Below are 111366 nucleotides of genomic sequence, written 5' to 3' on the forward strand. Positions count from 1 at the left end.
GCGGTCTCGCGGAAGGCGCGCTCGAGATCGTCGAGCGACACTTCGCCCGGACGCAGCGGACGCTCCAGGGTCTGGTCGATCAGCGCGCCTTGGGTCATTTCTTTTGCGGGTGCGGGCGCAGCCGGGGCTTCCGGCACCAGCGGCGGAGCTTCAGCGACAGGAGTAGCAGCAGCGGACGCGATCGGCTGCGCCGACGCGGACATCGCGGCCGTGCCCTGCTCGACCATCGCTTCCAGCTTGTCGATGAGATCGCGGTCGGTGCCCTCGGGCTCGGCTTCGGTCGCTTCCAGCCCGGCCAGGATTTCCTTGATGCGGTCGATCGAGGCCAGGATCACCGTCACCGCGCCGGCCGTCACCGGCATGCCGTCACGGAATTTGCTCATCAGCGTCTCGCCGGCATGCGCCAGCGCTTCAAGCCGCGGCAGTCCGAGGAAGCCGCACGTACCCTTGATGGTGTGGACCAGGCGGAAGATGTTATCCAGGATCTTGGCGTTGTTCGGATCCTGCTCGAACTTCACCAGCTGATTGTCGACGGTGTCCAGGCTCTCGCTGGTCTCCGTCAAAAACTCCCGCAACAGATCATCCATGGGGTACGCCTTACTGATCTGGACTTCGACGCCTGAGCCGCACGTGGAATCAACGGAAGCCCGCTCCTAGATCGTTAGACATCCCATTTCACGGTCCCGTTAATTTCAGCCTCCGTGCTAATACGGATATTGAAGAGAAGTTTGCCGTTCGGCTGCATGCAGCTGCGTTTTTCGGCAGATCCAGCGCCGCGCTTCAGGCGGGAGACACGACAGGTAAACGCGCCGATAACAGCGTCACGACCTGCGCAAAAAAATCCTGCCGGCAAGGGACGATATGCACGGGCCGCGCGAATTGAATCAAATCACTCGCAATCGGAATCGCGTGCGCGACCGCCCGTTGATCTTCCGCTGAAATCCGAAATCCCTGCACTTGCGGTAAACGGACGCTTACCCCGCGAGCGGCGCGGTCAATACCGCGCTAACCCAGCCGCGCAGCAGCAGCACGATGCTCCGCGAGGCAATCCCTGATGGCGGCGAGCAACGCATCCGGCGTGAACGGCTTGCGCAGACAGCGCGCCGCGCCGAGCTCGAGCGCCATCCTCAGGAAATCCGGCGCGGGCGAGTTCAGATTTGCAAAGGCGTAGCCCGACATCGCGATCAGCGGAATGGCAGGCGCGCGCTCGTGGAAGATCCGGATCGATTCGAAGCCGCGCATATGCGGCATGAAGATATCGATCATCATCAGATCGAACTGTTCGTGTTCGAGCGCGCGAAGTCCTGCTTCTCCGCCTTCGGCGATCGTCACCCGAAGATTGTTCCGCTGGAGATAGATCTCGATGGCCATGCATACCATCGGGTCGTCGTCGACAACGAGAATATGGTTCAGATTTTCCGTCCCCGTTTGAGTTTCCCGCTTCGGCGATTCAACAATTGAACCGTGGGGCACGCCTTTCTCCTCTGGCTTGAATCGAAATGGTGATGGCCGCGCGTGCGGTTGGCCTGGTGCAGAAGGCGGACGGGATGAACGCAAGATCTGCGGCCACGCCACGCAATGACTCGAAGCAATCGCTGACGGCTGAAATGAGTTGGCGGACAAGCAAGGCTGCGCGGATCGACGAATGTCCGATGGCATCGTGGACACAAGGTCTGCCGTCGACCAGTTTCCGGCTCATAAGGCCCCCTTGCCGGTTCTTCCCGACTGGCGACGCGAGACTGGCGACCAAGCGCGTGCGCGAATCAGCACGCAGTTCTTATTTCCGCCGCAAATGAGGCAGGCTGTCTGCCCTCCAACGGGTATATGGACAACAACACAACCGTTGCGGTAGCATTATACAACCGTGCAACTGGATGTCGAACGCACGATCCGAGACCGCGCTGGATTGATCCTGCATGACCGCGAGCTACCGACCGCCCAACCAGCTGCTGCAAATACTTGATGCGGCAGATTTCGCTCGGCTGCGTCCCCATCTCATCAGGATGGCAGTCGCCGCGGCCAGCGTACAGTTCCGCAGCCTGATGATCCGGCATCATTCGCTACAGCCGGGGCCAGATCGAGATCACCGATTTGCGCGCGCTGGAAACAGCGTCCTGCGACTGCTATTCCGCGGTGAAGGCCCATCACGTGCGACTGTTAGAGGCCCCGCGATGACGCCAGGCCAACGCCAACGACTGCATTCCGGCGTGCGCACAAGGCGGTATCGACTGATTGCCGGGCCGCGCCTGTGAACAATTGACCAATTGCCAATATATCCCGACGGGAAGATGATGGAACTTACCCGTGCGAGGAATAGTAGATCCGCTGGAGCGTTCATTGGCTGGGGAAACGGGAGGCGGCTTTGGAAACGATGGTGCGTCCATCCAACGGTTTCCTGTCGGCGCTGTCGGCAGACGATTATGAATTGATCCGTGCACATCTGCGCACGGTCGACCTGCCGCACGACGCGGTGCTGGTCGAGACCGGCGAGACGCTCAGGCGCGCCTACTTCCCCCACCGTGGCGTGATCTCGCTGGTCGTGACGCTCGCCAAGGGCGAGCACGTGCAGGTCGCCATGATCGGCCGCGACAGCCTGCTCGGCACGCTCTCGACCATGGGCGATGCCTGCGCACTGAACACGGCAGTCGTACTGGTTCCCGGCGCTGCATCGGTGATGGACCTCGACCGGTTGCGCGGCGCGGCCGAACAGAGCACCACCCTGCGGACGCTGCTGACGCGCCACGGGCTGGCGGTCTACGCCCAGGTCCAGCAGACCGCGGGCTGCAATGCCGCCCATCCCGTGGAATCGCGACTATCGCGCTGCCTGCTGCACACCCATGATTTGTCGGGCGACTACCGGCTGCTGCTCACCCAGGAGGTCATGGCGCAGATGATCGGGGCGCGGCGCAACAGCGTGTCGCTGGTCGCCAATACCTTGCAGCAGGCCAATTTCATCCACTACAGCCGCGGACACATCCAAATCCTCAATTTGGACGGGCTGCGCCAGACCGCGTGCGAATGCTACGCTACGGTGAAGGCCCAGTACGACAGGCTGCTCGGGTCCTGACGAAGCACGACGCGCTCCGCGCAGAGCGGGACGTGGTAAACCAACCGTTGACGGCCGTCCGCAAACACCGCGCGTCTCGCTACCGGAACCGAAATCGGAACGGGCGTAGATATCCCGGCGCATCGCGACCCAGGGCTCGCGATGCGTACCACTGGGGACCGGGACCGAGCATGTTTGAAGCCACTTTCGCGCCTGCGCAGAGCACGCTCGATATTGATCCGCTGCCCGAGCTTGAGCCGCTGCGCGAGCCTGGTGCGTTCGACGCGCTCGTGCGCGAGATCGGCGAGGACGGTGCCGGCGAGGTCCGAGCCGTATTCTGGAGCGACACAAGTGCGCGGCTCAAACTGTTCCGAACGCTCGACCTCGGCCAGCATCGCAGCAAGATTGGGCGCGAGGCGCATTCACTGAAGAGCGCCGCCAGGACGTTCGGCTATCTCCGGCTCGCGACGCTGGCACAGCAGTTGGAGAGAACCGCGGACACGCTTGGAGATGCCGAATTTTGCGATCTTCTGGAGCGGATGGATGCGGCCTACGCCGCTGCGCGGAAGCAGGAGCCGCAGGACTGACCACCCCCGCGTGCATTCCGCCGTACTTATACGGTTTACGATTTTCATATAAGACTAATCATAGGTGGCGATAGTCGCCGGAAACCAGGAGGGTTTCTATGTTCACCTATGAGACTGCGGACCAGAAAGAAGTCCGTCGCTTCCGCATCGCTCAGTTCAACGGCCGGATGGCGACCGTGAAAGCGGGCGAGTCGACGGTGACCGGTTTCGTGCGTTCGGTGCTGGAGCAGGAATCGAGCATGCCGCCGCGCTGGGTCATCACGATCATCCCGAATGCTCCGAAGGAAGAGCCGAAGGTCCTGCGGCCCACCTCGCGCGCCCGCCCCTTCGCCGAAGACTATTTTTGAACGAGATCGGGTCTCTCTAGCCGATCCCAAGCCTTTGGCCGCGCCGCCGCCCGGCGGCGCAACACAACAGCCTCAATCGATCGAATGCAGCAGCGCCGCGCGGACGAGGTCCGCGGTGTTGCGTGCACCGAGCTTGCGCATCGCCTCAGCCCGATGGCTCTCGAAGGTGCGCGGGCTGATCTGCATCCGCAGCGCGCCCTGCTTGTTCGAATAGCCCTCGCTGATCAGCCTCAGCACCTCACGCTCACGCTTGGTCAGCCGCTTGCCCGACAGGCTCGAGAACTCGGGGCTCGCCACACGCGGCGTCTGCGGTGCGCGGCCGGCCTTCAACTCGGCATCCTCGGTCGTGGACGGCGTGGGCAAGTCGCCCTTGTGAGGACCGGCAAGCCGCTTGACCAGGCCGCAGACGCGCTCGGTCTGCGCCAGCGCGTTCTCGACCACCCGCTGCAAATAGGCGCGGTCGCCCAACACCGGCGCGAGCTGATCGCTGTGATGCTTGATCTCGCCCATGTAGAGCAGGAGTGCGGTCAGGGGACCATTGAGCTCGCGGGCGATGGCGGCAGCCATCTCGTCGGCGGCCTTGGCGCGGGCGGCATTCAGTCGGACGAAATCGAGCTCTTCAGGTGGAGAAGCGCTGCTTTCGTACCATTCCGACGGCCGCGAATCAGTGGCCGTATCGTTGTGTGACCCCATGTGACTCGTTTAGCGGAACTTGGGGCGATCTATGGTTAACTTTTTGCTCCGTAAGACTACGGTCATTTTGGCAGCTTTGTGCTGAAACATCGGCATCGGCACAATTTATGCTTGCGCGAAGACATCCCCGACCATGCAGAGGTTGATAAACCTGCTTAATTCACAAGCAGATGGGCAGAGCCGTCTTAACGATCGCCGCCACACCGGATCTCCAGAACCCCGGATTTTACGGATATATTAACGGCGACTTGCTTCTCTGTGTCCCACTTGAGAGCGCGCAAATGCCTCCACGCATTGGGCCGATAGGCCTGCGGGATTCGTTGCGGAAGATTGCGTGCCATGAACGAGATCGATCAGCTATCGGAGTTCTTGCAGAAGCTGACGCCGCTGTCGCGCAGCTGTCTGCTCAGCGAGCTCGAGCGGCTCGAGCTGTGCGGCATCGACATGCCCGGCTCAACCAGCGTCCAGACCACGCTGCGCGCCGAGTTCCGCAAGGACGGATCGACCCAGGCGCGCGCCACCAATCCCTCACGCTATTTCTTCGCGCCGCTTGAGCTGCTCTTGATCGACGGCGCGCCCGAGCACGCCAATATGGGGCGGATCTCGCGCAACACGCTCACGCCGATCTGGGAGTGGATCTGCCGCGACCTGCTGCCGACCATGGCGCGCGACTATATCAAGGCGATCAACGACCAGGTCACCGCCAACAACCCGAAGGAAGTGCTGAAGATCGCGTCGACCTTTCAGGTCAAGGTCGTCAAGGTCCTCGAGAACACCCTCGCCTCGGCCGAGAGCACCGAGTTCGCGCGCGCCAAGCTCGCGCAATACACGGCCTCGCGCACCGCCTTCGACGACGTGAGGAAGATGCTGCATGTGCTGCGCGCCGGCGACGCGCTGCCGAAGTTCAACGCGAAGCTGCCCGAGAAGATCGCGAAATTCGACGACGGCCAGGTCGCCCAGATCACCGCGCAGCTCGACGCCTTCAAGAAGGCCTATCCCGATGCGCTGCCCTTCGCGCTGGCGCTGGTGGCGAGGCGCCTGAAGACGTCCTGGGAGTTGGCACGCCTCGCCACCAAGGCGGCCGCGAGCAAGAGCGCGGCCGACGTCGCCGCTGCGCCTTACGCCTGCGCCGTCCCCATGGTGCTCGACCGGCTCGACGACAAGCGCCTCGCGCTGCGTATCGCGCTCCGGAACAACCGCGTGCTGGTCGCGCGCGACCTGCTCACCGAGGTCTACGACACCGAATATGCGCTCAAGGTTCGTATCGACGGCATCGAGCAATGCGAATGGGGCGTCCGGCTCCAGCAATTGATGGACGCGATCGCGGCGCTGGTGTCGGCCGAGGTCAGCCGCTTCCCCTCCAATGTCGGTCATATCCTCGGCTCGCGCCGGCTGCGCAGTCACGACACGCTGGGCGGCAAGCTGAGCTATCTGGCCTGGAAGGGACGCGACGCGATCGAGGACGGCGCGGCGGCGTTTCGCAAGTTGATCGGGGCGACCTGATCCGCGCTACTCGGGCGTCCGCGGCAGGCTCAGGAAGCGATCGAGAAATCGCCCTGACAGCACGAACCTGAACCACCAATACATCAACCGCCGCGTCGTCATAGCTGCGATCCTCGACAGCCCACCACCGGCTGCTCGGATCAATAGCGCAGGTGCAGCAATACGCATGTGAAGTGCTTCACATCCACCTCCCCAGCACCCTGGCGAGTTGTCGCATCACTGTCACGAGCGAGGCCTGAACATGCGCGCATCGCGCGAAAATGAATTCATGGACCGGACGTGTCGCACCTATTCTCTAATCATCGCATGCTGCGATGGAAGGAATTCGCGATGAGATCGATCCGACTGACGTTGACGGTGATGGCGTGGCTGGTGGGCGCTTGTGTGCTGACATCGACGACGATGGCACAGACCGCGCCGCCTCCTGGCAATACCGCACCGACCGCCGATAACGCCGTCCTGCTCACCATCTTCTTCAAGCACGACCAGTCGCGTCCGCTCAACGAATTGAATCCACAGCTCGACAAGCAGGGTTTTCGTAAAGCCTTCCCGCCGGCGGGCGTGGAGGTCGTAAGCTGGTACGTGATGATGGGCATCGGCCAGGTGATCACGCTGCGGCTGCCGGCCTCGCGGCTGCGCGAGGTCAACCGCATCATCGAGGATACGGCGTGGGGTCCGTACCGCACCGAGTTCTATCCGACCTATGACTATAAGGCGGTCGGGATCGCCGAACACGAAAAGGCGACGGCCAACTGATACCGGCGTTATTGATTTGGGCGAAGCGCGCGCAGCTTCGTCCAATTGCAGGACACCGGCCGCGCTCACGCACGGCCGGCGTCGTCCCGAAAATCTCAGACAATGTCGCGCTGCCGCGCGCCAATCGCCGACAAACATGAAAACTTCTCAAAGACAATCCGAACAATTTTACAAATGATGGCGGCTTTAACGTTACCCGGACAATTCAACATTCGCGCTGAAGCTCTCCATATTTGCAGCCCCCCGCGCCGCTATCACACCGTCACGGAACGGGAGTGGTTTGCGATGGACGATGGGATTGGTGAGCTCGTCGGACGGAGGCCCAAAACCTTCGGACGACGGAAGATGATGCCGCGCGCTTGCGTGGCTGACGGCAAGCGCCATCTGCGCGCGTTCATGAGCGAGGTGCTCGAGGATCTCGGCTTCGTCACCAGCGAATGCGGCAGCGCGGACGAGCTGCAAGCCGTGCTCGCCACTGATCTGCCGGACCTGATCCTGCTCGGCATCGCCGCCGACGGCATCGAGCCCGGCCAATTTCTGGAGACGCTGGTGCGCGAGGCCTTCGACGGCAAGGTTCTGGCCGTCGGTGCCCGCGAGTCGATCATTGTCAAAGCCGTGCAGCAGGTCGGCGAGGAATACGGGCTTGCGATGCTGCCGCCGCTCACCACGCCCTTTGCCGCCGAGACGCTGCGCGAGCGCGTCGCGATGCTGCTGCCGGACGAGCCGGCGCCGAGCCCGGCCGTGCATGTCGGCGAGGCCCTGCATGCCGGCTGGCTCGAGCTCTGGTATCAGTCAAAGATCGACGCGCGCTCGCTGGTCCGCTGCGGCGCCGAGGCGCTGGTGCGGATGCGACATCCGACCTGGGGCGTGGTGCCGCCGGCCTATTTCATTCCCGAGGCGCACGATCCGCATTTCCGCAACCTGTCGGAGTTCGTGATCGAGCGCGCGGTGCAGGACTGGCACTATCTCCTGGAGCGGCAAAGCGCGGTCGATCTGTCGATCAATCTTCCCGCGCCCTATCTGAAGGAGCCGCAGGCCGTTCGCGATCTTTGCCGCCGCGTGCCGACGCATCCGGCCTTCGGCGGACTGACGATCGAGATCGCCAGCGAAGAGGCCATCCACGATCTCGCATTCCTCACCGAAGCCGCGCGCGAAATGCGCTTCCACAATATCGGGCTCTCGATCGACAATCTCGGCGCCAACTGGCCGGAGCTGATGGGTCTGGACAAGATCCCCTTCATCAAGCTGAAGGCCGACCGGCACTTCGTCACCGGCTGCGGCAACGACCGGCTGAAGCGGACGGTGTGCCGTCACATCGTCGAGCTCGCGCAGGGCTACGGCGCCAGCGCCGCCGCCGAAGGCGTCGAGACCCGCGGCGACCTGCTCGCCGTCAACGAGCTCGGTTTCGACCACGTGCAGGGCTATCTGTTCGGCAAGCCGATGCCGTTGAAGAAATTTGCCAGAAGCACGCTGACGCGGACGGTGATCACGGGGAACGAATGAGGCGCCGGGGCGCAAGAGGTATTCACCGACACACCTCCCGGCCCCGAAGCGCAGAACCAAATCTATTTTACGGCCCAAATCTACTTCACTGCCAACGCGTCCCACCGTTCGATTGCCGGCGGACTTGCCAAGAGTTCGTCGGCACGAGCCATCAGCGCGGCCGCAATCGGGCCATTGAGATGTGCGTCCCGGTCCTGATCGCTGGCGAACGCGTCGAATATTGCGAAGCTTCGCGGCCCGAACTTCAGCGCGTACCAGACCGGCGTGCCCGTCTCGGCCTTCGCCAGCGGCAAAGCACCTCGCAAAAACTCTTCGAGGGCAGTCGCCTTGTCCGGCTTCGCTTCCAAACGAACATAAAGACCCAGATTCACCATGGTTGTCTCCTTCGTGGTGAGGTTGCTCGCGCGATACGTGCTCGAAGGCACGGATCACTCGGGCTGCCTTCTAACGGGAATGGCCGACAAGGGCGCTTGGCAATATTGACTATTTTGATATCATTCTTGCCATGACCAAGACGGTGATATTAGCAATCGATGGCGTGTTCGATACCGGATTGGCCGCGTTTCAGGACACGTTGGCCACAGCTTCCGAGTTGGCCGAGCCCAACGAAGGCGCTTCGTTCAGCGCGACCGTGCTGAGTGTCCGGCGCGGCGTAAGGACAGCGCATGGTTTGACCATTCCGACCAAGAGAGCGCTTTCGTCTTCGAAACCCGATTTGGTTCTCGTCCCCGCACTCGGCGCGAAGACCGACGAGGCGCTGACACGCGCGCTGCGAAATCCCGACATCGACGGTGCGAAGAACCTGTTGCGGACATGGCATGCGCAGGGGGCAACGATTGCGGCTGCGTGCACCGGCACGTTCGTCCTGGCGGAGACCGGGCTGCTTGACGGGAAGAGCGCAACGACGAGTTGGTGGCTGGCCTCCTTCTTCCGCTCTCGCTATCCGCAGGTTGCATTGGAGAATGATCGGACTTTGGTCCGGACAGAACGGCTCGTGACCGCCGGCGCGGTCCTCGCACATTTCGACCTGGCATTATGGTTCATCCGTCAACACAGCCCGTCACTCGCCGCGGTCACTGCTCGCTACCTGATGCTGGATCCTCGATCGCCTCAGGCAACCTATGCGATCCCGGACCATGTGCGTCATGCGGATGAAGCTGTACACGCGTTCGAGAGTTGGGCCCGGGCCAACCTCGAGAACGGCTTCTCTTTGGAAGACGCCGCAAGGTTTGTCGGGGTCAGTGCTCGAACTCTATCCCGGAAGATCCATGCCGTGCTCGGGCGGTCGCCTCTGGCCTACCATCAGGATCTCCGCGTCGAGCGAGCCTCATATCTGCTCAGCACCACGCAACTGAGCGTGGATGAAATCGCGGTGCAAACCGGCTATGTCAACGCAGCCACGCTTCGCACGCTTTTGCGCCGAAAGACCGGACGCACGGCATCTGAACTCCGTCGAATCAACGAACTGAAAGCCTCGGACTAGAAACGCGTCAAAACAAAAAGCTCTAGACTCCGTGGGAGCCTCTGCCTCACGCAAACCGTCGCGCGAAGAAGACGCAGACGACGACGAGCGCGGTCGCGGCGATCATGCTCCAGGCGACCGGCTCGTGCAGAACGAGGCCGGCGAGCGCGAGGCCGAAGAATGGCTGGAGCTGCTGCAATTGACCGACGCGCGCGATGCCGCCGATTGCGAGGCCGCGATACCAGAAGATGAAGCCGACGAACATGCTGAAGATCGAGACGTAGGCGAGCCCGATCCAGGCCGGCGCACTGACGCCGCTCCATGTCGGAGGCCAGGTCCAGACCGCGACCGGCACCATCAACGGCAGCGCCAGCAGCAGCGCCCAGGAGATCACCTGCCAGCCGCCAAGCCGGCGCGACAGCGCGGCACCCTCGGCATAGCCGAGCCCGCACAACACGATCGCGGCCACCATCAGGAGATCGCCCGCGACTGACGCCGTGCCGTCGTTCGACAAGGCAAAGCCGACCACCGTCACGCTGCCGAGAACCGCGAACAGCCAGAACATCGGCGGCGGCCGCTCGCCGCCGCGCAGCACGGCGAAGACCGCGGTCGACAGCGGCAGCAAGCCGATGAAGACGATCGAATGCGCCGAGGTGATGTGCTGGAGCGCCAGCGCCGTCAGCAGGGGAAAGCCGACGACGACGCCGAGCGAGACGATGGCGAGCGAGGCGAGATCCTTGCGCTCCGGCCGCACCTGTCGGAGCAGGGCGAGCACGGCCACACCTATCAGCGCGGCAATGACCGCGCGCGCCGATGTCAGGAACAACGCGGAGAAGCCGCCGACCGCCACGCGCGTTGCCGGCAGCGAGCCGCTGAAGATGATGACGCCGAGAAGCCCGTTGCCCCAGCCGCTGCCCGCAGTTTGCATTCCGACTTACCTTTTTTGGACCGCGATCCTCGGTCTTCCCCAGTGGCGAAACCAGCGACAATCCAATACAATCTGGCAAATCTGTATGGATATGGAAGGTCATACACTTTGGACAGCGAAGCGCAAACGAGGGGTCGCGGCGGAATGCGAACCGCGGATGTGATGCGCGCGATCCGCAGCAAGGTCGCTGGCCGCGCGCTCAGTGCCGGCGACCGCCTGCCGTCGATCCGCAGCCTTGCCACGACGATGGGCGTTTCGCCTTCGACTGTCGTTGAAGCCTATGACCGCCTCGCCGCCGAAGGCCTGATCCGGGCGCGGCGCGGCTCCGGCTTCTATGTGTCGCCGACCGTCACCCCGCCGCTTGCGCTCACCGAGGTCGAACCGCGCCGCGATCGAGCGGTCGATCCGTTTTGGGTCTCGCGGCAATCGCTCGACACCGACGCCGCCGTGCCAAAACCGGGATGCGGCTGGCTGCCGCCGGACTGGATGCCCGAGGAGGCTCTGCGTCGCGCCGTTCGTGCGCTCGGACGCAGTGAGGCGAGCGTGTTGACCAATTACGGCTCGACATCCGGCTCCCTCGCATTGCGCCGGCTCCTGCTCACGCGCCTTGCCGAGGACGCGATCGAGGCGTCGATCAACCAGCTCATGCTGACGGGCTCGGGCACGCAGGCAACCGACCTCGTCTGCCGCTTCCTGCTCCGCCCCGGCGATACGGTGCTGGTCGACGATCCCTGCTACTTCAATTTCCGTGCGCTGTTGCGGGCGCACCAGGTGAAGATCATCAGTGTACCCTACACACCATCGGGCCCCGACGTCACCCGCTTCGAAGCGATCCTCGCCAGTGAGCGGCCACGGCTCTACATCACCAATTCCGCACTCCACAATCCAACCGGCGCGACGCTCTCGCTGCCGACCGCGCACCGGCTTTTGACCGCTGCCGCCGCACACGACCTCACCATCATCGAGGACGATATTTTTGGCGATTTCGAGCCGGAACGCTCGCCGCGCCTCGCCGCGCTCGACGGGCTGAACCGTGTGATCCGCATCGGCAGCTTCTCCAAGACGCTCTCGGCCTCGGTGCGCTGCGGCTACATTGCCGCGCGCGCCGACTGGATCGAACATCTCGTCGACCTCCAGATCGCAACCAGCTTTGGCGGTGCGAGCCCGGTTGCGACAGAGATCATCGCCAAGGTGCTGGCCGGCGGCAGCTATCGCAAGCACATGGACGAGCTGAGGCACAGGCTCACGCGCGCACGGCGCGACGTGGCGCGGAAGCTCGGGGCGTTGGGCATCGAGCCATGGCTGACGCCGCGCGGCGGATTTTTCCTTTGGTGTCGGCTGGCCGGCGAACAGGATGCGACGCAGGTTGCGCGCACCGCGCTGAGCGAGGATGTCGTGCTCGCGCCGGGCAACGTCTTCAGCGTGTCGCAGACCGCATCGGACTTCATGCGGTTCAACGTGGCGCACATGAACGATCCACGGATGTGGGACGTGCTGCGGCGGGCGTTGAAAGCGCGGCCCGAATGACCCGCTAGTACCACGGCTCCTCATACACCGGCTGGCCGTCAAGCAGCAGCCGCTTGATGGCGGCGCGCCCTGATGGCAGCACGGCGGCAACGACTCGCAGTTTCTGCTGGTTGCGGGCTTGCTCGAGCTTTTTTCCTTCTCCCTCCGGGACGAAATAGCTTTCGAGACCGTATTGTATAGCCAGCTTGTCGCAGAAGGCGCGCCGATCCGTGCCGCAGGACGTGCCGCCGTAATTGGCGAGGCGTCCGCGGATCAGCACTTCGGGCGCCATGACCGGCACAGCTTCGGCATGCACCGAGACCGCCTCGTAAAGGCCATTGGCATTGGGCGCGAGCTTGACGAACACGATCGGGCTGCGCACCGCGGCCGGCTGGCCGGCGAGCGCGCCTGCCGGCAGTTGCGAGATGTCGTAGCGGAGCACGACATAGTCGCCGCGCAGGAGATCGCGGGGATCGACCGGCTGCGTCTGCAAGGTCACCTCACGGCCTTCGCGCAGTATCTGCATGCGATCGGCGACCATCAGGACCAGCAGCACGCATTGAACCAGAATGGCGACACCGAACAGCACGGCTTTCGGAATGCGCTGCCAGAGTTTTGTGGCGGATGCGACCAGTTCGATCATCGCTCAGACCTCGGCAGCGCGCGATTGAGTGCGGTTGCAAACACGACGGTGATGATTCCGGCCACCGCAAGGAAGGCCGAGCGGCGCAGCAGCGAGCCCTTCACCGCCCAGGTGATGCCCGCGATGACGCCGGCGATGCCGAGCCAGCCGGCGACGATCCGTGGACGCACATCATCGAGCACGCCGGAGACGACGAGGCAGAGCATGGCGCAGAGCAGCGCGGCATAGGCGAACCACGGCTCGCCGCCCGTGGACGCCGGCCAGATCGGCGCCGCGAGCAGGACGAGCCCGATCGCACATCCTGCAACGGCTTCACCCGCGCGGTTCGTCAACTTGGCAGACACGAAAGCGAGGATCACGCCAGCAATGCCGCACAACATCGCCCAAAGCGGTTGAGCTGGCGCAGTGCCGGTCCGGAAGCGGATGATGTCGTCGACCGTTATCACTTCCAGGACAGCGACGACGGCCAGCGAAAACGCCCCGTAGATCGACAGAACAGCCCCAAGGCGCAACGCCCTTGGCGACGGCGCCGCGGCGATCGCGAGCCCGGCACCGAACAGCAACGCCGCACCGTTCGCGAGCACGAATGACGGCTGTACCCCATCGAAGTCGAAGCGAAGCGCCGTCGCGATCCACCAGGGAAGCGCGGCAATTGCAACGAGGTGGGCGGCCGCGCGCGAATTCCACGCGAGCGCGAGGCCGCCGGCGAGGAGCCAGACCGCCACGAACGGAAGATGCAGCGCGTCCGGCGCATCATAGCTGCGCATGCAGGTCCAGATGCAGGCCGCCACGAGACCGACCGCAAGAGCACCGCGCGAGCCGGTCAGCAGCGCCGCCACAAATGCACCGATCGACCACAGCAGCATGCCGCCGGCAAAGTCATCGCCCAGGTGATACATCTGGCCGACCAGCGCGATGCCTGCGCCGAAGATGATCGCGCCGATGCTTGCGCAGAGATCGGCAAGAACCGCCCGGCCCGTGCTGGCGAACCAGGCCCCGAGGCCGCCGGCAACGACCATGCCGGCGAGCAGGATCGCGAACCGCAGCAGCCGCGCGATCTCGGTCCAGTGCGCTGCGACGAAGGCAAGGAAAGCGGCTGCGATCAAGAGGCCGCCGACGATGGCAACGACCACCGCGATGTTGATGCCGGGCGAGAGCGGGGGCAGCGCAGTGCGGATCGAGGCGGCGGCCGCCGGTGCGATTACGCCATCGGCCTCCCATTGTGCAAGATCGGCTTCGAGGCGCTGCCGGTAGGTTTTGTCGAACATCGTCGTGGATTACCTGGCGGGATGCTGTTGGTCGGACCGCGCCGGTGGCAGGTTCAACCTATCACCGCTCTACGGTAGCTTCCTGCGACCGGACAACAAAAATGTCGAAAACAACCCCATGCACAGTAGACGGCAGTTGCCGGCGCGGCGCCCGTTGCATCGGACGAAGCATCTGAAGCGGCGAGCAAAATTCGGAGAGCGACGCACGCCGGTGGTGATGGGTCTGGATCGGCGCTGGAGCGCGTTATTGGATTCCGGTCACGCTTCCGGAGGTCGGTAGAGATAAGCGGCGATCGTAGACGTTTGACCCGTCGGGCAAAACAGGGGCACAATACTATCCTTGCAAACCGGCTGACGCATGCTGCGCAGCGAGCGGACAGCACACCGTCGTTCGGGCTACTCCGCCATATTGTGCTGCTGCCAGCGCAGCAGATAGGCCTGCAATCGCCAGATCAACGCGGACAGAGCAACGCCGACCAGCATCAGCACGATGACGGCGACCATCATTCCCGATGCCTCCGCGCGCGCCTCGGATTCGATGATCAGGCGCCCGATTCCCCGTTCCGCACCGATAAACTCGCCGACGATCACGCCGATCAGGGCAAAGGAAATCGCAGGCGTCAGCGAGGCGAAGACCCAGGCCATGGTCGAGGGGACGACCACCGTGCGGGTGATCTGCCACTCGCTGGCGCCGAGCAGCCGCGCCGCATTGACAAAGCCCTCGTCGATCGACCGCGCGCCTTCGAACGTATTGAAGAACACGAGAAAGACGACCACGATCCACGACGTCACGATCTTCGAGGTATCACCGATGCCGAAAGCCAGCACGATAATCGGCGCCAGCGCGATGCGAGGGATCGAATTCACCGCCGTGATGAACGGCTGGAAGATGGCGCTCAGCCGATCCGAACGGCCCAGCACGAGGCCCGCCGCAAAGCCGCTGCTGACGCCGGTCACGAAACCGAAGAAGGTGTTCTTCAGGGTGACGGCGGTCGCGATCCAGAGATTGTTCTCCGATCGCGCCATGCAGCGGCTGAATTCGCCATTGAACCAGCCGTTAAACATTCCGAGCTTGGACTTGAGGCAGCTCAGGATCAGGAAATGCTCGAAGATTTGCGACGGTTTGGACACGAAATAGGGATCGAGCAGATCCGGCACCAACCAAGGAAAGCGGCCGTGCAGATCGTAGCCCCATTGCCAGATCGACAGAAAGCAGACGCAGATCAACGCCTGCCAGGCCAAGGTTCTGCCGGGGCGGCGCGCTTGTCTCATGGACTTCGGCCCTTGACGAATTCCTCGCCGAGCGAATGCCAGACCAGCTGAAACAGCTCGGCATAACGCGGCGTTTCCCGGATCTTCACGGCATTGCGTGGGCGGGCAAAATCCACCTCGAAGATGTCCTTGATCCGGCCGGGCCGCGCGGAAAACAGAATGATGCGATCTGCCAGCGTCAGGGCCTCGCCGAGATCATGGGTCACGAACAGCACGGTCTGCTGTTCGCGTTCCCAGATGCGAAGCAACACATCGTGCATGTCGATCTTGGTGTGGGTGTCGAGCGCGCCGAACGGCTCGTCCATCAGCAGAACCTGCGGTTCAACGACCAGCGTTCGCATCAAGGCGGCGCGCTGGCGCATGCCGCCAGACAATGTCGAGGGATAGGCGTTCTCAAAACCCTGCAGTCCGGCCTGCGCCAGGCAAGCCCTGACACGATCCTTCCGCTCCGCCACCGGGACACCCGCCAATTGCAGGCCGTAGCCGATGTTGTCGGCGACGGTGCGCCAGGGAAACAGGGTATCGCGCTGGAACACATAGCCGACATTCGGCGTCGCTCGTCCGGGAACGACGGGCACGCCGTCAATCAGGATCTCTCCGCTGGTCGGCTTGACCAGTGTTGCGATCATGTTGAGGACGGTGCTCTTGCCTGAACCGGATGGCCCCAAAAGAGCGACGAATTCACCGCGCCGCACATTGAAGGAGACGTCGCGCACCGCCTCGATGGCCGTGCCCGCCAACTGGAAGGTCTTGCACAATCCGCGCACGTCGATGCGCCGCATGTCGGGCGACGCAGCCGGCCGCGGCGCGGGTATGGCCTGCACACTCAAGCCGGATAAGCCTTGCGTGCCGCTTCGATGAAACTGGTCGTGACGACGTCGGCCATGGCAAGCGGCTTGATGCCGGTCATTTCGCGAAACCAGACCTTCTGGCCGCGTGCGAAGCTGGCTTCATCGATGAGGCCTTCGTAGTCGGTGACCTTCTTCATGATCCCGATGTCGAAAATATTCGCGTCGCGCGACGTGCTTCCGACGTAAGGCTCGATCGCATCATAGATCTCTTCGGGAGAGTGCCCCTTGATCCACTGGGTCGCGCGCCACAGCGCCGTGACGAACGCCTGCATCTTCTGCGGGTCCTTGTCGATGGTCGACTGCAGGGTGAAATGAGACGTCACCGGGACCTTGCCGCCGATATACTTGGCCCAGACTGTCTCGTCCGTTCCGTCGAACAACAGCGCGCCCCAGCCCTGCTCGATCGAATCCTTCAGGATCGACGGCGAGTTGATGAGAACATCGACCTGTTTCGTTTTCAACGTGCCCATCATGGTGTCGACATTGCCAGTGCCGATCCAGGTCACCTTGTCGTCCAGTCCCATGGTTTCCATGTAGTAGGAGGCCCATACGTGGTTGGTGCCTCCCAGCGACGACACCGAAACGATCGGCTTGCGTCCATCAGGCCGTTTCCACTTCGCCAGCGCCTCCAGCGTTGTGATGCCCTGGTCGAAGAGATCCTTGCGGATGATGAAGATCGCGGCGTTGCTGCGGGTATCGACCGGCATCAGGACCCGCGCGTTGCGGCCGTGATTGCTGAGCTGCATCGGGTGGGTGATATCGCCGATGCCGATATCGCCCTGCGACGAGGCGATAATCTCGCGCGTCTTCACGCCGCTGCCGCCCTGGATCAGCTTGCAGTCGAGGCCGGCCTCCTTGAAGAACCCGGCCCGGTCGGCGACGAATTGCGACTGATAGACCGGAATGGCCACCGGATAGATCACGCGGCCCGACGGCGCATCCGCCCACGCCCGACCTGCCGCCATGGAGGCACCGGCGCCGGCGACAATCGTCAGCGCGGACCGTCTGGTGACCTGAGGTCTCATCACGCGTGCTCCCTCTCTTTGCCGACCACCTTGTCGAGCGCGTTCAGCACCGCATCGCCCATTTCCTGGGTCGAAAGTCTTTTTGCGCCGGGTTCGGCGATATCGGCCGTTCTTGCGCCGCCAGCCAGGGCCGTATCCACGGCCTTCTCCAGCAGCGTGGCATCATCGGGCCGATTGAGCGTGATGCGCAACATCATTGCGACGCTGAGGATCGAACCGAGCGGATTGGCGATGCCCTTGCCCGCAATATCAGGCGCGCTGCCGTGGACCGGTTCATAGAGCGCCTTGCGGCGTCCCAGCCGGTCCGGCGGGCCGAGCGAGACCGACGGCAGCATGCCGAGCGAGCCCGACGCCATGGCGGCGCAATCGGAGAGAATGTCGCCGAAGATATTGCAGGTCACCATGACATCGAATTGCGACGGCGCCCGCACGATCTGCATCGCGGCGTTGTCGACATAAAGGTGCGTCAATTCCACATCGGAGAATTCCGCTTGATGCAGCGCGATGACCTCTTCGCGCCACAGCACGCTGGTCTCCAGCACATTGGCCTTGTCGACCGAGCAGACCCGGCCCTTGCGGGTCCGGGCCAGTTCAAACGCGGTTCGCGCCACCCGGCGGATCTGGCTGGTGGTGTATTGCTGGGTGTTGAAGCCGCGGCGCTGGCCGTCGGGCAGTGTTTCGATGCCGCGCGGCTCGCCGAAATAGATGCCGCTGGTGAGCTCGCGGATGATGATGAAGTCGACATCCTTCAGCACCGAAGCCTTGAGCGGCGCGGAATCAGCCAGCGCCGGATTGGCGACGATGGGCCGGAGATTGGCATAGAGGTCGTACTTGCTGCGCAGCGACAGCAGGCTTCCCGCCTTGCGCGCCGCCGGAGGGACCTGCGTGGTTTCCGGGCCACCCGTCGCACCCCAGAGGATCGCGTCGGCCTCCTCCATCGCCTCGACGGTGTCATCCGGCAACACCTTGCCTGTCGCGAGATAGGGTATGAGACCGTATTGCGCTTCGCGCATAACCACCGGAGCGCCGCGCCGGTCGGAAAACCATTTGAGAACGCGATGGGACTGGTCGGTCACCTCCGGACCGATGCCTTCACCACCGACCACAGCCACCTTGATCGTGTTCGAGAGCGTGTTCATGCCTGATGTCCTGCAAAGTGAATCCACGGCCGCGTCGCGCGGTCGGACGCCTGGAATGCGCGGATCGCATCCTCGCGCCGCAACGTCAGCGAAATTTCGTCGAGTCCTTCGAGCAGGCCCGCGCGCCGGCGCGGATCGATCTCGAAGCTGTGCCGTATGCCAGACGGCGAGGTGACCGTCTGCTCCTCCAGATCGACACTGAGACGTCCGGCGCCCTGGCTCGCTTCGATCTCCGCGGCGAGGCCATCGATGGTGGCCTTGTCCAGCACCACCGGCAGGATGCCGTTCTGGAAGCAGTTGGCGAAGAAGATATCGCCGAAGCCGGATCCGATGATGGCGCGGATGCCCATTTCCTGGAGCGACCACACCGCCGCCTCGCGCGACGAGCCGCAACCGAAATTCGGCCCGGTCACCAGGATTTCCGCCGCGCGATACGGCTCGCGATTGAGGATGAACTCGGGATTTTCCGAGCCGTCCGGCCGGTAGCGGAGCGAGCCGAACGCCCATTTCCCGAGGCTGCCGCGGACGGAATTTCCGATCATGCGGTTGATGCTGATGATGACGTCGGTATCGACATTGGTGCGCATGATCGGCGCGGCAATCGCGGTCACTTTGGTGAAGGCTTGCGCCATCTAGCGCTCCATCGTTCGGACATCGGCGATGGCGCCGGAAATCGCCGCCGCCACGGCCATGGCCGGGCTCGCCAGGTGGGTGCGGGCGCGCGGCCCTTGCCGGCCGATGAAATTCCGGTTCGATGTCGACACCGAGCGCTGGCCCGGCGGCACGGTTTCGCCATTTGCTGCGAGGCACATCGAGCATCCGGGCTCGCGCCATTCAAAGCCCGCGTCGATGAAGATCTTGTCGAGCCCTTCGGCCACCGCATCGCGCTTGACGGTCTCTGAACCCGGCACGACCCAGGCGCGCACGCCGGGCGCAACCTTGCGGCCACGCGCGACCTCGGCCGCGGCACGCAGATCGCTAAGGCGGCTGTTGGTGCAGGAGCCGATGAAGACCCAATCCACCGGTGTGCCGGCGATCGGCGCACCGGGCTTCAGGCCCATATAATCGAGCGCGATCTCGATCGCGCCGCGGCGGGCGGGATCGGCAATGTCTGCGGGATCCGGGATACGCCCATCGACACCAAGCACGTGCTCCGGACTGGTGCCCCAGGTGATCTGCGGGATGATGGTTCCGACATCGATCGATACCTCGCGATCGAACATTGCGTCGCTGTCGCTCGCAAGCGTCCGCCACGCCGCGACGGCCCGCTCCCACATCTCGCCTTGCGGCGCATAGGGTCGGCCGCGGACATACGCAAACGTCGTCTCATCCGGCGCGATCAGCCCCATCTTGGCGCCGAGCTCGACTGACAGATTGCAGATCGTGAGCCGCCCTTCGATCGGCATGGCCCTGATCGCACTGCCGGCATATTCGACGGCATAGCCGGTGCCGCCGGCGGCGCCGACATGGCCGATAAGAGCGAGGATGAGATCCTTCGCCGTCACACCGAACGGCAGGGCGCCGTCGAACGTCACGCGCATGGTCTTGGGCCGGCGCTGGACGATGGTCTGGGTCGCCAGCACGTGCGTGAGCTCGCTGGAACCGATGCCGAAGGCGAGCGCGCCGAGCCCGCCATGGGTGCAGGTATGGCTGTCGCCGCAGACGATCAGGCAGCCGGGAAGGCTGAGGCCGAGCTCCGGGCCGATGACATGGACGATGCCCTGCCCCGGCTGGTCGATGTCGAACAGCCGAATGTTGCTGGCGGATGTCTCGGTCCGCAACGCCGCCAGCAGTTCCTGCCCGGTCTTGATCGTGCCGGCACGCCCTGACGCGGTCGAAATCGCATGATCCGGCGTGGCGAAGGTCAGTTCGGGATTGTGGACCGGAAGGTTGCGGCTTTTGAGGTCGATCAGGCCGCGAGAGCCGCCGAGATCATGCAGCAGATGGCGATCCACATGAAGCAGATCGGTATCATCGCTGACTTGGGCAATGACGTGCTGGTCCCAGATTTTGGCCAGCAGCGTGCGGCCACACGTGTCCACGATCCGTCCTCCCATGTTCGGCATCTGATGTGCCGTGTTGCTGCCGATCATGCCGACCGACAGCGATCTTGGGAAGCAGGATAGAAGTCGACCCCGGAACCGGGCAAGTGACGGTTGGGCAGCCAGCCATCGCGGCCGGCGATGGCTGGCCGCGATGCGCCGGATCTCAGCCCCTGCCGGGCACGACCGTCAGCCGGTCGGAGACCCCGCTGATGGCGGGACGCGCATCAGCGTGGGTCCGCAAATGGTCCACCAGCAGCTTCGTCACCGGCGGCAGCGACTTGTAATCGCGCACGCCCATGACCAGCTCGCGCCGCGCCCAGGACTCATCGAGCGGGACGGTGGCGAGGCTGTCGACGCCGTAGCGGTCGCGAACGATCTCGAGCGGCACGATGCCGACCCCCATCCTGGCATCGATGACGCGGAACAGCGCATCGAAACTGCTGACGCGGATGCGCACCTTCATGTGCTGCCCGAGCGCCGCGGCGGCCCTGACACACAGCGTCTCGATCGAACTGCCCTTCTCCAGACTGACGAAGTCGAAATCGACCAGCTCGCGGAAGCGAACGCTGTTACGACCCGCCAGCGGATGGTCACGCGTCACCAGCGCGACCAGGCTGTCGCTGCGATAGGACAGCAACTCCAGATCCTGTCCGTCGATGTTGCCGCCGAAGATGCCGATGTCGGCCCGGTTCTCCATCACCGCACGCACGATCGCGGGGCTGAGATCCTCCTCGATGTCGATGTGGACCAGCGGATGCTGCTCCAGGAACAGACTGAGCTCGTCCGCCAGGGCTTCGAGGATCGCGGACTTGTTGGCACAGACCCGGATCAGCCCGCGCTTGCCCTGCCGGTATCCCGTCAGTTCGGTCTCGAGCTTGCTCAAATTTCCCAGGATGACACGGGCGTGCTCGAGCAGGGCGAAACCGGCAGGTGTCGGCTCGATCCCTTTGGAATGGCGATGCAGTAGCTCGACCTTGAACAGGTCCTCGATATCCGAGATGCGGCGGCTCACCGCTGACGCGGCAATGTTCTTCTTCTCCGCCGCCTTCGCGATACTCTGCTCCTCGACGATCGCCACGAACAATTGCAGCGTCAGCAGATCGATTTTAGCCGTCATCCGGAAGATCCTCGGGAGGGGGCTTGCGAGGGGGCATTGTGGAGAAGCTTGGGGATCTGCCGCAAGTGCGGTGTCAGGCTGCGGTCCTCTAGGGACGACACCTGAGGCTGCTTTGACGCTGAGAGTCTGTATTTGGCGGGGCTTTCTCGAAGCCGTTTGTTATGGCGGAGAGGGAGGGATTCGAACCCCCGATAGGCTTGCACCTATGCCGCATTTCGAGTGCGGTGCATTCGACCACTCTGCCACCTCTCCTGAAGTGCCGATGAGGGGCAGTAACCCCTCTGGTCGGGGGCGTTAATAGGCGAGGATGGCGGGCCAGACAAGGCGCGAAAGGGGAAAATCCGCCGCCTCTTTCAGCCCCGCACCGGCTCAATTCTTGTTTGACGCGTTTTCTTGACGCGAACCGGGGTCCACTTCGCTTGAAAACGCTCTGGATGCGGGGAGGAACTGCCATGGAGCATCTCACGATCAAGGCCAATGGCGCCGATTTCCACCTGGTCCGCGCCGGACGCGGAAAACCGCTGCTTTTGCTGCATGGTTGGCCAGAATTCTGGCTGACCTGGGAGCCGGTCATGGCACGGCTCGCCGACCGTTTCATGCTGATCGCGCCCGATCTGCGCGGCTTTGGCGACAGCGACAAGCCTGACGGCCCTTACGGGCCGGACGGCCATGCGGCCGATATGCAGGCCGTGATGGACGGGCTCGGCATCGACCGATTCGGCGTGGTCGGCCATGATGTCGGCGGCGCCGTGATGCAGCCGCTCGCGCGGCAGGCTCCGGAGCGGCTAGTCGGGCTGTTCTTCTTCGATTTCGTCTATCCCGGCATCGGGCCGCGCATGGCGACACCCGACCGGCTCAATCACATCTGGTACCAGTCCTTTCAGCAGATGGAGATGGCGCCCGCGCTCGTTGGCGCGAGCCGGGAGAGCTGCCGGCTCTATATCTCGCACTTCCTGAAGGGCTGGACGCATCGGAAGAATGCCTTCGATGACGTGCTCGACGATTTCGTCGACAATTTCTTCAAGCCGGGCAATCTCGCGGGCGGATTTGCGCATTATCGCGCGTCGCATGCAGGCCGCGTCGCGATGATGAAGGGCGAAGCCGCGCCGATGCCACCGATCTCTGTGCCGACCTGCGTGCGCTGGGCCGAGCACGATCCGCTGTTTCCCTATGCCTGGACTGACCGGCTGCCTGGGACCTTCAGCAATGTGGATGTTGCGATGTTTCCCGACGTCGGACACTTCCCGCATCGCGAGGATCCGGATCGCGCAGCCGCGGAGATCGCGGGGTTCTTTCAGCGGATTGGCTGGAACTGAAAACAGGGGTGGGACCGCCAGACGCGGTAAACACTGGCGGTCCCGTGCCGCTCATTGAAAACTGACCAGGAAGGGCGGCTTCGCCGGCCAGGTGAGGCGACGATTCGACCGTAGCGTGTGACCTGTGCACCGCAACGCAATCCGTCCCTTAACCTAACCAGTCAAGGTTACTCCTTGTCGGACTTATTGCTTTCCTTGGCCTTTTTCTTCCCGTTCTCAGTAGAATCCCGGTCTTTGTCTTTGCCGTTACCTTCCTTGCGGCGGTTGGTGAAACGCGCATTGCCGAGGCCGGTGCCGATGGTGAGCACGCCCCAGCGGTCGACATCCTGCATGAACGGCACCTCCGAGAGGCCCTGAACCACGCCGTCATTGTGCATCAAAATCGCGGTGTCGTGCTCGCCGATCTGCGGAATGCCCTCGATCAGGCTCGCCGGGAGGTTGAACTTGCTGCTCTCCCAATTGCCCGGCAGGTTCTGCGCGCCCTTCTCGATCGAACCGTCCTCGTTGATCACGCCGGGACAGGCGATGCCGATGAAAGGCGCGAGCTTGAAGCCTTCGTTCTCAGCCTCCGTGATCAGTCCCTTCAGCATTTTGGTCAGCCGCTTCACCGCACCCTCTCGCGTCGGCTCGTCGTCGGCATGGCGCCACAGCTCGGATTTCCACACTCCCGCTTTCGACAGATCCTTGGCCTTCTTCCAGCGCGTCTCAACCAAACCGCAGCGGATGTTGGTGCCGCCGATGTCGACGGCGAGGATGCTGTCATGGGCCTCGAAGATCCAGGAGGGCGCCAGATGCAGCGCGCCGATCAGGCCGGCCTCATCCGGATGGGCGCGGATCGGCACCATGTCGATTTTGAAATCCTCGGATTTCAGGATGATCTGGGTGCGCGCGATCGCGAGCTCGCCGAGCCTTGAATCGCGGAAACCGCCGCCGACCACGATGCACTCGGTCTTGGCCCAGGCCTTGGTCTTGAGGAAGCGCCGCGTGACATAGGCGAGCTCCTGGGCGAAATCCTCGATCGCGCTGTGCACGATCGCGGAGGCCTCGGTGTCGTCGCCGACCAGGATGGCATCCAGCGTCTTCTTGCTGATCTGGTCCGACGGTTCGTCGCCGAAGGGGTCTTCGCCGGATTTGCGCAGCGGCTTGCGCCAGCGGTCGAGAATCTCGCGGAACGCGCCCTTGCTGGCGCGGTCGCCGAGAAAGCCGTCCTCGTCCTTGATCTCGATGTTGAAGCTGTCGACATCCACCGACGGCAGCCGCCCGGCGCCGTGATGGGCGATGCCCGTCGTCGTCTTGACCAGCTCGTCCGTTGCCATGAAAAGCCCCTTGCCCGTGTCCAAATTCGCGGGGACAACGGCGATGGAACCCGTTGGTTGCAAAGCCGGCCGCGGATTCGGCCAGCCCCGCAGACCCGCTCAAATCCTTCTAATCCGGGCCTTTTCGCCCGCTTTTCCTTGACTCTCGGCGATCGGCGGCTATAAGTCCCACAACCGGCGCGGGGCGTTTCTCGCGCCGCTTGTTTTTGCGTTGGTTTTCAAAGGGATAACTCCCGCCCGCACAAAACTCGCATAAACCCATAGCGACTGACAAAAAGCCGACCCCGACGAATTTCGTCGCGAGGCCGGGAATGAACACGAAGGAAAACAACGATGTTCGCAGTCATCAAAACCGGCGGCCGGCAGTACCGCGTCGTTCCGGATGATGTCTTGGAAGTAGGCAAGATCGAAGGCGAAGTCGGCACGATCATTCAGCTGACTGAAGTTCTGGTGGTCGGTGGCGATACGCCGATCCTGGGTCTGCCGACGGTTGCAGGTGCATCCGTGGCCGTCGAGGTGCTCGACCACAAGCGCGGACCGAAGGTCATCGCGTTCAAGAAGCGCCGCCGCAAGAATTCGCGCCGCAAGCGCGGCTACCGCGACGAGATCACGGTGCTGCGCATCAGCGAGATCCTGACCGACAACGCCAAGCCCACCAAGGGGCCGCGTCCGAAGCGGGAGAAGGTCGTCAAGGAGCCGGCGAAGGAAGAAGCCGACGCCGCATAATTTGATCACGCCAATTCACGAATTGATGCGTGAAAAATTGTGAAATGATTCCGTCAAGGAATTGATCTAGACATACGCAAGGTTTCGGAGACGGGCTATGGCTCACAAAAAAGCAGGCGGTTCATCGCGCAACGGTCGCGATTCAAAAGGCAAGCGCCTCGGTATCAAGGCGTTCGGCGGGGAAGTTGTGATTCCCGGCAACATCATTGCGCGTCAGCGCGGCACCACCTGGCACCCCGGCCTTAATGTCGGCATGGGCACGGACCACACTTTGTTCGCCAAGGTCGAGGGTCGCGTCACGTTCCAGGCCAAAGCCAACGGCCGCACCTTTGTATCGGTGCTTCCGCTCGCAGAGGCAGCTGAATAGACGGTGGATCAAATTTGGAGTCCGCCGGGTCCCTGACCGAACCGGCGGAGTCCTCAAGATCGAAAGATCGAAGGCTCCAGGGGAGGCGGGAAACCGGCCTCCCCTTTCGTTTGACTTGCTCACTTTTAACTTAGTGACTTCGACGGAGCCGGACATGTTGCAGGATTTTTCGAGCGTGACCTTGCGGGAGGCGAGACCGAGCGTCGTCGCCACCGAGCGGCTGACCTTGCGGCGGCCGACACTCGCCGACGTCAGGACCATTTCCCTCCTCGCCAACGACCGCCGTGTCGCGGAAAACACCCGCCGCCTGCCGCATCCCTATTCGCAAGACGACGCCGTCGAATTCATCCGCGCCACCGCCGAGCTCGGCAGCGAGACCGTATTCCTGATCGAGCACGACACCACGCCGGTCGGCATGGTCGGGATCGACTGTTCGACGCCCGACAATGCCGAGCTCGGCTATTGGCTCGGCGTCGAACACTGGGGCCGGGGCTTTGGCACCGAAGCCGCGCGCGGCGCGATCGACTTCTTCTTCGAGGAGTTCGAGGACGATCATCTCTATGCGGGCGCGCGCGTCACCAATCCGACGTCACGCAATGTGCTCGAGAAGTGCGGCTTCCAGTGGAGCGGCGTCCAGCTGCACCGTTTCCTGGCGCTGGGCTCGTCCACGCCGGTCGACTGCTTCCGCCTCTCGCGCGGGGTGTGGGCGTCGTTGAAGAGCTGGAGCAGTGCGAGACGGGTGAGGTAGGGCCAACTCTTACCGCGTGTCGTCCCGGCGCAGGCCGGGACGACACTGTGGGCGTGTTTACGCCGGCGGATTAACGTCCACAGCGCCCCGCCCGAGATCGCGCTCGCGCAAGTAAATATAGAACCCGGCGCCGATGATGATGGCGGCGCCGACGATGGTGGCGATTTTTGGCACGTCGCCGAACACGACGAAGCCGAAGATCACGGCCCAGACGATCATCGAATATTGGTAGGGCACCACGACGCTCGCCGGCGCGAGCTTGAGCGACCGGTTGACGCAAAACAGCGCCGTCACCGAGATGCACCCGGCAAGCGTGAAGATCACCAGGCTGCCCGGCGTCGGCGGCACCCAGTGGAATGCAGACAGCACCGCGCCCAGCAGGAACGTGCCGACGAATTGCGAGGACGCCATCACGATGTCAGGCGTCTTGCGCAGGCTGCGCGTGATCAGCATCAGCGTCGCAAACGACAGGCTGCCGCCGAGCGCAATCAACGCCGGCAGGCTGACCGTCTGCGCCGACGGCCGCAGCGCTATCAGGACGCCGCAGAAGCCGATCAGGATAGCCGTCCAGCGCCGCCAGCCGACGCGCTCGCCCAGAAAGATCGCCGACATCGCGGTGACGAAGATCGGGCCAGCGAGATAATAGGTGATGACGTCGGCGAGCGGCAGATAGACGGACGCGAGGAAGAACCCCGCCACATCCAGCGTCGACAGTGTGACGCGTAACAGCTGGAGCCACGGCCGCTCGAGGTGAAAGAAGTCGTGACGCTGACGCCAGATCAGTGGCGACATCAGCAGCAGCGCCGCGCAGGCGCGCAGGAACAGCAGCTGCCCCACCGAATAAGTCCCGACCAGGAACTTGCCCATGGCGTCGCCGAACGAGAACATGAAGATCGCCAGCACCATCAGTGCAATGCCGGCCAGCCGCGCTGAGCGGTCGTCATAGGCGGAGAGATTCTTGAACAGGGGCATCGAGCGCCGTTGTAATGACGCAGGCGCCCGCGACAAGCCCACGCAAGACGAATTGAACGGATTGTCGCACTCTTTGCGTCGCGGTAGCGGTAGGCGCCGCACCGACGAAAGAGTTCAGCCATGGCCGACTTCGATCCGACCCAGCATCGCATGATCCCCACACAACGCTGGTTTGAGGATTTCGTCGTCGGCGAGCGCTTCGTGCTGCCGAGCCGCACCCAGACCTCGGCGGTGTTCGCGGCGTTCCAGACCGCGAGCGGCGACACCCACCCGGTGCATTATGACGTGGAATATTGCCGCAGCCGCGGCATGCCGCATCTGCTCGCGCACGGTTTCCAGACCCTGATCCACACCGCGCCCGGCGCGGGCCTGTTTCCGTTCATGGTCGAGGACTCCCTGGTCGGCTTCCTCGAGCAATCGAGCCGGTTCCTCAAGCCCGTCTTTGCCGATGACACGATTTATCCCGCGCTCGAGGTGACCGAGCTCACCCCGGGCCGTTCGACCGGCGTGGTGACGCTCGCAAGTACCATCTACAACCAGCGCAAGGAGCTGGTGCTTGAAGGGGCGCAGAAATTCCTGATCCGCCGCCGGCCGCTCTGACGTCGTCCTGGCGAAAGCCAGGACCCATACCGCGTGATCTATCGATGAACACAGGTGCTCGTACCGCGTGAGACCTGTTCACTGCCAGTCTTCGCCAAACTCCTCCCTGTGGTTATGGGTCCCGGATCTGCGCTTCGCTTGTCCGGGACGACGAGTGGGGCCGCCGGCCGACTGGTTAAGCACGGGCCGAAATTCGCGGAAATTCCGCCGATTTGCGGGTAAGTCCGGGTTGCCGCGCGGGACCGGCTGGCCTACCTATGGCCCATGAAATTCCTTGACGAAGCAAAGGTCTATATCCGCTCCGGCGACGGCGGAAACGGCTGCGTGGCGTTCCGCCGCGAAAAATTCATCGAATTCGGCGGCCCCTCCGGCGGCAATGGCGGCCGCGGCGGCAGTGTCATCCTCGAAGTCGCCGACGGGCTGAACACGCTGATCGACTACCGCTACCAGCAGCATTTCAAGGCCCAGAAGGGCGAGAACGGCGCAGGCTCGGACCGCCATGGCGCCAACGGCAAGCCGATCACGCTGAAGGTCCCGATGGGCACGCAGATCTTCGACGAAGACCGCGAGACGCTGATCCACGACTTCACCAATGTCGGCGAGAAATTCGTGCTGGCCGAAGGCGGCAATGGCGGCTTCGGCAACGCGCATTTCAAGTCCTCGACCAACCGCGCGCCGCGCAACGCCAATCCCGGCCAGCCCGGCGAGGAGCGCTGGATCTGGCTGCGGCTGAAGCTCATCGCCGACGCCGGCCTGGTCGGCCTGCCCAATGCCGGCAAATCGACCTTCCTCTCCAAGGTCAGCGCGGCCAAGCCGAAGATCGCCGACTATCCCTTCACCACGCTGCATCCACAGCTCGGCGTCGTGAACTCCGACGGCCGCGAATTCGTGCTGGCCGACATTCCTGGTCTGATCGAAGGCGCGCATGAAGGCGCAGGCCTGGGCGATCGCTTCCTCGGCCATGTCGAGCGCTGCCGCGTGCTGCTGCATCTCATCGATGCGACCTGCGAGCACGCGGGCAAGGCCTACAAGACGGTGCGCAACGAGCTCGATGCCTATGGCGGGCTGCTGACCGACAAGATCGAGATCGTCGCGCTGAACAAGACCGACGCGGTCGAGCCGGACGAGCTGAAGAAGCAGAAAGACCGGCTGAAGCGCGCCGCCAAGAAGACGCCGCTGCTGATGTCGGGAATCACCGGTGAGGGCGTCAAGGAAGCACTGCGCGCGCTCGTCGAAGTGATTGGCGAGGCCCCGGTCTCCGCCAAGGCGAAGAGCACAGCCGAAGCGGAGCCCTGGTCGGCTTGAACTCTCTCCCCAATGTCGTCCCGGCGAAGGCCGGGACCCATACCGCGAGATCTGTCGATCGCGAATGGTGGGAGTACCGAACCGCTAGTCGTCGCCAAATTACTCCCTGGGGTTATGGGTCCCGGCCTTCGCCGGGACGACAAGGAATGTGAGGCCGCGGACTCGCGCATCCCTCCGGGAGAGGTTGTCATCGCGCCCTCCATGGCGCAGCATTCAATAATCAAGAAGCGGCAGGGGCGGAGCATGGCGCGCGCGAAGAACGTTCTCTGGATCATGTGCGACCAGCTTCGCTATGACTATCTCGGCTGCACCGGTCACCCCACGCTGAAGACGCCGAACATCGACGCCATGGCAAAGCGCGGCGTGCTGTTCAGCAAGGCTTACGTGCAATCGCCGATCTGCGGCCCGTCGCGGATGTCGTTCTACACCGGCCGCTACATGCGCTCGCACGGCTCGCACTGGAACGGCTGGCCGCTGCGCGTCGGTGAGCCCACGCTCGGCGATCACCTGAAAAAGATCGGCGTGCGCAATGTGCTGGTCGGCAAGACCCACATGGCGCCCGACCTCGAAGGCATGAAGGCGCTCGGCATCCCGCCGGAATCGATGATCGGCGTGCACGTCGCCGAATGCGGTTTTGAACCGTACGAGCGCGACGACGGGCTGCATCCGACGGGACGGCCGCGCCCGAAATACGACGAGTATCTGCGCAGCCAAGGATTCGAGGCAACCAACCCCTGGGAGCACTGGGCCAATTCGGGTGACGCCGGCGACGGCTCATTGCACAACGGCTGGCTGCTGGTCCACGCCGACAAGGCGGCGCGCGTGCCGGACGAGCACTCCGAGACGCCCTACATGACGCGCCGCGCGATGGACTTCATCACCGAGGCCGAGACCGACGGCAGGCCCTGGTGCCTGCACCTGTCCTACATCAAGCCGCACTGGCCCTATATCGCGCCCGAACCCTACGCGAGCATGTATTCGACGGATGACATGATTCCAGTCATCCGCTCCGAGCGCGAGCGCCAGAATCCGCATCCGGTGTTCGGCGCCTATATGGACATGCGCTACTCCCGCAACATGGCGCGGGACGAGGCCCGCGAAAAGGTGATCCCGACCTATATGGGCCTGATCACCCAGATCGACGACCAGATGGGCGTGCTGATGAAATTCCTGGAGGAACGCGACCTCCTCGAAACCACCATGATCGTATTCACGTCCGATCATGGCGATTATCTCGGCGATCACTGGATGGGCGAGAAGGACCTGTTCCACGAGCAATCGGCCAAAATTCCGCTGATCGTCATCGATCCCTCCAAGGAAGCCGACGCGACGCGCGGCACACGCAGCGATGCGCTGGTCGAGGGCATCGATCTCGCGCCGACTTTCGTCGATTATTTCGGCGGCAAGGTGCCGGGCCACATTCTCGAAGGCCGCTCGCTGCTGCCGCTATTGCGCGGGCCCACGCCTTCCGATTGGCGCAAGGTCGCCTTCTCCGAATACGACTACGCGATGCAGGACGTGCGGCTGAAGCTGAACCAGCCGATCGAGCGCTGCCGCCTGTTCATGGTGTTCGACGGCCGCTGGAAATACATCCACGCCTCCGGCTTCCGCCCGATGCTGTATGACCTCGAGACCGATCCGGAAGAGTTTTTGGATCGCGGTGACGATCCCGAATGCGCCGGCGTTATCGCGCGGTTGCAGGCAGAGCTGTTCGACTGGGCGCTGCATCCGAACGACCACATCACCACACCCCGCGAGAAGATCGCGAACTATGCCGACAGCCAGCTCCAGGTGAAGGGCGGGATTTTGATCGGCATCTGGGACGAGGCCGAGCTTGCGTCGATCAAGGACGGGATCGCGCAGCGCGCGAAGCTGTGAGTTTGTCTTCGCCTCTCCCCGCTTGCGGGGAGAGGCCGGATCGCATCGTCAGATGCGATCCGGGTGAGGGGGACTCTCCGCGAGCCCAACTGCCACCGTCCCCGCAGAGACTCCCCCTCACCCCGACCCTCTCCCCGCAAGCGGGGCGAGGGAGAGGGATTCAATTCTCGATCTTGTATCCCGTCGCCGTCACGATCGGCTGCCAGAACGCCGTGTTCGCGGCGAGCTCCTTGGACAGACTTTCGGCATTGCTGCCCACCGGAATCAAGCCGATCGCGGTGAGCCTTTCCTTCACGTCAGGCTTGGCGAGCGCCGCGCTCGCGGCAGCGCCGAGCTTGCTTGCGAATTCCGGCGGGCTGCCGGCGGGGAGCCACATGCCGTACCAGGCATCCGCGACGAGATCGATGCCGCTCTCCTTCAGCGTCGGGACTTCTGGCGCGAAGGGCGAACGCTCCGCGCTCGAGACCGCAATGATGGTCACGCCCTTGGCGCGATGCTGTGGCAGTGCGTCGGCCAACGTCGTGATCCCGAACGAGATGTGGCCGCCGATGATGTCGTTGAGGATCGGTGCGCTGCCGCGATAGGGCACGCGGGTCAAGGGAATGCCGAGATCCTTCTCCAGTTTCGATCCGGCAAAATGCGGAATGGTGCCGTTGCTCGGTACCCCGAACGACGTCTTGTCGGGATGCGCCTTCAGCCACGCCACGAATCCTTTGAAATCCGTGACATCGACTGCCGGACCGACCACGAGCGCGAACTCGAACCGCGCCAGGAGCGACACCGGCACAAAGTCCTTGGCGGTGTCGAAGCTCGGCACCGTCTCCACCATCGGCAGCAGGTACATGGTCGGACCCGTCGTCACCAGCACCATGCTGCCGTCGGGGCTTGCGCCCTTCACCGCCTTGATGCCGATCAGGCCGTCGCCGCCGGTGCGGTTCTCGACCACGATGGTCCGTTGCAGCACCGGGGCCATCTCCTGCGCGATCAGGCGGCATAGCGTATCGCCGCCGGCCCCCGCTGCGAACGGAAAGATGATTTTGGTGAGCCCGGCCTGCGCCTGTGCCCCGCCTGCCTGCGCGAGCAGCGGCAGCCCCAGACATCCGGCGACGAAATTGCGGCGATCCATTCGTTTCCTCGTTTGGCCCACTATAGTTGGCTGCAATTAGAGCCAGGCGGGCGTCCCGGACAAGGCCGTTTACCGGGCCTGCCGCCTTGCGCCGGCCATCGTCCTGCTGCAAAAGCAGGCCTCATCGGCGCCGCCTGTCGCTCCGCCGTCTTTCGAAGCAGAGCAATTCGTCGCACGCGCCATGGCCAGCCCCGAACTCAGTCAATTCCGCCGCATCGTCGTCAAGGTCGGCTCCGCGCTACTGGTCGATTCCGATAAGGGTGAGGTGCGGGCGTCCTGGCTCGCCGCGCTCGCCGACGACATGGCCAAGCTGCATCGCGAGGGCCGCGACGTGCTCGTCGTCTCCTCGGGATCGATCGCGCTCGGCCGCAGCCGGCTCAAGTTGCCGCGCGGGCCGCTGAAGCTGGAAGAGAGCCAGGCCGCCGCCGCTGTCGGCCAGATCGAACTCGCGCGGATCTGGTCGGAGGTGCTCGGCGCCCACGGCATCGGCGCCGGCCAGATCCTGGTGACGCTCCAGGACACCGAGGAGCGCCGCCGCTACCTCAATGCGCGCTCCACCATCGGCAAGCTGCTGGAGTGGCGCGCCATCCCCGTGATCAACGAGAATGACACGGTCGCCACCAACGAGATCCGCTATGGCGACAACGACCGCCTCGCCGCGCGCGTCGCCACCATGGCGAGCGCCGATTTGCTCGTGCTGCTGTCCGATATCGACGGGCTCTACGACGCTCCGCCGAAGAACAACCCGAACGCAAAGCTCATTCCCGTCGTCGACAGCATCACCTCGGAGATCGAGGCTGTGGCGGGAGACGCCGAATCCGAGCTGTCGCGCGGCGGCATGCGCACCAAGGTCGAGGCGGCCAAGATCGCCACCACCGGCGGCACGCATATGCTGATCGCCTCCGGCAAGATCGAGCATCCGTTGCAGGCGATCGCCAATGGCGGCCGCTGCACCTGGTTCCTGACGCCGGCCAATCCCATCACCTCACGAAAACGCTGGATCGCGGGCACGCTGGAGCCGAAGGGGACGCTGACCATCGACGCCGGCGCGGTGACGGCGCTGCGCGCCGGCGCCAGCCTGTTGCCGGCCGGCGTGATCAAGGTCGAGGGCCAGTTCGCCCGCGGCGACGCGGTGATCGTGCGCGGCCCCGACACCAGCGAAATCGGCCGCGGCCTGATCGCCTATGACGCCGAGGTTGCCGAGCGGATCAAGGGCCGCTCCTCCCCGGACGTCATGACCATCCTCGGCAGCAGCGGCCGCTCCGAGATGATCCACCGCGACGATCTGGTGGTGGGCGGGTAAGGCCGCAACGGCCGCTTTTTCACGGAATTTGCTAGGCCAATGACCTAGCCGGCACGCGGCCGGGAGACCAGCCATACCCTCCCGACCCTTCGCAGAAGCGGGATTTCCGTGCTAGGACACTGCCTTAGCAGAAGGTTGAACTCTCCTATGGCCGCCCCCCTCAAAGCCGTCGACGGCAATGCCGATCTCCAGGCGCTGATGACCGATCTTGGCACCCGTGCCCGCGCTGCCGCGCGCGTGCTGGCGCTGGCGCCGCCGGAGCAGAAGAACCGGGCGCTGGAAGCCATGGAGCGGGCGATCCGCCAGAATGCGGCGGCGATCCTTGCCGCCAATGCCGAGGACGTCGCGGAGGCGCGCGCGTCCAGCAACATGACGGCGTCCTTCATCGACCGCCTTACCCTGACGCCGGCGCGTGTCGAGGCGATGGCCGAAGGCATCGGCATCGTGCGCGGTATCGCTGATCCCGTCGGTGTCGTCACCGAGAGCTGGCAGCGGCCGAACGGCATGACCATCGAGCGCGTACGCGTGCCGCTCGGCGTCGTCGGCGTGATTTTTGAGAGCCGACCCAATGTTGCAGCAGACGCCGGCGTGCTGTGTCTGAAGGCGGGCAATGCCGTGATCCTGCGCGGCGGCTCCGACAGTTTTCGTTCGTGTCGCGCCATCCATGAGTGCCTGGTGCAGGGCCTGCGTGAAGCCGGACTGCCCGAGGCCGCGATCACGCTGGTGCCAACGCGCGACCGCGCGGCGGTCGGCATGATGCTGTCCGGGTTGAACCGCGCGATCGACGTCATCGTGCCGCGCGGGGGAAAAAGCCTCGTCGCGCGCGTCGAGGCCGAAGCACGCGTGCCGGTGTTCGCCCATCTCGAAGGCGTCAACCACGTCTACATCGATACCAGCGCCGACCTCGCCATGGCCAAGTCGATCGTCCTCAACGCCAAGATGCGCCGCACCGGCGTCTGCGGCGCGGCCGAGACGCTGCTGGTCGATCGCGCCGCTGCGGCCTCGAGCCTGAAGCCGCTGGTCGAGATGCTGATCGAGGCCGGCTGCGAAGTGCGCGGCGACGACGCCGTGCAGAAGGCCGATGCGCGCGTAAAACCTGCGAGCGCTGACGATTGGGACACCGAATATCTCGACGCGATCATCGCGGCGAAAGTGGTCGACGGCGTCGACGGCGCGATCGCGCATATCCAGAACCACGGCTCGCAGCACACCGATGCGATCGTGAGTGAGGATCAGGCGGCTGCGACGAAATTCCTGAGCGAGGTCGATTCCGCGATCGTGTTGCATAACGCCTCGACGCAGTTCGCCGATGGCGGCGAGTTCGGCTTCGGCGCCGAGATCGGCATCGCGACTGGGCGATTTCATGCCCGCGGCCCGGTCGGCGCCGAGCAGTTGACCAGCTTCAAGTATCGCGTCCACGGCACAGGTCAGACGCGGCCGTAAGTCATGTCGCGAGGCGCGGGGCATTGAGTAACAATTTCGTCGCGCCACGTTTCTTTGCGCAGGCCATACCACCCTATACCGAGGGCATGCGTATCGGCCTGCTCGGCGGCTCGTTCAATCCGCCGCATCAGGCCCATCGCGCCATCAGCCAATTCGCGCTGAAACGCCTTCAGCTCGATCGCGTGTGGTGGCTGGTGACGCCGGGCAATCCGCTGAAGGAGAACGGCACGCTGCATGAGCTCGGCGAGCGCATGCAGGCCGCGCGCGACGTCGCTAACGATTCCAGGATCGAGGTGAGCTGTCTCGAATCCGTCATTCGTACGCGCTACACTATCGACACGATCAACATTTTGCGCCGCCGTCTCAGTGGCTTGCGCTTTGTCTGGATTATGGGCGCCGATAACCTCGCTCAATTCCATCGTTGGCAGCACTGGCGGCGCATCGCCGACCAGGTGCCGATTGCGGTCATCGATCGCCCGCCACAGAGTTTTCGCGCCCTCGCCTCGCCGGCTGCCCAGGCGCTTTCGCGCTATCGCATGCCCGAGAATAAGGCAGCATTGCTTGCGGACCAGCGGGCGCCCGCCTGGGTCTTCCTGACCGGATTGAAGCTGAATCTCTCCTCGACGGGCTTACGGAACCCGGACGGGAGCTGGAAAGGTACGAAGTGAGACGGAGTGTGCGGAAGTCGTGTGGATTTTGGGGCTCTCTGGCATATTGAAACCCTTAACCCCACATGATGTAGTGTAACCAGTGAGGGCCGGATTCGGCCTTCGCGATACAGTGAAAGGAATGGTCCCTGGCCACGTCTGTATTGTCCAAGTCAGCTTCACCCAAGTCTGTTTTACCCAAGGCAACGAAACCGGCGCGTAAAACATCGACCAAAGCTGCGGCCTTGAAGGCGCAACCCGACGCCGACAAGACGCTGAGCCTGATCCTCTCCCGCCTCGAGGACATGAAGGCGGAAGAGACGGTCACCATCGACCTTCGCGGCAAATCGGCATACTCCGACTACATGATCGTCACCACGGGCCGGGCCAACCGGCACGTTGGCGCGATCGCGGAGAACGTGACGAAGAGCCTCAAGGAAACCGGCATCAAGAACATCCATGTCGAGGGCATGCCCAATTGCGACTGGGTGCTGATCGATTCCGGCGATGTGATCGTGCACGTGTTCAGACCCGAGGTCCGCGAGTTCTACAGTCTGGAAAGATTGTACACGCAGGGCCCAGGGGCGGCGAAGGCGATCTAGAGGCCTGACGAGCCGATTTCGAATCGGCTGACGCGCATGCTAGCGTCGTGCGCGCGCATCATGCGCGCGGTCTTGGAAACGCGACCCTGAAAACATCATGCGTGTTGCTGTCATTGCGGTGGGCCGGCTGAAGCAGGGCCCCGAACGGGAGCTTGCCGACCGCTATTTCGAGCGGTTCGACGAAGCCGGCCGCAAGCTCGGATTCCGCGAGCTCTCCGTCCACGAAATTCCCGAAAGCCGTGCCCGCGATACCGCGACGCGGATGGCTGAGGAGGCCGCGGCGATCTCCGCGCATATTCCGGACAAGTCGATCCTGGTGGCGCTGGACGAACGCGGCCAGAATCTCGATTCCACCGTATTCGCACGGAATCTCGGACGCTGGCGCGACGAGGGCACCGGTCATACTATCTTCGTGATCGGAGGGGCGGACGGACTTTCGCCCGAATTGCGCCGTAAGGCCAAGCTCGCGATCGCGTTCGGCTCTGCGACCTGGCCGCATCAAATGGTCCGCGTCATGCTTCTGGAACAGCTTTATCGGGCCGCCACCATTCTGGCCGGCCATCCCTATCACCGCGCGTGATGCGCGCCACAACGAGCACCTTTGCTTAAAGCGATGCGAGCGCCGATCCTCAATTTGTTGCTGATTGCAAGCTGCGCTGGCGCAAGCCTCTTCGCTGAAGAAAGCCTCGCGCAAGCTCAGACGGCGACGCCGGCGCCACAGACCGCAGCCATTTCACCCGACGCCATCAAGCAGCGCGAGCAGGAGCTCGAAGCCGCGCGCGCGAGCAAGAAGAGCGCGGAGGAAGCGCAAGCCAAGCTGAAAAGCGAGATCACTGCGCTTGGCCAGGACCGCACCCAGTTCAATCAGCAATTGATCGACACCGCCGCCAATGTCCGCGCCGTCGAGACCAAGATCGACGAGGCCGAAGCGCGGCTGCGGACGTTGAACGGCCGCGAGCAGGAGACACGCGCCTCGCTTGATTCGCGCCGCGCCGACATCGTCGAGGTGCTGGCGGCCTTGCAGCGCGCCGGCCGGCGCACGCCGCCGGCGCTCTTGGTGCGGCCCGAAGACGCGCTGCAATCCCTGCGCACCGCGATGCTGCTCGGCGCCGTCGTGCCGGAATTGCGCGGCCGCGCTGAAAAGATCGCAGGCGAGCTTGGCGAGCTCGTTGTCTTGCGCAAGAGCATCGCCGCCGAGCGCGACCAGCTCGCCTCCGACCGCGACAGGGTCCGCAACGACCAGACCCGGCTCACCGCCCTGGTCGACGAACGGCAGCGCCAGCAGTCGGCGCGGGAAAAGGACCTCGACGCCGAGAATTCGCGCGCGATCACGCTGTCAAAGCAGGTCGGCGATCTCCAGGGGCTGATCGCCAAGATGGAGCAGGACCTGCAAAGCGCCGCCAAGGCCGCTGAGAAGGCGGCTGAGGCCGCAAAGCAGGCCGAGGCCAAGGAGGCCAAGGCAGCTGCAAACGCGGCCGCCAACGCCAAGCCCGGCCCGGCCACTTTCAAGGACCGTTCCCGGACCACCCCGGCGATTCTCTTCGCCTCGGCCAAGGGCCTGCTGCCCTTGCCGGTTAACGGTAACAAGATCAGGGACTTTGGCGGTTCCGACGGGGTCGGCGGGGTCCAGAAGGGCATTTCACTGGCGACCAGGCCCGGTTCGCAGGTCACAACGCCGTGTGACGGCTGGGTGGTCTATGCCGGACCGTTCCGCAGCTATGGACAACTCTTGATCCTCAATGCCGGGGGCGGGTATCATGTCCTGATCGCCGGGATGGAGCGCATTTCGGTAAACATCGGCCAGTTTGTGCTCACGGGGGAGCCGGTCGCGACCATGGGGTCGACTTCTCAAGTCGCCTCCATTCTTGCCACGAACGCGAGTCAACCTGTGCTCTATGTCGAGTTCCGCAAAGACGGCACTCCAATCGATCCAGGCCCATGGTGGGCCGCAAATGAAGGCGAGAAGGTTCGCGGATGATGCGCAAGACTTCAGTTATCCTCCTCAGCGCTGCCACCGGTGCGGCGCTGACGCTGTTCGTGACCCAGCCGCGCGCGGTGTTCATGGGCTCCAGCGCGCGAGCCGCGACCGCGGACACCTATCGCCAGCTCAATCTGTTCGGCGACGTCTTCGAGCGCGTGCGTTCGGACTATGTCGAGAAGCCCGACGACACCAAGCTGATCGAGTCCGCCATCAGCGGCATGCTCTCCGGCCTCGATCCGCATTCGAGCTACATGGATGCCAAGAGCTTCCGCGACATGCAGGTGCAGACCCGCGGTGAGTTCGGCGGCCTCGGCATTGAGGTCACGATGGAAGACGGCCTGATCAAGGTGGTCTCGCCGATCGACGACACGCCTGCTTCGCGCGCCGGCGTCATGGCCAACGACATCATCACCAATCTCGACGAGGAGGCGGTGCAGGGCCTGACCCTGAACCAGGCGGTCGAGAAGATGCGCGGCCCCGTCAACACCAAGATCAAGCTCAAGATCATCCGCAAGGGCCAGGACAATCCGATCGACGTCACGCTGGTGCGCGACAACATCCGCGTCCGTTCGGTGCGTGCTCGCATCGAGGCCGACGACATCGCCTATATCCGCATCACCACCTTCAACGAGCAGACCACCGAAGGCCTGAAGAAGGAGGTCGCCAACCTCTCGAATCAGATCGGCGACAAGTTGAAGGGCTACGTCATCGACCTCCGCAACAATCCGGGCGGCCTGCTCGAGGAAGCGGTCACCGTGTCTGACTCGTTCCTGGAGAAGGGCGAGATCGTGTCGACCCGCGGCCGCAATGCCGAGGAGACCCAGCGCCGCACTGCGCATTCAGGCGACCTCACCAAGGGCAAGCCGGTGATCGTGCTGGTCAACGGCGGCTCTGCTTCGGCGTCTGAAATTGTCGCCGGCGCGCTCCAGGACCACAAGCGCGCGACCATCGTCGGCACGCGTTCGTTCGGCAAGGGCTCGGTGCAGACCATCATCCCGCTCGGTTCGGGCAATGGCGCGCTGCGTCTGACCACGGCGCGCTACTACACGCCGTCGGGCAAGTCGATCCAGGCCAAGGGCATCGTGCCCGACATCGAAGTGCTCCAGGACGTGCCGGATGAACTGAAGTCCCGCACCGACACCAAGGGCGAGGCTTCGCTGCGCGGCCATCTCAAGAACGATGGCGACGAGAAGACCGGCTCGCAGTCCTACGTCCCGCCGGACGCCAAGGACGACAAGGCGCTCAAGATGGCCGATGATCTGCTCCATGGCATCAAGAACAGCGCCTCCGCGGCGCCCACGCCGGGCACCACCGACAAGGCGGCGGCCGACAAGCCGAAAGCTGCGAACTAAGCGCTTTATCCGATCTGTCGAAAAGGGCGGCTCCTGGAGCCGCCCTTTTTGCTTGGAACTTCCGCGTCGCGCCCCCGGCCTATCCCGGCCTGCCGCCGCTTGACCCCGGCGTGGTATCGTCGGCACCAGTGATTCGGGATCGCGCATGACTGAAACGGCCGATGATCTGAGCGCCCCGCTCGGACAGGAGAAGCCGCGCCGGAAACGGCGGCTGCGGCTGCCGTTCACGGCCATGCAGGCACTCGCCATCCTGCTCGGCCTGTTCCTGGTCGCCTTTGCCGGCTTTGCCATATTCAACAAGGATCCGCTCGGCGGCGAACCGATGACGCGGATCGCGATCCGCGACTCGAAAGCCACCGACGAGAAGCCCGCCGCCGAGGCGGCCGCCGCCGGCCATGGGCAAGAGAGCAAGCACGAGACCAAGGAGGCGCCGAAGCCGGCCGCTTCAGGCGAGAACAAGACCGTCACCATGATCGACGGCTCCACCGGCGCACGCCGCGACGTGGTGATCGGCGGTGGCGACGCCGCTGACAAGGGCGAGGCAGCTTCCGCTGCGCCGGCCGTCATGGCCGGGATCGACCCCAAACTGCTGGAGAAATCGCGCTACGGCATGATCCCGGTGGTTGCCGGAGATCTGAAGCCGTTCAACGTCTACGCGGCCGATGCCGACCGCGCCAAGGCCGCCAAAATGCCGGTGGTCGCGATCGTGATCGGCGGCCTCGGCGTTGGCGCCGCCAAGACCACCGACGCAATCATGAAGCTGCCGGCGGCGGTGACGCTGGCCTTCACGCCTTATGGATCAGATCCTGGAAAACTTGCCGAGCGGGCCCGCGCCCAGCGCCACGAGATCTTCCTTCAGATTCCGATGGAGCCCTACGACTTCCCGGACAATGATCCGGGGCCGCAGACGCTGCTGACCTCGCTGAGCGTCGACCAGAACACCGACCGGCTGTACTGGCACCTGAGCCGGATGCAGGGCTATGCCGGCATCACCAATTTCATGGGCGCCCGCTTTGTGGCGACGGACGCGGCGATGCAGCCGATCATCCGCGAGGCCTCCAAGCGCGGGCTCGGCTTCTTCGACGACGGTTCCTCGCCCCGCAGCATCGCGCCGCAGGCCGCGGGTAGCCTGGCGGTCCCGTTCGGGAAGGGCGACATCGCCATCGACGCGGTGCCGACCCCGGCTGAGATCGACCGTGCCCTGAACAAGCTGGAATCGACAGCGCGGGAACGCGGCGTCGCCATCGGCACCGCCTCCGCCCTCCCGGTCTCGATCGAGCGGCTCGGCGCCTGGACCAAGACATTGAGCGACCGGGGTATCCTTTTGGTGCCATTGACAACCGCGATGCTGAAATCAAAATCCAGCTAAATCAACGAATTGGTACGGCAGGGGTCCTCGACATGCCTGCCGGCAGTACGCGAGAGGTCTGGCGGAATGGCGCGTTATGAGGATCTGCCCTACCGAACCTGCGTCGGAGTGATGCTGATCAACAATAAGGGCCTGGTGTTCATCGGCCGCCGCGCCGGCGGCATCGAGCATGTCGACGAAACCCATGTCTGGCAGATGCCGCAAGGCGGCGTCGATCCCGGCGAGAATACTTGGGACGCCGCCAGGCGCGAGCTCTATGAGGAGACCAGCGTGCGCTCGGTCGAGCGGCTCGGCGAGGTCCCGGACTGGCTGATCTACGACATCCCGCGCACGGTCGCGGGACGCGCCTGGAAGGGACGTTATCGCGGCCAGCGTCAGAAATGGTTCGCGGTCCGCTTCACCGGCAAGGACAGCGAGATCAACGTCGAAAACCCCGGTGGTGGCCACAAGGCCGAGTTCGTTAGCTGGCGCTGGGAGCCGATGAAGAACCTGACCGAGCTGATCATTCCCTTCAAGCGCCCGGTCTATGAGCGCGTGGTGAAGGAATTCTCCGCGCTGGCGGAAGAATAGTCCTTATTGTCGTCCCGGTTCGATGCGCAGCATCGAGCCGGAATGACGACGAAAGATGCACGAGTGACTGATCAAAAACCCTACCGTCCCAATGTCGGGATCGCGCTGTTCAACGCCGATGGCCGCGTGCTGATCGGGCACCGCTTCAAGGGTGACGGCCCCGAGATCATCCTGCCGGGCCTCGACTGGCAGATGCCGCAAGGCGGCGTCGACGAGGGCGAGAACCTGCGCGATGCCGCGATACGCGAGCTCTGGGAAGAGACCAGCGTGAAGAGCGCAACCTATCTCGGCGAGACCGACTGGCTGACCTACGAGTTTCCGCCTTACGATGGGCCACAGACGCACCGGCTGGCGAAGTTTCGCGGCCAGCGCCAGAAATGGTTCGCGTTGCGCTTCACCGGCCGCGACGAGGAGATCGATCCGCTCACACCGCGCAACGATCAGCCTGCGGAGTTCGACGCGTGGCGCTGGGAGCGCCTCGACCGTGTCGCCGATCTCGTGGTGCCGTTCAGGCGCGAGGTGTATCGCGCCGTGGCGACGCAGTTTGCGGTGTTTGCTGCTTAGGCCGAAGCAAGTTTAATTCGTCGGTCCCACCGTAAACGGGCCGATCGCGATCACGTGGCAGTCGCTGTCGTGCTTGACGCAATCGGCGAGGGCCGTGTTGACGGCGGTCTGCTCGTCCGCGGCTTTCAGGCCGAGACCCGGGCGACCAGCGCTGCCGACAGCGACGGCGTTCCAGCCCATGCCCTCGCCAAGCTTGCGCACGACATCGTCGCGCGCATCGGCCACGATCGAGGAATTGCTCGCGGCGTGGAAGAAGCCGGTGACCCTGAGCAGGGTTGGGATCGGCACGACGAAGACATCGTCGACCGCGACGATCATGCAGGCCACGCCTGCGATCGCGCCGCAAGATTCCAGCGAACGCCGCGTCGTCTCGTCGACCGACGATGCCCCCAGCACCATGAAATATTGTCCGCCGGGACCGAGTGCGATCGAGCGCGATTTCGCCGCCGGAACATACATGTTCTCGACGCGGACTTTCGCCTGGTCGCGCAGCATCGGAAAGTCCTTCGTCACGAAGGCGCGCTCGGTCATGGTGTCGTGCCGAACCCAGGGCTTCGGCGGCATCGGCGGCCCGCCATGCGTGTAGACGACATTGTTGCCGACCGCATAGAGCTCGCAGCGCCGCGGCGATTGCGCGGCATCCGCGCGCTTCTGGCACTGGTCGAGCGCGGCATTGCGCGCGGCCTCCTCGTTTGGCTGATTGAGCGCGGAGCCGGAAAAGCCGCCAATGTTCAGGGCGAAGGCCTTGTAGTCGCCGGCGGCGGAATATTCGTTGGCCAGATAGCTACGCAGGCGCTCGCCGATGAACGGCACGGCGTCCGCGGGGAGTTTGCCGCTTGATGCGGTCGGCGGCGACGGCATCGGCGCCGGCGTGGCCGCAGCATTTTGCGTCGGCATGGGCATCGGCGACTTCGCGGCCATGGTGGGCGTCGGGCTCGGTGTTACCGTCGAGCTCGGCGCTGTCGCGGCGGCCGTCGACGGTCCCGTCGCGGTCTCGAGCTTGGTGAAATAGAGGAAACCGCCGACGCCGATGGCGACGACGGAGACCACGCCGACCACCAGCGGCCACATCCAGTTCGGCGCGGAGCCTGCCTTCGCGACCTTCTTCACCTTGGGCGTGGAGTAAGTACCGTCTTCGCGCCGCATCGCCACCATGTAGGCGTGCACCGGCGTCGGGATATTCTTGACCTCCTGCGCGCCGATATCGGCGAACTGCACCGACAGCTTGTTGGCGACCTGCTCGTGCACGGCACGGGAGACGCAGATGCCGCCGACCTCGGCAAGGCCCTCCAGTCGCGCCGCAATGTTGACGCCGTCGCCGAGAAGATCACCGTCGCGCTCGACCACGTCACCGATGGTGATGCCGATGCGGAACGACATCTGCCGGCTCGGCGGATAGGCCATGTTGCGGGTTCGCAAGCTTTCCTGGATGTCGATCGCGCAGCGCACCGCATCCACGGCGCTCGGAAATTCCGCGAGCACGGCATCGCCGGCGGTATTGAAGATACGGCCGTTTGCCTTGGCGATGAAATCGTCGATGAATTCACGGTAGGAGGCCAGACGCCGCAGCGTCTCTTCCTCGTCTTCCGCGACCAGCCTTGAGTAACCGGCAATATCGGCTGCGAAAATCGCCGCGATCTTGCGTTTCATCTGCTACCCGCCCCGGAACAAAGCTCGCGCGCAGAATGCCGCTATCGGCGGCGCGGTGCAACAAAGTTTCAGCGCCCGTCACGATCGTGACGAGCGCTGAACTTATTCGGGAAATTTCGATCGAGCCCCGGAGCGGTACCCCGGGGCTTAATGCATAGCCGTCGAGTTGAGCTGCTGCTGGATGCTCTTGAAGTGGTCGAGCCGCTCGATGGCCTGATCGAGCTCGCTGCCCTCGTGCTCCTTGAGGCTCTCTTCCATGTCCGAGATGGTCTCGGCGAACTTGGCACGATCGAGCTCGGTCAGCGACGTCGCGACGTCGGCGAGCACGGTCAGGCCCTTCTCGGAGACTTCGGCGAGGCCGCCGAGCACGATGATCTTCTCGTGCTTGCCGCCGGTGGTGATGGTGAGAATGCCGGGGCGGATCGCAGCCACGACCGGCGCATGACCCGCCAGCACGCCGAAATCACCCTCGACGCCGGGGACGTCGACCTGATCGACCTCGCCCGAGAATGCGAGCTTTTCCGGAGAGACGAGATCGAAGTGGAAGGAGGCCATGGAGAACGCCTTGCGAATGGTGAGGTGCGAATTGCGAAGTGTGAAAACAGGGAGCAGCTATCCGCCACTCCCTATTCGCTATTCGCCAGCTTAGGCGGCCTCAGCCGCCAGCTTCTTGCCCTTCTCGATCGCCTCTTCGATGGTGCCGACCATGTAGAAGGCGGCTTCCGGCAAATGGTCATACTTGCCTTCGCAGAGGCCGCGGAAGCCCTTGATGGTGTCTGCGAGGTCGACGAACTTGCCGGGCGAGCCGGTGAAGATTTCGGCAACGTGGAACGGCTGCGACAGGAAGCGCTCGATCTTGCGGGCGCGGGCCACCGTCAGCTTGTCCTCTTCAGAAAGCTCGTCCATGCCGAGAATGGCGATGATGTCCTGCAGCGACTTGTAGCGCTGGAGCACCTGCTGGACCTGACGCGCGGTGTCGTAATGCTCCTGGCCGACGACGAGCGGCGAGAGCATGCGCGAGGTCGAATCGAGCGGGTCCACCGCCGGATAGATGCCCTTTTCCGAGATCGCGCGGTTCAACACCGTGGTCGCGTCCAAATGCGCGAACGAGGTCGCGGGCGCCGGGTCGGTCAAGTCGTCGGCCGGAACGTAGATGGCCTGCACCGAAGTGATCGAACCCTTCTGCGTGGTGGTGATGCGCTCCTGAAGCGCGCCCATGTCGGTGGCGAGCGTCGGCTGATAACCCACCGCCGAAGGAATACGACCCAACAGCGCCGACACTTCCGAGCCGGCCTGGGTGAAGCGGAAGATGTTGTCGACGAAGAACAGCACGTCCTGGCCCTGGTCGCGGAAGTGCTCGGCAACGGTCAGGCCGGTGAGGCCGACGCGGGCGCGGGCGCCAGGCGGCTCGTTCATCTGGCCGAACACCAGCGCGCATTTCGACTTCACACTCGGATCCGGATTGTGCGGATCGGCGTTGACCTTGGACTCGATGAACTCGTGATAGAGGTCGTTGCCCTCGCGGGTACGCTCGCCGACGCCGGCGAACACGGAATAACCGCCATGCGCCTTCGCGACGTTGTTGATCAGCTCCTGAATCAGCACGGTCTTGCCGACGCCGGCGCCGCCGAACAGGCCGATCTTGCCGCCCTTGGCGTAGGGCGCGAGCAAGTCGACGACCTTGATGCCGGTGACGAGAATTTCAGCTTCGGTCGACTGGTCGGTGTAGCTCGGCGCTTCCTGGTGGATGGCGCGCATGCCTTCGGACTGGATCGGGCCGGCTTCGTCGATCGGCTCGCCGATCACGTTCATGATGCGACCGAGCGTGCCAGCGCCCACCGGAACCGAGATCGGCTGGCCGGTGTCGGTCACTTCCTGGCCGCGCACCAGACCCTCGGTCACGTCCATCGCGATCGTACGCACGGTGGACTCACCGAGATGCTGCGCAACTTCCAGCACGAGGCGGATGCTGCCGTTCTTGGTTTCCAGCGAATTGAGAATGGCCGGCAAATGGCCCTCGAACTGAACGTCGACGACGGCGCCCATGACCTGGGTGACGCGACCGACCTGGTTAGCTGCTGTGGCCATGATTAGCTCTCCTTCGGAATTCTGTACTTGCGAAATTCTGGACTTGAACAACCGTCGTTTGCTTCGTGCGTCAGACCGCCTCGGCGCCGGAGATGATCTCGATCAGCTCCTTGGTGATCTGGGCTTGACGGGTTCGGTTGTAGATCTGGGTTTGCTTGCGGATCATTTCGCCGGCGTTGCGGGTGGCGTTATCCATGGAGCTCATCTGCGCACCGTAGAACGATGCGTTGTTTTCCAGCAGCGCGCGGAAGATCTGCACCGCGATATTCCGCGGCAACAGGCCGGAGAGGAGTTCGTCCTCCTCGGGCTCGTACTCGTATGAGGTCGCCGGACCGCTCGCGGCTTTTTCCTCGACGACCAGCGGGATGATCTGCTGGGCGGTGGGGATCTGCGCGATCACCGACTTGAACTGCGCGTAGAACAGCGTGCAGACGTCGAACTCGCCGGCGTCGAAACGAGCGAGCACCTTCTTGGCGATGTCCTCGGCGTTGACGAAGCCGAGCTGACGCACGCTGCGCAGGTCGAGATGTTCGACGATCTGCCTGTCGAACAAGCGGCGGAGCTGCTCATAGCCCTTGCGACCGACGCAGAAGAATTTCACTTCCTTGCCCTGCGCCATCAGCGCCTGGGCACGCTCGCGCGCCAGGCGCACGATCGAGGAGTTGAAAGCGCCGGACAGGCCGCGTTCGCCAGTGCAGACCAGAAGCAGGTGAACCTGATCCTTGCCGGTGCCAGCGAGCAGCGCCGGCGCACCGGGCGAGCCTGCGGCGGCGCCGGCGATATTGGAGATCACCGCGCTCATCTTGTCCGCATAGGGTCGCGCCGCCTCGGCCGCTTGCTGGGCACGGCGCAATCTGGACGCCGCAACCATCTGCATGGCCTTGGTGATCTTCTGCGTCGCCTTGGTGGAGGCGATGCGGACCCGCATGTCTTTAAGTGACGCCATTCTTCGTCCCCGACGGTTCGATCCCTTGCGGTCAAACCGCTAGCCTATCTCTATCGTCATGCCCGGGCTTGCCCCGGGCATCCAAATCTTCGACGTCCAGGCCTTCGTCATCCACGCGGTGAGGCGTGGATGGCCGGACGGCTCTCTTATGCGAAGCTCTTCGCGAAGCCTTCGACCACCGACTTCAGCTTGGCCGCGCTGTCGTCGGAGAGATCGCGGCTGTCGCGGATCGCGTTGAGGATCTCGACATTCTTGCCGCGCAGCAGCGAGAGCAGGCCGTCCTCGAACGCGCGCACCTTGCTGACCGGAAGCGGATCGAGATAGCCGTTGGTGCCGGCCCAGATCACGCAGACCTGCTCTTCCATCTTCAGCGGCGCGAACTGCGGCTGCTTCAGGAGCTCGGTGAGGCGCGAGCCGCGGTTGAGCAGGCGCTGGGTCGAGGCGTCGAGATCGGAGCCGAACTGCGCGAACGCCGCCATTTCGCGGTACTGCGCGAGCTCACCCTTGATCTTGCCGGCGACCTTCTTGGTGGCCTTGGTCTGCGCCGAGGAGCCGACGCGCGACACCGACAGACCAACGTTCACGGCGGGGCGAATGCCCTGGAAGAACAGGTCGGTTTCCAGGAAGATCTGACCGTCGGTGATCGAGATGACGTTGGTCGGAATGTAGGCCGACACGTCGTTGGCCTGGGTTTCGATGACCGGCAGCGCCGTCAGCGAGCCCGAGCCCTGGTCCTTGTTCAGCTTCGCCGCACGCTCGAGCAGGCGGGAATGCAGATAGAACACGTCGCCGGGATAGGCTTCGCGGCCCGGCGGGCGGCGCAGCAGCAGCGACATCTGGCGGTAGGCGACGGCCTGCTTGGACAAATCGTCATAGATGATGACGGCGTGCATGCCGTTGTCGCGGAAGTACTCGCCCATGGTGCAGCCGGTGAACGGCGCGATGTACTGCATCGGCGCCGGATCGGAGGCGGTCGCGGCAACGATGATCGAGTATTCGAGCGCGCCCTGCTCTTCCAGCACCTTCACGAACTGGGCGACGGTCGAACGCTTCTGGCCGATCGCGACGTAGACGCAATACAGCTTGATGTTCTCGTCGGTCTGCGCGTTGAGCGGCTTCTGGTTCAGGATGGTGTCGAGCGCGATCGCGGTCTTGCCGGTCTGACGGTCGCCGATGATCAGCTCGCGCTGGCCACGGCCGATCGGGATCAGGGCGTCGATCGCCTTGAGGCCTGTCGCCATCGGCTCGTTCACCGACTTGCGCGGAATGATGCCGGGCGCCTTGACGTCGACGCGCATACGCTTGTCGGCCTGGATCGGGCCCTTGCCGTCGATCGGGTTGCCGAGCGCGTCGACGACGCGGCCAAGCAGGCCCTTGCCGACCGGCGCGTCCACGATGGCGCGGGTGCGCTTGACGGTCTGGCCTTCCTTGATCTCACGGTCGCCACCGAAAATAACGATACCGACGTTGTCGGTTTCGAGGTTCAGCGCCATGCCGCGGGTGCCGTTCTCGAACTCGACCATTTCGCCGGCTTGGACGTTGTCCAGACCGTAGACGCGGGCGATACCGTCGCCGACGGACAGCACCTGTCCGACTTCGGAGACTTCAGCTTCCTGGCCGAAATTCTTGATCTGGTCCTTGAGGATCGCGGAAATTTCCGCGGCGCGGATGTCCATCAGCCTGCCTCTTTCATCGCGTGCTTGATCGAATTGAGTTTGGTGCGAAGCGAACTATCGATCATGCGGCTGCCAAGCTTGACCACGAGGCCACCGATGATCGAGGGATCGACCTTCACGTTGAGCGCGACGTCCTTGCCGGTTACCGACTTCAGGGCAACCTTGAGGGCATCGAGATTCTTGTCCGAAAGCGCCTCCGCGACGGTGACGTCTGCGGTCGCCTCGCCCTTGAACCTGGCAACGAGGGCGCGATAGGCGCGGATGACGTCAGCCACCACGAACAGACGGCGGTTGGCGGTCAGCACTTTCAGGAAATTAGCGGAGATGCCGGCGATACCGGCCTTGTCCAGCACGGCCGAAAGGGCCCTGGACTGGTCGGAGGCCGCGAACACCGGGCTGCGGACGAGGCGCTTCAGATCGGCGCTTTCGTTCAGCAACCCCTCGAACCTGTCGAGATCGGCTTTGACCTCATCGACCACTTTCTGGTCGCGGGCCAATTCAAACAAGGCCGTTGCATAACGGCCGGACACACCGGAAACGGAGGTATCTTCTGCAGCCACAGACGTGCTCTTTTAGCTGTCAAATTCGCAAGGGAAAAACCGTCGCCACGAAGCGGCGCCTAGCGATCCAAGCCCTTGGAATTCAAGCGGGACTTCGATTTTCGACCGGCACGGGAAGCGCCGGGATCGTTAAAATCGCGGCTTTGCTAACATAGCAGGCGCGCACGTGCAACATGACGCCAAATTAAAGGCACGACGTTCTGTCGCCAGTTCGTCGCACTCGGCGCCCCTTCCACGCTGACCTGCACGACGACCTGCCGCGCCACGGAATTGCCGCGAGCCTTAACGGCGGCAACCTGCCCATTCGTTCCTGCCCTCAGCGCATAGCGGCCATGAACACGGCTCGCAGAGCCGTGACTCGGAGCTCGTTCGCTTCACCCGCCGAATACTTACCCAATTCTAAACACTTCGAGAAAAGACTTAGTTTTACAGTACTCGCAAGTAATAGATCAGTTAACAAATCGTTAAAGTGAAAGATGACGGAGCATCGGCTGACTATCGGTGCGAGTAACAAGATGTTTCAGCCGCACACATAGCGGAATTACTGCCCAATTCATGCCTCATTGCCCAACGAAACGCCAACTCGCTCGCAACCTGATGGGGGCTCCACTGGCCACATATGTGGCAATACTAGCTTAGGGACCACTAAATGCTGTCTTTGAAGACGCTGGGCTTTGTGACCCGGCCGCGTACGGCGATCGCTTGTGTCGCTGCAACTCTCCTCGTTGGCGGAACTGCCACCGAAGCTTCCGCCAAATCCAGGCATCACCACCGGTACTCCCACCATCACCACCACCAGGCCCAGGACGATTCCAACGCGACCTCCGATTGGCGCAACGCCAATGCGTCGATGACGCCGTCGTCGGGCACGGGCCGCAGCTTCTCCGGCATGGCCTCCTATTACGGCAACGAGTCCGGCAGCCGGACTGCCTCCGGTCAGCGCTTCAACCAGAATGCCATGACTGCGGCGCACCGTTCGCTGCCGTTCGGCACCAAGCTGCGCGTCACTCATGGTGGCTCGAGCGTCATCGTCACCATCAATGACCGTGGCCCGTTCGTGCGCGGCCGTGTGCTCGACCTCTCCACGGGCGCTGCCCGCGCCATCGGCCTCACCGGCGCCGGCGTCGGCCGCGTCACCGCGGAAGTCGTCTCCTAACGACACGCGACGCGCCTCAAGCACTGGTCTCGTCATCGTCCGTGGGGACGTGTGAGCGGCCGGATCAGCGCAGGTGAAACAAGCCCGCCGTCTTGGGGGACGGCGGGCTTTTTGTTGGCTCCGTCATTGCGAGCCCCGATTCGTAGCCCGGATGGAGCACAGCGAAATCCGGGGTCTTCGTATGCGGATCGACCTGTCCCGGATTGCGCTTCGCTCCATCCGGGCTACAGGCGCATCATTGCGAGCGCTGCCCTTACAAAAAGCTCTGCGGATCGACGTCCACCTCTAACTTCTGATTGCCTTTCGGCTTCGGGCAGACCGCGAGCCAGTTGCGCAAATAGTCCGAGAGATCGAAACCGCGCGCCGACTTCAGGAGGATGCGGAAGCGGTAGCGGCCCTTGATCACGGCGAGCGGGGCTTCCGCCGGGCCCAGCACCACCACGCGCTCGTCGCGTGGCGCGAGCGCAACGAGGCGGCGGCCAAAACCTTCCGCGCTTGGCCGATCGCCTGCGGAGATGATCAGGCTCGCGAGCCGGCCGAACGGCGGATAGAGCGTGCGCTCGCGCAGATCGATCTCGCTGTCGTAGAAGGCCTCGCGGTCGCAGGCGATCAGCGCCTTCATCACGGGATGGTCGGGCTGGTGGGTCTGGAGATAGCCGACGCCGCGGCCCTGCTCGCGCCCGGCGCGGCCGATCACCTGGTTGAGCAATTGCCAGGTGCGTTCCGAGGCGCGCGGATCGCCATTGCTGAGGCCCAGATCGGCATCGACCACGCCGACCAGATTGAGCCTCGGGAAATTGTGGCCCTTGGCCACGAGCTGCGTGCCGATGATGATGTCGACGCGGCCTTCGGCAATGTCGTTCAGCTCGCTGCGCATCGTCTCGATCGAGGTGATGAGATCGCTCGACAGCACCATGGTGCGGGCTTCCGGGAACAGCGCAGCTGCCTCTTCCTGTAGCCGCTCGACGCCGGGGCCGACCGCGACCAGCGATTCCTCAGCCGAGCAGTGCGGGCAGGTCTGCGGGCGCGGCATCGAGAAGCCGCAATGGTGACAGACCAGCCGCTGACGGAAGCGGTGATCGACCAGCCAGGCATCGCAGATGGTGCAGGCGAAGCGATGGCCGCAGGCGCGGCACAGCGTCAGCGGCGCATAGCCGCGGCGATTGAGAAACAACAGCGCCTGCTCGCGCCGCTCGATCGCGATCTTGATCTCGCCAGCCAGCCGCGGCGAGATGAAGCGGCCGCGCGCCGGCGGCTCGCGGCGCATGTCGATCGCCTCGATATGCGGCATGTGCTGGCCGCCGAAGCGCGACGGCAGCGCGATGCGCTGATAGCGGTTCTTGCGCGCATTGACCTCGGACTCGACCGAGGGCGTCGCCGACGCCAGCACGACCGGAATCTTTGCGATATGCGCGCGCACCACCGCCATGTCGCGGGCGTGATAATGCACGCCGTCATCCTGCTTGTAGGCCTGGTCGTGCTCTTCATCGACGACGATGAGCCCAAGATTGGCGTAGGGCAGGAACAGTGCCGAGCGCGCTCCGACCACGACCGGCGCGCTGCCGTCGGAGATCGCCGCCCAATTACGCGCGCGGGTGCGCGGCGTCAGCTCCGAATGCCATTCCAGCGGGCGTACTCCGAAGCGCTGCGCGAAGCGGTCGAGGAACTGGCCGGTCAGCGCGATCTCCGGCATCAGGATCAGCGTCTGCTTGCCGCGGCGGATGACCTCCGCAATCGCCTCGAAATAGACCTCGGTCTTGCCCGAGCCGGTGACGCCGTCGAGCAGCGCGACGTGGAAGGTGCCGTTGGCCGCGAGCGCGCGCATGGCATCGACGCCGGCGCGCTGGAGCGGCGAGAAATCCGGCCGGCTAAAATCCGGATCGGGCGCGGGTGGCCGCGGCGGCGGCGGCATCGGCTCGACCGTGAGCGTGCGTTCATCGACGAGGCCGTCGATCACACCGACCGACACGCCGGCGTCCTTGGCGGCCTCGGATTTGCCGTGCAACAGCCGGTCCGACAGCAGTTCGATCACGCGCTGCCGCGCCGGCGTCAGCCGCTTTGGCGGATCGCCGACCAGGCGCACGCCGGCGCGCACCCGCTCAGGGCCAAGGTTTTCGCCCATCCGCAGGCACATCCGCAGCACCATGCCACGCGGGCTCAGCGTGTAATTGGCGACCCAGTCGACGACCGCGCGCAGCTCGGGCTTCAGGGGCAGAAGATCGAGCTTCTCGTTGACCTCCTTGAGGCGATTATGCAGACGCGGATCCGGATTGGCGTTTTCCGCCCAGACCACGGCGATCACCTCGCGCGGACCGAGCGGCACACCGACGAGATCGCCCGCCTTCAGCTCCATGCCGCGCGGCACCTTGTAGGAATAGGTCTGGTCGAGCGCGACCGGCACCAGCACGTCGACCATTTGGGTCGCGTTGGCAGAGGCAGTGTGGCTACGCGACGAATGATCCATCAAGGGGGTCTTTGGGGCGGAGAATCGGAACCTGGGGCTTCAAGGCTAGCGCCACGCGCCGGCCTTAGCGAACAGTAAACGGGTGTGATGCGATATACTGTGCGGAATCACCACGTCCAGAGCGCATGAGCAAAGCGGCCGCCCCACACATCGAGCTCGCCAGCGCCGATCCATCGATCGCGCAGGAGATGGCGCGCTGGCTGTCGCATCTCGGCGCTGAGCGGCGGCTGTCGCCGAAGACGCTGGAGGCCTATGGCCGCGATCTCAGGCAGTGCCTCGATTTCCTCTGCGCCCATTGGGGCGAGCGCGTGACGCTGAAGCGCTTCGCCGCGCTCGAAGCCACTGACATCCGCGCCTTCATGGCGATGCGCCGCGCCGACGATATTGCCGGTCGCAGTTTGATGCGTGCGCTGGCGGGGCTGCGCTCGTTCGGCCGCTTCCTCGAACGCGAGGGCAAGGGCAAGGTCGGAGCGCTCTCGGCGATCCGCGCGCCGAAGGTAGCCAAGACCTTACCAAAACCGCTGCCGATGGCGTCGGCAAAGCGCCTTGCGGACGCCGACGAGCGCGCCGGCGAGGATCGCGAGACCTGGATTTTGGTGCGCGACGCCGCCGTGATGGCGCTCTTGTACGGATCGGGCCTGCGCATCTCCGAAGCGCTCGGCCTGAAGCGCCGCGAGGTGCCGCGGGCCGGCGAAGGCGACGTGCTGATCGTCACCGGCAAAGGCAACAAGACCCGCATGGTGCCGGTGCTGCAAAACGTGCTGGCGCTGGTCGACGAATATGTCGCGACCTGCCCGCATCCGCTGCCGCCGGAGGGCCCGATCTTCCTCGGTGCGCGCGGCGGCCCCCTGAGCCCGCGCATCATCCAGCTCGCGATGGAGCGGCTGCGCGGCGCGCTCGGCCTGCCCGACAGCGCCACGCCGCATGCGCTGCGGCATTCCTTCGCCACGCATCTGTTGTCGCGCGGCGGTGATCTGCGCGCGATCCAGGAATTGCTCGGCCATTCCTCGCTCTCGACCACACAGATCTACACCGGCATCGATTCCGAGCGGCTGCTGGAGGTTTATGCGAGCGCGCATCCGCGGCGCTGACACACTGACGTCATAACGTCCTTGCCTCTTGCGCAGGCCGCGCGGTTCGGTCAATCGTGGGGAATCGAGGCAGGAGGGACATCATGAGCGCACATGAAAGCATGGAGCATGCGGAGCATGCCGAGCACGCATCCGGCGAGAACAGGAAGATCGCGCTTCTGATCGCCGTGCTGGCGCTGTTCCTGGCGATTTCGGAAACGCTCGGCAAGGGCGCCCAGACCGAATCGATCAGCAAGAACGTCGAGGCCTCCAACCTCTGGGCCTTCTTCCAGGCCAAGAGCATCCGCCGCACGGTGGTGCAGACTGCGGCCGAGGGAGCCAAGCTGATCACCACGCCAGACGATGCCACCAAGGCCGCAGTGCAGAAGCAGATCGACGACTGGCAGAAAACCGCGGCGCGCTACCGCTCCGAGCCGGAGACCAAGGAAGGTACCGAACAGCTCGCCGAGAAGGCCAAGGACGCCGAGCATGAGCGCGACGAGGCGACCGCGAAGTATCACCACTTCGAACTTGCGTCCGCCGCCTTCCAGATCGGCATCGTGCTGGCGTCGGCGACCATCATCACCGGCATGGTCGCGCTTGCTTATATCAGCGGCCTGCTGACGCTGGCCGGCCTTGCGATGACCATACTCGGCGCGTGGTGGCCGCATCTGCTGCATCTGCACGGGTAGAACTTCGTACGAAGGCTGCAAACTCGTCCCACCAACTCAGCTGTCATGCCCCGGCTTGACCGGGGCATCCAGTACGCCGCGGCTTCTCCGTAACCAATTGACGTCTCTGGAATACTGGATCGCCCGGTCAAGCCGGGCGATGACGGCGAGTGTGTGGCAAACAGCGCTCAGCGCGCTTCGTGCACGCTCTTGCGAAAACGTTGGATCAGGCGGAGCGTGCGTGAGGACCAGCCTTCGCCGTTGCCGCGGACGATGTCCTTGATGCGCCGCTTGACCGGATCGACGATCTCGGCGGCCTTGCCGCGCAGCTTGAGCATCAGCTCATAGAGTCGCTCGAACCAGTGCATCTCCAGAAGCTTGTCGCGCGTCACATCAAACACGAAGGCCGTGACGCCGACGCCGAGCAACTTCGCGAACAGGATCGTGAACACCGCGCTGGTCCAGTATTCATGCGTGAGCAGCCACAGGCCGACCAGCTTGAGCGGAAATAGCGGGATGATCGGGACCGCGAACACGATCAGCGTCATGGCCGGCGACAGCGCATCGACGCGGTCCGACAGCCACTGCTTGAACCGGGCGAGCGGAATGATTGCGACAACCCGCGCGACGATCGGCTCGAGATGGTCCCACAGCCAGGCTTCGATCAGGAAGATGATCGCCAGCAGGACCCAGACCGGTTGAAGAAGGCGGCGCAGCATATGTTTCCCGCCCGATTCAGCGCTGGGCGCGTATCTACATATGGATGGCCCGCTTGCCGACTGCAAGCGCGGCTTCCTTGATGGCTTCCGAGCGGGTCGGATGCGCGTGGCAGGTGCGGGCGAGATCTTCCGCACTGCCGCCAAACTCCATGAGAACGCATGCTTCATGGATCATTTCCCCGGCTTCGCGGCCGATAATGTGCACGCCCAGCACGCGATCGGTTTTCGCATCTGCGAGAATCTTCACAAAGCCGTCAGTGGTCTGGTTGACCTTGGACCGGCCGTTGGCGGTAAAGGGAAACTTCCCGACAGTATAAGCCACACCCGCCTGCTTCAGTTCCTCCTCGGTCTTGCCGACGGAGGACACTTCCGGCGTGGTATACACGACACCTGGGATAACATCGTAGTTCACGTGGCCGGCCTGCCCTGCGATAATCTCCGCCACCGCGACGCCCTCATCCTCGGCCTTGTGCGCGAGCATGGGACCGGCGACGACGTCGCCGATGGCATAGACGCCCTTCAGGCTGGTGGCGAAATGCGGATCGATCTGCACCCGGCCGCGATTGTCCAGCGCAACGCCGGCCTCCTTCAGGCCGAGCCCGTCGGTGTAGGGCACGCGGCCGATGCAGACGAGCACGACGTCGGCTTCCAGCGTCTCGGCGGCGCCGCCGGCGGCGGGCTCGATCGTCGCCTTCAGCGTCTTGCCGGAGGTATCGACGGCGGTGACCTTGGCGCCGAGCTTGAACGCAAAGCCCTGCTTTTCCAGGATGCGCTGGAATTGCTTGGCGATCTCGCCGTCCATGCCGGGCAGGATGCGGTCCAAAAATTCGACGACGACAACTTCGGCGCCGAGACGATGCCAGACCGAGCCGAGCTCGAGACCGATCACGCCGGCGCCGACGATCAGCAGCTTGCCGGGGACCTTGTCCAGCGACAGCGCGCCGGTCGAGGACACGATGCGCGTCTCGTCGATCTCGATGCCCTTCAGCCGCGCGATGTCGGAGCCGGTGGCGATGACGATGCTCTTGGTCTCAACCACTTGCGACTTGCCGTCGGCGGAGACTTCCACCTTGCCGGTGCCGAGGATCTTGCCGGCGCCCTTGAGCACGTCGATCTTGTTCTTCTTCATCAGGAACTCGACGCCCTTGACGTTGCCGTCGATGCCCTGCTGCTTGAAGTTCATCATCGCCGGAAGCTCGAGCTTCGGCGCAGAAACGCTGACGCCCATCTTGGCGAAGGAGTGCGCGGCTTCCTCGAACATTTCGGACGCGTGCAGCAGCGCCTTTGAGGGCATGCAGCCGACGTTGAGGCAGGTGCCCCCGAGCGTGGAGTTCTTTTCCACCACAGCGACTTTCATGCCGAGCTGTGCTGCACGCACCGCGCAGACATAACCGCCCGGTCCGGTGCCGATGACGACGAGATCGTAGGAAGCCATGAGAGAAAGTCCCGTGAGTTAAGCGTTAGGAGAGGTGTCAGCGTCCGCGCGGCGCGTCAGCGTCCGCCGGACACATCGAGAATGGCTGAGGTGATGTAGGAGGCATCGTCCGACAGGAGCCAGACGATGGCGTTGGCGATTTCCTCCGCCGTGCCAACGCGCTTCATCGGCACCATATGGGCCAGACGATGGTGCCGATCGGGCTCGCCGCCGGAGGCGTGGATCTCGGTGTCGATCAGGCCGGGCCGGATGCCCGCGACGCGAATACCTTCGCCGGCAACCTCATAACCGAGGCCGATGGTAAAGGAATCGATCGCGCCCTTGGACGCCGCATAGTCGACATAGGTGTTCGGTGCGCCGAGCCTGGCAGCAACCGATGACAGATTGACGATGACGCCGCCCTTGCCGCCATGCTTGGTCGACATCCGCTTTACAGCTTCGCGCGCGCAGAGGATGGAGCCGGTGACGTTGACCGCCATCACGCGCTGGATGCGCTCGGCCGACATCTCGTCGACGCGCACGCCGCTCTGGCCGACGATGCCGCCATTGTTGACGAGCGCGCCGAGCGTGCCGAACTTGTCCGCCGCCTTGAACAGTTCGAGGATTTCGCTTTCCTCGGCGACATCGCATTTCACCGCGATGGCCTTGCCGTTGCTCGCCGCAATCTGGCTGACCACCTCGTCGGCGGCCGTCTTGTTGCTGGCATAGCCGACCACGACACGGAAGCCGCGCGCAGCCGCCGCAAGCGCAGTCGCCCGCCCGATGCCGCGGCTGCCGCCGGTGATGACAACGACTTTATCGGTCACGCGCGCCTCCAAGGTTCGACACACGCCGTCGCGCCAAAGAGCGACGGCGCTTGCAGAGCATCAGCGATCAGAGATCGAGCACCAGCCGCGCCGGATCTTCCAGGCTCTCCTTGACGCGAACCAGGAAGGTGACGGCTTCCTTGCCGTCGATGACGCGGTGATCGTAGGACAGCGCCAGATACATCATCGGGCGGACCTCGACCTTGCCGCCGATCGCCATCGGACGCTCCTGGATCTTGTGCATACCCAGGATGGCGGACTGCGGCGCGTTCAGGATCGGGGTCGACATCAGCGAGCCGTAGATGCCGCCATTGGTGATGGTGAAGGTGCCGCCCTGCATCTCGTCGATCTTGAGCTGGCCGTCACGGGCGCGGCGACCGAAATCGGCGATGCCCTTCTCGATGTCGGCGATCGACTTGTTGTCGCAGTCACGCACCACCGGCACGACGAGGCCCTTGTCGGTGCCGACGGCGACGCCGATGTGGTAGTAGTTCTTGTAGATCAGGTCGGTGCCGTCGATCTCGGCGTTGACGGCCGGGATATCCTTCAGACCCTGCACGACGGCCTTGGTGAAGAAGCCCATGAAGCCGAGCTTCGAGCCGTGCTTCTTCTCGAACGCATCCTTGTAGTGCGCGCGCAGCGCCATGACGTTGGTCATGTCGACCTCGTTGAAGGTCGTGAGCATCGCGGCCGTGTTCTGCACGTCCTTGAGGCGGCGCGCGATGGTCTGGCGCAAGCGGGTCATCTTGACGCGCTCTTCGCGGGCGGCGTCATCGGCCGGCGAGGCTGTGCGCACCTGCACGGCGGCGGCGGGCTGGTTGACCGGGGTCGGCGCGGAGGCCGCACGCTCGATCGCGGCGAGCATGTCGCCCTTGGTGACGCGGCCGTCCTTGCCGGAACCGGGAACGGTCGAGGCGTCGACGCCGGTCTCGGCGGACAGCTTGCGCACGGACGGGGCCAGAGGGGCGTCGGCCGGCGGCGCCTTCGGCGCGCTAGGAGCCGGCGCGGGAGCAGCGGCCACAGCAGCCGGAGCAGCAGCGGCAGGCTTGGCGGGCGCAGCAGCCGGCTTGGCAGCGCCTGCGGCGCCTTCCGTGATCTGGCCGAGCAGTGCACCGACCGCAACGGTCGTGCCATCAGCAGCGACGATCTCGCTCAGCGTGCCGGCGGACGGCGCCGGGACTTCGATGGTGACCTTGTCGGTCTCGAGCTCCACCAAGGGCTCGTCGACGGCGACGGAATCGCCGGCCTTCTTGAACCAGCGGCCGATGGTGGCCTCGGTGACGGATTCGCCGAGCGTCGGCACACGAATTTCAGTCATGGTCTTTTCCTTAAGGAGATCGCCAATGCGGTCGTGAATTTCATAAGTCATTGCCCGCCTTGTGCGCGCTTGCGCACCGGGGCGGGCAATCCAGTATGTCGTGACCTTCGTGATCAGAACGAACACCGCGGAATACTGGATGCCCCGCCGTCGCGGGGCATGACGAGGTGTAAAGACTTCTCAGCTCAATGCTTCGTCCAGGAACGCCTTCAACTGCGCCTGATGCTTCGACATCAGACCAGTGGCGGTCGCAGCGGAAGCGGCGCGGCCGACATAACGCGGACGCCGGCTCGCGCCGTTCACCTGGTTCAGCACCCATTCCAGATAGGGCTCGATGAAGTGCCACGCACCCATGTTGCGCGGCTCTTCCTGGCACCAGATCACTTCCGCCTTCTTGAAGCGCGACAACTCGGCCACCAGCGCCTTCAGCGGCACCGGATAGAGCTGCTCGACGCGCATCAGATAGATGTCGTCGATGCCACGCTTCTCGCGCTCCTCGTAGAGGTCGTAATAGACCTTGCCGGTGCAGAGCACGATGCGGCGGATCTTGTCGTCCGGAACGAGCTTGATCGCCTCGTTCGGCAGCATCTGGGCGTCATCATAGAGGATGCGGTGGAAGGTCGTTCCCTTGGCAAGCTCTTCGAGACGCGACACCGCCCGCTTGTGGCGCAGCAGCGACTTCGGCGTCATCAGGATCAGCGGCTTGCGGATCTCGCGGTGGAGCTGGCGGCGCAGCACGTGGAAGTAGTTCGCCGGCGTGGTCGGATAGACCACCTGCATGTTGTCTTCCGCGCACATCTGCAAATAGCGCTCGAGACGCGCCGAGGAGTGCTCCGGTCCCTGGCCCTCGTAGCCGTGCGGCAACAGGCAGACAAGACCGGACATGCGCAGCCATTTGCGTTCGCCCGAGGAGATGAACTGGTCGAACACGACCTGCGCACCGTTGGCGAAGTCGCCGAACTGCGCTTCCCACAGGGTCAGCGTGTTCGGCTCGGCGAGCGAGTAGCCGTATTCGAAGCCGAGCACGGCTTCTTCCGACAGCAGCGAGTTGATGACCTCGTAATGGCCCTGCTCGTTGCCGAGATGGTTATACGGAGTGTAACGGCTCTCGTCCTCCTGATCGATCAGGACCGAGTGGCGCTGCGAGAAGGTGCCGCGCTCGGAATCCTGGCCCGACAGGCGGACATGGTGGTTCTCGTTGAGCAGTGTGCAGAACGCCAGTGCCTCGCCAGTCGCCCAGTCGATGCCCGCGCCGGTGTCGATCGCCTTGGCGCGGTTGTCGAGGAAGCGCTGGATGGTGCGGTGAACGCGAAAACCGTCCGGCACCTTGGTGATCTTGCGGCCGATGTCCTTCAGCGCGGCGACGTCGACGCCGGTGACGCCACGACGGGCATCTTCTTCCTGGTCGGCGATCTTGAAACCGGCCCACTTGCCGTCGAGCCAGTCGGCCTTGTTCGGCTTGTAGGAGGTACCGGCCTCGAACTCCGCATCGAGCCGCGCGCGCCAGTCGGCCTTGGCCTTGTCGACCTCGCCCTCGGTCATCACGCCTTCGCTGATGAGGCGGCGGGCGTAGAGCTCGAGCGTCGTGGGATGAGCTGCGATCTTCTTGTACATCACCGGCTGGGTGAAAGCCGGCTCGTCGCCCTCGTTGTGGCCATGCCTGCGATAGCAGAACATGTCGATGACGACAGGCTTGTGGAACTTCTGCCGGAACTCGGTCGCGACCTTGGCCGCGAACACGACGGCTTCCGGATCGTCGCCGTTCACATGGAAGATCGGCGCGTCGATCATCTTCGCCACATCCGACGGATAGGGCGAGGAGCGCGAGTAACGCGGATAGGTGGTGAAGCCGATCTGGTTGTTGACGATGAAGTGCACGGAGCCGCCGGTGCGGTAGCCCTTCAGGTCCGACAGACCGAAGCATTCCGCGACCACGCCCTGGCCGGCGAACGCGGCGTCGCCGTGCATCAAGAGCGGCATCACCGAAATGCGCTGGTCCGGCGGATCGCCGTGCTGATCCTGCTTGGCGCGGACCTTCCCGAGCACCACGGGATCGACGATCTCGAGATGCGAGGGGTTCGCGGTCAGCGACAGATGGATGCGGTTGCCGTCGAACTCGCGGTCCGAGGACGCGCCGAGGTGATACTTGACGTCGCCGGAGCCTTCGACGGCGTCGGGGTTGGCCGAGCCGCCCTTGAACTCGTGGAACAGGGCGCGATGGGCCTTGCCCATCACCTGCGTCAGCACGTTGAGGCGGCCGCGATGCGGCATGCCGACCACGACTTCCTTCACGCCGAGATTGCCGCCGCGCTTGATGATCTGCTCGAGCGCAGGGATCAGCGATTCAGCGCCGTCGAGACCGAAGCGCTTGGTGCCGGTGAACTTGGTGTCGCAGAATTTTTCAAAGCCTTCGGCTTCGACCAGCTTCATCAGGATGGCGCGGCGGCCTTCACGGGTGAACGAGATTTCCTTGTCCAGCCCTTCGATGCGCTCCTGGATCCAGGCCTTCTGCGCAGCGTTGCTGATATGCATGAACTCGACGCCGAGCGTCTGGCAGTAGGTGCGCTCGCAAAGCGCGGTGATTTCACGCAAGCTGGCGTATTCGAGACCCAGCACGTGATCGAGGAAGATCTTGCGGTCGAAATCGGCTTCACTGAAACCGTAGGTGCGCGGGTCGAGCTCTTCGCGGTTGCGCGGGGCTTCGATGCCGAGCGGATCGAGCTTGGCGTGGAAGTGGCCGCGCATGCGATAGGAGCGGATCAGCATCAACGCACGGACCGAGTCGCGCGTCGCCTGGAGCACGTCGGCGGAGGAGATGGCGGAGCCCTTGTCGCCGCTCTTCGCTTGCGCCTTGGCGGCGATCTTGCTGCCGACCGCCTTCTCGACTTCCGCCCAATTGCCGTCGAGGGCAGAGGTCAGGTCGTCCTGTGGGGTCAGCGGCCAGTTGGCGCGTTCCCAGGACGGCCCCTGGGCGTTCTTGCGGACGTCGTCCGGCTGGTCCTTCAGGCTCTTGAAGAACTCCTGCCACTCGGCGTCGACCGAGGACGGGTCCTTCTCGTAGCGGGCGTAGATTTCGTCGATGTAGGTGGCGTTGGTGCCCTGCAAAAAGGAGGAGAGGGCAAAGGCTGCGTTCGCGTCTTGGCGAGACATACTTGAGTTCCTGGCGATTTCGGTTCGCGCATAACAAACGGCGCTGGCGCTGAGCTCCCCGGCAGAGGCTCATCGCGACAGGCACCATTTACCCTATTTGCTGCGAAATTTCGCCCGGAAAAGCACGAAGAAGTGAATTAGCCCTTCAATTTTTCGGCAAGCGTGTGGCCGAGGCGGGCGGGAGACGGAGACACTGTAATCCCTGCCGATTTCATTGCGTCGGTCTTGGAACCGGCGTCGCCCTTGCCACCCGAAATGATCGCGCCGGCATGGCCCATGCGGCGGCCGGGAGGTGCGGTCACGCCGGCGATGAAACCGACCATCGGCTTCTGGCGACCACGCTTGGCTTCGTCCTTGAGGAACTGGGCGGCGTCCTCCTCAGCGGAACCGCCGATCTCGCCGATCATGATGATCGATTCGGTCTTGGGGTCGCCGAGCAGCATTTCCAGCACGTCGATGAACTCGGTTCCCTTGACCGGATCGCCGCCGATGCCGACCGCGGTGGTCTGGCCGAGGCCCTCCTGCGAGGTCTGGAACACCGCTTCGTAGGTCAGCGTGCCGGAGCGGGAGACGATGCCGACGGAGCCGGTCTTGAAGATGTTAGCCGGCATGATGCCAATCTTGCACTCGCCGGCGGTCATGACGCCCGGACAGTTCGGCCCGATCAGGCGCGACTTGGAGGCGGCGAGCGAGCGCTTCACGCGCACCATGTCGAGGACCGGAATGCCCTCGGTGATGCAGACGATCAGCGGGATCTCGGCGTCGATGGCTTCGCAGATCGCATCCGCCGCGCCCGGCGGCGGCACGTAGATCACCGACGCATCGGCGCCGGTCTTCTCGCGCGCCTCACGCACGGTGTCGAACACCGGCAAGTTCAGATGCGTCGCGCCGCCTTTGCCCGGCGAGGTGCCGCCGACCATCTTGGTGCCGTAGGCAATCGTGGCCTCCGAATGGAAGGTGCCGTTCTTGCCGGTAAAGCCCTGGCAGATGACCTTGGTGTTCTTGTCGATCAGGATGGACATGAGGTCTGCTTTCGCGAAACTAACAGAGTGAGAGGTCAGTGGATGCGGCGGTAGACGCCGGTGAGCACGTCAGCCCAGCCTTCCGCGTCCGGTGAGAACTGAATCTTCAACGAATAGGCATTGTCGTCGATGATCTCGTAGACGTGGCGCGCATTGCCGCGCAGCGAGCCGCGCACCAGCGTCAGCGTCTTGCCGACCCAGCCGCCGGAGGCGGGCGAGGGCGGCGTGTAGCCGAGCGAGTCGTACCAGAACAATTTGTAGGTCCGGTCCTCGCGGTCGTAGGTGAAGATGCCGTGGGTGGCGAAGATCTGCTTGCCGTCGCGCATCTGCACCGAGTCCTGGATCAGGTAGAAGCCGTTGAGATCCATGCGCGCGACGGTGTGCGAGGTGGCCGGCCCGCCGGCGGTCCAGCGCGACGGGAAGACCATCTCTTCGCCATTCCATTCGCCGGCGAACGCGGCAAGGCGCGCGTGCTCCGGCAGCGGGGATGATGCGGCGAGATGGTCTTGGGTCATGGCCTTAGCCTCCCTTGACGGCCTTCACGATCTTCTGCGCGGCGTCGTCGAGATTGTCGGCCGGCACCACGTTCAGGCCGGATTCACGGATGATCTTCTTGCCGAGCTCGACATTGGTGCCTTCGAGGCGGACCACCAGCGGCACGTTGAGACCCGCTTCGCGTACTGCCGCCGTGACGCCTTCGGCGATGACGTCGCACTTCATGATACCACCGAAGATGTTGACGAGAATGCCCTTCACGTTCGGGTCGGCGGTGATGATCTTGAACGCGGCCGTGACCTTCTCCTTGCTGGCGCTGCCGCCGACGTCGAGGAAGTTCGCCGGCGCCATGCCGTAGAGCTTGATGATGTCCATCGTCGCCATGGCGAGGCCGGCGCCGTTGACCATGCAGCCGATATTGCCGTCGAGGGTGACGTAGTTGAGGTCGTATTTCGACGCCTCGATTTCCTTGGCGTCTTCCTCGGTCTCGTCGCGCAGCGCGAGCACCTCGGGATGACGGAACAGCGAATTGTCGTCGAACGACACCTTGGCGTCGAGCACGCGGAGCTGGCCCTGCTTGGTCACGACCAGCGGGTTGATCTCCAGCATCGACATGTCCTTGGCGACGAAGGCCGTGTAGAGCTGCGCGGTGAGCTTCTCGGCCTGCTTGGCGAGGTCGCCCGTGAGCTTCAGGGCATTCGCGACAGTGCGGCCGTGATGGCCCATGATGCCGGTCGCAGGATCGACCGAGAAGGTGACGATCTTTTCAGGGCTGTTGTGCGCGACGTCCTCGATGTTGACACCGCCCTCGGTCGACACCACGAAGGAGACGCGCGAGGTCTCGCGGTCGACCAGGATCGAGAGGTAGAATTCCTTGTCGATGTCGGAGCCGTCCTCGATGTAGAGGCGGTTGACCTGCTTGCCGGCGGGGCCGGTCTGGATCGTCACGAGCGTCGCGCCGAGCATCTGCTTGGCGAATTCGGTGACCTCTGCGGCCGACTTGGCGATGCGGACGCCGCCCTTGTCGCCGGCCGAGGCCTCCTTGAATTTGCCCTTGCCGCGGCCGCCGGCGTGGATCTGGCTCTTCACCACCCAGACCGGACCCGGGAGCGCCTTGGCGGCGGCTTCCGCGTCGGCCGCCTTCAGGACAGGAACGCCCTTGGAGATCGCCACGCCGAACTCGTTCAGCAGCGCTTTGGCCTGATATTCATGGATATTCATATAGTCGCTCCCTGAACCCGCGGGCGGTGACCTCGTAGGCCCACCTCAGTCTTGTGGCTGGCATACCATATACCACAGGAACTGCAACCCGGATTCTCTGACATCGAGATCTCTGGACTTTCGAACCCGGAACCCGCCCAGCCTTAAACTAAGGTTTGGCGGGGTCCGGAAGTGAAACCGCCGAAGACCGGTTTTTCGATCTTCGGCGGGATTGTTGGGATTAGCGGCCGAGAAGATCGGGTGCGATCTTCTTGCAGGCGTCGACCAGACCCTGCACCGCGCCGACCGACTTGTCGAAGGCCTCGCGGTCCTTGCCGGTGAGCTCGATCTCGACGACGCGCTCGACGCCCTTGGAGCCGATCACGACGGGCACGCCGACATACATGTCCTTCACGCCGTATTCGCCGTTGAGGTAGGCGGCGCTCGCCAGCACGCGCTTCTTGTCGCGCAGATAGCTCTCGGCCATCGCGATTGCCGAGGCTGCCGGCGCATAGAAGGCCGAGCCGGTCTTGAGCAGATTGACGATCTCGGCGCCGCCGTTGCGGGTGCGGTCGACGATCTCGTCAAGGCGTGCCTGCGAGGTCCAGCCCATCTTGACGAGGTCAGGCAGCGGGATGCCGGCGACGGTGGAGTACTTCACCAGCGGCACCATGGTGTCGCCGTGGCCGCCGAGCACGAAGGCGGTGACGTCTTCGACCGAGACGTTGAACTCGTCGGCCAGGAAGTAGCGGAAGCGCGAGGAATCCAGCACGCCGGCCATGCCGACGACCTTCTTGTGCGGCAGGCCCGAGGCCTTCTGGAGCGCCCAGACCATGGCGTCGAGCGGGTTGGTGATGCAGATGACGAAGGCGTCCGGGGCGTACTTCTTGATGCCGGCGCCGACCTGCTCCATGACCTTGAGGTTGATGGAGAGGAGATCGTCGCGGCTCATGCCGGGCTTGCGCGGCACGCCGGCGGTGACGATGCAGACCTTTGCGTTGTCGAGCGCCTCGTAGGAATTGGCGCCGGTGTAGTGCGCGTCAAACCCGTCGACCGGCGAGGATTGCGCGATGTCGAGCGCCTTGCCCTGCGGCACGCCCTCGGCGATGTCGAACATCACCACGTCGCCCAGCTCTTTCAGGCCGATGAGATGAGCCAGCGTTCCGCCGATCTGACCGGAGCCAATCAAAGCAATCTTGTCGCGCGCCATGTGAGCCTGTCCTCTAGACATCCAAGGAGGGGAAACTGACAGGGTGGTTATCCCTTTCGCTTCCCCCGTTCAAGTCGGTGGATGCCCAATTGTCGGGCTTGCTGATGCCTCGGGCACGCAGCCCTGTCATTCCGGGGCGCGACGAAAGTCGCGAGCCCGGAATCCATCGGGCAACAGAGCGCACTGATGAATGGACACCGGGCTGTCGCTTCCGCCTTCGAGCTTCGGCGGACAAGCCGCGACGCCCGGAATGACAGCGCTGGCAAATAGGACTTAAGTCTCCACCAGGCCCTTGGTCGAGCCGCTGGCGGTGGAATCCTTGCGGCCGTGAGGCAGCGCCAGATAGGATTCCGAGCTCATTTCGATCAGCCGCGACGAGGTCCGCTTGAACTCGTTGGCCTCGTTGCCTTCGTGGGCCAGGTACAGCGAGATCGGGTTGGCATCGGCCGAGGCCATCAGCTTCACGGCATTGTCATAGAGCGTGTCGATCAGCGTGATGAAACGCTTGGCGGAGTTGCGCTGAGACAAGTCCATCACTGGAATATGGTCGACCAGGATGGTGTGATAGTCGTGCGCGAGCCTGAGGTAGTCAGATGCCCCTAACGGCTTCTCGCAGAGATCAGCGAACGTGAACCGCGCCACACCATGGGCCGAGCACGGCACGTGCAGGATGCGGCCCTTGATCGAAATATCACGCGACTTGCATGTGGCGCCGCCGGTCATCTTCGACCAGGCGCGGTCGAGCGCGGTGTCCGCGTCAGTGTCGGCCGGCGTCAGCCACATCGGCACGCCCTGAAGTTTCTCGAGCCGGAAGTCGGTGCGCGCGTCCAGCCGCAGCACGTCCATGTGGTCGGTGATCTGCTTGATGAAGGGCAGGAACAGCGAACGGTTCAAGCCGCCCTTGTAGAGATCGTCCGGCGCGACGTTGGAGGTCGCGACCACGACGGTGCCGAGCTCGAGCAGCTTTGCGAACAGCCGGCCCAGGATCATCGCGTCCGCGATATCGGTGACGTGGAATTCGTCGAAGCAGAGCAGCCAACTCTCCTCGAAGATCGCATGCGCGGTCAGCGTGATGACGTCGCCATCGGCGATTTCGCCGCGCGCGATGGCCTGGCGATAGTCGTAGATGCGCTCATGCACGTCGGCCATGAATTCGTGGAAATGCGCGCGCCGCTTGTGCTCGACGGTACTGTGCTGGAAGAACAAATCCATCAGCATGGTCTTGCCGCGGCCGACCTCGCCATGGACGTAGAGCCCGCGCGGCGCCTCGTCCTTGTCGCTGCTGAACAGACGGCTGAGCAGGCCCTGCTTGCGCGGCGGCTTGTAGTTCGCGAGCCGCTGGTCGAGCGCGGCATAAGCCTCGGCGACCTCGGCCTGCGCAGCATCGGGCTCGATCGCACCGGACGCGATCTGGGCCTGATAGGCGTCGCGGAATGAGGAACTGGGGGTCGAGAGCATCGCTCTTTACCGCCAGAGACGGCGGCAAATTGCAAGCCGTGAATTGGTGCGGGGCGCTATGCGTTCCGTTGCCCGCCCCGGAACGGGGCGAGGTGAAGACCTCACGGACAAAGTTCGTAGGCGTCCTCGACCACATACGGGCCACCGCCGGTGGAGGCGCGCGACGAGAACAGCACGAACCGTTCGGCCACGAACGCCTTACTTGGAAAATAGCCGCGCAGCGAGAGATAGTCGGCGACGTCGCGGTCGGAGGCGTCGTGCAGCCGGGCCAGCGTGACATGCGGTATGAACTTGCGGCCCTCGGGATCGAGACCCATCCGCTGCATCATGCGTTCGAGCTCGGCCTGCAACTCGATCAGCGGCCTGCTCGGCTCGATAGCCGCGACCACCGCGCGCGGCTTGCGTCCGCCGAAGCTCGTGAGGCCTTGCAGCTTCACCTCGAAGGGTTTGCGATTGACGCGAAACAGCATCGAGGCGATCTCGTTGGCGGACATGCCGTCGATATCGCCAATGAAGCGTAAGGTGACGTGATAATTTTCGGGATCGATCCAGCGGGCGCCTGGAAGGCCACCCCGCAAATTGGAAAGCGTCTGGCCGACTTCGGCCGGGATTTCCAGACCAGTGAACAAACGCGGCATCGTTTCGCACTCCCGATGCTTGGGCATGATCCTTGGGAAGGACCCTATCCAAATTGTAGAGCCGGTGACGAATCACCGGTACCCTGATTCCTATCGCAGTTGTGTGACTCTGCGAAGAGTGCCCGACACTACACCGGGAAAACCCTGGTTATTAGGGTTAGCATTGCCTGCTTTTCAACGGCGTTGCTCGCTGATCGTGCGCAAGAATGCCTCCGCCGTGGGCAGCATGTTGTTGACGATGATGTCGACGCCGGCCGCGGTCGGATGAATGCCGTCGGCCTGGTTGAGCTTGGCGTCGGCCGCGACACCGTCAAGGAAGAACGGATAAAGCGGCACGTCGAATTGTTTCGCCAGATCCGGATAAATCGAATTGAAGCGCGCGGCATAATCGGCGCCGTAATTCGGCGGCGCCATCATGCCGCAGAGCATCACCGGAATCTTGCGCGCCTTCAGCCGCGTAACGATGTCGGTCAGCGCAGCGCGCGTCAAATCCGGGTCGATGCCGCGCAGCGCGTCGTTGGCGCCGAGTTCGACGATCACGCCCTCGGTTCCCTCCGCCACCGACCAGTCGAGCCGGTCGCGGCCGCCGGAGGAGGTGTCGCCGGACACTCCGGCGTTGACCATATCGAGGACTATGCCTTTGGCCTGCAAGGCTTTTTGAAGCTTTGCGGGGAATGCCTCCTGGGCCGGAAGGCCAAGACCAGCACTTAAGGAATCGCCGAGGACCACCAGCTTGATCGGCTTGGCGGCCGGCTGTGCTTGTACCGACGCACTTGTCGCAATTGTCATCAAAGCGAACATCAACACGGCTATGTGCATGAAGAATCCGTAACGCCTCTCGACCGCGCTATCGGAGTTGCCATATGACCGGACCATGGACAGTCGCATCGAATCCTCTTCGCTCGCCGGCACCACGCCGGACACCATCGCCATCTCCAACGTCAACCTCTCATTGGGTACGGGGGCGGCACGCGTTCACATCCTCAAGGATATCAGCCTGCGCGTCGGCTCGGGCGAGACGATCGGCCTGATCGGCCCGTCAGGCTCGGGCAAATCCACGCTGCTGATGGTGATGGCGGGGTTGGAGCGTCCTGATAGCGGAGAGGTGGTGGTCGACGGCACGCCTTTCAATGCCCTCGATGAGGATGCGCTCGCCCGCTTCCGCGGCCGCCAGGTCGGCATCGTCTTCCAGTCCTTCCATTTGATCCCCACGATGACGGCGCTCGAGAATGTCGCGGTGCCGCTCGAGCTCGCCGGCAATCCGGACGCCAACAAACGCGCAGCCGAGGAGCTGCAATCGGTCGGGCTCGGCGATCGCCTGCATCACTATCCGACGCAGCTGTCCGGCGGCGAGCAGCAGCGCGTCGCACTCGCGCGCGCGCTGGCGCCCGATCCCGCCATCCTCGTCGCCGACGAGCCGACCGGCAATCTCGATGAGGCCACGGGAAAACAAATTGTCGATCTGCTGTTCGGCAAGCATGCCGAGCGCGGCATGACGCTGGTGCTGGTGACGCACGATGCTTCGCTCGCGCATCGCTGCGATCGCGTGATCCGCCTGCGCTCGGGCCGCATCGACACGCAGACGATTCAAGCATGAGCGCAGCAGCCGAACCGTTCACGCGGCCCAATGGTGCCGCGTTGGCGCTGCGTTACGCACTGCGCGAATTGCGCGGAGGCCTGCGCGGCTTCTACGTTTTCATCGCCTGCATCGCGCTCGGCGTGATGGCGATCGCCGGCGTCGGCTCGGTCTCGGCGAGCCTCAGCGACGGTCTCGCCCGCGAAGGCCGTACGCTGCTCGGCGGCGACGTCTCTTTCGTCTTGTTTCAGCGCGAGGCGAAGCCAGAGGAGGTCGCCTTCCTGCGCTCGCGCGGCACCGTCTCCGTCGCCTCCACTCTGCGCGGCATGGCGCGTTCGGCCGACGGCCAGCTGGCGCTGGTCGAGATGAAGGCTGTCGACGACACTTATCCGATGCTCGGCCAGTTGACGCTGGCGCCGCCACTGCCGCTGACCGATCTGCTGGTCGAGCGCGATGGTGCCTTTGGCGCCGCCGCCGATCCGACGCTGCTGGCGCGGCTGTCGCTCAAGACCGGCGACCGCGTCACCATTGGCTCCGCGACCTTCCAGATCCGCAGCACCGTCGAGGCCGAGCCCGACAAGCTCGCCGGCGGCATCGGCTTCGGCCCGCGCTTCCTGATCAGCGAGGCCGGCTTGCGCGCCACCGGCCTGATCCAGCCCGGTAGCCTGGTGCGCTGGGTCTATCGGGTGAAGTTGCCTGATACCGCCAACAGCGACCGCGCCACCGACGCCTTTATCGCGGACGCGCGCGATGCCGCGCCACAGGCCGGCTGGGAAGTCCGCAGCCGGTCCAATGCCTCGCCGCAGCTCGAACGCAATATCAGCCGCTTCACGCAGTTCCTGACGCTGGTTGGCCTCGCCGCGCTGCTGGTCGGCGGTGTCGGCGTCGCCAATGCCGTAAAGAGCCATATCGACCGCCGGCTCGAGGTGATCGCGGCCCTCAAGGCCGTCGGCGCCACCGGCCGCGACGTGTTCGGCATCTATCTCGCCCAGGTCGTTCTGCTCGCCGCGATCGGCTCCGTGATCGGCCTTGCGCTGGGAGCTGCGATGCCTTTCGCCATCGTCGGCCTGTTCGGCAAGCTGTTGCCGCTGCCGGTGGTGCCGGCGGTGCACGCCGACGAGCTCGCGCTGTCCTTTGTCTACGGCCTGCTGACCGCACTCGCCTTCGGCCTGTGGCCGCTCGGGCGGGTGCACGACGTGCCGGTCGCAGCGCTGTTCCGCGACACCGTCGCCGCCGAATGGCACCGGCCGCGCTTGAGCTATCTCGCCTTCATGGCCGTCGTCGTCGCCCTGCTGGTCGCCGTCGTGATCGGACTGTCGTTCGACAAGCGCATCGCCGCGGTGTTCGTGCTCTCGTCCGTCGTCGTGTTCGCACTGCTGCGCGGCGTCGCTGCGCTGCTGATGGCGATCGCGCGGCGGCTGCCGCGCTCGCGCTTCACCATGCTGCGGCTTGCCATCGCCAACATCCATCGGCCGGGCGCGCTGACGCCCTCGGTGGTGCTGTCGCTCGGCCTCGGGCTCGCGGTGCTCGTCACCATCACCCAGATCGACGGTAATCTGCGCCGGCAATTTCTGGCGGCGCTTCCCGAGCACGCGCCGTCGTTCTACTTCATCGACATTCCGAGCACGCAGGCAGCACCCTTCGACGATTACCTCCGCCAGATCGTGCCGAGCGCGAAGGTCGAGGACGTGCCGATGCTGCGCGGGCGCATCGTCGCTGCGCGCGGCGTCCGCGCCGAAGACCTCAAGCCCACCACCGATTCCGAATGGGTGCTGCAAAGCGACCGCGGCCTGACCTATACCGGTGAGCTGCCGAAAGGCTCCAAGGTGGTCGAGGGCGAATGGTGGGGCGCCGATTATTCCGGCCCGCCGCTGGTCTCGATGGAGAAGAAGATCGCCGACGGGCTCGGCCTCAAGCTTGGCGACGAAGTCGTCGTCAACGTGCTCGGGCGCGACATCCCGGCGAAAATCGGCAATCTGCGCACCATCGACTGGCAGGGGCTCGGCATCAATTTCGTGCTGGTGTTCTCGCCGAACGCCTTCAAGGGCGCGCCGCATACCCATATCGCGACGCTGACGGAAGCCGGCGGCGATGCCACCGGCGACGGCAAGATCATCAAGCAGGTCGCGGATGCTTACCCGATGGTCACGAGCGTGCGCGTGCGCGAGGTGATGGAGACGGTCGGCGCGGTCGTGACCAATCTGGCGCTCGCGATCCGCGGCGCCAGCGCCGTGACCCTGATCTCGGCGATCCTGGTGCTGGGCGGCGCGCTCGCCGCCGGCCATCGCCACCGGGTCTATGATGCGGTGATCCTGAAGACGCTGGGCGCGACGCGGCTGCGGCTGCTCGGCGCCTACGCGCTCGAATATCTGCTGATCGGGCTCGCCACCGCGATGTTCGGCGTGTTTGCCGGCAGCATCGCGGCCTGGATGATCGTGACGCGGCTGATGACGCTGAGCTTCGTCTGGCAGGCCGGCAGCGCCGCCGGCGTGGTCGCGGCCGCCCTGATCGTCACCGTCGGGCTTGGCCTCGCCGGCACGCTCTTGGCATTGAACAAAAAGCCCGCCACGGTGTTGCGGAATTTGTGACAAATGGTAGCGGCTGGCCGCGCGGGAGCGGAATCCCGGGATTTCTGCGGTTAACCACGTCCGCTCGCCATGATTGCGAGCAAGGGCGACATTCAGCCGCGCGTGGACGGTTGCAGCGAATGTGTTAGTTTCCCACATATCGAGTGGGTTCGGATCCCCGATTGTTATGCAAATTTAATGTCGGCAGACATCGGTATCCGAGATAGAATTGACGAACCGGCGGGCACGACAACCCTCGTGCCGGACCGGGCAACCAACGGGAATCGACCATGTCGGACCTAGACCGTAACTACGCTTCTCCTTTCGGCAGGGCCGCCGGGCGTGTTGACGCCGCGACGGTCGACGCCGGCCTGCGCGCTTACATGCTGCGCATCTACAATTACATGAGCATTGGCCTGGCCATCACCGGCCTGGCCGCGCTCGGCGTCTACATGGCCGCCGTGACGGACGTTCCGACGCCGGAAGCCGTCCGCGTCGGCAAGCTGTTCCTGACGCCGTTCGGCTATGCGATGTTCGTGAGCCCGCTGAAATGGCTGTTCATGCTGGCGCCGCTCGCCATGGTGTTCGTGATCTCGGCAGGCATCAACCGTCTCGCTCCCTCGACCGCCCAGATCCTGTTCTGGGTATTCGCGGCGCTGATGGGCGTCTCGCTGTCCTCGATCTTCCTGGTGTTCACGCACACCTCGATCGTGCGGGTGTTCTTCATCACCGCGGCGACCTTCGGCGCGCTGAGCCTCTACGGCTACACCACCAAGCGTGACCTGAGCGGGATGGGATCGTTCCTGTTCATGGGCCTGATCGGCATCGTCATCGCGAGCCTGGTCAACGTGTTCCTGGGAAGCACGTTGCTACAGTTTGTCGTGTCGGTGGTCGGCGTCTTGGTGTTCGCGGGCCTCACCGCCTGGGATACCCAGCGGCTGAAGAACGACTACATCTACGGCTACGCCTCGGCCGGCGGTGATATCGCAGAGCGTGCGGCGATCACCGGTGCGCTGTCGCTGTACCTGAACTTCATCAACCTGTTCACGCTGCTGTTGCAGCTCCTCGGCCAGCGCGACTAAGCGATCGACTGAGAGAACGGATACGAACCCCGGCCGTGAGGCCGGGGTTTTTGTTTGGGCCTGGTGTTTCCTCGCGCTCCGTCATTGCGAGGAGCCCTTGCGACGAAGCAATCCAGAGTCCCTCCGCGGATGCATTTCTGGATTGCTTCGCTGCGGTCGCAATGACGGGTGTGGCAACGACGCTGCCCCTTCCAGCGGCCGCCGGAAGGCTCTAATCTTCTCCCCATGTCAGCACCCGAAATCAGGCCCGCCACCGAGGCCGACGTTCCCGCCATTACCGCCATCTACCAGCAGGCCGTCCGCGAGGGCACCGCGACGTTCGAGCTGGCGCCGCCCGACCTCGCCGAGATGATGCGGCGCTATCGCGCGCTGGTGGACGGCGGCTACCCCTATTTCGTCGCCATGTTCGACGGGCGCGTCGCAGGATACGCCTATGCCGGCGCCTACCGGCCGCGGCCGGCTTATCGCTTCACGGTCGAGAACTCGATCTATCTCAATCCGTCCTTCCACCGCCGCGGCATCGGCATGTTGCTGCTGGAGCGACTGATCACCGAATGCGAGGCGCGCGGCTTCCGCCAGATGATCGCCGTGATCGGCGATTCCGCCAATGCCGGCTCGATCGGCGTGCACACCAAAGGCGGCTTCAAGATGATCGGCACCCATCCCAATGTCGGCCTGAAATTCGGCCGCTGGCTCGACACGGTGATGATGCAGCGGGATCTCGGCGAGGGCGCGAGTACGGTGCCCACGAGATAGTTTCGTAGGGTGGGCAAAGCGACTTGTCCGCCGTAGCTCGAAGAGCGAAGGCGGAAGCGTGCCCACCATGATCGGCCATTGAGGAGAGATGGTGGGCACGGCCGCTTTGCGCCTTTGCCCACCCTACGGCATCGGAATGTTGCCGCTACACCACCGCCAGCTTGCGGTCGATCACCAGCAGCACGCGCTCGAGCTCCTGGCCGCGGCGCAGGATCAAACCGGTCGCCGAGATCACGCTGTACATGCCCTGCTTGCGCGCGAGCCGCGGGTCTTTCTCGATGCGATAGATCGGCACTTCGGACGCGCGGCGAAACACCGAGAACACCGCACGATCCTTCAGGAAGTCGATGGCATAGTCGCGCCACTCGCCGTCGGCGACCATGCGGCCGTAGAGATTGAGGATACGGTTCAGTTCGAGCCGATTGAACGTCACCCGGTTCGGATGGGCATTCGCAGCGGCGGGACGCGCCACTGCGCGCTGCTCGCTCGGATCTGCATCCTCCGACGTCAGACTCATGGAACGCCTCCTGTCGCACCAGCATGATCGCGCCCGCGAAGACCGTCCCCGGACCGCGGATCATGACAATTGCATGATTGCTCCAACCGTTCGCCACCGCAAGAGGCTGTTGCAAGGGGCTGCGAAAGGGCTCCGGCTCAACCCGCCAAACAGGTTGCGAACCATGACACACGCTACGGTGGAACTTCTCAGCGGCAAACCGTCACGGGATCGTTAGCAGGAATCATAGTATCGCCTCTTTTCCGCCTAGCGACTGCCGCCCTGCATTGCGAAAAGACTTGTGTGCGTTGACCCGGTCCTTTCGGTTCCGGATTCCTCAGCCCCCAGCCCCCCGGGGTCGTTAGGATCGGGTCTGTACGCACGAAAAAGAGGGCCAACGCAAGTTGGTCCTTTTTTGTTTGTGGCGGGATGTGGCTGCCTCGGCGAATTTCTCTCCGAACATCCGCGCGAAGACTCTCTCCCTCATCCTGAGGAGCCGCGAAGCGGCGTCTCGAAGGATGAGAGGCCGAGCTGTAGCAGCGCGCGCCTGCGTGGTTCGAGACGCTAACGCGCCTCCTCACCACGAGGGGATAGTGTTTTGCGAGTCAGGGAAGAAGTGTGAAGCCTACGCTTCAGTGCAGCGACGTGTACGCGGCACCGAGCATCGGGCCGGGCTTCTCGCGGCTGCCGTCCTGGACATAGACCACCGCGCCGTCGACGCCGTCGCGCGACGTGAGGTTCTCGATCGGCACCGTCCAGCTTTCCGAATGTCCGTTCCAGTCGCCGACCTTGAGCAAATTGCGCACGACGTTGTGATAGGTGAGTTGCTGCCCGCGATTCTCGCCGCGGCTGATCTCGATCGGCACCGATTTCGTGATCGAGCAGATCCAGACCTCGCCATGCGAGATCGCCGGCTCCTTGCTCGCGGCCACCGACACGTTGATCTGCTTGCCCGAGAGCGACATCGTCACCGGCACGCTCATCACGCCCGCACCCTTGTCGGTCTTGCCGATCGCGCTTTCGATGCCGGCACGGTCGCTGCCGATGACATGCGCAGAGCCGTTGACCACGACCTGCGGCGTATAGACCTCGCGGTCACCCCGCATCCGCGAATAGGCGCGCTGCCGCGCCGAGAAGCGCGAATCCGCCAGCGTGTCCTTCCAGCCGAGATAGTCCCAATAATCGATTGGCATGCTCAGCGCGATGACCGAGGGATCGTTGGCGAGATCGCCGATGACCTTGTCAGCGGGCGGGCAGGACGAGCAGCCCTGCGAGGTGAAGAGCTCGACCACGGCGCGGGGATCGGCCTCGGCGGGACGGATGACGGCGACAATCGCACAGATACCAAGTGCTCCCGACCAGAGTGCCCCGGACCACCGCGAAACCAAATGAGAAGCCATCATTCCAGTCATATCGAACGTCACATACCGTAACTCGTTGGGGGAAGATCCTATCGCCTGATGGTCACCGTAGTCTTACGGGCACGGCACATTCAACCGTCCAAGGCGGACTTTTCCGCCGGATGGGCCCATCCGAAGCATGCCGTAACGCACGAAGGCGGCCTTGTGATAGGCCGCCTTCGACTAACCTTCTACTCACTTACCAGTGAGGCACCGTTCACAAATCCGCGCTTACGCCGCGAGCTTGCGCAGCACATAGTGCAGGATGCCGCCGTTGCGGTAGTAATCGAGCTCATCCAGCGTATCGATGCGGCAAAGCAGCGAAACGCGCTGCAACGAACCGTCGCCGGACACGATCTCCGCGGTCAGCTTCTGACGCGGCTTCAGATCGCCGACCAGGCCGCGCAGCGTGACCTTCTCGTCGCCCTTCAGGCCGAGCGACGACCACGAGGTGCCATCCTCGAAGGTCAGCGGCAGCACACCCATGCCGACCAGGTTGGAGCGATGGATGCGCTCGAAGCTCTGGCAGATCACGGCGCGCACGCCGAGCAGACGCGTGCCCTTGGCAGCCCAGTCGCGCGAGGAGCCGTTGCCGTATTCGGCGCCGGCGAACACGACCAGCGGCACTTCCTCCTGCTGGTACTTCATCGCGGCGTCGTAGATCGACATCTGCTCGCCGTCGGGCCAGTGCTTGGTGAGACCACCTTCGGGAATGTTGCCGTCGGCGCCCTTGAGCATGAAGTTCTTGATGCGGATGTTGGCGAAGGTGCCGCGCATCATCACTTCATGGTTGCCGCGCCGCGTGCCGTACTGGTTGAAGTCGGCGGGACGCACCTGGTGCTCGCTGAGATATTTGCCAGCGGGCGAGGTGAGCTTGATCGAACCAGCCGGCGAGATGTGGTCGGTGGTGATCTTGTCGCCGAACATGGCGAGGATGCGCGCCTCGACGATGTCGGTGACCGGCTCCGGCTCCTTCTTCATGCCGTCGAAATAGGGCGGGTTCTGCACATAGGTCGAGCTCATGTTCCAGCGATAGGTCTCGCTCTCGACCGTCTTGATCTTGCGCCAGTTGGCGTCGCCCTTGAACACGTCGGCATACTTCTTCTTGAAGATCGCCGCGGTCACGAACTTCTTCATGAAGGCGTTGATCTCCTTCGTCGTCGGCCAGATGTCCTTGAGGTACACCGGCTTGCCGTCCTTGCCTTCGCCGAGCGGCTCGATCGCGAGGTTCTTGGTCACGCTGCCCGCGAGCGCGTGGGCGACGACCAGCGGCGGCGAGGCGAGATAATTCGCCTGCACGTCCGGCGAGACGCGGCCTTCGAAGTTGCGGTTGCCGGAGAGCACGGCAGCCGCGACGATGCCGTTGTCGTTGATCGACTTCGAGATCTCCTCCGGCAGCGGACCGGAATTGCCGATGCAGGTGGTGCAGCCGAAGCCGACCAGGTTGAAGCCGACCTTGTCGAGATCGGTCTGGAGACCGGAATCGGCGAGATAGGCTGCAACGACCTGGCTGCCCGGGGCGAGCGAGGTCTTCACCCACGGCTTGGCCTTGAGGCCCTTCGCGGCGGCGTTGCGCGCGAGCAGACCGGCGCCGATCAAGACGCTCGGATTCGAAGTGTTGGTGCAGGAGGTGATGGCGGCGATCACGACGTCGCCATGGCCGAGGTCGAAATTCTTGCCGTCGACTGCGAAGCGCTTGTTGGGCTCATCGGCCTTCTTGTATTCGGTGCCAAGCGCGAGCGAAAAGCCTTCGGCGACCGACGGCAGCGCGATGCGGCCTTCGGGGCGCTTCGGGCCGGCCATCGAGGGCACGACGTCGGCGAGGTCGAGCGTCAGCGTTTCCGTGAACACCGGATCCGCCGACTTGGCAGTACGGAAAAGCCCCTGTGCCTTGGCATAGGCCTGCACCAGCGCGACGCGCGGCGCCGCACGACCGGAGGTCTTCAGATAGTCGAGCGCGGCGGCGTCGACCGGGAAGAAGCCGCAGGTCGCGCCGTATTCCGGCGCCATGTTGGCGATGGTCGCCTTGTCGGCAACGGAGAGATGGTCGAGACCGGGGCCGAAGAACTCGACGAACTTGCCGACCACGCCAAGCTTGCGCAGCATCTGGGTTACGGTCAGCACGAGGTCAGTGGCCGTGACGCCTTCCTTCATCGCGCCCTTCAGCTTGAAGCCGACGACGGTCGGCAGCAGCATCGACAGCGGCTGGCCGAGCATGCAGGCTTCCGCCTCGATGCCGCCGACGCCCCAGCCGAGCACGGCCAGACCGTTGACCATGGTGGTGTGGGAATCGGTGCCGACCAGCGAGTCGGGATAGGCGACCTCGAAGGTGCCGGTCTTCTTGCCGACCGTCATCTTCTCCTTCTTGGTCCAGACCGTCTGGGAGAGATATTCGAGATTGACCTGGTGGCAGATGCCGGTGCCGGGCGGCACGACGGAGAAGTTCGTGAACGCCTTCTGGCCCCATTTCAGGAACTCGTAGCGCTCCTGGTTCTGCTTGTATTCCTCGGTGACGTTCTTGCCGAAGGCCTTGTTGTCGCCGAAGAAGTTCACGATCACGGAGTGGTCGATGACAAGATCGACCGGCACCAGCGGGTTGATCTTCTCGGCATCCCCGCCGAGCTTCTGCATGGCGTTGCGCATCGCGGCCAGGTCGACCACCGCGGGAACGCCGGTGAAATCCTGCATCAGCACGCGGGCGGGGCGGAAGGCGATCTCATGCTCCAGCGACTTCTTGCGCAACCACTTCGAGAACGCGACGATGTCGTCCTTCTTGACCGTACGGCCGTCCTCGTTGCGGAGGAGGTTTTCGAGCAGGACCTTCATCGAATAGGGAAGTTTCGAAATTCCCTTCAGACCATTCTTCTCGGCCGTGGGCAGGCTGTAATAGACATAGGTCTTGGCGCCGACCTTGAGGGTCTTTTTGCATTTGAAGCTGTCGAGCGAGGTCATGAAAGGAAATCCCAATTGTTAGTTATACCCGGCAAAGGGTATTTTAACACCGTCAGCGAATCCAGCTGGGTCGCTTGCAGGGGCAGGTTGAGTTGCTGCATCAAGTAGTTCCGGGCTTATAGAAGCTTTCTAACGGCGCCGCCACAGCCACAATCGTACCGCAGCAATTCGCGAGCCAAAAATTCTGATGCGCTACCCCAAGATTTTCTGAGGCCTGGCTTTGAGCGGGTCGACACGAGCCAAGATGCAGCTGTCCGGACGCGGGGTCACCTGCGTGCGGGGCGGCCGCGAGGTGTTCACCGGGCTCGATTTCGAGGCCATTTCCGGCGAAGCGATGGCCGTTGTGGGCCGCAACGGATCGGGCAAGACCTCGCTGTTGCGGCTGATCGCGGGCCTGCTCATTCCGGCTGGCGGCACAATCGCGCTGGGCGGGGGCGACACTGAACTGACATTGCCCGAGCAGTGCCACTATCTCGGCCACCGCGATGCCCTCAAGCCGGCGCTGAGCGTGGCGGAAAATCTCGCATTCTGGGCTGATTTCCTGGGCGGAGAGCGGTTTGACGCGGCTGAGAGCCTCGCCGCCGTCGGCCTCGACTACACCACCGACCTGCCCGCCGCCTTCCTGTCCGCCGGCCAGCGCCGCCGGCTGTCGCTGGCCCGGCTGCTCACCGTGCGCCGCCCGGTCTGGCTGCTGGACGAGCCGACCACGGCACTGGATGTGGCCGGCCAGGACATGTTCGGCGGCCTGATGCGCGATCACCTCGCAAGCGGCGGCCTGATCGTGGCCGCCACCCACGCGCCGCTGGGGATCGAGGCGCGGGAGCTGCGGATCGGGGGGATGGCATGAAACGACCCGACCCTCAGCTTTTCGAGCGGCCACGGTTGTCGCTCCGGGCGCCCTCGCCTCTTTCGCTTGCGGGAGAGGTCGGCGCGCAGCGCCGGGTGAGGGCTCTCTCCTCTGGGGGAGCCTTCTTTGTCGAGACACCCTCTCCCCAACCCTCCCCCGCAGGCGGGGGAGGGAGCGCACCGCCCTTGCGGCAGCATGGAGCCACCCCATGACCGCCCTCGCGGCCCTCATCCGCCGGGACATCCGGATCGCGCTCCGCGTTGGCGGCGGGGCGTTGATTGGCGTGCTATTTTTCCTGACCGTGGTGGTCCTGATGCCGTTCGCGGTGGGGCCTGACCTGGCGCAGCTCGCGCGGCTGGGGCCGTCGATCCTGTGGCTCGGCGCCCTCTTGGCCAGCCTGCTCACGCTGGACCGCCTGTTCATGGCCGATCATGAGGACGGCTCGCTCGACCTGATCACCATGAGCCGGACCCCGCTGGAACTGGCCTGCGCCTCGAAAGCACTGGCGCATTGGCTGGCTGCCGGCCTGCCGCTGATTGTCGCAACCCCCGTGCTCGGCCTGCTGCTCAACCTCGACATGGTCTCAACCGGCGCGGTGGCGCTGACGCTGCTCGCGGGCACCCCGGCGCTGACGTTTACCGGCATGATCGGCGCCGCGCTGGCAGTGACGCTGCATCGCGGCGGGCTGCTGATGGCCGTGCTGGTGCTGCCGCTGTCGATCCCGGTGCTGATCTTCGGGGTTGCGGCCTCTCAGGCCGCGATCACCGGGCCATTGTCGTTCGGCGCGCCGTTCTCGATCCTCTGCGCGCTGTCGCTGGTGAGCCTCGTGATCGGCCCGTTTGCAGCTGCGGCGAGCCTGAAGCATGGACTGGACTGAGCTTGACCCCGATCAACTTTCGCTGCGCGGTTTTATGCTGATTGCGTGAGCAGCCACCGGTGACTATCAGAATACAATGACGCTGATCGACCTCGCCAACCCCTCACGGTTCCTCGCGCTGTCAGCGCGGGTGTTGCCGTGGCTCGCAGCCGCGACCGTCATCCTGCTCACGATCGGCCTCTATCAATCCGCCACCGCGCCCGACGACTATCAGCAGGGCGCGACCGTGAAGATAATGTTCATCCACGTGCCCAATGCCTGGCTGTCGATGTTCGTCTGGGGCGTGATGAGCGTGGCCTCATTGGGCACGCTGGTGTGGCGGCATCCGCTCGCCGACGTCGCCGCGAAATCGGCAGCCCCCATCGGCGCCGCCTTCACTTTCCTCGCGCTGCTCACGGGCTCGCTGTGGGGCCGGCCGATGTGGGGCACCTATTGGGAATGGGATGCGCGGCTGACCTCGGTACTGATTCTGTTCCTGATGTATCTCGGCCTGATGGCGCTGTGGCGCGCGGTCGAGGACCCCTCGCGCGCGGCGCGCGCCGCCGCGGTGCTCACGCTGGTCGGCGCGATCAACCTGCCCATCATCAAATTCTCGGTCGACTGGTGGAACACACTGCACCAGCCGGCCTCGGTGATGCGCATGGGCGGCTCGACGCTCGACAAGTCTTTCCTAATCCCACTCCTGGTGATGGCGGTGGCATTCACGCTGCTGTTCGTCACGCTGCATCTGGCGGCAATGCGCAACGAAATCTTGCGTCGCCGTGTTCGCTCCCTGCAGATGATGCAGGCGAGCCAGAAAGCTGCGTGACGATGTCGCTTGGCCCCTACGCGTCGTTCATCGTGACGTCCTATGCCGCAGCTGCGATCGTGGTCGCGCTCCTGATCGGCTGGGTCGTGCTCGACTATCGCAACCAGACAAGGCGCCTGCGCGAGCTCGATCGCAGCGGCATCACGCGCCGCTCAGGCCGCAGCGCGGTGGACACACCATGAGCGATCAATCAACCCCCGCGACGCCGCCGCGACGCACCTTCCTGATGGTGCTGCCGCTGATCGCCTTCCTTGGGCTTGCCGTGCTGTTCTGGATCAGGCTCGGCAGCGGCGATCCCTCGCGGATTCCCTCCGCGCTGATCGGACGGCCGGCGCCGCAGACCACGCTGCCGGCGCTCGAGGGATTGCAGGCTGACAGCGCGCAAATCCCGGGCCTCGATCCCGCCGCGTTCAAGGGCAAGGTCAGCCTGGTCAATGTCTGGGCCTCCTGGTGCGTGCCGTGCCACGACGAAGCGCCGCTGTTGACGGAGCTCGCGAAGGACAAGCGCTTCCAGATCGTCGGCATCAACTACAAGGACGCGCCCGACAATGCCCGGCGCTTCCTCGGCCGCTACGGCAATCCCTTCGGCCGCGTCGGCACCGACGCCAACGGCCGCGCCTCGATCGAATGGGGCGTCTATGGCGTGCCGGAGACCTTTGTCGTCGGCCGCGAAGGCACCATCGTCTACAAGCTGGTCGGCCCGATCACGCCGGACAATTTTCGGAGCGTGCTGCTGCCGCAGATGGAGAAGGCGTTGAAGGCGGGGAGCTGACCGCGCTCAACTGGCAGCGAAAGAGGCCAGCCCCACACACCGCCGTCATGCCCCGCGCAGGCGGGGCATCCAGTACGCCGCAGCCTATCGATCAATCACAATCGTCTCGGAGTACTGGATCGCCCGCCTTCGCGGGCGATGACAGTTGAGTATGTGGCGAGCACCTACCCCTCCCGCACGTCCCCCGCCTCGGCCTCGCTGGTCTCCAGCGACACCGGCTCGACACCATAGCGCTTGGTCAGCGGCATCTGGGCGATGGCGAAGATCATGGTCAGGGGAGTCACGCCGAACACCTTGAAGTTCACCCAGAAGTCAGTGCTCTGGGTGCGCCAGACGATCTCGTTCAGCACCGCCATGCCGGCGAAGAACAGCGCCCAGCGCAGCGTGAGGATGCGCCAGCCCTGCGGCGTCAAATTGAACATCTGGTCGAACATGACGGCGATGAAGGAGCGGCCGAACAAGAGGCCGCCGCCGAGGATCGCGGCGAACAGGCCGTAGATGATGGTCGGCTTGACCTTGATGAAGGTCTCGTCGTGCAGCACCAGGGTCAGCGTGCCGAACACCAGCACGATGACGCCAGTCACGATCGCCATGATCGGAATGTGGCGCGTCACCACATAGGACGCGATCATCGCCGCCACGATCGCGACCATGAAGGCGCCGGTCGCGGCAAACAGATTGAACTTCGCATTGACGAAGAAGAAGACGAGCAGCGGACCGAGCTCGGTCGCAAGCTTGAACAACGGATGCGGCTGGGTTTTGTCCATTCCTCGACCTTTGTTGCTGTCATCCCCCGCGAAGGCGGGGGATCCAGTATTCCGAGGCGCCTGTGATCTACAACTAGCGGCGCGGCGTACTGGATGCCCCGCCTGCGCGGGGCATGACGAGAGAAACCTACGATTCGATTCCGGCAATGGCACGGGCGAAATCGCGCGCGGTGAAGGGCGCGAGATCGTCGACACCTTCGCCGACGCCGATGAAATGCACCGGCAGTTTGAATTTTTCCGCGAGCGCCACCAGAATGCCGCCGCGCGCAGTGCCGTCGAGCTTGGTCATCACGAGCCCGGTGACGCCAGCAGTGCGATGGAAAGCTTCGACCTGCGACAACGCGTTCTGGCCGACGGTGGCGTCGAGTACGAGTAGCACCGCGTGCGGCGCTGATACGTCTACCTTCCGGATGACGCGCACGACCTTCTCGAGCTCGTTCATCAGCTCGGTCTTGTTCTGCAAGCGGCCGGCAGTATCGATCAGGAGCACGTCGATGTTCTGCTCCTTCGCAGCCGTCAGCGCGTTGAAGGCGAGGCTTGCCGAATCCGAGCCTTGCGCGCCCGCGATGACCGGTGTCTTGGTGCGCTCGCCCCACACCTTGAGCTGCTCGATGGCTGCTGCGCGAAACGTGTCGCCGGCGGCCAGCATCACCTTGCGGCCTTCGGAGGCGAATTTTTGCGAGAGCTTGCCGATAGTGGTGGTCTTGCCGGAGCCGTTGACGCCGACCACGAGGATGACGAACGGCTTTTTTGCCGCATCGATCTCGAGCGGTTTGGCGACCGCTGACAGCACCTTCTCGACCTCGGTCGCGACGACGTCCTTGACCTCGTCGGCCGAGATCGCCTTGTCATAGCGCCCGGTGCCGACGGCGTCTGCTATCCGCACCGAAACCTGCGTACCGAGGTCGGCGCGCAGCAGCACGTCCTCGATATCGTCGAGCATGGCGCGGTCGAGCTTGCGCTTGGTGACGAGGTCGGCGACCGCGGTCCCGAGCGAGGACGAGGTGCGCTTCAGCCCGTTTGACAGGCGGCGCCACCAGCTCAGCTTGGGGGTCTCGGAGGTGGTATCGTTCATGATGGCGGTGTGTTAGCCGTTCCCGCTTCTAAACGAAAGTCTTGCAATTGCTCGATGTTCCCGAATTGACCGCCGACGAGATCTTAGGCCGCGTGCTTCATCGCGACGGGCTGATGCTGGTGATCAACAAGCCGGCCGGTCTGCCGGTGCATCGCGGCCCCAAGGGCGGCGCCAATCTGGAAACCTCGTTCGACGCGCTTCGTTTCGGCCTGCCGCGGCCGCCGGTGCTGGCCCACCGGCTGGACAAGGACACCTCCGGTTGCCTTGTGCTTGGCCGCCATCGCAAGGCGACAGCTTCGCTCGGCCTGCTGTTCAAGCACGGCAAGATCGGCAAGACCTACTGGACACTGGTCGAGGGCGGACCTGCCGAGAATGAAGGCACTATCGATATGCCGCTTGGCCGGCTCAACGCCGAACGCGGCTGGTGGCAGAAGCCCGATCCCGAGGGCCAGAAGGCGGTCACCAACTGGAAGGTGATGGGCCGGGGCGATGGCCTGACCTGGCTCGCCATGGAACCGGTCACGGGCCGGACCCATCAATTGCGGGTGCATTCGGCTTCGACCGGATGGCCAATCTTCGGCGATAACATTTACGGCAACGGCCCGCGTTTCGGCGAGCCGCGGCTGCATCTGCATTCCCGCGAGATCGTGGTGCCGATTTCCCGGAATAAGGAACCGGTCCGCGTGGTGGCGCCCGCCCCGCCCCACATGCACGAGCGGCTCCGCGCCTGCGGCTGGAATGGGGAATAACGCCCGCCCGGGTGCATGGTTTACGAAACGTTCAGTGCTCGTCTCTAATGATAGCGGCTGCTTAGAACAAGCTTCCGTCAATCGCTCAGGACGAGCAACGCGTCATGTCCAAGGCCGAGCTATCGATCATCCAAGAGGTCGAATCCGCGATACGGATCGGCTCGGCGGAAAAGGGCCTGGAAACCGCCCGACGCGTCACCGACCTGTTCCTGTCTTCCGCCGGCAGTTTTGACGACGAGCAGATCGCGCTGTTCGACGACGTGCTCGAACGCCTGATCGGCACCATCGAGCTGCGCGCCATTGCCGACATGGGCGCGCGCGTGGCGCTCGCCGAAATCAGCGCTCAGCTCGCGCCGATCGCGCAGGCCCCGCCATCGGTGATCCGCCGCCTCGCCAACAATGACGAAATCCGCATCGCCGGCCCCGTGCTCCAGGAATCCGCTCGCCTCGACGACGGCGAACTGGTCAAGATCGCGGCGTCCAAGGGCGAACCGCATCTGCTCGCGGTCGCCGGCCGCTGGTGGCTCAAGGAGATCGTCACCGACGCGCTGCTGGCGCGCCGTTATCCGAGTGTGAGCCGACGGCTCGCCGCCAATCCCGGCGCGCGCGTTTCCGGAGGCGGTTTCGCCGTCATCGTCGGCCAGGCCGAGAGCGACCCGGAGCTCGCCGTCAGCGTCGGCGTCCGCGTCGATCTGCCGTCGGATATGCGCCGCCAATTGCTGCGCTCGGCGACGGATGCCGTGCGCACGAGATTGCTGTCGCGCGCGCCGCCGCATCTGTTCGAGGAAATCCAGGGCGCGATCGCCGCCGTCACCGTCGGCGTCGAGCGCGAGATGTCAGGGGTGCGCGATTTCGAGGGCGCCAAGCGGGCGATTGCGAATCTCAAGGCGGGTGGCCAGCTCAGCGAAACGACGCTGCTCAACTTCGCCAGGCAGCGACGTTATGAAGAAACCGTGGCGGCACTGGCGGCGCTGTCCGGATCGACCGTCGAAGTGATTCGCCCACTGATGCAGAGCCTGCGCGAGGACGGCCTGCTCGTGCCCTGCCGCGCGGCGCAGCTCAGCTGGGAAACCACGGCCGCCGTGCTCGAAAGCCGCTTCGCCACCGGCGCGATGAAGCCGGCGGACATCGCGAGGGCACAGGGAAATTTTGCCCGCATGACGCCGGAGAACGCGCGACGGACGCTGCGGTTCTGGCAGGTCAGGGCGTCGTAAGGCTCTCGCGACTTAAGCGCCCCGCATCCACACCCTCGGTGTCGTCCCGGCGAAGGCTGGGACCCATAACCACAGGGAGCAGTTTGACGACGACTGTCCGTTACTCTGCTTCGTTGGGACAAGCACCGCGCATCACCGAGAGATCACGCGGTATGGGTCCCGGCCTTCGCCGGGACGACGTTGGGGATGTAGCGCGTCGTAAACAACACCTGAGTTACGCAATGAGTCGTTCGCCATCGCTGCCGGTGATCCTTCGCGCCACGACACTCCCAACGCACTCGCCCGCAATCGCGACCGGCAGATAATGCTCCGTGCGCCCCTGACTCTCGCTCTCGATCAGCACATCGCGCGTCGCGCCGATTTCGGCTTGCAGCCGCTGCTTTAACGCAGCTTCGCCCGTCGCTCGCAACCGCTTCGCCCGTTCCTTGATCTCCGGCCCCGCGACCTGCGGCATCCGCGCTGCCGGCGTGCCGGGACGCGGGGAATAGGGGAAGACATGCAGGAAGGTCAGGCCGCATTCCCCCACGAGATCCAGCGAGCGCGAGAACATCTCCTCGGTCTCGGTCGGGAAGCCCGCGATGATGTCGGCACCGAAGGCGATGTCCGGGCGCAGGCGTCGCACCTGGTCGCAGAATGCAATCGCATCATTTCGCGAGTGCCGCCGCTTCATGCGCTTCAGGATCATATCGTCACCGGATTGCAGCGACAGATGCAAATGCGGCATCAGCCGCGCATCGCCCGCGATGGCGTCGAGCAGATCGGCGTCGGCCTCGATCGAATCGATTGAGGAGATGCGCAGGCGCTTCAGTTCCGGCACATGCCGCAAAATCTGCTTGGTCAACATGCCAAGCTTCGGCGAACCCGGAAGGTCAGCGCCATAGCTGGTGAGATCGACGCCGGTCAGCACGATCTCGGCGTGGCCGCGCTCCGCCAACGCCCGCACCTGATCGACCACCGCGCCCATCGGCACCGAGCGCGAATTGCCGCGGCCATAAGGAATGATGCAGAAGGTGCAGCGATGGTCGCAGCCGTTCTGCACCTGCACGAACACCCGCGGCAGGCCGCGCGCAAAGCCGTCAATGAGATGCGGCGCCATCTCCTTCACGGCCATGATGTCGCTGACGGCGACCTTCTCACTCGTACCGAGATCGAACGCATCGCGCGCATCGCGCCACGCGGACGCCCGCATCTTGTCGTCATTGCCGACGACGCGATCGACCTCGGCCATATCGGCAAACATGCCGCTTTGCGTCTGTGCCGCGCAGCCGGTGACGACGATGCGCGCGCTCGGCCGCTCGCGCTTCAATTTGCGGATCGACTGGCGCGCCTGCGCCACCGCCTCGTTGGTGACGGCACAGCTGTTGATGACGATGGTATCTTCGAGCCCGGCGCCTTCCGCCTCGCGGCGGATGATCTCCGCCTCAAAGGCATTGAGGCGACAGCCGAAGGTGACGATGTCGACGGCCATCAGCCGACCGGCGCGAACAGCGCCGGATCGAAATTGCCCTCATATTCGAAGGTCGCCGTACCCGTCATCAGCACGTGGTCATCGCGCTCACGCCATTCGATACCGAGCTTGCCGCCGGGCAGCGTGATCTCGACATTGCGGTCGGTGCGCCTCAGCCGCGCCGCGGCGACTGCGGTGGCGCAAGCCGCCGAGCCGCACGCCCTGGTCAGACCGGCGCCGCGCTCCCAGGTGCGGATCGTGATGTGCTCGCGATCGACGATATGGGCGAGCGTGATGTTGGCGCGGTCCGGGAATATCGGGTGGTTCTCCAGCAGCGGCCCGAAGCGTTCGAGATCATAGGCATTGACGTCGTCGACCCAGAAGATCGCATGCGGGTTGCCCATGCTCACCACGGACGGCGAATGCAGGATCGGATTGTCGATCGGCCCGATCTGCAATTCGATGTAGCGGGTATCGCGAAACTCTTCCGCCAGCGGGATATCCTGCCAGCCAAACTTGGGCGCGCCCATGTCGACGGTGTAGAGATCGGGCGCCGGACCCTGCCAGCAATTGAGAAGCCCCGCAGCGGTCTCGAAGGTCACCGCGGTCTGCCCCGTCTTCTCGAACAAGCGCCGCACCACGCAACGCATGCCGTTGCCGCAGGCGCCGGCCTCCGAGCCGTCATTGTTGTAGATGCGGATGAAGGCCTCGGTGCCGTCGAGCCGCGGCTTCTGGAGCACCATGAGCTGGTCGTAGGGCACGCCGCCTTGCGCGGACGCGACCGCGCGGGCGTCATCCGGCGTCACCGGCGAGGCGGAATCGCGCATGTCGACAACGACGATCTCGTTGCCGATGCCGTTCATCTTGGCAAATGCGTGGTTGTCCAGCGCGCTCATGAAAATTCCTGAATTTCGCCCGTCTTATATGGCGATCCTTGACGGCTTGGCCAGTGATTTGCCGCCAGGGCCCAAGAGGTCTGCCAAGACGTCTGCCATGGCATCTGCCATGACGCATCTGTCATGGGACGAATTCGGCGGTCGCGTGTTAGAACGGCGCAGTTCGCGCGAGAACCGGGACGCGCGGCCGAACTTAGGGGCCTTGGTGGGTTAAGGTCTTGATGGGCTTAGGCCTTCGTGAACTAAGCTTGGACTAAGACGTGGGGAGAATAGAATGAATCGTTTTTACCGTCTCGCTCTGGTCGCGCTGATCCCGGCGGCGGCTTTGTCGATTGGTGTGTCCGGCGCCCCGGCGCAGACTCCGAGCCCGGCGCCCGCCGCATCGGCAAGTCCCTCGCCGGCTCCGTCGGCCTCGCCCTCCCCGGCCGCGAGCGCCTCGCCCGCGCCGGTGGCAACGCCCTCTCCTGCGGCCAGCGCCTCCCCCGCGCCTGCGGCATCGCCCTCGCCCGCAGCCAGCGCCTCACCAAGCCCGGCGGCACCGCCACCCGCTGCGGCCGCGACGCCGGCACCGGTGCAGACCGCCGATCCCTTCGGCCTGGAGACCACGCTCGAGCCCAAGAAGGTCGTGATGGTCAAGGGCACCGCCAATTGGGATTCAGCCTTCGACACGCTGATCGACGCCTTCAAGGCGCTGAACACACTGCTGGACAAGCAGGGCATCAAGCACGCCGGCAACTCGATGATCGTCTACACATCGACTGACGACACCGGCTTCACCTTCCTTGCCGAGATCCCGGTCGAACAGGATCCGAAAAACCTGCCCAAGGACATGAGCGTCGGCAAATCGCCGGAAGGCAAGGCGCTGAAGTTCGTCCATCGCGGCTCCTACGACAACATGGACAACACCTATGAGGCGATCACCAATCACCTCGACGACAAGAAGCTGGAAGCCAAGGACACTTTCATCGAGGAGTACCTCACCGATCCGCTCAAGACGGCGGAGGACAAGCTCGTGATCAATGTGTTCGTGCCGCTGAAGTGAGACCGATGAAAAAGCCTGCCACCCTCGTCGCAATTTTCGCCGCCGCGCTGCTGGCAACGCCCGCGCTCGCCGACGATTTTCCGGCTGCCATCTCGGTAAGTGGCGAGGCGACCGTCTCGGCAGCGCCCGATCTCGCGCAGATCGATGCAGGCGTCGCCAACGACGCCAAGACGGCCAAGGAAGCCTCCGACGCCAACAACGCCGCGATGGGCAAGGTGCTGCTGGCGCTCAAGGGCGCCGGGATCGCCGAGAAGGATTATCAGACCTCGCGATTGTCGCTTCAGCCGCAATACGGCCAGAACAAATCCACCGGCGCCACGCCGGTGGTCGGCTTCCGCGCCTCGAACCGCGTCACCGTGAAAATTCACGACGTGACCAAGGTCGCCAGCATCATCGACACGCTGGTCGGCGCCGGCGCCAACGATATCGGCAATATCTCGTTCGAGGTGACGCAGGCCTCAAAGCTGCTCGACGACGCCCGTGAGCAAGCAGTCGCCGACGCCCGGCGCAAGGCGGAGATCTACGCCAAGGCCACCGGTGTGACGCTGGGCGCGCCGATCAGTGTCTCGGAGGGCAACGCTCCGATGCCGTTGTTCAAGGGCCGTATGGCCGTTGCACCAATGGCCGCCGCGCCTGCCGCCGTTGCGCCGGGCGAAGAAACGCTGTCGGTGACGGTGAATGTGAGCTGGGCGATCAAGGCGGGGCAGTAGGCCGTAAGAGGCACGCTGCGCACTACAGCGATGGTGTCGTCCCGGCGAAGGCCGGGACCCATAACCACAGGGAGTGGTTTGGCGAAGACCGCCAGTTGTCCATCACAGCGCGGTACCGCTAGCGAGCCATCACCGATAGATCACGCGGTATGGGTCCCGGCCTTCGCCGGGACGACAGCGTGACTAAATCTCCACCACCTGCCCCGGCTTCATCGCCACGAACCGCTCCTGCGGAATCTTCGCAGCATCGAGCGCTTCGACCAGCGCCTTCGCCGGCGCATCGATCTCCTCATCCGTCAGCTGGAACGTCCCGTGATGATGCCCGAGCGCTTGTTGCGCGCCGCAATCGGCGAGCGCCTTCACGGCATCCTCCGGGTTCATGTGCTGATCACGCATGAACCAGCGCGGCTCGTAGGCGCCGATGGGAAGGATCGCCAGGCGTAGCGGCCCATGCTTCTCGGCGACGCGGCGAAAGTGCCCACCGTCGCCATAGCCGGAATCGCAGACGACGTAGATTTTTCCCGCCGGCGTCTCCAGCACGAAACTCGCCCACAGCGCCTTGTTGCGATCGAACATGCCGCGCGCCGACCAGTGCCGCGTCGGCACCAGCGTCACGGCGATGCCGCCACCAAGCTCGACGCGATCATGCCAGTCGAACGCTTCCACCTTGATCGTGGAATCGGCGCTGCGCATCGTCACATCGTTGCTGAGCGGGGTGACCACGCGTGGCGAAAAGTTTTTCGCGAGCCGCGACAGCGTCGCGATGTCGAGATGATCGTAGTGTCCGTGCGAGACCAGCACGACGTCGATCTTCGGCAGTTTTTCGAACGCTATGCCGGGATCGTTGTGCCGCTTCGGTCCGGCCCAGCCCACCGGCGAGACCCGCATCGACCAGACGGGATCGACGAGGAGGTTGAGGCCGCCGGCCTGGATCAGCCAGCTCGCATGGCCGACGAAGGAGAGCCGCACCTTGTCGCCATCAACGCGATCCGGCGGGGTGTCGGCATGAGGGCTCTGCGTCCAGTCCGGCCAGGCCGCACGCTTCCGTCCGCCGCCGAACTGCCAGCGAAAGACTTCGCCGAGCGATTTCGGCGGCGCGCCGTCAGGATCAAAGAAGTGCAGGCCGTCGAAATGGTCGGAGGCGGGACCGTCGTAGTTTTTCATGCGGGAGATCCAGAGGGACGGGACACCGACCAGCGCGCCCGCCCCGGCAAGCAGTCCGAAGATGCGGCGGCGGGTGATCGGCACGGGCGGGCTTCAGGGCTGGTCGGGGCGGCAAGACATCACCGCCTATATGGGCGGGGCCGCCGGAAAAGGAACCCATCGCCGGAAACGTCATGTTTTCAAGGCCTTGCCTTCCGAAGCGGCTCCCGTACCCCTAACTTTCCTTGACTTTCGGCCGGGAGCGGCGTTTAACCCGCCCACTTTCTCGGAAAGGCTTTCTTTTCGACCCGCCGACTGGCCCTGGAGGCCAGAGGTTAACGCCCGACAGCGCTATGCGCCCTCGGGCGTAAAGGTGTTTGGAGATTGCTATCCGACGGCGTCGGGAAACGAGGAAGTGGTCATCCCCCGCGAAGGCGGGGGATCCAGTATTCCAGAGGCAGCTCGGTTTGAACCGAGAAGCCGCGGCGTACTGGATGCCCCACCTTCGCGGAGCATGACAGTGGTGAACGCGGCAACCCTGCGCGAGCAGGACAAGGAACAACGGCATTGTTCGACAATCTGTCGGAACGGCTTGGTGGCATTCTCGATCGTCTGACGGGGCGCGGTGCGCTGACCGAGAAGGACGTCGACGCCGCGATGCGCGAGGTACGCCGCGCGCTGCTGGAGGCCGACGTCGCGCTCGAAGTCGTGCGCAGCTTCACCGAGCGGGTCCGCGAGCAGGCGATCGGCGCCACCGTCGTGAAGTCGGTCACGCCCGGCCAGATGGTGGTCAAGATCGTCCATGACGAGCTGATCAACACGCTCGGCGCCGAAAGCCAGACCATCGACATCAATTCCGTGCCGCCGGTTCCGATCATGATGGTCGGCCTGCAAGGCTCCGGTAAAACCACCACCACCGCAAAGCTCGCCCGCCGTCTGGTCCAGCGCGATAAGCGCAAGGTGCTGATGGCTTCGCTCGACATCTATCGCCCGGCGGCGATGGAGCAGCTGGCCGTGCTCGGCCGCGATCTCGACATTCCGACCCTGCCGATCGTCGCGGGACAGCAGCCGGCGCAGATCGCGAAGCGCGCGCTCGAGGCCGGCAAGCTCGGCGGCTACGACGTCGTGCTGCTCGACACCGCCGGCCGCACCACGCTCGACGAAGACATGATGGCGGAAGCTGCCGCGATTAAAGCTGCCGCGAATCCGCATGAAGTGCTGCTGGTCGCGGACAGCCTCACAGGTCAGGACGCCGTCAATCTTGCCCGCGCCTTCGACGAGCGCGTCGGCCTCACCGGCATCGTGCTCACGCGCGTGGACGGCGACGGCCGCGGCGGCGCCGCGCTGTCGATGCGCGCGGTCACCGGCAAGCCGATCAAGCTGATCGGCACCGGTGAAAAGACCGATGCACTGGAGGATTTCCATCCAGACCGTATTGCGGGGCGCATCCTCGGCATGGGTGACGTGGTGTCGCTGGTCGAACGGGCCGCCGCCAACATCGACGCCGAAAAGGCCGCGCGCACCGCCGAGCGCATGCGCAAGGGTCAGTTCGACCTCAACGACATGCGCGAGCAGCTCTCGCAGATGGCGAACATGGGCGGCATCAGCGGCCTGATGGGCATGATGCCCGGTATCGCCAAGATGAAGAACCAGATCGCGGCCGCAGGGATCGACGACAAGATTCTGAAGCGCCAGGTCGCGGTGATCGATTCCATGACGCGCGACGAGCGGCGTCATCCCGACCTGCTCAAGGCCAGCCGCAAGAAGCGCATCGCGGCCGGAAGCGGCCAGAGCGTCGAGCAGGTCAACAAGCTGCTCAAGATGCACCGGAACATGGCCGACATGATGAAGGCGATGGGTTCGGGCAAGCGCGGCCCGCTCGCCGGCATCGCGCAGGCGATGGGCTTTGGCGGCGGCATGAAGCCTCCCTCACCGGAAGAGATGAAGGCACTGCAGGACAAGATGCAGGGCGGCGGTGGACAGGGTCTGCCCAGCCTGCCGAAGGATCTGCCGGCGGGTCTGCGCACAGGTCTGCCCAACGTTCCCGGACTGACCGGGCTGAGCGGCAAGCCGATGCTGCCGGGCCTCGGCGGATTTCCGGGCAAGAAGAAATGAGGAATTCGTCGCGGAGGATCGCAAGCATCCTGCGCAACGCGGAATACCAATCAACCGAACAAACCGTATTTTGAAGGAGAACTAAATGTCCGTCGTTATCCGCCTCGCTCGTGCAGGCACCAAGAAGCGCCCCGTTTATCACGTCGTCGTCGCCGATTCGCGCTTTCCCCGCGATGGCCGCTTCATCGAGCGTCTGGGCTACTTCAACCCGCTGCTGCCGAAGGACAACGAGACCCGGCTGAAGCTCGACATGGACAAGGTGAAGGCCTGGCTCGCCAAGGGCGCCCAGCCGTCGGACCGCGTGTCGCGCTTCCTCGACGCCGCCGGCGTCAAGAAGCGCGAAGCGCGCAACAACCCGGAAAAGGCCGTGCCGCGCAAGGAGCGCAAGGCGCAGGCCGAAGCCGCCGCGAAGGGTTAAGGCGAGAAGATGCCGGCGCTGATCTGCGTCGCGCGGATCGGCGCCGCGCATGGTGTGCGCGGCGCGGTCAAATTGTGGACCTTCACCGAAGATCCCCTGGCCGTGCGGCGCTACGGTCTACTCTCTTCCAAGGACGGCAAGCGCCAGTTCGAGGTCGCGCAGGCGCGCGAGGCCAAGGATCATCTGGTCGCGACGTTCAAGGGCGTCACGACCCGCGATGAAGCCGAGCGCCTCAACGGCATCGAGCTCTATATCGCGCGCGAAAAACTGCCCGCGACCGACGATGACGACTATTACCACGCCGATCTGATCGGGCTCGCCGCCGTCACCACGGCGGGCGACGCCCTTGGCCGCGTACTCGCGATCCATAATTTCGGTGCCGGCAACATCATCGAGATCGCCCCGCCGAAGGGACCGACGATGCTGCTGCCGTTCACCAACGCGGTGGTGCCGGAGGTCGATATCGCCGGCGAGCGCGTCGTGATCGCGCTGCCGCAGGAGATCGAAGGCGAAAAGGACGAGGAAGAGGATCCCTCTTCGAGTCGTCCCGGCGAAGGCCGGGACCCATAACCACAGGACGTGGTTTTTGGCTAAGCTGATGGCTCCAACCATCGCAAAACGGACTGCGGTGGCTATGGGTCCCGGCCTTCGCCGGGACGACGGAATTTTTGAAGCACAATGACAAACCCCTGGCGCGCGACGGTGCTGACGCTGTTTCCGGAGATGTTTCCGGGGCCGCTTGGCGTGAGCCTGGCTGGGCGGGCACTGGCCTCGGGGCTCTGGCAGCTCGAGGCCCGAGACATCCGGGCCTCTGCGACCGACCGCCACCGCAGCGTCGACGATACCCCGGCCGGCGGCGGACCGGGCATGGTGCTGCGGGCGGACGTTTTGGCGGCGGCGATCGACACAGCTGAGACCGGGCCGGAGCGGCCCCGCCTGCTGATGAGCCCGCGCGGTCGGCCATTGACCCAGGCTCGCGTCATTGAGCTTGCCCAGGGCCCCGGCCCCCTGATCGTCTGCGGGCGGTTTGAGGGGATCGACCAGCGGGTGATCGATACCCGCGACCTGGAGGAGGTCTCGATCGGCGATTACGTGCTGTCGGGGGGTGAAATCGCCGCGCTAGCGCTGATTGACGCCTGCGTCCGGCTGCTGCCGGGGGTGATGGGCAAGGAGGCCTCGGGAACCGAGGAAAGCTTCTCCGACGGCCTGCTCGAATACCCCCAATACACCCGTCCGCAGCTGTTCGAGGGGGTTCCGATCCCGGAGATCCTGACCTCCGGCGACCATGCCAAGGTCGCGGCCTGGCGGCGGGCGGAATCCGAGGCCCTGACGGCGGCCCGGCGAGCGGATTTGTGGGCCAAGATCCCGAGCAAGGTCCCGAATCGGCCCGGACGCCGAAAAACGCCAAAAAGCACGACAGACGGGTGACAAACGCTCCGGCTTGCCTTATAGCAGCGCCAAATCCGCAATAGCTGGATAAACGAATTTCGCGCAGCCCCCGTTTTCCAAGGCTGGGCGCGCCGATGGAGATTTACCCATGAACCTGATTCAACAGCTCGAAAAAGAGCAATTCGACAAGCTCTCCGCCACCAAGGTCATTCCGGAGTTCGGTCCCGGCGACACCGTGATCGTCAACGTGAAGGTCGTCGAAGGCGACCGCACCCGCGTGCAGGCCTATGAAGGCGTCTGCATCGGCCGTTCCGGCGGTGGCCTCAACGAGAGCTTCACCGTGCGCAAGATTTCGTACGGCGAAGGCGTCGAGCGCGTGTTCCCGGTGATGTCGCCGATGATCGACTCGATCAAGGTGGTGCGCCGCGGCAAGGTCCGTCGCGCCAAGCTCTATTACCTCCGTCAGCTGCGCGGCAAGTCGGCCCGCATCGTCGAGAAGACTGAGCACGCCAAGGCCGTCAACGAGTAAGCTCCGCTTACAGACGAGTTTCGAACAGCGCGGGGCCAAACGCCCCGCGCTTTTTTGTTGCGTCAGCCGTGCGCGTCAAAGCCCTCGCGCTTCCAAATCTCCCTGCTATATATTCCTGGAATGTTTCCAGATCTGACCAGCTTCGCGACCATCAAGCGCATCGTCATCGACGATCGCTCGCGGCTGCCTGGCCGGTTCTTCGGACGCTTCGCGACCTCGGCAACGTCAGAGCTTAGTCCCGCAGCTTAAAGGCTGCGCTGAAGACGATTTTGTTGCCCCGCGCGCCACCCGCGCTCATCGCTACCACGCATTGTTTGGAGCTTAAGCTCATGTCCAAGCCCACCACATTGTACGACAAGATCTGGAACGACCATCTGGTGCACGAGGCCGATGACGGCACCTGCCTGCTCTACATCGATCGCCACCTGGTGCACGAGGTCACCTCGCCGCAGGCGTTCGAAGGTCTGCGCGCCACGGGACGCAAGGTGCACGCGCCCGAGAAGACGCTGGCCGTCGTCGACCACAACATCCCGACCACCGACCGCTCGAAGCCGAACCCGGATCCTGAAAGCATCGAGCAGATGCGCGTGATGGCAGAGAACGCCAAGGAATTCGGCATCGAATATTTTAACGAGTTCGACAAGCGCCAGGGCATCGTCCACGTCATCGGCCCCGAGCAGGGCTTTACCCTGCCCGGCACCACCATCGTCTGCGGTGACAGCCACACCTCGACGCATGGCGCGTTCGGCGCGCTCGCGCACGGCATCGGCACCTCCGAGGTCGAGCACGTGCTGGCGACGCAGACGCTGATCCAGAAGAAGGCGAAGAACATGCGCGTCAGCGTCGACGGCAAACTGCCGGACGGCGTGACGGGCAAGGACATCATCCTCGCCATCATCGGCGAGATCGGCACCGCGGGTGGCACCGGCTACGTGCTGGAATACGCCGGCGACGCAATCCGCGCGCTGTCGATGGAGGGCCGCATGACGGTCTGCAACATGTCGATCGAAGGCGGAGCCCGCGCCGGTCTCGTCGCGCCGGACCAGAAGGCCTACGACTTCCTGCGCGATCGGCCGAAGTCGCCGAAGGGCGCGGCCTGGGACGCGGCGATGCGCTATTGGGAGAAACTGAGCTCCGACGAGGGCGCGCATTTCGACCACGAGCTGCGGCTCGATGCTGCAAAACTGCCGCCGATCGTAACGTGGGGCACAAGCCCCGAGGACGTGATCTCGGTGACTGGCTTCGTTCCTGATCCGGACAAGATCGCGGACGAGGCCAAGCGTCTGTCGAAGCATCGCGCGCTGAAATATATGGGCCTGACCGCGGGCACGAAGATCACCGACATCAAGCTCGACCGCATCTTCATCGGCTCCTGCACCAACGGCCGCATCGAAGATCTGCGCGCCGCCGCCAAGATCGCGGAAGGCAAGCAGGTCGCAGGCAGCGTCAACGCCATGGTCGTGCCGGGCTCCGGCATCGTGAAGGAGCAGGCGGAAGCTGAAGGCCTGGACAAGATCTTCATCAAGGCTGGCTTCGAATGGCGCGAGCCCGGTTGCTCGATGTGCCTCGCGATGAACCCGGACAAGCTGGCCCCGGAAGAGCGCTGCGCCTCGACCTCGAACCGCAACTTCGAGGGCCGCCAGGGCTTCAAGGGCCGCACCCATCTGGTGTCGCCGGCAATGGCGGCAGCAGCCGCAATCGCAGGTCACTTCGTCGACGTGCGGGAGTGGCGCTAAGCCACTCGCTGCAATTTGAGCCAAAGCGGCAAAAGGCCGTTAAGCGGCATCGCCCACATTGCGTCCTCGCGACCGTTTCGCGAGGACGCGCGCCATGACCAACAAGCCCGAATATGTCGATCTGATCAGCGCTGCGACCCGCCAGCACCGGCGGCGCGCAACGCCGTTGCGCATCGTCGCCGAGCCTGAGATCGAAGAGACCTCGCGACTGAGCCGCTGGCCGCCGGCGATGTTCAAGCAGTGGAAGCTTGAGAATTTGATGCCGTGGAAATCGGCGTCGTGGAAGCTGAAGGATTGGCTCTGAGCCACGCGATGAACAAAGGGCGCCCTTGAGGCGCCCTTTTCATTTCAACCGATGAAGCTCCGCTTACCAATAGCGGTACGGATGATGCCAGCGGTGCCAATGATGCCAGTGGCAGATTCGGCGCGGGCCGTAATAGGTCCAGATGATCCGGCAGCGGCGCGGATGGTGGTAACTGGGATAGTAGCCGCCGTAGAAGCGCCGATGGAAGTGGCGATGCCCGTAGTAAGCGGGGCGATAGCCACCGTAGCGATGAAATCCGCCATAGTGGTGAAATCCGCCGTAGCGATAGCCGCCACCATGAAAGGCCGGCGCGGCGCGGAAACCGCCACCATGAAAACCACCGCCATGGAAGCCGCCGAAATGTCCGCCGCCACCATGGAAGCCACCACCGCCGCCGTGAAAGCCTCCGCCACCGTGGAAACCTCCACCTCCACCATGTCCGCCGCCACCACCACCGCCGCCGTGACGAACCTGCGTGATCATGTCGTCAGTCGTGGCTTTTGCCGCCGGCAACGCCGTCGGATTGATGGGCGTCATCGCTTCAGCGCGGCGCGCAGTCCCGGCCGACAGCATCAGCGTGGCAACGGCCGCAATCCCGAACAAGCGCATCGGGCTTGTCCCGAGACCCAAAATCCTCAGCATCGAATTCTCCCTGAATCTGAACAGCGGAGTTGCGACGCTGGTTTCCACCTCGCGTCATCCCTGTTCATGTGCGGTCGCTCCCAAGATTAAATTAGGGACAGCGACGTGAATGCCTCATGAATGAATGACGGTCGCGCGCCCCGCGCTTGACGTCACCACCACGGCCCGTAGCCGAGCACGAAAGGTGCGGGCACGCCGTAAGGATAAGGCCGGTAATAGACGGGCCGCGCGTAATAGTGCGGATCATGGCGCGGATAGGACCGCGCAATGTCGTCATGTCGCGCGTGTCGCCGCACATCGAAGATCGCGCGCCCCGCCGAGGCATCCGGCGTCGCCACCATCTGCGCACAGGAAGCGTGAGGCAGACTTGCAGCGAGCCCGACAACAACGGCCAATACAGTCCATTTCGGCATGACGACCTCCACAACCCTCAGCATGCGGGCTTTGCGAGGCTATCTGCAAGTTAAAACAGGCCCGGAATCCGGGCCTGTTCGTATCCAGCCTTCGTTCACCAACGACGGTGATGCCAGCGGTGCCCGCGCCAATGATGACGGCGCCAATGCCAACGAACCTCGGTCGTTGGTGCAACTTCATCCTGCACCGATTGCGCGGCACCGGGATTGATCAGCGACACCGCCTGCGCACGCTCGACTGGCGCCGCGATGACGAACAACGCACCGGCGGCTACAAGGCCGAACACTTTCAAGGACTGCATTTGGTTGGATCTCCTGACATCGTTTGCGGTGCACGCACTGATCAGACGTCGCGGCACGGGCGCGACAGAGAGCCGAACCTGGAACCATGGGCCTGAATCTGATATGGATGAACGCGCCCCGGGTTTGAATGCACAGAACGCGGGCAAGTTCCTGAGCATCGGCGCAACATTTCATGCGCCACCAAAACCAGCCGTCAGCGACGCACGTATCTTCTTGTCGAGCGAATGCAGGAGATGGTCATGGCACAGTTTCTAGCATTGCGAATATCCAGCCTCGCGATCACGGCGAGCGTTCTGCTCGGCGCGAGCTCAGCCCTTGCCTCGCAGGGGCCGGGCGTCGAAGGCGGCACTGCAAGCCCGCTGACGCAGCTGGTGATGGCGATCCTGGTCTATGGCGCCTCAGCACTCATCGTCGGCGCAGGACTGATCGGCGCGCTCCGCAGGCATTGAACGAAGCGTCAGCCCCGGCGCCAGTAGCAGCTCATGCGCGGCACGATCACGGTGCCGCTCGGCCTATATTCCTGCACATAGGTCGCGTTGCACTCGCGGACTGCATCGGGGCCGGGGTTGTAGCGCGGATAGACGCCGTCCGGGCTGTAATAGGGGGTGACGCGCAGGCGCGTCTGAGGCCGCTTGCGCGGCGGCGGGGCATCGGGCGAGCCAGCCTGGGCTATACGAACTTCGGTGCCAGCCGTCTGGGCCTCCGCGGGGACGCAAAACTGCGAAAACAACCCCATGCACAGTAGCGTCAGCGCTGTTTTCGCTCGCATTTTACCGCCCACCTGAAAGGTCCCGTTCGAGGCCCACGCTCCCCGTTTTGGCGGCGCCCGTCAACCTCGCCGCGCTTATAAAGCCAGATGCATCAGCGGGAAAGCCGCGCTAAGAGGGGCCCATGTGGACGGAATTGAAAGCGCCCTCGCTAGCCGAGATGGAAGTGACGGCGCACGACATCTTCGAGCGGCTGCCAGCGGAGTTTCGCAGCCTCTGTGAGGGCGTGATCATCCGCGTCGACGACTTCCCCACCGAGGAGGTTTTGGACGAGATGGAATGCGAGAGCGAGTTCGACCTGCTCGGCCTGTTCCAGGGCGTCGGCCTGCCCCAGCAAAGCTTCGGCGATGTGGCGCGGCTGCCCAACATGGTCTGGCTCTACCGCCGGCCGATCCTGGACTATTGGGCCGAGCACGACGAGAGCCTCGGCCACATCGTCCGCCACGTCCTGATCCACGAGATCGGCCACCATTTCGGCCTCTCGGACGACGATATGGCGGCGATTGAGGCGCAAGCAGACTAGATCTGCCGAATTCGGCCTAGGATTCGGGCCCCGATCGCGATAAATACGCGGTCCCTAACCACCCTCGGGAAGCGCAACCATGGACAAGTTCACCACGCTGGAAGGCGTCGCGGCGCCGCTGAAGATCATCAATGTCGACACCGACATGATCATTCCGAAGCAGTACCTCAAGACCATCAAGCGCACCGGCCTTGGCAAGGGGCTCTTCTCGGAGCAGCGCTACAAGGACGACGGCAGCGAGAATCCGGATTTCGTGCTCAACCAGCCGGCCTATCGCAAGACGAAGGTACTGGTGGCCGGCGACAATTTCGGCTGCGGCTCGAGCCGCGAGCACGCGCCCTGGGCGCTGCTCGATTTCGGCATCCGCTGCGTGATCTCGACCTCGTTCGGCGACATCTTCTACAACAACTGCTTCAAGAACGGCATTCTGCCGATCCGCGTCTCCCAGGAAGACCTCGACAAGCTGTTCGACGACGCCGAGCGCGGCGCCAACGCGACGCTGACGATCGACCTGCCGAACCAGGAGATCCGCGGTCCCGACGGCGGCACGGTCAAGTTCGAGATCGACCCGTTCCGCAAGCACTGCCTGATCAACGGCCTCGACGACATCGGTCTCACGATGGAGAAGAAGGCCTCGATCGACACCTATGAGGAGAAGCTCAAGCACGAACGCGCCTGGGCCTAAGCTCGACTTTTCGTTCAAGCCCCGGTGCCACGAGCGCCGGGGCTTTTTCTTTGCCCAAAATATCCCGTATAGCTTCCGCCCATGCTGCCCGAGATCGTCACCTTCTGGCATGGCCCGATGGACGCACTGCGCCAGACCTGTCTGCGCTCGCAGCTTGCGGCCGGCCACAAGGTCACGGTCTACAGCTTCGACACGATTCCCGGCCTGCCCGCGGGCGTCGGCAACTCAGATGCCGAGGCGATCCTGCCGCATGCGTTCTCCGAACGGCTGCGGCCGCCGCAGCCGGACGGCAGCTGGCGCGACTGGACCACGCTTCAGTTCAGCGACTTCTTCCGCATGAAGCTGATGGCGAAGAGCCTCGGTCTCTGGCTCGATGCCGACGTACTGCTGCTCAAGCCCGCAACGATCGACCCGGCAAAACCCTACTTCGCCTGGGAGCGGCCGCGTCAGCTCGGCAACTCCGTGATCTATCTGCCGCCCGAGCACGGCATCGTCACCGCGTTCGAAGATCTGATGGAGCAGGAAGAGCTGACGCCAAACTGGCTGTCGCTGCGCCATCGCATCACCTTTGCGATGCGCCGCCTGCGCGGCGGTTCGAACCGCCTCTCGGATATTCGTGTTGCGATCTTCGGGCCGGCGGCGCTGACCGCACTCGCCCGCCGCACCGGCGAATTGCAGAACGCCCTGCCGAAGCAGTCGTTCTACGCCGTGCATGCCGAGCCAAAACTTTTCTTCGATCCCTCGAGCTATCTCGGCCTCGTCACCGACCCCGAGATCATCGGCCTGCACATCTCGCCCAAGGGGCGCGGCGGCGAGAAGCCGATCCCGGGCAGCCTGTATGCTTGGGCGGCGGAGCGGTTTGGTTAGGTCTCTTGCCCCGGACGCAGCGCAGCGCGAAGCGGTGCGATGCTGAGCCGGGGCCCAGTATTGCGGCGAGATGGGTCCCGGCTCTGCGGGGCGGCACTTCGCGCCGCACCGCGTCCGGGACAAGAGAGCATTTTGATCCAGCGCAACGCACATCTGCACCACTGCGCTCTAATTCGGCTCCAATCGCACGCGCCCAATGAAGCTTCGAGTCCTTGGCCGCCTGGCTAAAGCAGCGCCGCGAGATGAACGAGATGGGGCAGCTCGATCGCGCCGACCTCGCGCCGAGCTGAGGTCCAGAGCCTTCTATGTACGGCGGGACTTCAAGCGATCGAAGCACTTCTTCGCGATCGTGTCCGACAACGTCTCTCTGATCGCGCGGCCACGGGCGAGCCTCCAGCCCGCGCGCCAACCATCAAAAAAGCCGATAACGGACGCAACGAGCACGACGATGACCACGCCAAGAGCGATGAGAATCGTGACTGCAATAACGACCGGATTTTGGGTTGTTGAGGTGCTGGGCTCAAGAAACCAACTGAGAGCCGCGGCGAGCAGCAACATCACCATGACGGCCGGCAACGCCATAATTTGATAGGCAAACACAAAAGGAAATGTTGAGGCCATCGCCAGCGACATCGGCCATGCCGAAGAGCGTGTTCGCGGAGCCAGGAACATGAGACCTGCCGCGCACCAAATGATACATGCCACCAGGATCCACATAGCCAGCGCGGACATGTAGAGCACTATCTGCATACATCGGCGCCCTAATTTCCGATCGCAAGACTGACCGCAACGTCCTCACCCGTTCGCGCAAGTCTACGAACACGCGTCCTCTCAACCGCCGATGAAACTGCGCGAATCAAATCTATCACTTCAGGCGCCAGTTTGGTCGCATTCACGACCTTGATCACGTAGGGAGGCTTGAGCGCGTTAATGCCGCCTGCGACCATGGAGTCCACGAAAGCAACCACGTTTGAACCATGCCATTCCGGCGCTCCCAACGCCGCCTTGAGCGCTGACACAAAATCAGGAGGCGTTCTCCAATTGGAAGCGTCGAGCTCTATGGTGCGCATAGCAATACGATCAGCCTCCTCAGTTGGCCGCGCCTCAGCCCTTCCCCATCGCCGCAATCGCATCCGCAATCTCGATCGTGCGCTTTGCCATGTCGGCGTGCAGCCGCTCCACCATTGCGCCGTCGAGCCGGATCGCGCCGCGCGAGACGTTCTCCGGCAATTCGAACGCTGCAATGATCTTTCGGGCGCGCGCGACTTCCTCTTCCGGCGGCGTGAAGATCGCGTTGCAGGCCTCGATCTGCGAGGGGTGGATCAGGGTCTTGCCGTCAAAGCCGAGGTCGCGGCCTTGCGCGCATTCGGTGGCAAAACCGTCCGGATTGTTGATGTCGCTGTAGGGGCCGTCGAGGATTTCGAGGCCGTGGGCGCGCGTCGCCAGGATGCAGTGGGTGATCATCGGGATCATCGCGGCGCGACCGGGCAGCATCTTGATCCGCGTTTCGCGCGAGATGTCATTCGGGCCGAACACGAAGCCTGACAGTCGCGTCTTGGGATCACGACCGGCCTCGGCCAGCTCCTCGGCATGCAGCACCGCGCGCGCGGTCTCGATCATGGCCCAGACTTTTACGGTCGGCGCGGCGCCGAGCTCGGCAAGGCGGCGGCCGATCGTGTCGAGGTCCTCAATGCTTGAGACTTTTGGAACCAGGATGCCATCCGGCGAGGCCTTGGCAGCCATCGCGACGTCATCGGCCCACCAGGGCGTGTCGAGGCCGTTAGTCCGGATCAAGATCTCGCGCTTGCCAAACCCCTTGGCCGCAATCGCGGCGGCGATCTGGTCGCGCGCGACCGCCTTCGCATCGGGGGCGACGGAGTCTTCCAGATCCAGAATCAGCCCGTCGGCGGCGAGATTCTGCGCCTTTTCCAGCGCGCGGGGGTTGGAGCCGGGCATGAACAGGTGGCTGCGGCGCGGGCGGGTCATGCAAGCGTTCCTTCCGGTTTCCTCGTCTCTATTCTGACCGAAGCCGATAGCATCTGGCTTGCCTATTCGAAAGGCTTGTTCGTCCCTCTGGTCTATGGTTAGGCATAGGCCATGATCACATTCCCTGAGCACTTGCTGGAAGGCTACAAGGCCTTCGCCACCCAGCGGCTGCCGACCGAGCAGAGCCGCTATCGCGAGCTGTCGGTGAAGGGGCAGTTCCCGGAAGTGATGGTGATCGGCTGCTGCGACAGCCGCGTCTCGCCCGAAGTGATCTTCGATGTCGGGCCGGGCGAGTTGTTCGTTGTCCGCAACATCGCCAATCTGGTGCCGGTTTATCAGCCCGACGGCAACGCGCATGGCGTCTCGGCCGCGCTGGAATATGCCGTGACGGTGCTGAAGGTGAAGCACATCGTCGTGCTCGGCCACGCGCAATGCGGCGGCATCCGCGCCTTTGTCGACAAGATCGAGCCGCTCACGCCCGGCGATTTCATCGGCAAATGGATGCAGATGTTCATCAAGCCGGGTGAAGTGGTCGAGCAGCGCGAGCGCGAGACCATGGCGCAATTCGTCGAGCGCATCGAGAAGGCCGCGGTGTTCCGCAGCCTGGAAAACCTGATGACGTTCCCGTTCGTGCAGAAGGCCGTGGACTCAGGCCAGATGCAGACCCACGGCGCCTATTTCGGCGTCGCGGAGGGATCGCTGTTCGTGCTGGACAAGGTCGCGAAGGAATTCAAGAGCGTGCGCGACGCGGCGTGAATTCGTAGGGTGGGCAAAGGCGCAACGCGCCGTGCCCACCGTCTTCTTCAATTGAAACGCAGGTGGTGGGCACGCTTCGCTTTGCCCACCCTACGACAGCGGAGTTACGCCGCCTTCTTCTTCGCGCTGATCAGCTTGCGGTTGATCAGGACTTCCGCGATCTGGATCGCGTTGAGTGCGGCACCCTTGCGCAGATTGTCGGACACGCACCACAGCACCAGGCCGTTCTCCACGGTCGCATCCTCGCGAATGCGGCTGATATAGGTGGCGTCCTCGCCGGCTGCTTCATACGGCGTGGCGTAGCCGCCGGGCTCATGCTTGTCGATGACGAGACAGCCGGGCGCCTTGCGCAGGATGTCACGCGCTTCGTCGACGGTGATCGGATTCTCGAACTCGATGTTGACGGCTTCGGAGTGGCCGACGAACACCGGCACGCGCACGCAGGTCGCGGAGAGCTTGATCTTGGGATCAAGAATCTTCTTGGTCTCCATCATCATCTTCCACTCTTCCTTGGTGTAGCCGTCCTCCATGAAGACGTCGATGTGGGGGATGACGTTGAAGGCGATGCGCGCGGGGAATTTCTTGTTGACCAGCTCCTGGTTGGTGTAGACGGCCTTGGTCTGCGAGAACAGTTCGTCCATCGCGTCCTTGCCGGCGCCCGACACCGATTGATAGGTCGAAACCACGACGCGCTTGATGGTCGCCTTGTCATGCAAGGGCTTCAGCGCGACCACGAGCTGCGCGGTCGAGCAGTTCGGGTTGGCGATGATGTTCTTCTTCTTGAAGCCCGCCGCCGCATCCGCGTTCACTTCCGGCACGATCAGCGGCACATCCGGATCCATGCGCCAGGCGGAGGAATTGTCGATCACGACGGTGCCGGCGGCGCCGATCTTCGGCGACCATTCCCTCGACACGTCGCCGCCCGCCGACATCAGGCAGATGTCCACATCGGAGAAATCATAGTGCTCGAGCGCCTTACACTTCAGGGTGCGGTCGCCATAGGAGACCTCGACGCCCAAGCTGCGGCGTGACGCCAATGCCACGACCTCGTCCGCGGGGAATTTGCGCTCATCGAGAATGTTGAGCATTTCCCGTCCGACATTGCCGGTCGCGCCGACGACTGCGACTTTGTAACCCATCGTTCACTCTCCGATGAAAAAGCTCGTTCCTGAAGCTGACGCTTAAACAGGAAGAGCAGCGCTTCTATGCGAGAACCGGCCTCAAGACAACGTTGGACCATGCCCGAAGGCCGTGGATGCAGTCGCCTGAGGCCAGCACGGCCGCAACCCCCACCCAGATCCATCTTGCGCTCGCCAATTTCGCCGACGAGGTCGTCGGTACGCTGGCGCGCCTGTTCCTCTATGTGGGTGTCCTGGTGCTGTTTGCCATCCTTGGCCTTGCTGCGCTCGGCCAGCTGCCGAGCCTGCGAGACGATGAGCCCGCGCAGAAACCGAGCTGGAGCGAGGCCTCCCATTCGCATCCGGCCTTCGCCGTCAGTCGTCCGGATTCATCAGAAAAAACAGCCTCTTACATCATCCTCAGGCACCCCGAAGGCGGCCGCAGGGACGTGATGCGCTGGACCGGCGAGGCCGACAAGCCTGTCGCCGAGCTTGAAATCTACCGGGAAGGTGCCGAATTCGATGTGGCTCGCCCGGCGACCGCGGATTTGGCCGTCCGGATGGGCCTGGACGCAGGTGCCTTGCTTGAGCAGGCTGGCCTGATCGACACGAAATTCGGACCCGTCGTGCTGTTCCGTCCCAGCGCCACGGCGAAGGGGACCCAGGCTTGCCTCGGCTATCTCAAGCGCAATGAGGAGCCCGCGCTCCAGATCTCCGGCTTCTCCTGCCAGGGCGACACGCTGCCCGCCCAGCGCGCGGCGATCGCCTGCACGCTGAACCGGCTGACGCAGCTCGCCTCGGGCAACGACCCGAAGCTGGCGGAATTGTTCGCCCATGCCGAGCTCAAGCGCCGCGCATGCGACCCGGCGGGGTCGTCGGACTGGCTGCTGGGCGCCGCGAACGCGCAATTGCGCGGGGCGCTCTAGATCGCCATCCAGCTCAAGTGGCTGGTTTGCATGCAACTTTTGACCGCACCCCTCATTATTCCGACGTGGTGTGACCCAATAGACCTAGTTGCAGCCACCCCGGCCGGGCTAGTATGGGCGTGAAATCGATTGGCGGCTTGCCGCTGAAGGGGACGTGATGAGCTCGAAATTCTCCGCGACTAATCTGGCGACCTGGCTTGCGGCGGGCGCCGTCATCGCCGTGGCCCTCGCGACGCCGGCTTCGGCCGATACCAAGAAGCCGCGCACTGACGATCGCGGCCGGACCTATTACGGACCGAGCGGTCCCAACGCGGTCTATCAGCAGGGACGCACCCGTCTCTATGTGAGCAAGCGCTCCTGGCTCGACGGCGGCACCGAGGTCAATCCGGGCGACCGCAAGTTCTCCGACTACGCCTTCCCGCCGGCTGTCGGCTATCCGTCGTTCGCCCGCGAGAACAACAATCGCCCGATCGATCGCCAGCCACTCCCCACGCCGGCCGACCTCGGCGGCTATCCGCAGAATTTCCCGCTGTACTGAGGCGGACGCGACCTATCGAATCAAAATGGCCGGGCTCGCGCCCGGCCATTTTTGTTGGCGCCGTAGGGTGGGCAAAGGCGCCCTTGCGCCGTGCCCACGATCTCTCTCGATCGCGAAAAATGCGTGGGCACGCTTGCGCTTTGCCCACCCTACGATTCCTGTTCTACGCGTTGGCCGCCGGGTCATAACGCCTGCAAAATTCCTCGATCGCCTCGGAGCGGAAATCGCCGAGGCGATCGAAGATCAGCTCGTCTGGCCAATCCCACCAGGCAATGCGGCGCAGGCTTGCCGCGACCGAATCGTCAAAGCGCTTGCGGATGGCGCGCGCGGGAACGCCGCCGACAATCGTGTAGGGCTCAACGCTACGGCTGACGACCGCGCCAGCGGCGATCACCGCACCGTCACCGACAGTCACGCCCGGCAGCAGGATTGCGGCATGCCCGATCCAGACATCATTGCCGACGATCACGCGATCACCGCGGCGATCCGCGAAGAAGTCGCGATCGCGGGTCACCGTCGCCTCGTAATATTCCGGAACATAGGTGAAGCGATGCTGCGACGGACGGCCCATCGGATGATTGGGCGCGCCGATCCGCACCGAATTGGCGATGGCCGTGAACTTCCCGATCACTGCGTCGGCGACCTCGCAATTCTCGCCGAGATAGGAGTAGTCGCCAAGCGAGGCATATTCGATGCGCGTATTGGACAGGATTTCGCAACGCCGCCCAATCTGCGCCTCGCGCAGGCGCACCGTTTCATGGATGATGGTTTCCGCGAGTTTGGGGCGGGGTTTATCCATGATGTAGCTCCGAGAGCAGGTGCCGTAGGGTGGGCAAAGGCGCAACGCGCCGTGCCCACCATCTCTATCCAATAGCTTGGAAGTGGTGGGCACGCTTCGCTTTGCCCACCCTACGATTGCGGTGCAAGCCTTACGCGTGCAGCTTCTGCAATTCCTTCAAGATCGCTTCGCCCATCTGCGTGGTCGAGGCGGCTTTGGTGCCTTCCGACTTGATGTCGGCAGTGCGCAGGCCGCTCGCCAGCACGGCGGCGATCGCAGCATCGACCTTGTCGGCGAGCGCGCCCATGTCGAAGGAATAGCGCAGCGCCATGCCGAACGACGAGATCATCGCGATCGGATTGGCGAGGCCCTGGCCTGCGATATCAGGCGCCGAGCCGTGCACGGGCTCGTACAGCGCCTTGCGCTTCTTGCTCTTGACGTCGACCTCGCCGAGCGAGGCCGAGGGCAGCATGCCGAGCGAACCCGTCAGCATCGCCGCGATGTCGGACAGCATGTCGCCGAACAGATTGTCGGTGACGATGACGTCGAACTGCTTCGGCGCCTTCACCAGCATCATGCCGCCGGAATCGGCGAGCTGATGCTCGAGCGTGACATCAGGATATTCGCGCTTGTGGACCTGGGTCATGACCTCGTTCCAGAGCACGCCGGACTTCATGACGTTGCGCTTCTCCATCGACGTCACCTTGTTCTTGCGCTTCCGGGCAAGCTCGAAGGCGACGCGGCCGATGCGCTCGATCTCATAGGTGTCGTAGACTTGGGTATCGATGGCGCGCTTCTGGCCGTTGCCGAGATCGGTGATGGTCTTGGGCTCGCCGAAATAGACGCCGCCGGTGAGCTCGCGCACGATGACGATGTCGAGGCCTTCGACCGCCTCGCGCTTCAGGCTGGAGGCATCGGCCAGCGCCGGATAGCACACGGCCGGACGGAGGTTGGCGAACAAAGCAAGATCCTTGCGCAGGCGCAGCAGGCCGGCTTCAGGGCGCATCTCGTAGGGCACCGCGTCCCATTTCGGACCGCCGACCGCGCCGAAGATGATGGCGTCGGCGGCAAGCGCCTTGGCCATGTCGCCCTCGGAGATCGACACCTTGTGGGCGTCATAGGCAGACCCGCCGACGAGCCCGGTATCGGTCTCGAACTTGGCGATTCCGGCCGTATTGAGCCAGTCGATCAGCCGCTTCACCTCGCCCATCACCTCGGGGCCGATACCGTCACCGGGGAGCAGCAGCAGTTTGTGGGTCGCCATGGTCGTTTCCTCTGAGATCGAATTCGGCGGGAGTGCTAGAGCGGCGTTGCGCGCTTGGCAAGACACCATTGCCGGGGCGCGGCTGTGCAAGGGGAGCGGGGCCTGCCACACTGCGGACGCCGGAGTATCCCTTGCACGCCGCTCAAGACCGCCGTCCCCTCTCTGACGCGCACCCCGCGCGGCTGATCCTGATCTTGTCGCTGGCGGCGACGGTCGGGCTCGGCATCGGCCGCTTTGCCTATGCGCTGGTGCTGCCGGACATGCGGGAGAGCCTCGGCTGGTCCTACTCGGCGGCCGGTTTCATGAACACCATCAACGCCGTCGGCTACCTCTTGGGCGCGCTTGCTGCGTCCCGGCTGATCCGGCGCGTCGGCTGGTCGGCGGCCATCCGCGGCGGAACCCTGGCCTGCCTCGCCGCGCTCGCCACTTGTGCGCTGACCGGGAATTTTGCCGCGCTGAGCCTGGCGCGGCTGGTGCTCGGCATCGGCGCTGCGGCCGGCTTCGTCGCCGGCGGCGCGCTGGCTGCAAACATCGCGCAGTCGCATCCCGAGCGGGCCAATTTCCTGCTCAGCCTGTACTATGCCGGCCCCGGTGTCGGCATCCTCGCCTCCGGGCTGATCGCGCCATTCACGCTGCAATGGTTCGGGCCGGGCTCGTGGTGGATCGTGTGGTGGGCGCTGACGCTGCTCTCGGCCGCGATGACCGTGCCGCTGTTCGTGATCCGCATCGAGAGCACGGCGCGCTTTGCGGAAGCCAGCCGCGCCGCCTTCGCGCTTCCACCGGTGCTGATCTATCTCGCCGCCTATTTCCTGTTTGGCGCGGGCTACATCGCCTACATGACCTTCATGATCGCCTATGTGCGCGACGGCGGCGGCGATGCCACCGCACAGGCCGCGTTCTGGGGCCTGATCGGCGCCAGCGCCTTCGTCACGCCCTGGGTCTGGCGCCGCGTGCTCGCGCTCGATCGCGGTGGCCTGGCGACCGCCATCATCCTCGGCACCAACGCGATCGGCGCCGGCCTGCCGATGCTCGGACATTCGACGGCGTGGCTTGCGGTCTCCGCGGTGGTGTTCGGTGTCGCCTTCTTCGCGGTGGTCAATTCAACCACCGCCTTCGTCCGCTTCAACTATCCGCATGAGGAATGGCCGACCGCGATCGCCGCGATGACGGTGTCGTTCGGCGTCGGGCAGACGTTGGGACCGATCGTGGTCGGTGCGATCACGGACGTGCTGGGGAGTTTGTCCTATGCGCTGAACGTGTCGGCGGCGTTGCTGGCGTTGGGGGCGCTGCTATCGTTGCTTCAACGGAAGGTGGGGCCGAAGGGCTCAGTGCCGTAGGGTGGGCAAAGGCGCGTAGCGCCGTGCCCACCATCGTTCGTCAACGCGATGCAGAATTGGTGGGCACGCTTCGCTTTGCCCACCCTACAAGTTCAGAGCTCAACTCCCACTAAACGAATTATACCCCTGGTCTTCCCAATAGCCGCCCTTGTAGTCGTTGGTGACTTCCATCGACATCACGTATTTCGGGTTCTTGAAGCCGAGCTTGGTCGGCACGCGGATCTTCATCGGGAAGCCGTAGGCGCGGGGCAGGATGTCGTTGGCGTATTTGAACGTCATCTGCGTCTGCGGATGCAGCGCGGTGCGCATGTCGAGCGGTGAGTTGTAGCCGTCCTTGTCGGCGCACTGGAACCAGACATATTTGGCGCGGGTGTCAGCGCCGATCAGTTTTAAGAAATCGCGCAAGGGCGTGCCGGTCCAGCTGCCGATCGCACTCCAGCCTTCGACGCAGATGTGTCGGGTGATTTGCGTGAACTGCGGCAACTTGTACAGCTCCGGAAGCGTCCACGACTTCTTGTTGTCGACGAGGCCGCGCACCTCGAGCTTCCAGGCTTCGCCATCGACCTCGGGCGCGTCGTCGAGATCGTAATAGGCGTTGAACGGGAAGGGTTTTGTGATCGCGCTTTCCGGGAAAGTCGGCGCCAGCGCGTCGGGATTGAAGATGAAGGACTGCACCGCATCGTTGAACTTCGAAATCTTCGCCAACAGGGCGTCGGCTGACGAGGAATCGACCACATCGCAGCCGGTGAGCAAGGTCAGCGCGCCGAGGCTGGCGCCGCCCGCGATGAAGCGGCGGCGGGTGACGTCGGGCATCGTCTTGATGGAGTCCTTGATCAGCAGCCGCTTGTCGACGCCGGGGATCAGGAATGAACGTTTCGTCATGACTTCCTCCCTCTCAGCGACCGATGATCATCGCGCGCAGGCTCTTCGGCACCAGCAGCGCGAGCAGAACGTGAATGACAAGGAAGGCGCAGATCGCGGCCATGCAGAAGAAATGGACGTAGCGCGCGGTCGGATAATCGCCGAACAGCGTCACCAGCCAATGCAGCTGCACGGGCTTCCACATCGACAAGCCCGACAGCACGATCAACACGCCAACCACGATGATGCCGGCATAGAGCACGCGCTGCACAGAATTGTAGACGCTGAGGTCGTCATGGCTGAGCTTGAAGGTCAGCGCCGCCCTGA

At 64.1% G+C, this 111366-nt stretch carries 112 protein-coding genes and 1 tRNA gene (1 of these 113 only partly in view); 56 read left to right on the top strand and 57 right to left on the bottom strand.

Going from position 1 to position 111366, the window contains the following annotated elements; translation table 11 throughout:
• On the bottom strand, nt 1-587 hold a 587-nt coding region (locus tag UB31_RS24320), incomplete at its 3' end, for an Hpt domain-containing protein (RefSeq protein WP_045012722.1).
• Between the two features lie 418 nt (nt 588-1005).
• Nucleotides 1006-1413 (bottom strand): response regulator, encoded by a 408-nt coding sequence (locus tag UB31_RS24325; protein WP_197087318.1) that lies wholly within the window; start codon nt 1411-1413, stop codon nt 1006-1008.
• A gap of 958 nt (nt 1414-2371) precedes the next feature.
• On the opposite strand from UB31_RS24325, the gene UB31_RS24330 reads away from it, so the two are divergent.
• The 3 genes from UB31_RS24330 to UB31_RS24340 all read left to right on the top strand — a co-directional run bounded on the left by UB31_RS24330 (nt 2372) and on the right by UB31_RS24340 (nt 3980).
• The gene (locus UB31_RS24330; protein ID WP_197090853.1) at nt 2372-3067 is read left to right on the top strand and encodes a Crp/Fnr family transcriptional regulator; all 696 of its coding nucleotides are present in this window, start codon (nt 2372-2374) and stop codon (nt 3065-3067) included.
• A gap of 170 nt (nt 3068-3237) precedes the next feature.
• Entirely contained in the window at nt 3238-3633 is a 396-nt protein-coding gene (locus UB31_RS24335; protein ID WP_045012724.1) for an Hpt domain-containing protein, read from the top strand.
• A 98-nt stretch (nt 3634-3731) separates the two neighbouring features.
• Complete coding sequence (locus UB31_RS24340) at nt 3732-3980, top strand: hypothetical protein (RefSeq protein WP_045004291.1); 249 nt, start codon at nt 3732-3734, stop codon at nt 3978-3980.
• 72 nt (nt 3981-4052) lie between these two features.
• Here the strand turns inward: UB31_RS24340 and UB31_RS24345 are convergent, their stop codons facing one another.
• Nucleotides 4053-4673: a response regulator transcription factor gene (locus UB31_RS24345; protein ID WP_045004292.1), complete on the bottom strand. Its 621-nt coding sequence runs from the start codon at nt 4671-4673 to the stop codon at nt 4053-4055.
• Nucleotides 4674-5012: 339 nt separating this feature from the next.
• On the opposite strand from UB31_RS24345, the gene UB31_RS24350 reads away from it, so the two are divergent.
• From UB31_RS24350 to UB31_RS24360, 3 genes are all read left to right on the top strand, one after another.
• Complete coding sequence (locus UB31_RS24350; protein WP_045012725.1) at nt 5013-6176, top strand: hypothetical protein; 1164 nt, start codon at nt 5013-5015, stop codon at nt 6174-6176.
• Between the two features lie 330 nt (nt 6177-6506).
• Nucleotides 6507-6932, top strand: coding sequence for a hypothetical protein (locus UB31_RS24355; protein ID WP_045012968.1), 426 nt, complete (start codon nt 6507-6509; stop codon nt 6930-6932).
• Between the two features lie 285 nt (nt 6933-7217).
• Nucleotides 7218-8435 carry an EAL domain-containing response regulator gene (locus UB31_RS24360; protein WP_045012726.1) on the top strand — a complete coding sequence of 406 codons (1218 nt, stop codon included), beginning with the start codon at nt 7218-7220 and terminating at the stop codon, nt 8433-8435.
• 80 nt (nt 8436-8515) lie between these two features.
• On the opposite strand, the gene UB31_RS24365 is transcribed toward UB31_RS24360, so the two are convergent.
• Nucleotides 8516-8809 carry a putative quinol monooxygenase gene (locus UB31_RS24365; RefSeq protein WP_045004298.1) on the bottom strand — a complete coding sequence of 98 codons (294 nt, stop codon included), beginning with the start codon at nt 8807-8809 and terminating at the stop codon, nt 8516-8518.
• Nucleotides 8810-8940: 131 nt separating this feature from the next.
• Between UB31_RS24365 and UB31_RS24370 the strand changes: the two genes are divergently transcribed.
• Nucleotides 8941-9918, top strand: a complete 978-nt coding sequence (locus UB31_RS24370) for a GlxA family transcriptional regulator (protein WP_045012727.1) — start codon at nt 8941-8943, stop codon at nt 9916-9918.
• A gap of 46 nt (nt 9919-9964) precedes the next feature.
• Here UB31_RS24370 and UB31_RS24375 read toward each other — a convergent pair whose 3' ends face one another.
• Nucleotides 9965-10825, bottom strand: a complete 861-nt coding sequence (locus UB31_RS24375; RefSeq protein WP_045004303.1) for a DMT family transporter — start codon at nt 10823-10825, stop codon at nt 9965-9967.
• A gap of 144 nt (nt 10826-10969) precedes the next feature.
• Here UB31_RS24375 and UB31_RS24380 point away from each other — a divergent pair, with 144 nt between their 5' ends.
• Nucleotides 10970-12352: an aminotransferase-like domain-containing protein gene (locus UB31_RS24380; protein ID WP_502691272.1), complete on the top strand. Its 1383-nt coding sequence runs from the start codon at nt 10970-10972 to the stop codon at nt 12350-12352.
• Nucleotides 12353-12356: 4 nt separating this feature from the next.
• Here UB31_RS24380 and UB31_RS24385 read toward each other — a convergent pair whose 3' ends face one another.
• From UB31_RS24385 to UB31_RS24430, 10 genes are all read right to left on the bottom strand, one after another.
• On the bottom strand, nt 12357-12974 hold the full coding sequence (locus UB31_RS24385; protein WP_045012729.1) for a GDYXXLXY domain-containing protein: 618 nt from the start codon (nt 12972-12974) through the stop codon (nt 12357-12359).
• Entirely contained in the window at nt 12971-14242 is a 1272-nt protein-coding gene (locus UB31_RS24390; protein ID WP_045012730.1) for a DUF2157 domain-containing protein, read from the bottom strand. The genes UB31_RS24385 and UB31_RS24390 overlap by 4 nt, the downstream gene beginning before the upstream one ends.
• Before the next feature lie 396 nt (nt 14243-14638).
• Nucleotides 14639-15514, bottom strand: coding sequence for an ABC transporter permease (locus tag UB31_RS24395; RefSeq protein WP_045012731.1), 876 nt, complete (start codon nt 15512-15514; stop codon nt 14639-14641).
• Nucleotides 15511-16296 carry an ABC transporter ATP-binding protein gene (locus tag UB31_RS24400; RefSeq protein ID WP_045012969.1) on the bottom strand — a complete coding sequence of 262 codons (786 nt, stop codon included), beginning with the start codon at nt 16294-16296 and terminating at the stop codon, nt 15511-15513. Before UB31_RS24400 ends, UB31_RS24395 begins: the two co-directional genes overlap by 4 nt.
• A gap of 44 nt (nt 16297-16340) precedes the next feature.
• The gene (locus UB31_RS24405; RefSeq protein ID WP_045012732.1) at nt 16341-17390 is read right to left on the bottom strand and encodes an ABC transporter substrate-binding protein; all 1050 of its coding nucleotides are present in this window, start codon (nt 17388-17390) and stop codon (nt 16341-16343) included.
• Nucleotides 17390-18529 carry a 3-isopropylmalate dehydrogenase gene (gene leuB, locus UB31_RS24410; protein ID WP_045012733.1) on the bottom strand — a complete coding sequence of 380 codons (1140 nt, stop codon included), beginning with the start codon at nt 18527-18529 and terminating at the stop codon, nt 17390-17392. The genes UB31_RS24405 and leuB (UB31_RS24410) overlap by 1 nt, the downstream gene beginning before the upstream one ends.
• Nucleotides 18526-19161 carry a 3-isopropylmalate dehydratase small subunit gene (leuD, locus tag UB31_RS24415; protein WP_045004317.1) on the bottom strand — a complete coding sequence of 212 codons (636 nt, stop codon included), beginning with the start codon at nt 19159-19161 and terminating at the stop codon, nt 18526-18528. Before leuD (UB31_RS24415) ends, leuB (UB31_RS24410) begins: the two co-directional genes overlap by 4 nt.
• Nucleotides 19162-20571, bottom strand: a complete 1410-nt coding sequence (leuC, locus tag UB31_RS24420) for a 3-isopropylmalate dehydratase large subunit (protein ID WP_045012970.1) — start codon at nt 20569-20571, stop codon at nt 19162-19164.
• A 166-nt stretch (nt 20572-20737) separates the two neighbouring features.
• Nucleotides 20738-21691, bottom strand: a complete 954-nt coding sequence (locus tag UB31_RS24425) for a LysR family transcriptional regulator (RefSeq protein ID WP_045012734.1) — start codon at nt 21689-21691, stop codon at nt 20738-20740.
• A 162-nt stretch (nt 21692-21853) separates the two neighbouring features.
• Nucleotides 21854-21943, bottom strand: a tRNA-Ser gene (locus UB31_RS24430).
• A 200-nt stretch (nt 21944-22143) separates the two neighbouring features.
• Between UB31_RS24430 and UB31_RS24435 the strand changes: the two genes are divergently transcribed.
• A complete protein-coding gene (locus UB31_RS24435; protein ID WP_045012735.1) occupies nt 22144-23007 on the top strand; it encodes an alpha/beta fold hydrolase in 864 nt (287 codons plus the stop codon).
• A 167-nt stretch (nt 23008-23174) separates the two neighbouring features.
• Here the strand turns inward: UB31_RS24435 and UB31_RS24440 are convergent, their stop codons facing one another.
• Nucleotides 23175-24323: an ROK family protein gene (locus tag UB31_RS24440; protein WP_045012736.1), complete on the bottom strand. Its 1149-nt coding sequence runs from the start codon at nt 24321-24323 to the stop codon at nt 23175-23177.
• 333 nt (nt 24324-24656) lie between these two features.
• Here UB31_RS24440 and rplU point away from each other — a divergent pair, with 333 nt between their 5' ends.
• The 3 genes from rplU to UB31_RS24455 all read left to right on the top strand — a co-directional run bounded on the left by rplU (nt 24657) and on the right by UB31_RS24455 (nt 26164).
• Nucleotides 24657-25049 carry a 50S ribosomal protein L21 gene (gene rplU, locus UB31_RS24445; protein ID WP_045004324.1) on the top strand — a complete coding sequence of 131 codons (393 nt, stop codon included), beginning with the start codon at nt 24657-24659 and terminating at the stop codon, nt 25047-25049.
• 97 nt (nt 25050-25146) lie between these two features.
• Nucleotides 25147-25416, top strand: a complete 270-nt coding sequence (rpmA, locus tag UB31_RS24450) for a 50S ribosomal protein L27 (protein WP_045004325.1) — start codon at nt 25147-25149, stop codon at nt 25414-25416.
• 154 nt (nt 25417-25570) lie between these two features.
• A complete protein-coding gene (locus UB31_RS24455) occupies nt 25571-26164 on the top strand; it encodes a GNAT family N-acetyltransferase (protein ID WP_045012737.1) in 594 nt (197 codons plus the stop codon).
• A 57-nt stretch (nt 26165-26221) separates the two neighbouring features.
• On the opposite strand, the gene UB31_RS24460 is transcribed toward UB31_RS24455, so the two are convergent.
• The gene (locus UB31_RS24460; RefSeq protein ID WP_045004327.1) at nt 26222-27136 is read right to left on the bottom strand and encodes a DMT family transporter; all 915 of its coding nucleotides are present in this window, start codon (nt 27134-27136) and stop codon (nt 26222-26224) included.
• A 120-nt stretch (nt 27137-27256) separates the two neighbouring features.
• On the opposite strand from UB31_RS24460, the gene UB31_RS24465 reads away from it, so the two are divergent.
• From UB31_RS24465 to UB31_RS24475, 3 genes are all read left to right on the top strand, one after another.
• Nucleotides 27257-27736 carry a MaoC family dehydratase gene (locus UB31_RS24465; protein ID WP_045012738.1) on the top strand — a complete coding sequence of 160 codons (480 nt, stop codon included), beginning with the start codon at nt 27257-27259 and terminating at the stop codon, nt 27734-27736.
• A 264-nt stretch (nt 27737-28000) separates the two neighbouring features.
• On the top strand, nt 28001-29041 hold the full coding sequence (gene obgE / locus UB31_RS24470; protein ID WP_045012739.1) for a GTPase ObgE: 1041 nt from the start codon (nt 28001-28003) through the stop codon (nt 29039-29041).
• Nucleotides 29042-29284: 243 nt separating this feature from the next.
• A complete protein-coding gene (locus UB31_RS24475; protein WP_045012971.1) occupies nt 29285-30919 on the top strand; it encodes an alkaline phosphatase family protein in 1635 nt (544 codons plus the stop codon).
• Nucleotides 30920-31079: 160 nt separating this feature from the next.
• Here the strand turns inward: UB31_RS24475 and UB31_RS24480 are convergent, their stop codons facing one another.
• Nucleotides 31080-32045 (bottom strand): Bug family tripartite tricarboxylate transporter substrate binding protein, encoded by a 966-nt coding sequence (locus UB31_RS24480; RefSeq protein WP_045012740.1) that lies wholly within the window; start codon nt 32043-32045, stop codon nt 31080-31082.
• A gap of 181 nt (nt 32046-32226) precedes the next feature.
• Here UB31_RS24480 and proB point away from each other — a divergent pair, with 181 nt between their 5' ends.
• The 10 genes from proB to UB31_RS24530 all read left to right on the top strand — a co-directional run bounded on the left by proB (nt 32227) and on the right by UB31_RS24530 (nt 41876).
• On the top strand, nt 32227-33348 hold the full coding sequence (gene proB, locus UB31_RS24485) for a glutamate 5-kinase (protein WP_045004334.1): 1122 nt from the start codon (nt 32227-32229) through the stop codon (nt 33346-33348).
• 147 nt (nt 33349-33495) lie between these two features.
• The gene (locus UB31_RS24490) at nt 33496-34791 is read left to right on the top strand and encodes a glutamate-5-semialdehyde dehydrogenase (protein ID WP_045012741.1); all 1296 of its coding nucleotides are present in this window, start codon (nt 33496-33498) and stop codon (nt 34789-34791) included.
• A 23-nt stretch (nt 34792-34814) separates the two neighbouring features.
• Nucleotides 34815-35459, top strand: a complete 645-nt coding sequence (locus tag UB31_RS24495; protein WP_045012742.1) for a nicotinate-nucleotide adenylyltransferase — start codon at nt 34815-34817, stop codon at nt 35457-35459.
• Between the two features lie 224 nt (nt 35460-35683).
• Entirely contained in the window at nt 35684-36040 is a 357-nt protein-coding gene (gene rsfS, locus UB31_RS24500; RefSeq protein WP_045004340.1) for a ribosome silencing factor, read from the top strand.
• A gap of 97 nt (nt 36041-36137) precedes the next feature.
• Nucleotides 36138-36620 (top strand): 23S rRNA (pseudouridine(1915)-N(3))-methyltransferase RlmH, encoded by a 483-nt coding sequence (gene rlmH, locus UB31_RS24505; protein WP_045012743.1) that lies wholly within the window; start codon nt 36138-36140, stop codon nt 36618-36620.
• Between the two features lie 33 nt (nt 36621-36653).
• A complete protein-coding gene (locus tag UB31_RS24510; RefSeq protein WP_045004344.1) occupies nt 36654-38018 on the top strand; it encodes a murein hydrolase activator EnvC family protein in 1365 nt (454 codons plus the stop codon).
• Nucleotides 38015-39373 (top strand): S41 family peptidase, encoded by a 1359-nt coding sequence (locus UB31_RS24515; protein ID WP_045004346.1) that lies wholly within the window; start codon nt 38015-38017, stop codon nt 39371-39373. Before UB31_RS24510 ends, UB31_RS24515 begins: the two co-directional genes overlap by 4 nt.
• A gap of 145 nt (nt 39374-39518) precedes the next feature.
• A complete protein-coding gene (locus UB31_RS24520; RefSeq protein WP_045012744.1) occupies nt 39519-40742 on the top strand; it encodes a divergent polysaccharide deacetylase family protein in 1224 nt (407 codons plus the stop codon).
• A gap of 66 nt (nt 40743-40808) precedes the next feature.
• A complete protein-coding gene (locus UB31_RS24525; RefSeq protein ID WP_045012745.1) occupies nt 40809-41312 on the top strand; it encodes an RNA pyrophosphohydrolase in 504 nt (167 codons plus the stop codon).
• Nucleotides 41313-41375: 63 nt separating this feature from the next.
• Complete coding sequence (locus UB31_RS24530) at nt 41376-41876, top strand: RNA pyrophosphohydrolase (protein WP_045012972.1); 501 nt, start codon at nt 41376-41378, stop codon at nt 41874-41876.
• A 12-nt stretch (nt 41877-41888) separates the two neighbouring features.
• On the opposite strand, the gene UB31_RS24535 is transcribed toward UB31_RS24530, so the two are convergent.
• From UB31_RS24535 to UB31_RS24560, 6 genes are all read right to left on the bottom strand, one after another.
• The gene (locus tag UB31_RS24535) at nt 41889-43526 is read right to left on the bottom strand and encodes an adenylate/guanylate cyclase domain-containing protein (RefSeq protein WP_045012746.1); all 1638 of its coding nucleotides are present in this window, start codon (nt 43524-43526) and stop codon (nt 41889-41891) included.
• 147 nt (nt 43527-43673) lie between these two features.
• Complete coding sequence (locus UB31_RS24540) at nt 43674-44081, bottom strand: F0F1 ATP synthase subunit epsilon (RefSeq protein WP_045004351.1); 408 nt, start codon at nt 44079-44081, stop codon at nt 43674-43676.
• Between the two features lie 90 nt (nt 44082-44171).
• A complete protein-coding gene (atpD, locus tag UB31_RS24545; RefSeq protein WP_045004352.1) occupies nt 44172-45614 on the bottom strand; it encodes a F0F1 ATP synthase subunit beta in 1443 nt (480 codons plus the stop codon).
• Between the two features lie 70 nt (nt 45615-45684).
• Nucleotides 45685-46560 carry a F0F1 ATP synthase subunit gamma gene (locus UB31_RS24550; RefSeq protein ID WP_045004353.1) on the bottom strand — a complete coding sequence of 292 codons (876 nt, stop codon included), beginning with the start codon at nt 46558-46560 and terminating at the stop codon, nt 45685-45687.
• A gap of 146 nt (nt 46561-46706) precedes the next feature.
• On the bottom strand, nt 46707-48236 hold the full coding sequence (atpA, locus tag UB31_RS24555) for a F0F1 ATP synthase subunit alpha (protein ID WP_045004354.1): 1530 nt from the start codon (nt 48234-48236) through the stop codon (nt 46707-46709).
• Complete coding sequence (locus tag UB31_RS24560; RefSeq protein ID WP_045004356.1) at nt 48236-48796, bottom strand: F0F1 ATP synthase subunit delta; 561 nt, start codon at nt 48794-48796, stop codon at nt 48236-48238. The genes atpA and UB31_RS24560 overlap by 1 nt, the downstream gene beginning before the upstream one ends.
• Nucleotides 48797-49445: 649 nt before the next feature.
• Here UB31_RS24560 and UB31_RS24565 point away from each other — a divergent pair.
• A complete protein-coding gene (locus UB31_RS24565; RefSeq protein ID WP_045012747.1) occupies nt 49446-49952 on the top strand; it encodes a septal ring lytic transglycosylase RlpA family protein in 507 nt (168 codons plus the stop codon).
• A 253-nt stretch (nt 49953-50205) separates the two neighbouring features.
• Here UB31_RS24565 and UB31_RS24570 read toward each other — a convergent pair whose 3' ends face one another.
• Nucleotides 50206-52416: a primosomal protein N' gene (locus UB31_RS24570; protein ID WP_045012748.1), complete on the bottom strand. Its 2211-nt coding sequence runs from the start codon at nt 52414-52416 to the stop codon at nt 50206-50208.
• A 125-nt stretch (nt 52417-52541) separates the two neighbouring features.
• On the opposite strand from UB31_RS24570, the gene UB31_RS24575 reads away from it, so the two are divergent.
• Nucleotides 52542-53507, top strand: a complete 966-nt coding sequence (locus UB31_RS24575; protein WP_045012749.1) for a tyrosine recombinase XerC — start codon at nt 52542-52544, stop codon at nt 53505-53507.
• An 83-nt stretch (nt 53508-53590) separates the two neighbouring features.
• Nucleotides 53591-54178 (top strand): DUF4337 domain-containing protein, encoded by a 588-nt coding sequence (locus UB31_RS24580; RefSeq protein WP_045004366.1) that lies wholly within the window; start codon nt 53591-53593, stop codon nt 54176-54178.
• A 167-nt stretch (nt 54179-54345) separates the two neighbouring features.
• On the opposite strand, the gene UB31_RS24585 is transcribed toward UB31_RS24580, so the two are convergent.
• The 12 genes from UB31_RS24585 to UB31_RS24640 form a co-directional block, all read right to left on the bottom strand.
• Entirely contained in the window at nt 54346-54876 is a 531-nt protein-coding gene (locus UB31_RS24585; protein WP_045004368.1) for a hypothetical protein, read from the bottom strand.
• A 34-nt stretch (nt 54877-54910) separates the two neighbouring features.
• Nucleotides 54911-56311, bottom strand: coding sequence for a dihydrolipoyl dehydrogenase (gene lpdA, locus UB31_RS24590; RefSeq protein ID WP_045012750.1), 1401 nt, complete (start codon nt 56309-56311; stop codon nt 54911-54913).
• A gap of 56 nt (nt 56312-56367) precedes the next feature.
• A complete protein-coding gene (locus UB31_RS24595; RefSeq protein WP_045012973.1) occupies nt 56368-57117 on the bottom strand; it encodes an SDR family oxidoreductase in 750 nt (249 codons plus the stop codon).
• Between the two features lie 67 nt (nt 57118-57184).
• Nucleotides 57185-58435 (bottom strand): 2-oxoglutarate dehydrogenase complex dihydrolipoyllysine-residue succinyltransferase, encoded by a 1251-nt coding sequence (gene odhB / locus UB31_RS24600; protein ID WP_045012974.1) that lies wholly within the window; start codon nt 58433-58435, stop codon nt 57185-57187.
• 180 nt (nt 58436-58615) lie between these two features.
• Nucleotides 58616-61585, bottom strand: coding sequence for a 2-oxoglutarate dehydrogenase E1 component (locus UB31_RS24605; RefSeq protein WP_045012751.1), 2970 nt, complete (start codon nt 61583-61585; stop codon nt 58616-58618).
• A gap of 137 nt (nt 61586-61722) precedes the next feature.
• Entirely contained in the window at nt 61723-62607 is an 885-nt protein-coding gene (gene sucD, locus UB31_RS24610; protein WP_045012752.1) for a succinate--CoA ligase subunit alpha, read from the bottom strand.
• Between the two features lie 35 nt (nt 62608-62642).
• On the bottom strand, nt 62643-63122 hold the full coding sequence (locus UB31_RS24615; protein WP_045012753.1) for a DUF1579 family protein: 480 nt from the start codon (nt 63120-63122) through the stop codon (nt 62643-62645).
• A gap of 4 nt (nt 63123-63126) precedes the next feature.
• A complete protein-coding gene (sucC, locus tag UB31_RS24620; RefSeq protein WP_045012754.1) occupies nt 63127-64323 on the bottom strand; it encodes an ADP-forming succinate--CoA ligase subunit beta in 1197 nt (398 codons plus the stop codon).
• Between the two features lie 220 nt (nt 64324-64543).
• Entirely contained in the window at nt 64544-65512 is a 969-nt protein-coding gene (gene mdh, locus UB31_RS24625) for a malate dehydrogenase (RefSeq protein ID WP_045012755.1), read from the bottom strand.
• Between the two features lie 273 nt (nt 65513-65785).
• Complete coding sequence (gene zapE, locus UB31_RS24630) at nt 65786-66970, bottom strand: cell division protein ZapE (RefSeq protein ID WP_045012756.1); 1185 nt, start codon at nt 66968-66970, stop codon at nt 65786-65788.
• Between the two features lie 101 nt (nt 66971-67071).
• Complete coding sequence (thpR, locus tag UB31_RS24635; protein WP_045004380.1) at nt 67072-67608, bottom strand: RNA 2',3'-cyclic phosphodiesterase; 537 nt, start codon at nt 67606-67608, stop codon at nt 67072-67074.
• 174 nt (nt 67609-67782) lie between these two features.
• Nucleotides 67783-68427 carry an arylesterase gene (locus UB31_RS24640; RefSeq protein WP_045012975.1) on the bottom strand — a complete coding sequence of 215 codons (645 nt, stop codon included), beginning with the start codon at nt 68425-68427 and terminating at the stop codon, nt 67783-67785.
• Nucleotides 68428-68482: 55 nt separating this feature from the next.
• Between UB31_RS24640 and UB31_RS24645 the strand changes: the two genes are divergently transcribed.
• From UB31_RS24645 to UB31_RS24660, 4 genes are all read left to right on the top strand, one after another.
• On the top strand, nt 68483-69205 hold the full coding sequence (locus tag UB31_RS24645; RefSeq protein WP_045004382.1) for an ABC transporter ATP-binding protein: 723 nt from the start codon (nt 68483-68485) through the stop codon (nt 69203-69205).
• Nucleotides 69202-71772, top strand: a complete 2571-nt coding sequence (locus UB31_RS24650) for an ABC transporter permease (protein WP_045012757.1) — start codon at nt 69202-69204, stop codon at nt 71770-71772. The genes UB31_RS24645 and UB31_RS24650 overlap by 4 nt, the downstream gene beginning before the upstream one ends.
• Nucleotides 71773-72041: 269 nt before the next feature.
• Complete coding sequence (locus UB31_RS24655; protein ID WP_045004386.1) at nt 72042-72833, top strand: Bax inhibitor-1/YccA family protein; 792 nt, start codon at nt 72042-72044, stop codon at nt 72831-72833.
• Nucleotides 72834-73058: 225 nt separating this feature from the next.
• Nucleotides 73059-73589, top strand: coding sequence for a GNAT family N-acetyltransferase (locus UB31_RS24660; protein ID WP_045012758.1), 531 nt, complete (start codon nt 73059-73061; stop codon nt 73587-73589).
• 145 nt (nt 73590-73734) lie between these two features.
• Here UB31_RS24660 and UB31_RS24665 read toward each other — a convergent pair whose 3' ends face one another.
• The 3 genes from UB31_RS24665 to acnA all read right to left on the bottom strand — a co-directional run bounded on the left by UB31_RS24665 (nt 73735) and on the right by acnA (nt 78437).
• The gene (locus UB31_RS24665; RefSeq protein ID WP_045004388.1) at nt 73735-74106 is read right to left on the bottom strand and encodes a DUF2794 domain-containing protein; all 372 of its coding nucleotides are present in this window, start codon (nt 74104-74106) and stop codon (nt 73735-73737) included.
• Nucleotides 74107-74717: 611 nt separating this feature from the next.
• Entirely contained in the window at nt 74718-75497 is a 780-nt protein-coding gene (locus UB31_RS24670; protein WP_045012759.1) for a DUF1223 domain-containing protein, read from the bottom strand.
• 219 nt (nt 75498-75716) lie between these two features.
• Nucleotides 75717-78437: an aconitate hydratase AcnA gene (gene acnA / locus UB31_RS24675; RefSeq protein ID WP_045012760.1), complete on the bottom strand. Its 2721-nt coding sequence runs from the start codon at nt 78435-78437 to the stop codon at nt 75717-75719.
• 244 nt (nt 78438-78681) lie between these two features.
• On the opposite strand from acnA, the gene ccmA reads away from it, so the two are divergent.
• The 5 genes from ccmA (at nt 78682) to UB31_RS24700 (ending at nt 81741) form a co-directional block, all read left to right on the top strand.
• A complete protein-coding gene (ccmA, locus tag UB31_RS24680) occupies nt 78682-79284 on the top strand; it encodes a heme ABC exporter ATP-binding protein CcmA (protein ID WP_045012761.1) in 603 nt (200 codons plus the stop codon).
• Nucleotides 79285-79492: 208 nt separating this feature from the next.
• On the top strand, nt 79493-80161 hold the full coding sequence (gene ccmB / locus UB31_RS24685; protein ID WP_045012762.1) for a heme exporter protein CcmB: 669 nt from the start codon (nt 79493-79495) through the stop codon (nt 80159-80161).
• Between the two features lie 76 nt (nt 80162-80237).
• Nucleotides 80238-80969: a heme ABC transporter permease gene (locus tag UB31_RS24690; protein ID WP_045004395.1), complete on the top strand. Its 732-nt coding sequence runs from the start codon at nt 80238-80240 to the stop codon at nt 80967-80969.
• On the top strand, nt 80966-81151 hold the full coding sequence (ccmD, locus tag UB31_RS24695; RefSeq protein ID WP_082078609.1) for a heme exporter protein CcmD: 186 nt from the start codon (nt 80966-80968) through the stop codon (nt 81149-81151). Before UB31_RS24690 ends, ccmD begins: the two co-directional genes overlap by 4 nt.
• Nucleotides 81148-81741, top strand: coding sequence for a DsbE family thiol:disulfide interchange protein (locus tag UB31_RS24700; protein ID WP_045012763.1), 594 nt, complete (start codon nt 81148-81150; stop codon nt 81739-81741). Before ccmD ends, UB31_RS24700 begins: the two co-directional genes overlap by 4 nt.
• A gap of 164 nt (nt 81742-81905) precedes the next feature.
• Here UB31_RS24700 and UB31_RS24705 read toward each other — a convergent pair whose 3' ends face one another.
• Together UB31_RS24705 and ftsY are read right to left on the bottom strand one after the other, a co-directional pair.
• The gene (locus UB31_RS24705) at nt 81906-82508 is read right to left on the bottom strand and encodes a septation protein A (RefSeq protein ID WP_045004399.1); all 603 of its coding nucleotides are present in this window, start codon (nt 82506-82508) and stop codon (nt 81906-81908) included.
• Nucleotides 82509-82635: 127 nt separating this feature from the next.
• Entirely contained in the window at nt 82636-83583 is a 948-nt protein-coding gene (gene ftsY / locus UB31_RS24710) for a signal recognition particle-docking protein FtsY (RefSeq protein WP_045012764.1), read from the bottom strand.
• Between the two features lie 47 nt (nt 83584-83630).
• Here ftsY and UB31_RS24715 point away from each other — a divergent pair, with 47 nt between their 5' ends.
• Together UB31_RS24715 and UB31_RS24720 are read left to right on the top strand one after the other, a co-directional pair.
• A complete protein-coding gene (locus tag UB31_RS24715) occupies nt 83631-84332 on the top strand; it encodes an RluA family pseudouridine synthase (RefSeq protein WP_045004984.1) in 702 nt (233 codons plus the stop codon).
• A 104-nt stretch (nt 84333-84436) separates the two neighbouring features.
• On the top strand, nt 84437-85546 hold the full coding sequence (locus UB31_RS24720; RefSeq protein WP_045012765.1) for a DUF2336 domain-containing protein: 1110 nt from the start codon (nt 84437-84439) through the stop codon (nt 85544-85546).
• Between the two features lie 214 nt (nt 85547-85760).
• Here the strand turns inward: UB31_RS24720 and mtaB are convergent, their stop codons facing one another.
• Together mtaB and dapF are read right to left on the bottom strand one after the other, a co-directional pair.
• Nucleotides 85761-87014 carry a tRNA (N(6)-L-threonylcarbamoyladenosine(37)-C(2))-methylthiotransferase MtaB gene (mtaB, locus tag UB31_RS24725; protein WP_045012766.1) on the bottom strand — a complete coding sequence of 418 codons (1254 nt, stop codon included), beginning with the start codon at nt 87012-87014 and terminating at the stop codon, nt 85761-85763.
• Nucleotides 87014-87889 carry a diaminopimelate epimerase gene (gene dapF / locus UB31_RS24730; protein WP_045012767.1) on the bottom strand — a complete coding sequence of 292 codons (876 nt, stop codon included), beginning with the start codon at nt 87887-87889 and terminating at the stop codon, nt 87014-87016. Before dapF ends, mtaB begins: the two co-directional genes overlap by 1 nt.
• Before the next feature lie 274 nt (nt 87890-88163).
• On the opposite strand from dapF, the gene UB31_RS40645 reads away from it, so the two are divergent.
• Together UB31_RS40645 and UB31_RS24745 are read left to right on the top strand one after the other, a co-directional pair.
• Complete coding sequence (locus tag UB31_RS40645; RefSeq protein ID WP_082078610.1) at nt 88164-88931, top strand: GyrI-like domain-containing protein; 768 nt, start codon at nt 88164-88166, stop codon at nt 88929-88931.
• A gap of 5 nt (nt 88932-88936) precedes the next feature.
• The gene (locus tag UB31_RS24745; RefSeq protein ID WP_045012768.1) at nt 88937-89641 is read left to right on the top strand and encodes an SIMPL domain-containing protein; all 705 of its coding nucleotides are present in this window, start codon (nt 88937-88939) and stop codon (nt 89639-89641) included.
• Nucleotides 89642-89824: 183 nt separating this feature from the next.
• Here UB31_RS24745 and UB31_RS24750 read toward each other — a convergent pair whose 3' ends face one another.
• Nucleotides 89825-90889, bottom strand: coding sequence for an MBL fold metallo-hydrolase (locus UB31_RS24750; RefSeq protein ID WP_045012769.1), 1065 nt, complete (start codon nt 90887-90889; stop codon nt 89825-89827).
• 462 nt (nt 90890-91351) lie between these two features.
• Between UB31_RS24750 and ffh the strand changes: the two genes are divergently transcribed.
• From ffh to UB31_RS24785, 7 genes are all read left to right on the top strand, one after another.
• Nucleotides 91352-92899 (top strand): signal recognition particle protein, encoded by a 1548-nt coding sequence (gene ffh / locus UB31_RS24755; protein WP_045012770.1) that lies wholly within the window; start codon nt 91352-91354, stop codon nt 92897-92899.
• Nucleotides 92900-92984: 85 nt separating this feature from the next.
• Nucleotides 92985-93317 (top strand): 30S ribosomal protein S16, encoded by a 333-nt coding sequence (rpsP, locus tag UB31_RS24760; RefSeq protein WP_014438992.1) that lies wholly within the window; start codon nt 92985-92987, stop codon nt 93315-93317.
• Between the two features lie 9 nt (nt 93318-93326).
• Nucleotides 93327-93887 (top strand): ribosome maturation factor RimM, encoded by a 561-nt coding sequence (rimM, locus tag UB31_RS24765; protein ID WP_045012771.1) that lies wholly within the window; start codon nt 93327-93329, stop codon nt 93885-93887.
• 108 nt (nt 93888-93995) lie between these two features.
• Complete coding sequence (trmD, locus tag UB31_RS24770) at nt 93996-94745, top strand: tRNA (guanosine(37)-N1)-methyltransferase TrmD (RefSeq protein WP_045012772.1); 750 nt, start codon at nt 93996-93998, stop codon at nt 94743-94745.
• 109 nt (nt 94746-94854) lie between these two features.
• Nucleotides 94855-95235, top strand: coding sequence for a 50S ribosomal protein L19 (gene rplS, locus UB31_RS24775; RefSeq protein WP_045004424.1), 381 nt, complete (start codon nt 94855-94857; stop codon nt 95233-95235).
• A gap of 329 nt (nt 95236-95564) precedes the next feature.
• Nucleotides 95565-96971, top strand: a complete 1407-nt coding sequence (gene leuC, locus UB31_RS24780; RefSeq protein WP_045012773.1) for a 3-isopropylmalate dehydratase large subunit — start codon at nt 95565-95567, stop codon at nt 96969-96971.
• Nucleotides 96972-97065: 94 nt separating this feature from the next.
• Nucleotides 97066-97275 carry a hypothetical protein gene (locus UB31_RS24785; RefSeq protein WP_045004427.1) on the top strand — a complete coding sequence of 70 codons (210 nt, stop codon included), beginning with the start codon at nt 97066-97068 and terminating at the stop codon, nt 97273-97275.
• A 63-nt stretch (nt 97276-97338) separates the two neighbouring features.
• Here UB31_RS24785 and UB31_RS24790 read toward each other — a convergent pair whose 3' ends face one another.
• The 3 genes from UB31_RS24790 to UB31_RS24800 all read right to left on the bottom strand — a co-directional run bounded on the left by UB31_RS24790 (nt 97339) and on the right by UB31_RS24800 (nt 98632).
• Nucleotides 97339-97917, bottom strand: a complete 579-nt coding sequence (locus UB31_RS24790; protein ID WP_045004429.1) for a hypothetical protein — start codon at nt 97915-97917, stop codon at nt 97339-97341.
• Between the two features lie 152 nt (nt 97918-98069).
• Nucleotides 98070-98330, bottom strand: a complete 261-nt coding sequence (locus UB31_RS24795; RefSeq protein WP_045012978.1) for a hypothetical protein — start codon at nt 98328-98330, stop codon at nt 98070-98072.
• A gap of 95 nt (nt 98331-98425) precedes the next feature.
• Entirely contained in the window at nt 98426-98632 is a 207-nt protein-coding gene (locus UB31_RS24800) for a hypothetical protein (RefSeq protein ID WP_045004431.1), read from the bottom strand.
• Between the two features lie 240 nt (nt 98633-98872).
• Between UB31_RS24800 and UB31_RS24805 the strand changes: the two genes are divergently transcribed.
• Entirely contained in the window at nt 98873-99082 is a 210-nt protein-coding gene (locus tag UB31_RS24805) for a hypothetical protein (protein ID WP_245306055.1), read from the top strand.
• An 8-nt stretch (nt 99083-99090) separates the two neighbouring features.
• Here the strand turns inward: UB31_RS24805 and UB31_RS24810 are convergent, their stop codons facing one another.
• The gene (locus UB31_RS24810; protein ID WP_045004433.1) at nt 99091-99369 is read right to left on the bottom strand and encodes a hypothetical protein; all 279 of its coding nucleotides are present in this window, start codon (nt 99367-99369) and stop codon (nt 99091-99093) included.
• A gap of 155 nt (nt 99370-99524) precedes the next feature.
• On the opposite strand from UB31_RS24810, the gene UB31_RS24815 reads away from it, so the two are divergent.
• The 3 genes from UB31_RS24815 to UB31_RS24825 all read left to right on the top strand — a co-directional run bounded on the left by UB31_RS24815 (nt 99525) and on the right by UB31_RS24825 (nt 101475).
• A complete protein-coding gene (locus tag UB31_RS24815; RefSeq protein WP_045012774.1) occupies nt 99525-99923 on the top strand; it encodes a metallopeptidase family protein in 399 nt (132 codons plus the stop codon).
• 79 nt (nt 99924-100002) lie between these two features.
• Nucleotides 100003-100608, top strand: coding sequence for a 3-isopropylmalate dehydratase small subunit (leuD, locus tag UB31_RS24820; RefSeq protein ID WP_045012775.1), 606 nt, complete (start codon nt 100003-100005; stop codon nt 100606-100608).
• An 81-nt stretch (nt 100609-100689) separates the two neighbouring features.
• A complete protein-coding gene (locus UB31_RS24825; protein WP_045004438.1) occupies nt 100690-101475 on the top strand; it encodes a glycosyltransferase family 32 protein in 786 nt (261 codons plus the stop codon).
• Nucleotides 101476-101778: 303 nt separating this feature from the next.
• Here the strand turns inward: UB31_RS24825 and UB31_RS24830 are convergent, their stop codons facing one another.
• From UB31_RS24830 to UB31_RS24840, 3 genes are all read right to left on the bottom strand, one after another.
• Entirely contained in the window at nt 101779-102108 is a 330-nt protein-coding gene (locus UB31_RS24830; RefSeq protein WP_156175543.1) for a hypothetical protein, read from the bottom strand.
• Nucleotides 102109-102236: 128 nt separating this feature from the next.
• Entirely contained in the window at nt 102237-102545 is a 309-nt protein-coding gene (locus UB31_RS24835) for a barstar family protein (protein ID WP_045004441.1), read from the bottom strand.
• Nucleotides 102546-102579: 34 nt separating this feature from the next.
• The gene (locus tag UB31_RS24840; protein ID WP_045012776.1) at nt 102580-103461 is read right to left on the bottom strand and encodes an HpcH/HpaI aldolase/citrate lyase family protein; all 882 of its coding nucleotides are present in this window, start codon (nt 103459-103461) and stop codon (nt 102580-102582) included.
• 111 nt (nt 103462-103572) lie between these two features.
• On the opposite strand from UB31_RS24840, the gene UB31_RS24845 reads away from it, so the two are divergent.
• Nucleotides 103573-104217: a carbonic anhydrase gene (locus UB31_RS24845; RefSeq protein WP_045004443.1), complete on the top strand. Its 645-nt coding sequence runs from the start codon at nt 103573-103575 to the stop codon at nt 104215-104217.
• Between the two features lie 104 nt (nt 104218-104321).
• Here UB31_RS24845 and UB31_RS24850 read toward each other — a convergent pair whose 3' ends face one another.
• Entirely contained in the window at nt 104322-105356 is a 1035-nt protein-coding gene (locus tag UB31_RS24850; RefSeq protein ID WP_045012777.1) for an aspartate-semialdehyde dehydrogenase, read from the bottom strand.
• A gap of 116 nt (nt 105357-105472) precedes the next feature.
• On the opposite strand from UB31_RS24850, the gene UB31_RS24855 reads away from it, so the two are divergent.
• Both UB31_RS24855 and UB31_RS24860 read left to right on the top strand, forming a co-directional pair.
• Nucleotides 105473-106261, top strand: coding sequence for a hypothetical protein (locus UB31_RS24855; protein WP_045012778.1), 789 nt, complete (start codon nt 105473-105475; stop codon nt 106259-106261).
• 157 nt (nt 106262-106418) lie between these two features.
• Nucleotides 106419-106799: a hypothetical protein gene (locus UB31_RS24860; protein WP_045012779.1), complete on the top strand. Its 381-nt coding sequence runs from the start codon at nt 106419-106421 to the stop codon at nt 106797-106799.
• Between the two features lie 163 nt (nt 106800-106962).
• Here UB31_RS24860 and UB31_RS24865 read toward each other — a convergent pair whose 3' ends face one another.
• Both UB31_RS24865 and leuB (UB31_RS24870) read right to left on the bottom strand, forming a co-directional pair.
• Nucleotides 106963-107598 carry a DapH/DapD/GlmU-related protein gene (locus UB31_RS24865; protein WP_045012780.1) on the bottom strand — a complete coding sequence of 212 codons (636 nt, stop codon included), beginning with the start codon at nt 107596-107598 and terminating at the stop codon, nt 106963-106965.
• Nucleotides 107599-107728: 130 nt separating this feature from the next.
• On the bottom strand, nt 107729-108841 hold the full coding sequence (leuB, locus tag UB31_RS24870) for a 3-isopropylmalate dehydrogenase (protein ID WP_045012781.1): 1113 nt from the start codon (nt 108839-108841) through the stop codon (nt 107729-107731).
• Nucleotides 108842-108972: 131 nt separating this feature from the next.
• Here leuB (UB31_RS24870) and UB31_RS24875 point away from each other — a divergent pair, with 131 nt between their 5' ends.
• A complete protein-coding gene (locus UB31_RS24875; RefSeq protein WP_045012782.1) occupies nt 108973-110178 on the top strand; it encodes a YbfB/YjiJ family MFS transporter in 1206 nt (401 codons plus the stop codon).
• A 99-nt stretch (nt 110179-110277) separates the two neighbouring features.
• On the opposite strand, the gene UB31_RS24880 is transcribed toward UB31_RS24875, so the two are convergent.
• Together UB31_RS24880 and UB31_RS24885 are read right to left on the bottom strand one after the other, a co-directional pair.
• Nucleotides 110278-111060: a molybdopterin-binding protein gene (locus UB31_RS24880; protein WP_045012783.1), complete on the bottom strand. Its 783-nt coding sequence runs from the start codon at nt 111058-111060 to the stop codon at nt 110278-110280.
• 13 nt (nt 111061-111073) lie between these two features.
• A protein-coding gene (locus UB31_RS24885; RefSeq protein WP_045012979.1) for a cytochrome b/b6 domain-containing protein crosses the window boundary here: on the bottom strand, nt 111074-111366 show its 3' end. Its footprint extends 337 nt past the window's final position; the window shows 293 of its 630 coding nt (coding positions 338-630); the start codon falls outside the window, past its right edge; its stop codon occupies nt 111074-111076.

The sequence above is a fragment of the Bradyrhizobium sp. LTSP849 genome, assembly GCF_000938255.1.
Taxonomy (GTDB): Bacteria; Pseudomonadota; Alphaproteobacteria; order Rhizobiales; family Xanthobacteraceae; genus Bradyrhizobium.

Bases quoted from the DNA above. Each gene is read 5' to 3' on its own strand.
- UB31_RS24330 (WP_197090853.1), top strand. From the start codon at position 2,372: ATGGTGCGTCCATCCAACGGTTTCCTGTCGGCGCTGTCGGCAGACGAT.
- UB31_RS24335 (WP_045012724.1), top strand. From the start codon at position 3,238: ATGTTTGAAGCCACTTTCGCGCCTGCGCAGAGCACGCTCGATATTGAT.
- UB31_RS24340 (WP_045004291.1), top strand. From the start codon at position 3,732: ATGTTCACCTATGAGACTGCGGACCAGAAAGAAGTCCGTCGCTTCCGC.
- UB31_RS24345 (WP_045004292.1), bottom strand. From the start codon at position 4,673: ATGGGGTCACACAACGATACGGCCACTGATTCGCGGCCGTCGGAATGG.
- UB31_RS24350 (WP_045012725.1), top strand. From the start codon at position 5,013: ATGAACGAGATCGATCAGCTATCGGAGTTCTTGCAGAAGCTGACGCCG.
- UB31_RS24355 (WP_045012968.1), top strand. From the start codon at position 6,507: ATGAGATCGATCCGACTGACGTTGACGGTGATGGCGTGGCTGGTGGGC.
- UB31_RS24360 (WP_045012726.1), top strand. From the start codon at position 7,218: ATGGACGATGGGATTGGTGAGCTCGTCGGACGGAGGCCCAAAACCTTC.
- UB31_RS24365 (WP_045004298.1), bottom strand. From the start codon at position 8,809: ATGGTGAATCTGGGTCTTTATGTTCGTTTGGAAGCGAAGCCGGACAAG.
- UB31_RS24370 (WP_045012727.1), top strand. From the start codon at position 8,941: ATGACCAAGACGGTGATATTAGCAATCGATGGCGTGTTCGATACCGGA.
- UB31_RS24375 (WP_045004303.1), bottom strand. From the start codon at position 10,825: ATGCAAACTGCGGGCAGCGGCTGGGGCAACGGGCTTCTCGGCGTCATC.
- UB31_RS24380 (WP_502691272.1), top strand. From the start codon at position 10,970: ATGCGAACCGCGGATGTGATGCGCGCGATCCGCAGCAAGGTCGCTGGC.
- UB31_RS24385 (WP_045012729.1), bottom strand. From the start codon at position 12,974: ATGATCGAACTGGTCGCATCCGCCACAAAACTCTGGCAGCGCATTCCG.
- UB31_RS24390 (WP_045012730.1), bottom strand. From the start codon at position 14,242: ATGTTCGACAAAACCTACCGGCAGCGCCTCGAAGCCGATCTTGCACAA.
- UB31_RS24395 (WP_045012731.1), bottom strand. From the start codon at position 15,514: ATGAGACAAGCGCGCCGCCCCGGCAGAACCTTGGCCTGGCAGGCGTTG.
- UB31_RS24400 (WP_045012969.1), bottom strand. From the start codon at position 16,296: ATGCGGCGCATCGACGTGCGCGGATTGTGCAAGACCTTCCAGTTGGCG.
- UB31_RS24405 (WP_045012732.1), bottom strand. From the start codon at position 17,390: ATGAGACCTCAGGTCACCAGACGGTCCGCGCTGACGATTGTCGCCGGC.
- leuB (WP_045012733.1), bottom strand. From the start codon at position 18,529: ATGAACACGCTCTCGAACACGATCAAGGTGGCTGTGGTCGGTGGTGAA.
- leuD (WP_045004317.1), bottom strand. From the start codon at position 19,161: ATGGCGCAAGCCTTCACCAAAGTGACCGCGATTGCCGCGCCGATCATG.
- UB31_RS24425 (WP_045012734.1), bottom strand. From the start codon at position 21,691: ATGACGGCTAAAATCGATCTGCTGACGCTGCAATTGTTCGTGGCGATC.
- UB31_RS24435 (WP_045012735.1), top strand. From the start codon at position 22,144: ATGGAGCATCTCACGATCAAGGCCAATGGCGCCGATTTCCACCTGGTC.
- UB31_RS24440 (WP_045012736.1), bottom strand. From the start codon at position 24,323: ATGGCAACGGACGAGCTGGTCAAGACGACGACGGGCATCGCCCATCAC.
- rplU (WP_045004324.1), top strand. From the start codon at position 24,657: ATGTTCGCAGTCATCAAAACCGGCGGCCGGCAGTACCGCGTCGTTCCG.
- rpmA (WP_045004325.1), top strand. From the start codon at position 25,147: ATGGCTCACAAAAAAGCAGGCGGTTCATCGCGCAACGGTCGCGATTCA.
- UB31_RS24455 (WP_045012737.1), top strand. From the start codon at position 25,571: ATGTTGCAGGATTTTTCGAGCGTGACCTTGCGGGAGGCGAGACCGAGC.
- UB31_RS24460 (WP_045004327.1), bottom strand. From the start codon at position 27,136: ATGCCCCTGTTCAAGAATCTCTCCGCCTATGACGACCGCTCAGCGCGG.
- UB31_RS24465 (WP_045012738.1), top strand. From the start codon at position 27,257: ATGGCCGACTTCGATCCGACCCAGCATCGCATGATCCCCACACAACGC.
- obgE (WP_045012739.1), top strand. From the start codon at position 28,001: ATGAAATTCCTTGACGAAGCAAAGGTCTATATCCGCTCCGGCGACGGC.
- UB31_RS24475 (WP_045012971.1), top strand. From the start codon at position 29,285: ATGGCGCGCGCGAAGAACGTTCTCTGGATCATGTGCGACCAGCTTCGC.
- UB31_RS24480 (WP_045012740.1), bottom strand. From the start codon at position 32,045: ATGGATCGCCGCAATTTCGTCGCCGGATGTCTGGGGCTGCCGCTGCTC.
- proB (WP_045004334.1), top strand. From the start codon at position 32,227: ATGGCCAGCCCCGAACTCAGTCAATTCCGCCGCATCGTCGTCAAGGTC.
- UB31_RS24490 (WP_045012741.1), top strand. From the start codon at position 33,496: ATGGCCGCCCCCCTCAAAGCCGTCGACGGCAATGCCGATCTCCAGGCG.
- rlmH (WP_045012743.1), top strand. From the start codon at position 36,138: ATGCGTGTTGCTGTCATTGCGGTGGGCCGGCTGAAGCAGGGCCCCGAA.
- UB31_RS24510 (WP_045004344.1), top strand. From the start codon at position 36,654: ATGCGAGCGCCGATCCTCAATTTGTTGCTGATTGCAAGCTGCGCTGGC.
- UB31_RS24515 (WP_045004346.1), top strand. From the start codon at position 38,015: ATGATGCGCAAGACTTCAGTTATCCTCCTCAGCGCTGCCACCGGTGCG.
- UB31_RS24520 (WP_045012744.1), top strand. From the start codon at position 39,519: ATGACTGAAACGGCCGATGATCTGAGCGCCCCGCTCGGACAGGAGAAG.
- UB31_RS24525 (WP_045012745.1), top strand. From the start codon at position 40,809: ATGGCGCGTTATGAGGATCTGCCCTACCGAACCTGCGTCGGAGTGATG.
- UB31_RS24535 (WP_045012746.1), bottom strand. From the start codon at position 43,526: ATGAAACGCAAGATCGCGGCGATTTTCGCAGCCGATATTGCCGGTTAC.
- UB31_RS24540 (WP_045004351.1), bottom strand. From the start codon at position 44,081: ATGGCCTCCTTCCACTTCGATCTCGTCTCTCCGGAAAAGCTCGCATTC.
- atpD (WP_045004352.1), bottom strand. From the start codon at position 45,614: ATGGCCACAGCAGCTAACCAGGTCGGTCGCGTCACCCAGGTCATGGGC.
- UB31_RS24550 (WP_045004353.1), bottom strand. From the start codon at position 46,560: ATGGCGTCACTTAAAGACATGCGGGTCCGCATCGCCTCCACCAAGGCG.
- atpA (WP_045004354.1), bottom strand. From the start codon at position 48,236: ATGGACATCCGCGCCGCGGAAATTTCCGCGATCCTCAAGGACCAGATC.
- UB31_RS24565 (WP_045012747.1), top strand. From the start codon at position 49,446: ATGCTGTCTTTGAAGACGCTGGGCTTTGTGACCCGGCCGCGTACGGCG.
- UB31_RS24570 (WP_045012748.1), bottom strand. From the start codon at position 52,416: ATGGATCATTCGTCGCGTAGCCACACTGCCTCTGCCAACGCGACCCAA.
- UB31_RS24575 (WP_045012749.1), top strand. From the start codon at position 52,542: ATGAGCAAAGCGGCCGCCCCACACATCGAGCTCGCCAGCGCCGATCCA.
- UB31_RS24580 (WP_045004366.1), top strand. From the start codon at position 53,591: ATGAGCGCACATGAAAGCATGGAGCATGCGGAGCATGCCGAGCACGCA.
- UB31_RS24585 (WP_045004368.1), bottom strand. From the start codon at position 54,876: ATGCTGCGCCGCCTTCTTCAACCGGTCTGGGTCCTGCTGGCGATCATC.
- lpdA (WP_045012750.1), bottom strand. From the start codon at position 56,311: ATGGCTTCCTACGATCTCGTCGTCATCGGCACCGGACCGGGCGGTTAT.
- odhB (WP_045012974.1), bottom strand. From the start codon at position 58,435: ATGACTGAAATTCGTGTGCCGACGCTCGGCGAATCCGTCACCGAGGCC.
- UB31_RS24605 (WP_045012751.1), bottom strand. From the start codon at position 61,585: ATGTCTCGCCAAGACGCGAACGCAGCCTTTGCCCTCTCCTCCTTTTTG.
- sucD (WP_045012752.1), bottom strand. From the start codon at position 62,607: ATGTCCATCCTGATCGACAAGAACACCAAGGTCATCTGCCAGGGCTTT.
- UB31_RS24615 (WP_045012753.1), bottom strand. From the start codon at position 63,122: ATGACCCAAGACCATCTCGCCGCATCATCCCCGCTGCCGGAGCACGCG.
- sucC (WP_045012754.1), bottom strand. From the start codon at position 64,323: ATGAATATCCATGAATATCAGGCCAAAGCGCTGCTGAACGAGTTCGGC.
- mdh (WP_045012755.1), bottom strand. From the start codon at position 65,512: ATGGCGCGCGACAAGATTGCTTTGATTGGCTCCGGTCAGATCGGCGGA.
- zapE (WP_045012756.1), bottom strand. From the start codon at position 66,970: ATGCTCTCGACCCCCAGTTCCTCATTCCGCGACGCCTATCAGGCCCAG.
- thpR (WP_045004380.1), bottom strand. From the start codon at position 67,608: ATGCCGCGTTTGTTCACTGGTCTGGAAATCCCGGCCGAAGTCGGCCAG.
- UB31_RS24640 (WP_045012975.1), bottom strand. From the start codon at position 68,427: ATGCACATAGCCGTGTTGATGTTCGCTTTGATGACAATTGCGACAAGT.
- UB31_RS24645 (WP_045004382.1), top strand. From the start codon at position 68,483: ATGGACAGTCGCATCGAATCCTCTTCGCTCGCCGGCACCACGCCGGAC.
- UB31_RS24650 (WP_045012757.1), top strand. From the start codon at position 69,202: ATGAGCGCAGCAGCCGAACCGTTCACGCGGCCCAATGGTGCCGCGTTG.
- UB31_RS24655 (WP_045004386.1), top strand. From the start codon at position 72,042: ATGTCGGACCTAGACCGTAACTACGCTTCTCCTTTCGGCAGGGCCGCC.
- UB31_RS24660 (WP_045012758.1), top strand. From the start codon at position 73,059: ATGTCAGCACCCGAAATCAGGCCCGCCACCGAGGCCGACGTTCCCGCC.
- UB31_RS24665 (WP_045004388.1), bottom strand. From the start codon at position 74,106: ATGAGTCTGACGTCGGAGGATGCAGATCCGAGCGAGCAGCGCGCAGTG.
- UB31_RS24670 (WP_045012759.1), bottom strand. From the start codon at position 75,497: ATGACTGGAATGATGGCTTCTCATTTGGTTTCGCGGTGGTCCGGGGCA.
- acnA (WP_045012760.1), bottom strand. From the start codon at position 78,437: ATGACCTCGCTCGACAGCTTCAAATGCAAAAAGACCCTCAAGGTCGGC.
- ccmA (WP_045012761.1), top strand. From the start codon at position 78,682: ATGCAGCTGTCCGGACGCGGGGTCACCTGCGTGCGGGGCGGCCGCGAG.
- ccmB (WP_045012762.1), top strand. From the start codon at position 79,493: ATGACCGCCCTCGCGGCCCTCATCCGCCGGGACATCCGGATCGCGCTC.
- UB31_RS24690 (WP_045004395.1), top strand. From the start codon at position 80,238: ATGACGCTGATCGACCTCGCCAACCCCTCACGGTTCCTCGCGCTGTCA.
- UB31_RS24700 (WP_045012763.1), top strand. From the start codon at position 81,148: ATGAGCGATCAATCAACCCCCGCGACGCCGCCGCGACGCACCTTCCTG.
- UB31_RS24705 (WP_045004399.1), bottom strand. From the start codon at position 82,508: ATGGACAAAACCCAGCCGCATCCGTTGTTCAAGCTTGCGACCGAGCTC.
- ftsY (WP_045012764.1), bottom strand. From the start codon at position 83,583: ATGAACGATACCACCTCCGAGACCCCCAAGCTGAGCTGGTGGCGCCGC.
- UB31_RS24720 (WP_045012765.1), top strand. From the start codon at position 84,437: ATGTCCAAGGCCGAGCTATCGATCATCCAAGAGGTCGAATCCGCGATA.
- mtaB (WP_045012766.1), bottom strand. From the start codon at position 87,014: ATGGCCGTCGACATCGTCACCTTCGGCTGTCGCCTCAATGCCTTTGAG.
- dapF (WP_045012767.1), bottom strand. From the start codon at position 87,889: ATGAGCGCGCTGGACAACCACGCATTTGCCAAGATGAACGGCATCGGC.
- UB31_RS40645 (WP_082078610.1), top strand. From the start codon at position 88,164: ATGAATCGTTTTTACCGTCTCGCTCTGGTCGCGCTGATCCCGGCGGCG.
- UB31_RS24745 (WP_045012768.1), top strand. From the start codon at position 88,937: ATGAAAAAGCCTGCCACCCTCGTCGCAATTTTCGCCGCCGCGCTGCTG.
- rpsP (WP_014438992.1), top strand. From the start codon at position 92,985: ATGTCCGTCGTTATCCGCCTCGCTCGTGCAGGCACCAAGAAGCGCCCC.
- rimM (WP_045012771.1), top strand. From the start codon at position 93,327: ATGCCGGCGCTGATCTGCGTCGCGCGGATCGGCGCCGCGCATGGTGTG.
- trmD (WP_045012772.1), top strand. From the start codon at position 93,996: ATGACAAACCCCTGGCGCGCGACGGTGCTGACGCTGTTTCCGGAGATG.
- rplS (WP_045004424.1), top strand. From the start codon at position 94,855: ATGAACCTGATTCAACAGCTCGAAAAAGAGCAATTCGACAAGCTCTCC.
- leuC (WP_045012773.1), top strand. From the start codon at position 95,565: ATGTCCAAGCCCACCACATTGTACGACAAGATCTGGAACGACCATCTG.
- UB31_RS24785 (WP_045004427.1), top strand. From the start codon at position 97,066: ATGACCAACAAGCCCGAATATGTCGATCTGATCAGCGCTGCGACCCGC.
- UB31_RS24790 (WP_045004429.1), bottom strand. From the start codon at position 97,917: ATGCTGAGGATTTTGGGTCTCGGGACAAGCCCGATGCGCTTGTTCGGG.
- UB31_RS24795 (WP_045012978.1), bottom strand. From the start codon at position 98,330: ATGCCGAAATGGACTGTATTGGCCGTTGTTGTCGGGCTCGCTGCAAGT.
- UB31_RS24800 (WP_045004431.1), bottom strand. From the start codon at position 98,632: ATGCAGTCCTTGAAAGTGTTCGGCCTTGTAGCCGCCGGTGCGTTGTTC.
- UB31_RS24805 (WP_245306055.1), top strand. From the start codon at position 98,873: ATGGCACAGTTTCTAGCATTGCGAATATCCAGCCTCGCGATCACGGCG.
- UB31_RS24810 (WP_045004433.1), bottom strand. From the start codon at position 99,369: ATGGGGTTGTTTTCGCAGTTTTGCGTCCCCGCGGAGGCCCAGACGGCT.
- UB31_RS24815 (WP_045012774.1), top strand. From the start codon at position 99,525: ATGTGGACGGAATTGAAAGCGCCCTCGCTAGCCGAGATGGAAGTGACG.
- leuD (WP_045012775.1), top strand. From the start codon at position 100,003: ATGGACAAGTTCACCACGCTGGAAGGCGTCGCGGCGCCGCTGAAGATC.
- UB31_RS24825 (WP_045004438.1), top strand. From the start codon at position 100,690: ATGCTGCCCGAGATCGTCACCTTCTGGCATGGCCCGATGGACGCACTG.
- UB31_RS24830 (WP_156175543.1), bottom strand. From the start codon at position 102,108: ATGTCGCTGGCGATGGCCTCAACATTTCCTTTTGTGTTTGCCTATCAA.
- UB31_RS24835 (WP_045004441.1), bottom strand. From the start codon at position 102,545: ATGCGCACCATAGAGCTCGACGCTTCCAATTGGAGAACGCCTCCTGAT.
- UB31_RS24840 (WP_045012776.1), bottom strand. From the start codon at position 103,461: ATGACCCGCCCGCGCCGCAGCCACCTGTTCATGCCCGGCTCCAACCCC.
- UB31_RS24845 (WP_045004443.1), top strand. From the start codon at position 103,573: ATGATCACATTCCCTGAGCACTTGCTGGAAGGCTACAAGGCCTTCGCC.
- UB31_RS24850 (WP_045012777.1), bottom strand. From the start codon at position 105,356: ATGGGTTACAAAGTCGCAGTCGTCGGCGCGACCGGCAATGTCGGACGG.
- UB31_RS24855 (WP_045012778.1), top strand. From the start codon at position 105,473: ATGCAGTCGCCTGAGGCCAGCACGGCCGCAACCCCCACCCAGATCCAT.
- UB31_RS24860 (WP_045012779.1), top strand. From the start codon at position 106,419: ATGAGCTCGAAATTCTCCGCGACTAATCTGGCGACCTGGCTTGCGGCG.
- UB31_RS24865 (WP_045012780.1), bottom strand. From the start codon at position 107,598: ATGGATAAACCCCGCCCCAAACTCGCGGAAACCATCATCCATGAAACG.
- leuB (WP_045012781.1), bottom strand. From the start codon at position 108,841: ATGGCGACCCACAAACTGCTGCTGCTCCCCGGTGACGGTATCGGCCCC.
- UB31_RS24880 (WP_045012783.1), bottom strand. From the start codon at position 111,060: ATGACGAAACGTTCATTCCTGATCCCCGGCGTCGACAAGCGGCTGCTG.